Here is a 95,163-nt window from a genome sequence, read left to right as displayed (position 1 = left end):
TAACCTCACCAATTACATCGCCCGCAGCCTGCTCGAATCAGGCGGCTTCAGACCCCACCTACACCCTCAACTATGAAGAGCCCCATTGCGACGCTCCTGATGTGGGTGTAAATACACAATAGCTATGACTATATGCGCCTATGCGTAATGTATCGGGGGTCGCTTGTCCGGGAAGTCCATAGCAAATCTCTCTACGTCGCCACGCATGCACAGCACAGTGGCTATCGGTGAGCGGCTCAGCAGGACTTCGCCGTCGCCGGCATCGGCACGATCTGCATCGACAAACCATATGGGGCTTGACGGTTCTGGTGAACGTTACGCTTTGCTCGGCGACGTTCTCGGCCACGTCATCAATCCACGTACGGGTCCAACCCTGAGGATTGTGTGGACACTTCCGAACAGTATCGCGAGTCTGAATTCGGGAAGGCCGGCGCCATAACTTTGTAGCCACAAGCACAAGGTGCCCCGCTAGGTTATCTGACCCAGACGGGGCACTTCGTGCCGAGAATAATTCCTGGGTGAATCAAGTCAAACTCGATCTATGCGCGAAAAGGACGCCATGCCTATACATTAAATCTAAATTCCACGACGTCGCCGTCGGCCATAACGTATTCCTTGCCCTCAATGCGGACCTTGCCGCGGGACTTGGCCTCAGCCATCGATCCGGCATCCACCAGATCACCGAAGGAGACCACCTCTGCCTTGATGAAGCCGCGTTGGAAGTCGGTGTGAATGACTCCCGCAGCTTCGGGAGCGGTTGCGCCCTTGGTGATTGTCCACGCGCGCGTTTCCTTGGGGCCAGCCGTCAGATAGGTCTGCAGCCCGAGGGTGTGGAAACCGACGTGCGCCAACTGATCGAGACCGGACTCGTTCTGCCCGTTCATCTCGAGCATTTCTCGGGCCTCTTCTTCGTCCAGCTCCACCAGATCGGATTCCAGCTTGGCGTCGAGGAAGATGCAGTCGGCGGGCGCCACGAGCTCCCGCAGCTCTGCCTCACGTTCCTCGTTGCCCAGAACAGAATCGTCGGCGTTGAAGACGTAGATGAAGGGTTTGGCGGTGAGCAAGCTCAGTTCGCGAAGGTGTTCCATCTCCAGCTTGTCTTTGGCGACCGAGGCGAAAATGGTGTCGCCGCGCTCCAGCACCGTCTGCGCGGCAACCATGGCTGCGAGCTGCGCCGGTTCCCGCTTCTTGATCTTGACTTCCTTTTCAACCCTGGGAATGGCTTTCTCAAGGGTTTGGAGGTCAGCAAGAATGAGCTCGGTGTTGATGGTCTCCATGTCGGAACGAGCATCGACCTTGCCGTCAACGTGAATAACATCGGGGTCGTCGAACACGCGGATTACCTGAGCAATAGCCTCGGCCTCACGGATGTTGGCCAGGAACTGGTTTCCGAGTCCCTCACCCTCCGACGCGCCCTTGACGATCCCGGCAATGTCCACGAAAGAAACTGTGGCTGGCAGAATGCGCTGCGACCCGAAGATTTCGGCCAGCTGGTTAAGCCGTGCGTCAGGCAGGCTCACCACCCCGACGTTCGGCTCGATGGTTGCGAACGGGTAGTTCGCAGCAAGCACATTGTTGCGGGTGAGCGCGTTGAATAGGGTTGATTTGCCGACGTTGGGCAGTCCGACGATGCCAATAGTAAGAGCCACGGGAATAGAGTCTACCGTTTGCCCCAGCTTCCACCGCGCCGTCGTGGGTGAACCAGAATGTCGGTGCTGGCTGAGATGGTGGTGGCATGGACGGATTCATTGTGGTTTTGATCGTATTGTCGGTGCTCATCGGCGCAATCCTCGGAGCGGTGGGTGTCGCCTGGGCGGCGCGGCTGAAGGTGCAGCGGCTGGCGGAGGAGCTCGACGACGTCGGCGAGCGTTTGGGGAGCACCAACGCAGCGTTGGCTGCTGCAACAGCGGAAAACCGGATGCTGGGCACCCAGAACCGTGAGCTCACCTCCCGGTCAGTCGGTGATCAGTCAGTGTTACGCGCGCTGGCGCCGGTGGCCGACAAGCTGACTCACCTCCAGTCCCAGGTGGGGATCCTCGAGCGCGACCGGGTGGAGCAGTTCGGGCAACTCGCCGAACAGCTCAGGGAGGCACGGCACTCCGACGCACAGCTCCTGTCCACCACGCATTCGCTGACGGCCGCACTGCGGAGCAACAGCGCCCGTGGCCAGTGGGGGGAGGTACAGCTTCGTCGGGTGGTCGAAGCGGCAGGCATGCTCCCCCGCGTCGACTTCCTGGAGCAGGCAACCATCACCCTCAGCGCTGGTGCCAAGGACACCTCAGCCCGGCCCGACATGATCGTCCAATTGCCCGGTGGTAAACAGCTGGTCGTGGACGCGAAGGTTCCGCTGGCCGCGTTCCTTGACGCCCAAGAGCTACCCGAGGGATCTGATGGTGGAGACGGACAACAGGTCAGCCAGCGCGAGCTCCTGCTCCAGCAGCACGCCAAAGCGCTGCGGGCACACATTGATGCCCTGGCAAGAAAACGATATTGGCAGGGTGTGGAGAACACGCCGGAGTTGGTGGTGTGTTTCATTCCCGTGGAGTCGGTGCTTTCATCAGCGCTACGCGCCGATCCCGGACTCCTCGACTACGCCTTCACCCGCAACGTGGCATTGGCGTCGCCCGTGTCCTTGCTGACTATCCTCAAGGGCGCCGCCTACAGCTGGCGCCAGGACGTGCTCACCGAGCATGCCAAGGAACTGTTCGAACTGTCCCGGCAGCTCTATGACCGGCTCGGCACCATGGGAGAGCATGTCACTAAGCTGGGCAACTCACTGAAGTCCTCGGTCGAGAAGTACAACTCCTTTGTCGGAACCCTTGAATCACGGGTGTTGCCGACCGCCCGCCGTATCAACGACTTTGATTCAGCGTCCCTGGGCGGCTCGTCGACCGATCCGGGGCAACCGTCCAGCGCTCTCAGGGTTCCAGCGGTGGAGTCAACACCACGACTGCTGAGTGCACCCGAGTTGCTTGAGGATAACGAGTCAGGGAGCGACGGCGGCCGCCGCAGCGCGTAGAACCGGCCTCAGCGCTTGGGTCGGGGTCCCCTGCCGCCGATGCCGCTGGTTGAATCCCCCATCGCCTTCAAGGTTGCGCGGATTTCCTTGGGCAACGAGAAAATGATGTCCTCCTCGGCCGTGACCACTTCCTCAACGTCGCCGTACCCGTAGTCTGCGAGGAGGCGCAACACATCATGGACCAGATTCTCGGGGACAGACGCACCCGAGGTGACACCAATGGTTGAGACGCCTTCAAACCAGGTCTCGTCCACCTCGTTCGCGAAATCGACACGGTAGGAGGCCTTAGCCCCGTACTCAAGGGCCACTTCAACCAGGCGTACCGAGTTGGAGGAATTGGCTGAACCAACCACAATCACCAAATCCGAGCTAGGTGAGATCTTCTTGATCGCTGCCTGCCGGTTGGAGGTGGCGTAGCAAATATCGTCACTCGGCGGGTCCTGCAGTGTGGGGATGCGCTCCTTGAGCAGGTTCACGGTGAGCATTGTTTCATCGACGCTGAGCGTGGTCTGAGATAGCCAGATCACCTTGTCGGGGTCGCGAACCGTCACCTTGTCCACATCCTCCGGACCGTTGACGATCTGGATGTGCTCCGGAGCTTCCCCGGCGGTGCCTTCGACTTCCTCATGGCCCTCATGACCGATCAGCAGGATATCGAAATCGTCCCTCGCGAACCGGACCGCTTCCTTGTGGACCTTGGTGACCAGAGGGCAGGTTGCGTCAATGGTGCGTAGCCCCCGGTCTTCAGCCGACTGGATCACTGCCGGTGAGACGCCGTGGGCGGAAAAGACCACCAGGGCGCCCTCGGGTACCTCCTCGTTCTCTTCCACAAAGATGGCACCCTTGGCCTCAAGCGTGGAGACCACATGCAGGTTATGGACAATCTGCTTGCGAACGTACACCGGAGCGCCGTAGTGTTCGAGAGCTTTCTCGACGGCGATCACGGCCCGGTCCACTCCGGCGCAGTAGCCGCGCGGTGCAGCGAGCAGGACTTTGCGTCCCCCCGAAACGGGCTGTGCGGCGTCGATCTCGGCAGGCGAGCGCCGCCTCCTGGGCACCGAGGGCATGGGCACTGAGACTGCTGTGCTGGTCATCCCTCAATGCTAACGGTTGTGGGCCCTCCGGCCCGAGACAACTGGCCCTGATCCGCTGAGAGCTAAGCCACGGTTGTTCTTTGACGGCCGCTGATCAGCCGTGACACTACCCCTCCCAGGAGCAGCACCACTCCCACTCCGATGACTGCCAGACATAGCGGCTCGCCAACCTCGGCGGCCCGGGCTACCAGGCCATCCTGGAACAGGGCGGAGATTGAACCTTCAGATGCCCCGCGCTCGGCCCTCACCCGTTCCAGAATTTCCGGAGCGGACCGAGCCCCAGCCCAGTAGAGCACCCCGAGGGCTGCCGTGCCCAGGCCGAGGAATGCCAGGGTGGTGCTCCGCCGTCGGGCTAGCCCAAGGGCACTGAGCGCGCTCACCACCGCGCCGGCACCCAGTATCGGCCACAGTCCCGCGAGTGCCGCGAGCTGGCCCACGGTGCTTTGCCGCTCGGGTGACGCGACTTCCACCAGGGTCTGCTCCGGAGCCGGGACGTCTACCCCTAATGTCGTCCCCACTTCCTGGAGGGCGAGGGCGAGCACCGGGGCGAGGTCCAGCCTTACAGGTTCGGGCGAGTCCACACCGTTGAACACATCGGCGTCGGCTGGGAAACTCAACTCATGGGAACGGCGCAGCGTGTCATTCCATGCCTCGGGGTAACCTGGCAGGCCAACGACGTTGCTCGCCGCCTCCGCGATCAGAGGTTCAACGATGCCGGTCAGGGCCTCAGGAAGTCCGGCATTTGCGGTAGCTTCGGTGGCTAAGGCTGACGTTAGCTGCGCCTGAAACTCGGGATCAGAGCCGAGCGGTCCGGCCAGCTCGACGAAACCGTCCACCTGGACGAGATTCCTGTCGATCCAGGCACCCGGCAGGGCAATCCCGGCCAGCACCAGCGCCACTAGTGTGAAAAACGCCGCACCAAACGTCCGCATATTCTGTCCTGCCTTGTAGTGAGAGAAGTATCGATTATGCCCCGGCCAGCTGGACTTTTCCTCCACACCGAGTCTGCGTGGACCCGGCTGGGGGCGCAAGCTGATAAACATGAAGGGAACAGGGTGCAACGCCACGCCGTGTTCCAGCCACAAGCGTTGGGAGTGTCAACTGATGAATGATGACGGCGCGGTGCAACCGCGCAACGGTTCCAACGGTGTGCGCGTGCAGGGCCAGGACCTGGCCGATGCGGCTCCCAGCCAGCCCACGACTCTTCCCGCCACCGCGGCCGAAACAACAGCAGAGCGACCCTGGCCACTTCATCTGCTCTCGGAGAAGTTGAAGGCTCATCTGGAGCGCGCTCCGGCGGCCTGGGTTGAGGGGCAGGTTATTGAAGTGAACCGGCGATCCAATATGTGTTTCGTGACCCTACGGGATGTCGACGCCGAGGTGTCGCTGCCGTTGACGATCCGAGGCAACGTGCTGTCACGCCTGGACGTTCCGCTCGAACACGGTTCCCGGGTGGTGGCCCAACTGAAGCCTGACTTCTGGCTGAAGACCGGACGCCTATCCATGCAGACGTGGCACATCAGGCAGGTGGGTCTCGGTGACCTGCTGGCGCGGATTGAACGCCTTCGGCAGTCACTCTCCGCCGAGGGTCTGTTCGCCGCACGGCTCCGCAAACCGCTGCCCCTGCTCCCCCACCGGATTGGGTTGATCACCGGGCGCGGTTCGGACGCGATGAAGGACGTACTACGAAACGCCAGCCTCCGGTGGCCGGCCGTCGAATTTGAGATCCGGGAGGTCGCGGTTCAGGGGGTTGGCTGCGTGGGCCAGGTGACCGCCGCACTGACCGAGTTGGACGCCATGCCCACCGTTGACGTCATCATCATCACCCGCGGTGGCGGCTCGCTCGAAGACCTGCTGCCGTTCAGCAGTGAGGAAATGGTCCGGGCGGTAGCAGCAGCCCGGACTCCAGTAGTGAGCGCGATCGGGCATGAAGCAGACCGACCCCTGATTGATGAGGTGGCGGACCTCCGTGCGTCCACCCCCACCGATGCAGCCAAACGCGTGGTCCCCGACGTCGCTGAGGAATTTCAACGGATCCGGCAGTCTCGGGCGCAACTTTCTCGGGCGATAGGAACGCTCGTTTCGAGGGAAACCGAACGGCTGGCCCACCTTCGTTCGCGGCCTGTGTTGGCCCAGCCCGAGGGGATGGTGTCGGTACGGGTGGACGACGTCGAGAGGTTACGAGGGCGCGCACGGCTCGCGGTGACGTCTGCCGTCTCGCGCGACACGGACCGTGTGCACCACCTCCGGTCCCAGATCCGGTCACTCTCTCCGCAGAACACCCTCGACCGCGGGTACGCGGTGGTCCAGCTTGAGGATGGGTCCATCGCACGGGATGCCGCGAAGACACCTCCCGGGTCCCTTCTCAAGATCCGCCTGGCGCGCGGTGAACTTGCTGCCGCAACCCTCGAATCCCACCACACCCCCGCCACCAATCCAGAGGACACCCCATGAGCCAGCCCACCAAATCAAATGCCAACGACCCGGCAGCGGATCAGGATGTCAGTAAGTTGTCGTACGAACAGGCACGCGAGCAACTCGTCTCGGTTGTCAGCCAGCTTGAGGCCGGCGGAGTAACGCTCGAGCGTTCCCTAGCCCTGTGGGAGCGAGGCGAGGCACTGGCCGATCATTGCGAGTCATGGCTTGAAGGGGCCAAAAAGCGCCTCGCGGCGGCCCGCGACAAAGCCGAGCAAACCGGCTAGCTACTCACCACCGCCGATGACGCACTTACGGGTCTGTAGATGGTGACGCCGGTCAGGACCGAGCGATGCGTGCCTGCTCGGCTTCGACGTCGAAATGGGCTTTCGGCCAGCTGAGCTGCATATCCTGCAGCGCGTCGATAATGAGTTGCTGAACAGCCATCCGCGCATACCACTTCCGGTCTGCGGGGACCACGAACCACGGCGCCTCGGCAGTGGACGTGCGCTCAATGGCCAGTTGATAGGCGGCCTGATACTCGTCCCATAATTGCCGTTCGTCCAGATCTCCGGGGTTGTACTTCCAGTGTTTGTCTTTGCGTTCAAGCCGCTCCGCCAGACGGGCTTTCTGCTCCTCCGGGCTGATGTGGAGCATCACCTTGATGATGCGTGTTCCTGACTCCACCAGCGACGCTTCGAAATCCCTGATGAGGCCGTAGCGCTCCTCGATCACCGGGGGCTCCGCAAACCCGCGCACCCGCTGGATCAGTACATCTTCGTAATGGGAGCGATCAAAGACCCCGATCATTCCGGGACCGGGCAGTTGTTTCTTGATCCGCCAGAGAAAATCGTGGCGCTTCTCTGCAGCCGTGGGTGTCTTGAAGGCGTAGTGCTTGACGCCCTGCGGATCGACTGCTCCCACCACGTGACGGACAATTCCGCCCTTTCCCGCGGTATCCATGGCCTGGAGCACCACAAGCAACGAGAGCTCACTGCCGAACCTGCTTTCGGCAAAGAGCTTTTCCTGAAGCTCCGACAGCTCCGCGTTCTCCGCATCCAGTTTGAGCCGGCCCTCTTTCTTTCCCCCCGTAAATCCGGGCGTGGCGCGGGAATCGATCGAGGCGAGGTCAATATCCGGTCCCACCAGGAGGGCCTGGCTGGGACTGGTCTCAAACGCTGGGATTGCGGGCGACATGGTGTTCCTTCCAGCAGCGACTTATGGCTTGTAGGTGCTGAGGAACTCGGCAAGCCTGCCGATGGCATCCTCAAGGTCGTCCACGTTGGGCAACGTGACCATCCTGAAATGGTCGGGGTTAATCCAGTTGAAGGCACGCCCGTGGGAGATCAAGATCTTCTGTTGCTTGAGCAGGTCGAGAGCGAACTGTTCGTCGTCCTTGATCGGATAGACCTCGGGGTCCAACCGTGGGAACAGATACAGCGCACCCTGGGCCAGTTCACAACTCACTCCGGGGATCTCGTTCAGCAGCTGATAGGCCCTATCGCGCTGCTGTTTAAGCCTCCCACCGGGCAGGATGAGATCATTGATGCTCTGGTGCCCGCCCAGCGCTGTCTGAATTGCGTGCTGAGCCGGGACATTGGCACACAGTCTCATGTTGGCCAGCAGGTTGATCCCTTCGATGTAATCTGCAGCCCGATGCTTTGGCCCAGTAATCGCCATCCAGCCGCTTCGGAACCCGGCAATCCGGTAGGCCTTCGAAAGACCGCTGTAGGTCAGGCACAGCACGTCGTCACCCGTAATCGTCGCCGCGTTGATGTGGACCGCATCGTCGTACAGGATCTTCTCGTAGATTTCGTCGGCGAAGATAATGAGGTCGTGCTCACGCGCCAACTTCACCATCCCCTCGATGATCGAGCGTGGGTAGACCGCACCGGTGGGGTTGTTGGGGTTGATGAGGACTATTCCCTTGGTCCGGCTCGTGATCTTTGCGGCAAGGTCCTCAAGATCGGGCCACCAATGGTTTTCCTCGTCGCAGAGATAATGCACGGCAGTGCCACCGGCCAGGGACACCGATGCGGTCCATAGCGGGTAGTCGGGGGTAGGCACGAGTACTTCGTCACCGTTGTTCAGCAAGGCCTGCAACGACATGGTGATCAGTTCACTGACACCGTTTCCCAGGTAGACGTCGTCGACGTCCATGTGGGTCAGGCCTCGCCCCTGGTAGTACTGCACCACTGCCGTTCGCGCTGAAAAGATACCTCGGGAGTCGCTGTAGCCCTGGGCCTTGGGAAGATGGCGGATCATGTCCACCAGGATGGCTTCCGGGGCTTCGAAACCAAACGGCGCTGGATTACCGATATTCAGCTTCAGGATCCGGTGCCCTTCGGCCTCCATGAACTTGGCATGATCGAGCAGCGGACCCCGGATGTCGTAGAGAACGTTCTGGAGCTTGGTTGACTGCTTGAATTCTGCCATTTACACAGGATGCCACAGCAGAGCGGTGGGATACGTGATTGTCCCTCCGTAGCGACCCGGTGCTGCCTTTCGTTACGGCTGACGGAACCTGTTCCGATAGTCCCTGTCCAGAACCTCCTCTTTGGCCCGTTGGCGGCTGTTCAGGCCTCGCGCGTGGTTCCGGGTCGGAGTCTGTCGGCGGCGCAGGCTCGCTAGCTCTCGCTCCATTTTCTGGTAGCTCAACCAGCGGCGCTGCTCCAGTGCCCCACCTGCGAGCGCTTCCTGCACGGCGCAGCCGGGCTCCGGCCCGTGCTGGCAGTCGGTGAATCGGCAGCCTGCGAAGAGGTTTTCGACGTCCTCGAAGGACGTATCAAGGCCGTCCTCCGCCTCCCATAGCGCGAATCCACGCAGGCCTGGGGTGTCCATCAGCACCGCCCCACCCGGCAGTGGAATCAGCTCCCGTGCTGTGGTGGTGTGTTTTCCACGCCCATCTGCAGCCCTGACCGCCCCGGTGTTTTGCACTGCTCGACCGACAAGCGCGTTGGCCAGGCTTGATTTGCCGGCCCCCGACGGGCCCAGCAATACCATCGTCTGCCCCGGTTTGGCACGGGTGAGCAGCTCGTCCAGACCGTCTCCCGTTTCGGCTGAAGTGGTCACAACACCCACCGACCCAGCCCGTTCAACGGTTTCCGCCACCACCGAATCGAACCTGTTGCTGAGATCCGCTTTGGTGAGGATAACCAGCGGAGTGGCGCCCGAGTCCCGGGCTGCCACCAAGGTGCGATCGAGCCGGTTGGCGGAGATGGGGCGATCGATCGGAACGACAATTCCGACAATGTCCACGTTGGCCGCCAGTACCTGCGGTTCAGCGATCGGGTCGTAGGCCTTCTTGCGCTGCACGACCGTCAACCGGGGCATCACCCCAACGACGACGGGATGGTCCGGCTCCGAGAGGTCGAGGGCAACCCAATCGCCGGTGGTTGCGTCCTGATGGGCTGCAACTATCAGGATGCCGTGCTCGGCTGCCAGCCGAATCCTGCCACGGTCGACCCGTATCACTCGGGCAGGATTGAGATCCGTGTCCGGGAAGTGACTCGTGAAGTGGGCGCTAACCCGCTGGGTATACCCGTACTGCTGCAGAATGTTCACTGAATGTCCTCACAGTAAATTCTCCATCCTTAAAGCGACATCTACCAGCCCCACCCGGTCAAGGGTGGGCAGGTCGGAGAGGTGCACCCAGGCGGCCCGGTCGGTTGACCCATTAGCCTCATGGCGGAGCGATCCATCGATGGTGCGGGCTCGATAGACAATCCTGAGGGCATGCATCGGCCGGTCAGAACCGTTGAGGCGGCCAGAGGCCGCGATGTGGAGGCTGTCCACACCCAACAGCTGATCAAGCTCGGCGGTGTAGCCGGTCTCCTCATATATCTCGCGGACGGCAGCAGTCGCCGCGTCTTCACCCAACTCCAACCCTCCGCCAGGGAGCGTCCAGCCAGCGGCCCCGGACTCGTTCCAGTGCGCCAGCAGGATCTTGCCGTTGTCGATAATCAGCCCGTAGGCCCCAATCCTCGTGTCCCATGCAGCACTCATGGCGGCAAGTCTAGCCAGCGTGCGGTGTGAGTGGTCCTGTCCCTGGCAATGTATGGCTCCTCGAACGCCTAAACTTGACCGATCGCGAAAAATGTTAACTACTTAACAGTATGGATCTCCGACAATCGACCGTGTTCAAGCTGCACCGGGCAACAACACTGGTAACCCGGGTGTCCGACGAGTACCTCACCGCACACCATGGCATCCACTACGCCCCCTTCCTGGTCCTGTTGACCCTTCGCATCGCTGGCCCATCTCCGCAGCGGGCAATAGCCCAGGGACTTGACGTGAGCAGGGCTTCGGTCACCCAACGCGTCCACCAGCTCAGGGAACAGGGTCTGGTCAGCGTGTCGATCAACGCCGCCGATCCGCGGGCGAACGTCGTCGACCTGACGCTTTCGGGCCGACGGCTCACCGACGCCGCGTGGCACGGGCTCGAAAGGACACTTAACGCCGTCGACGACGGCGTGGACGACGGCTTGCTCCGACATCAGCTCGAAAGGCTGATTACCAACTGCACCACGGCTCTTTCACTGGTCACCACGACCGACCAAAGGCCCGAGTGATGTTCCCTTCGCCAATCGTTGCGGCGCCCATGGCTGGCGGCGTATCAACCCCGACCCTGGTGTCAGCTGTCGCCCGGGCCGGCAGCCTTGGTTTCCTCGCTGCGGGCTACAAATCGGTTCAGGCACTGCGCGCTGAGCTCGCATCGGTCCGCTCGACCGGTCTGCCTTTTGGCGTGAACCTCTTCGTCCCAGGTGATCCGACGAAAAACCGGGAGCCACTGTTGGCCTACCGCGCGACGCTTGCTGCTCTCGCCGATCGTTGTGGTGTGGTGCTGCCCGAACCCCGATACGACGACGACGGCTGGGACTCCAAGGTCGGCCTCCTGATGGATGAGCCAGTCCCCTTCGTGAGCCTGACTTTCGGACTACCGGACCGGAGCATCATTGCCGCACTCCAGGAGCGCGGCACCGTGGTCATCTCAACGGTGACCTGCCAACGTGAACTGCTTGTAGCCCAGGAGTACGGGGTCGACGCAGCGGTGGTTCAGCACAGTTCAGCGGGCGGGCATAGTGCTGTTTTCGATCCCAGCCAACCGGCCGAGAGGCCAACCACCGACATTGCTGCCCTGATTGCCTCGCTGATCCCGCACTCCACCATCCCCCTGATCGGAGCGGGGGGTCTCACCGGAGGACGGGACATCCGGCGGACGCTCGACGCCGGGGCGACGGCCGTTCAGCTCGGAACACTCTTTGTCCGGACCCCTGAAAGCGGCGCGCGCCAGATTCACAAGGACGCTCTCACCTCCCCGGCATTTCCAGGCACTGCGGTGACCCGGGCATTCAGCGGAAGACCAGCGAGGGGACTCGAGAATCGGTTTATGAGGGACCACCGCGACGCCCCGCTCGGATACCCAGAAGTCCATCATTTGACATCACCCTTGCGTGCGGCTGCCGCAGCTGCCGGCGATCCTGAGCTGATGGCGTTATGGGCCGGCACGGGGTACCGCGCCGCTCCGTCGATTGGAGCGGCCGATCTGGTGGCACGCCTCATCGCCGAGCTCGACCGCTAGGGTGGAACCCAACCGCAATCGTTCACGAGGAAGTGGCTTGCCCATGGCTGAAGACGCCGCATTTGCCCCAGCCGCCCCCAACCGTGCGAGGGATACCCCGATGCTCGATCAGACAGACCAGCAAATCCTGAAGGAGCTGGTCGCCGACGCTCGGATCACCAACGCGCAGCTCGCGGAGCGGATTGGGGTGGCGCCGTCGACGGCTCTCTTGCGAACGAGGCAGTTGGTGGACCGCGGAGTGATCAGCGGGTACCACGCACAGCTCGACTTTGCGGCCATTGGCCGTGCCGTTCAGGCCATGGTCTCGGTCCAGCTCAAGGGTCACAACCGCGAGGAGATCGATCGGTTCACTGATCGGGTGCCAAATCTGCCGGAGGTGGTTTCTACCTTCCACGTCGCGGGATCGGTTGACTATCTGCTGCATCTGGCTGTGCCAAGCACTGAGGTCCTGCGGGACTGGGTACTGGACCATCTGACGACAGATCCGGTGGTAGGCCACACCGAGACGACCCTGGTGTTCAACCACCTGCCGGGCAACACCGGGGTGTTGCCCTAGCCTCGACGACGGTCGTTGGAAGGTCAGAAGCGGAATCCTACGGTCGCAGGCCTGAATGGTGCGCGGCCAATAGATCCCGCCGTCGCTCGTCGTGGGCATGGATTGCTTCGCTGTGGCGGGCGTGATCAAGGGCGAGTCGCTCGCCGATGGAGACCAGGCGGTGACCCACCAGGATGAGGAGTGCGTCAAAACCCGTGGGCCTGATGGACGGTGAATAGGTGGAATAGGTGGTCATCACTGCTTCTTTTCTACGTCTGGGGTTCGGATGAAGCTGGCTTCCCCTGATGCTGTAGCGGAACGTCGAATTGTCCCTGCAGGATTGGGAAAGCGTTGAAGTGCAACTGCACTGCGCGAGCGGCGGGATCGGAAACGCCGCTGTCTCGGTATTTCGCCAGCAGGGTTCTGGCGTGGCCAAGCATCTCTTCAGTTACCTCGGCCAGCTGCTCGGCGGTCAGCCGGGCGTTCATGGTGGCGATTACCGACCCGTCAAACCAGTCCGGTGGGAGGTAGTCGTAGCCTTGTTCCATGAAGTCCTGCAACAGAGCCGCCCGATGATGCTCAATCTCGCGGTTGAGTATTCGTGACGCGTGCAGGGCCGCTGGGTCTTCGGCCAGATCACTGGAAAACAGGCTAAGCGCACCCGGTGGCCGCTCCCACCAGCGCTCCCGGGCCGCCCCCTTCCCTTCCACCTCTCGGACCAGTTGGTGCTTGGCGAGTTGACGAAGGTGATAGCTGGTCGCACCACTGGATTCCCCAAGCCGGGCGGCAAGTGTGCTGGCGGTCTGGGGGCCGAGTTGGGACAACTGTTCCAGAAGCTGGATTCTGAGCGGGTGAGACAGCGCCTTGAGCCCGGCGAGGTCCAGGGTGCGGTCAGCTGGCTGGGCGTCGGATCCGTGGCGTGTACTCATACACCCAGAATACCGTTACAAAGATTTGTTTGCAAGCATTTCTTTGCAGAGACTTCTTTGCAGTGACTCACCGGAAGTTATCCGGTAGCAACTACCCCGGAATCGCGTCGAAGGGTGCTGCGCAGGCTTCGCACTGCCAGAACAAGGCTCGCCAGAGCGATCAGTCCAGCGAAGCCCGCTACCGAACGGTCCAGTCCCCATGCTTGGCTGGCGGCACCAAGGCCGACCACCGGAAGACTGCTTCCGAGATAGGTGAGGACATAGAGGGTGCTGATGATCTGAGCATGGTGGGTTGGTTCCACCCGCAGAGACACCTCGTTGAACACCATCCGAAACGCCACCCCCTGTCCCGCTCCGGCAATAACGCACGCCACGACCAACAGCGGCACACTGTCGACAGCCCCAGCCACGGGGATCAAAGCCACTCCCACCCCCAATGCAGCCAGCCCAAGTCCGACGACATGCCTACCCCGCACCCTCATCAGTTGACTGAGTGCCGAAGAGGCCAGGACCAAGGCTGCCAGGATCCCGATCAGGGGCCGGGAGCTAGTATCGGCGAGGGACGCAAAGTACGTCGGTGCCAAACTGAGGGTGAAACCGAAAACAGCAAAACTGAGGAATCCCACTGCTGATGCATTCCAGAAGGCCCTACCAGCGGCTCTCGACACAGCGGGGCGTCGCGGTTTCAGGGCGCGGAGGGGTGACGCTGGGTCAGCCGTCCTAATGGCTGGCCGAGCCTTCAGGGTGAGCAGGGGAATCAGCAGTATGAGCAGGACCACTGAATAGATGGCGAACGGGGTCCTGCTGGGATCGGGCAGCAGGGATAGCAAGCCGCCGATGACTGGCCCGGCAGCAACTCCCCCGGCTGATGCCAGCAGCGTAAATCGTGAAGCCCAGTCCGGTCGGTGCGGCAAGAGGTCCCGTAATGCAGCGGAACTGGCCCCCGTCGCTAGCGCCACCGCAGCACCCTGGAGACAGCGCCCCAGAACCAGCATTGGAAGGGAGGTTGCTGCCCCGAACACCCCTGCCCCGGCAAAACCGATCACGACGGCGAGCACCAGAGCCGCCCGTCGCCCCACATGGTCGGACCAATGGCCCACAAGCAGCAAGCCGACCACCAGTGACACCACATAGGCAGAGAAGGCCACCGTGACCTCGAGTGGCGTGATTCCAATCGTTGACTGGAGAATTGGGTAGATCGGCGTTGCCAGGTTGGCCCCGATCAGGAGGGTCGAAATGACCATCGCCGCCAAAACCAGCCGGCTTTTGACTGACGCGTCCCAGCCCCAGCCGATCTTGTCCGACGGTTTCATCCGCAGTTCGCTGAGAACACTCACTTCGACTCCATACAGTTACACAAACAGCACATATTCCCTTTATTCTCCGGCCTGTGGGGATGATTGGCGCATTTCAGATAGTAAACCTGAGCGTTATAGTCAATTTTGGACAACGGATCTGACAGGAAGTGGACCTCATGAGCAAATTGGACCGGGTCGACATCCGGCTCCTTCTGGAGCTGGTTCGGGATCCGCGGGCACAAATTGGTGAACTCAGTGATCAGCTGGGTGTCGCCCGGAACACCGCCCAGTCACGGATTCGCCGGTTGCTCAGATCTGGGACTCTGCGATCGAGCGGTCGCGAACTGGATCTGGAAGCGCTCAGCTACGATGTTGCGGCCTTCGTCACCATCGAGGTCTCCCACCGCGAGCTCGACGGAGTCATTGCCGGTCTGCGGCGCCTGTACCAGGTTCTGGAAGTCCATGAGATCTCGGGTCGTGGTGACATCTGGTGTCGTGTCACCGCGACCGACACGCATCACCTGCAATCTGCCCTTCGATCGATCCTGCGGATCAAGGGAGTGATTCGCACCGAGACTGTACTGGCCCTGCACGAACACATCCCGTATCGCACCGAACCGCTTCTGCAGACCCTCGCCGAAGATAGCTGATTTTTTTTCCCGGGTTCTCATGTGTGTCTCATCTTTCATGGGGATACTTAGGACATGAAGTCTCCCTCGCTCCACACCTGGTTGATGGGTGCGGTATGTGTGAGCGGAGTACTTGTAGCAGGAGCCGGGGTGGCGAGCTCCCTGGCAGATCCGGTGCCGGCGGATCTTGGATCGTCGTTCACCCACACCGTCACCCCGGCCCCACCCACGGAGCCCAGCAGTACACCGTCGCCCCCGCCAATGGCACCGTCCCCCTCCCCGTCGTCGTCCGACCCTGTGCCGGATCCTGTAGCGCCCGAAGACGACGCCCCTCCTCCCGTCACTGTGGTGCCAGCGCCGCTTCCCCTCCAAAGCGACGACGACGATTGGGAAATCGACGACGGGGATGACGATTGGGAAGTCGACGACGGGGACGACGGGGACGACGGGGACGATCGGGATGACTAAGCCAGCATCGAGCCCCCGCACAGAAGTACTCCACGCCCAAACGGGCAGCCGCAGCGACGGTTTTGCACGCCCGCCGGCCCATCGGCCCGGGCCTGCTGCAGCCCCTACTGAACGCCCGCCTGCTACCCCTCCTCCCGATACCCCGCCCCCTGCGGAGCCGGACCGCAGGTGGCAGCGGATCTCTTCAGCGTTGCGCGGCTACTGGACCGTCAGAATGCGGGTCCTGGGTGCAGTACTCGCGTTATCCGCTCTCGGTCTGTTGGTGGCCGGATCAGCTGCGTATGCGTTGCAGCGCGCCGACATCAACACTGATATGGACAACGCACTCGAACGGAACTTCCTCGAGTTCGAATCCTTGCTTGAGACCGGGATCGACCCCACCACCCGCGAAGACTTCACCGAGGCTGGGGAGCTCATTTTCGTCGCCATGCAGCGCACCCTTCCGGAACCCAACGAGGGAATGTTGGGCACACAAAACGGCGAGGCGGTCCTGCTGGCCAACCCTGCGGTACAGGTTCGATTGGAAGAGGACCTGGAGTTGGTGGACTACGTTGCTTCCCAGGCGGACCCGACGAGAGTCACCATCACCAGCATCACCACAACTGAAACCACCTATCGAGCCCTGATCATCCCCGTCCAGCTGGCCGCCGATACGTCACCCAGTCAGTACGTTCTGGCGTTCGACTCACGGGCGGAGCATGGGCAACTCAACCAGACCTTCGCGACTTTCGCGATGATCTCTTTCGGAACCCTCATTTTCATCGGTGTGGTGGGTTGGCTTCTGGTGGGCAACCTGCTGATGCCGATCCGCCTTCTTCGAGATACTGCAGAGCACATTGGCGATTCCGATCTGTCCGAACGGATACCGGTCTCAGGAAACGACGATCTGTCCGATCTCACCAGGACTGTCAACGCCATGCTGGAGCGCCTCGAAGGCTCCTTCACCTCGCAGCGTCAGCTTCTCGACGACGTCGGTCACGAACTACGGACTCCGATCACCATTGTGCAGGGCCACCTCGAACTGCAGGACTCCCACGATCCGGTCGACGTCGCATCGGTTCGTGGTATCGCTCTCGACGAACTCGACCGGATGCGGCTCCTCGTCGATGACCTGGTAACCCTCGCCGGAATCACCCGACCTGGTTTCGTCAGACCAGAACCGGTCGCCGTTGGCCGCCTCACTGACGAGGTCCTCGACAAGGCGCGCCCACTCGGTTCGCGACGGTGGACCATCGACGCCCGGTCGGAAACTTCGTGCTTGCTCGATCCACGCCGGATTACCCAGGCCTGGCTCCAGCTCGTTGTCAACGCCGTCAAGTTCTCGGACGACGGCTCAACGATTGCTGTTGGTTCGCGACTGGATCACGCCGGGCTGTCATTGTGGGTACGGGACGAGGGGATTGGCGTACCGAAGGAAGACCAGGGGCGGATCTTTGAACGATTTGCGCGTGGAACTCAGGGGCGACGGACCGAAGGGTCCGGTCTCGGGCTCACCATCGTCAGTGCAATTGTGGGAGCCCACGGAGGCACCGTGCAGCTGAAGTCAACTCCCGGCAAAGGGTCCACCTTCACCATGGTGTTGCCGCTCAACAACCAGTTAGACGAATCAGAGGAAGTAAGAGTTTGAGCCAGATCCTAATTGTGGAAGACGAGGAGCGGATCAGTTCATTTATTGCCAAAGGCCTACGATCCGCCGGTTACGCCCCCACCGTTGCCGACAATGGGAGGGATGGCTACCATCTTGCCCAAACCGGGGACTTCGAGCTGATAGTGCTTGACCTCGGCCTGCCCGACCAGGACGGATTCACCGTGCTGCGGCGCCTGCGCGAGTCACGGAACACCACCCCGGTGATCATCCTGTCCGCCCGGAGCTCGATCGATGACACTGTTGCGGGCTTGGAGGGGGGAGCCGACGACTATATGGCTAAACCGTTCCGTTTTGAGGAGCTTCTGGCACGGGTTCGGCTCCGGTTGCGGCCGGATACCCCTACCGCCGCCAACTCGGTTCTCACCCACCAGAATCTGCAGCTCGACCTACGGACCCGACGCGCGGCGGTCAACGGTAAGGAGATCGATCTCTCGGCCCGGGAGTTCGCGTTAGCCGAGGCTTTCCTCCGAAACCCCGGTCAGGTGCTCAGCCGGGAACAACTGCTCTCCCGGGTCTGGGGATATGACTTTGATCCCGGGTCCAATGTGGTGGACGTCTACGTGCGTTATCTACGCAACAAGCTCGGGGCGCATCGGTTCACCACCGTTCGCGGCATGGGATACCGGCTGGCCTCGGACGAGCCTTGAATCGCCACGATCACGAGTTAAGCGCGCCAGGTTGACTGGACCACTAGTCCCCGCTGGACGCTGACCCAGCGCTGGGAGCCGAATAGCCTGAATCCCCGGAGACCACCGGGGGCTGAACCGGGGCCGGCGCTGGAACCACGACGGGGGCCGGCGCCGGGGCTGCCGGAATTGGAGCGGGTACTGGAGCTGGCACGGGGGCCGGAGCGGGTGCCGGTGCGGGTGCCGGGGCTGCCGGTGCTGCCGGGGTCGAGGCAGACGGAGCGCTTGCTGCAGTGGGTGCCGAGGCCTCAACGACCGTTGGGGTCGGCGAAGGGGCCGGCGAAGGGGTCAGGATGTCGGAGTCAATCGTCGAAGCGTCCCCGACGTCGTCGCCCCGGCTGGTACCGCCGTCCGCCGGGTCGTTGGTGGCCGCCCCATCGTCGTTGGACCGGTCGATGCTGGAGCCAAGATCGCGAGGGGCGTGGTTACTGTCCGCGACTGCAACCCCGAGCCCAAGGGCCATCACGCTGAGTGAGCCGGTGGCGATCCAGATGTTTCGCTTGTGCACGGTGGGGTCCTTTCAGGATCCTCAATAGCTGGTTGTACAACTACTGTGCACGGCGTTTGTGAGACACAAAGGAACTGATGATGAGAGACCTCTCACAATTCGTCAGCTTCCAGCGTCAGTGCCTCGTTGGCGAGGTTCTCCGCGATGGAGAGCCGCTTCAGGGCGTCGGTTCGCCACGACGTCGGATCCGCGGTGGTCGCCCGGTGTTTGGCTCCGGCCACCAGGGTGAGCGCCATGCCTGCAGCGCGGCCTCGAAGGGCGACCGGGTTCACTTCGTCGTCGAACACCGTCAGGAACCGGTGGAGAGCCACGGGGACATGTTGGTAACGGCTGTCCAGAGCCGGTAACACCGCGAGATGTCCGATGAAGCAAGCCAGGTCGTCCACCAAATACCCGGGGCCCAGCGCGTCAACATCCAACAGACCCGACACCTGGCCGCCCGAAACCAACAGATTACCTTCATAAAAATCGCCGTGGGACGGGACCTTGGGGCCCACAGGGCCTGATGCAACGAGGCTGTGAACCAGTTCAGCGAGCTTCGAAATTCTTGTCGCTTCGCCCGGCAGGACGGCGAGAGCTCCCATGGCGTAGTCGCGGACCCGTGTCGACCACGCTGACCGCTCCGGCAGTTGCATCGCTTCGGCTGGCAGCCGATGCAACAACTCGACCAGGGTCTTCGGGCTCAGCGACTCCGCTCCGTCGCGCATGAGTTGTTCAGCAAGCGGCGTGCCGGGCGCTGGGTGCATCGCCAACACCTCGGGTGCTGGAACGTCAATGAGTGACGGGGCCGGTATCCCCGCTGCCCTGAGCAGTTGATGACGTGCAGCGAGTTGGGTCGCCTGACCGGATCGGAGAACCTTCAGATAGCGCCGCTGTCCGGAAAGGTCGGCAGTGAGGACTGCTCGTCTGAGGGGACGGTAGCTGACCGTCGCCAGCACCGGAACGCTCACTGGTGCCGATCCGGCTGAATGGCTGTTCGGGAACAGCGCCGCACCCACTTTTCGGGCATCGCACGCCCACGGCAGCCCCGGTAGCAGTGGATCGTTGGGGTGTAGCCACACCGTCAAGGCGGTGTCATCGGGTCCGCTGAGCTGCACCGTTGCCGGGATGTCGGCGGGAAGCTGCGCAGTGCTGACGCAGAGGAAATCTGTGGTGGGTTCGCCGTCTTCGGTTTCTGCCTGCACCTGATAGATGCCGGTTGCCCCGGCCCCGGGACGGTGGTGAACCTGTTCCAGCGACCAGTGAGTGGGTCGTCGTCCTAACGTCGCGAGTGCGAGCCGAAGTGGCTCGGCCACGTCGTCTCCCTCAAGCAAACGCAGTTGGGCCGCCTCGGCCCCCTGCCTGGGGTGGAAAGAATCAGGCCCGACGACGCTGTAGGACGTCATCCAGGTTCATCCTGCCAGTGGTGGGGTTGGCTGCTGAGCTGCTTCCCGATGTCGTGTCTGGACCAGCTACTGCGGGCGCAGCTGCTCCTTGTTTCAGGGTCGTCTTAGCCTGTGGCTTGGGAGCGGCAGGGAGCTCCAGTGGGGCTGGAGCCTGCCGTTGTGCCTTTGCGGCTGCAACGTACATGGGCTTGGGCACCTCAACGGGCTGCCAGGGTGTTCCTGCGGGTTCGGTGTTCACCTCCGCGTGAGGCGAGGCGGAGCTGAGAGGGTCAGTGCTGTCTGCTGTCGTACCGGTGGTATTGGCGGCGACGGCCAGGGCCGCCTGGCGCAGTTCGGTGACAGTCAGGTTTGCGGTGCGGTTTGCGGTGCCTGTTATTCCCGTCGCCGACCCCAAGCCGCGTGGAGACAAGGTTGCTGCGGGGCCCGTGGTTTCGGCGTCGAAGAGGTTGGTCTCACGCCGCGGGGCGGCAACAGTCGGAGCGGCGACCGCCTGCGTACGGGGAGTCAGGTCAGCCATCCGGTGGGACATAGCGTCAGCGAATGCCGCATCGACCTTTTGACGCCGATCGCGGACAGCGAGGACGCGGAGTCCCGCTACCGCGAGCAGGAACATCACGAAGGCTCCAGCAGGTACTAGTGCTGGCACCAGGGAGAGAGCAGCAAAAGGTATACAGACGACGGCCGCGAGAAGTGCTGCAGCAGCGATGGCGGCAATGGAGCTGCGCCCGCGCCGGATGGTGAACTGACCCTGAGGCGAGTCGACCTTGGCGGTTGCTCCACCACCGCGGGTGCCGGCGGCGTCGGTGGTGTGACCGGACATTTCCATAATGCTCCCCTGAGAGACTTTGCTCCCGGCTGTTGCTGATGGAACTAGGGCGGAGGTGGCCACCGGCTCAACCAACAGAGCCGGGCGGCGGATACGAAGAACATAAGGGGCAACCCAGACCAGCCAGAGGCCGACAATTGCGGCTAGCACCACCGAGCTGTTCATAGAGAAGTCCACGTCTAAAACCGTAGGTTGTTTACCCTGATCAGGTGAGTATTGTCGGCGGTGTGTCGTCCCCGGGTTGCTGAATTACCGTATCCCGCTGGTCCCGGGCCAGCTGTTTTTTCCAGCGCGCCAGCAGACCGCCGGGGACCTCGTCGTGGGTCAGCGCGAAGCTGCGATGGTCGGCCCACTGACCGGCAATGTGCAGATAGCTCTCGCGGAGCCCCTCGTCGCGGAATCCCAGTTTCTCCACGACCCGTAGACTCGCTGAGTTCTCCGGCCGAATGTTGATTTCCATCCGATGGAGTCCCAGACTTCGGAAGCAGTAGTCGGTCACCAGGGCGACTGCTGTGGGAGCGATGCCGTGGCCGGCACGCTGCCGGTCCACCCAATAGCCGAGAGTGGCGCTCATCGCCGACCCCCAAACGATCGTCGAAACGGTGAGCTGGCCGACAAGTGCTGTCTCTCGGAGGTGAGAGCTACGTTCAGTGATCAGGAAAGGCAACGCCGAGCCGCTCCGGGCCTGCTTCTTCAACGACCTGACCATCTCGGTGTAACTCGGCAGGTGGCCACCCGGGGCAGGATTCGATGCCTCCCACGGTGCCAACCACTCAGCGTTGCGTTGCCTGACCGTCGACCATTCCCGCTTGTCTCGAAAACGAACGGGCCTGAGGACCAGATCGTCGGTCTCAAGGGTCACCGGCCAGGTGAATTGCCCGCTCACTGGGTACAGGCTAGCCGTTGAGGTTGTTGGTGAAGTTTTTCAACCAGCTCTGGAGATCTGGGCCCAGATCCTCGCGCTCCGAGGCGAGGGTGACCACGGCCTTGATGTAGCTGAGCTTGTCCCCCGTGTCATACCGGCGACCGCGGAACACCACTCCATACACGCCTGATCCTTCGCCTTCGGCCGAAGCAAGAGTCTGCAGCGCGTCGGTCAACTGGATCTCTCCACCGCGTCCGGGGCCGGTGGTTTCCAGCACGTCGAAGACCCGCGGGTGCAAAACGTAACGACCAATGACTGCCAGGTTCGATGGAGCTTCGTCAATCGCAGGCTTCTCCACCAGTTCGCTGACCCGAACATACTCTTCGCCGTCGATGGCCGAAATATCGGCGCAGCCATAGGCGCTGATCTGGTCAGGGTCAACCTCGATCAACGCGATCACTGACCCGCCGGTCTTCTCCTGCACCTCGATCATGGTCTTGAGGAGCACATCACGCTCGTCGATGAGGTCATCGCCGAGCAGGACGGCGAATGGCTCGTTGCCGACGTGGAGCTTCGCACGGAGCACGGCGTGTCCGAGACCCTTCGGGTCGCCCTGGCGGAGGTAGTGGATGTCGCCGAGCTCCGATGGGCGACGCACCGCGGCGAGCTTCTCATGATCGCCCTTCGCTTCGAGAGTCTGCTCGATGAAGGGGACCCGATCGAAGTGGTCCTCCAGCGAACGCTTGTTGCGTCCGGTGATCATCAGGATGTCGGTCATACCGGCATTGACTGCTTCTTCGACCACATACTGGATCGCAGGCTTGTCGACTACCGGAAGCATTTCTTTGGGCATCGCCTTGGTGGCGGGAAGAAACCGGGTGCCAAGTCCCGCAGCGGGGATGACAGCCTTGTTCACTCGTGAGGTCATGACACCACACTACATAACGTCAGTGCACTGATAGCGACATTTGGCAGCGGGACGGTAATAGTGGTCGGTTTCGGTAGGGTGTGGCTGTATGGGACACACGACGACTGCGGCCGAAAAGCTAAATGCCCGGCAGCTTTTCCGTGCCAGGCGCCGAGAAATGTCAGACGAGGAGCGCCATCACTCGGCTGCTGGCCTGGGCCAGCAGGTCCGACAGTGGTTGCAGGCATCGCCAGGCCCCCACGATGGTTTGATCGCCGCCTACCTGTCAGTGGACCCTGAACCGGGGACCACCGACCTCCTTGCCGGCTTGGTCCGAGACGGGTACGACGTCGTCGTGCCCATCTGTGAGCCTGGCTATCAGCTGTCCTGGTGCCGGTGGAGCGCCGACGTAGAGCTACGCCGCAGCCCTCGTGCGCCCCTGCTGGAACCGGTAGGTCAACGCTTCAGCTTTTCCGAGCTGCTGGACCGTCATGGCGCACCGTCACTTCTTTTGGTGCCCGGGCTGGCGGTCGACCACACCGGCACCCGCCTGGGCCAGGGCGGCGGCTACTATGATCGGTTCCTTGCCCGGATACGGACTGCGGTACCGGACCTTTCAGCGGCAGCGTATCTCTATGAACACGAACTGTTACCGAAGCGGTCGCTCCCCAGGACCGACCTCGACATGCCGCTCGGCGGCGCGTTCACCCCCTCCGCGTTCCACCGACTCAGTCCTGCAACGTAGCGGTGTAGACTTAGCACTCGGGACCTTAGAGTGCCAGTCGAACCGGCTTGGGTGATCAATCCCCAAGAACACAGCTTGTCCAGGAGGATTTTCTTGCCTACTTACGCATACGCCTGCAGAGACTGCGAACACGCCTTCGATATTCACCAGGCCTTCTCCGATGACTCCCTGACCGTCTGCCCCGAATGCGACGGATCACTTCGGAAAAAGTTCAACAGCGTAGGGGTCGTCTTCAAAGGGTCCGGTTTCTACCGCAATGATTCACGCGACAGCAAGAAATCAGTCGACGTCGGAGCGAACAATTCCGCCGCCTCGACTGGGTCGGTTTCTGAATCTTCGACCAGCGGCTCGGCAAGCACATCCAGTACCACCCATTCCGGCAAGGATGCCTCCCCAGCCGCCACCAAGTCGGCACCGGCGACAAAGACCACCGCAGCCGCCAGCTAGGACCACCTCGGTAGTATCATCGGCAGCCGTGGCTTTGTCCACATAGCAGGCACAGCGGCCCTCGGGCTGCTCAAGCCGTTCTAACGTCGATGGATGGCCTCTGGCAAAACTCCACCACGGCATCCACAACGACCCGGGGTACCCTCGCACCGCGTCGGCCGATTCGTGGTCCGAAATCGTAGACTCCTGGCAGCGATCCTGTTCTGCCTGGCCACGGCGGTCGCTGTGGAGGCGTTGATCCCTCCGGAGCAGGCACGCATCGGCGTTGTTGCGGCGGCGGCAGATCTGCCGGTGGGTACCGTTCTCACCGCCGCCCACCTGACCACTGTGGAACTGCCAGTCGAGGCGGTCGTGTCCTCGTCGTTCTCCGACCCGGCCCAGGTGGTGGGTGAGCAACTCGCCACTCCCCTGCCCCATGGCGCCGTCCTGACCCCGACAGTGTTCGTCGGATCAGGATTGCTCACCGGTGCGCCTCCAGGAACCGTTGCGGTACCTCTACGCCCGACTGACCCGACGACGGTCCAGCTGCTGTCCCCCGGCCAGTATGTGGAAGTGGTGCTCAGCACGGGGAACGGCTTCGACGTCCCCGGCGACACCACCGTGTTGGCTCGAGGTTTGCCGGTGCTGTGGACTTCGGCCTCCCCCCGCAGCGACCCCTCGGTCGTCTGGCCAGGCCACTCTGAGGGCGAAGGACTTGTCGTGGTTGCCGCGCAACCTGCCGATGCCGCAGCCCTGGCAGGCGCCTCCAGCAACGGCACCGTTCACCTGGTATTGACTGAAGCACCGCCCGGCTAACACGTTGGCCACCATTTATTCACAGGAGCCTTGGTCGCAGAATCTTTAGTCCCAGTGAGGTGGTCGCTGGTCCTTCAACCACGCTTCATGGGATTCGTCGCGCTCACCCCATGAAGCGGCCTCATCCTCTGCGGCACGCTTGGGCAGGACACTGTCGTTTTTGGTCTTGTCCGATCCGCTCAGGTCTGTCCCGCTCATATTCGTCCTGCCTTGTGAGTTTGAATGTCGTCCACCGGTCACCTCGGGCAACCCCAGGTACCGTCCAATCAGGTCAGCACACCTGTTGGGGTCGGTGAACACCTCGATGGTCCAGAGGGGCATATACCGCCAGCCCATCCGCTCAAGGAGTTGAGGGCGAAGCCTGCTCCGCTCCCGCACCGTCATGGTCCGATACCTTTCGGTCCCATCGGATTCGATCGCCATCGGGGGAGCCTGGGTCTCGGAACCGGACTCGCCGGCCGGCTTATCGCCTGCCCCCTGCCCGGCCGTGGCAACAATGTCGAGAACCCCGTCATAGTGGTCCAGCACGTGAGCACCACGGTCGCGAAGTCGATTGACCAGATCAGCGACCAGCGGATCTGGGTTCACCAGTGCTGCTGTCTCCCCTGCAGGAACCGGGATCTCCCCGGTAGGCTCACCCAGTTCTCGTTCGAGCAGGCCGTAGAAGTCCAGTGCTCCATTGTCGAGCCGCGTGGGGTCAAGGTCCGTCGGCAGGAAGCAGGTGACGATGTGGAGCTGATGACGCGCCCTGGTCATGGCTGTGACAAACCGACCGCGCCCATCGGGGCCGGACAACTGACCGAAGTTGTGCAGTGCCCTGCCGTGCGGGGTCCGGCCGAAGCCGAGAGAGAAGATCACGCAATCACGGGTGAGGCCCGCTGCCCGCTCGACCGGGACCACCCTGAACGACTCCTTGCCCGGGGCAAAAAAGTCAGCCGCCCAGGGCAGCTCCGCCATCCGGTGCCTAATGGCCTGGCCCACCCGCCCAGCATGCCGGGCGCTGGCGGTTACCACCGCCAGTGAACTGCTGGGACGCCGTCGGATGTGTTCGAAGACCAGTTCCACGACACGGTTGACCTCGGCCGCAACGCTCTCCACACCGGCCTGATCAGCGCTCGGCATCCCGGTGCCGTCTGGTAGATACTCGACCGTGAGAGCCCGGCCGGCACCCGAGACCTCCGAACCATGAGGCAACCGGGAGAGCCTGCCGTCATAGAAGGTGTCGCTAAGATAGCCGGTCAAAGCCTTGTCAACGCCCCGATACACCACGCTCAGCGAGCTGGTAGGAAAGACGCCAGAAAGCGCCGAATAGGCGCTGGTGAGCTGGTCGGCTTCCTGCAGCGACTCGGCTCCAGCTCCGACACTGAAGCTTTGGGGTCCGCCGAGGCGGTCATCGCCGAAAGCGATGACCTGGGTCGCCCTCGCCAGTGCGGGGACAGCCGACTGCAGGGAGATTGACTCGGCATCCAGGACGATGACCGCGTCAAAGGTCTTGTCTGCCGGTAGCACCATGGGAAGCATGAGCGGGCTCGCTGCCCAGACCGGCATGAGAGCGGTCACCAGGTCGTCATCCTGGGCGCTGAGCCCGGCAAGATCCAGGGTTCCGGTGCGGAGCAGTTCCCGCAGCTTCTCCGCTTCCGCGGGATGCGCCGCAAGCGCCGTCCGCCAGCGTTCAGCGAGGGCAAACCGGAGTCGTCCTGGACCGGAAGCGATGTGGGCATTGTCGGCCAGACGGTAGTCCGCTTCGAGCCGGCGCAGGCTCTCGCCGTCGGACATGGCCAAGTAATCGTCACCGCTGATCATGGCGTCCAGGGCAGATTGCCACCACGCCAGTTCCAGTTCGGATCCCACCTGACGCGCGCCTACCTCGCGCCGCGCCAGGTCGTCGAGCAGTTCACCCAACCCATGTTCACGCATTTCGTCCAGCAGCAGGGTACGCTCCGGCAGGGTTGCGAGAGTCTGTTTGTCCTTGGCAAGCTCGGCGAGGCGGTAAGCCAGCTCTTCCAACGGCATAGCGGCCAGGTCAACGTGGCCGGGGGTCGTGGCAAGTACCTTGGTGAGTTCGTCCAGTTCCCGGCGGATCTTGTGATGGAAGCTGTTGATCTCGGCGAGACCCGTTGGAACTGAGGGGTGCCGTTCAGTCGTCGCGTACCGGGTCCAGAGGGTCCGCTGCTGCTGCACTTCCACCAGGGACGTGTGCAAGTCAGCGATATGAACGCCGGGGCGTACATATTCCTTCGCCACCCGGCGAAGCCGCGAACGGGTCATCGAGCTCATCTCGATGGCGCGCTCCCGACGCCAGGACGATGAGGCCGTAGCAGTGATGAGGTCGGTGACCGGCCGATCAAAGATGTCAGGCGTGAATTTGTCCAGACTTGCCCGGACCGCCGCGAGGAGTTCCAGTTGCTCTCCCCACTCGGTGAACGAACCGCCGAGGCTGATCTGGGAATGGTCGGCTACCCGCAAAACCTTTTCCCGCAACAGCGGGATGTCGCGGGCCAGGTCGACGGCCAGCTCGTGTGCACGCTCAGTTTCCTTGCGGTTCAGCAGCTTCGCGCCATACCAGGGACTTTCGACGGCTGAGGCGCTGAAGCTGCCCAATTCTGCAGCCCTGCGGAGCCGGCCAGCGAGCTCGGCACGGTCAGGGATGCTGTCCATCACGCTCCGCAACAGGCGAACCGTTGTCGCCGGCGACGGATTCAGTGAGGTCAATTCCGCCAGCGACTGCATTGCCTGATAAGGCGAGCAGCCCCAACGGCTTCGCACGTTGTGCAGCGACTTCACATGGTCCAGCAACTGATGGCGGTGGTCCACCAGAGTCTTGTGAAGTCCGTCCAGCTCGGGGCGGGTCGCCTTCTCGTTCCGCACGATCGCGCGGATCAGCTGGTCTTTGAGTTGCTGCTCGTTGATGTTGGCGTTGAGCTGGAGGACCAGCGAGCCGAGGTTGAGCGTGTCCAATTCCTGGACCACTTCGTTGAGGGTGCCGCGACGCTCAGCGACCACCAGTACGCTCTTGCCCTGCTCGGCCAGAGCCGCCACGGCGTTGAGAGCGGTCTGGGTCTGACCTGACCCCGGGGGTGCCGACACCACCAGGGACCGTCCCTGGATGATCTGGTCCAACACCTGCTGCTGAGCAGAGTCGGCGTCCCGAATCAGCAGTTCGTCGGCTGGCAGACGTTCATCAATGGGTGGGGCCAGCTCCGAGGCCTCCGAGGCCGCCGGGGCCACCTGTCCATCCTTTGCCGCGGCCACCAGGGCTGCCAGCACGGGATGGTCGGTGCGGATGGCGGGATCATCGGCGACATCAGCGAGATCGGCGAAAGTGGACACGAGAAGATGGTGCTCGATGGCCATCCCGCGCACCCCCTCGGTCAGTGCGCGAAGCTTGTCCAGAACGGGCAGCGGGTCAAAGCGCGCTGTGCCGTAAGCAAGTTTGGCGACGGATTCGGGGTCGAATGTCACACCCTGTGCTGACCGTAGGTGGCGCACCAGCGCGGGATTGAGCCGTGCATGCTCGGTGAGCTGAAGTTCGTAGTCATCCTGGGACGCATGAACCGTCAGTGAAACTGAGGTCAACAGAACGGGCGCGGTCAGCGACTCTGACCTGCCCTCGTCGTCGACGCTGCGCCAGGCGGCGGTCCCGGCCGCAAGATAGCCGACGTCGATACCACGCTCGGAACCCACCTCGTAGATCTTCGCCCGCAGGACCCGCGCCGCCTTCATCGCCGCCGCGTACTGTCCCGGGTCCCGAAGAAGAGTGGACAGCCGGGTGCGACGGCCAGCCAGGAGTTGGGCGAGACCCGAGGGGTGGGCGTGCGTGAGATCGATGCTGTTGGCCGACGCAGGTGAGAAGTGCAGCAGGGTGTCCGCGCCCGCGTGGATGCCGAGCTGCTTGAGCCACGGCAGGAGGAAGTTCCCAGCGGAGTCCCCGGGATCCTGCACTGACACGGTGGTCTCCATTTCTGCGGCTATTTTCGACGATCTCGACCAGATGGGCATGTCTTCCAAGCTATCCGACAAGGGTGGTCACGGTGGGGCCGCAACACCGGCGACGGTCAAATACCCTGCCCAACCGGGGGCGGGCTACTCCCATTCGATGGTGCCCGGCGGCTTGCTGGTAATGTCCAGCACCACCCGGTTCACTCCCTCTACTTCGTTGGTGATGCGGTTGGAGATCCGGGCGAGCAGGTCATACGGCAGGCGCGACCAGTCGGCGGTCATTGCATCTTCGCTCGACACGGGCCGGAGTACGATCGGATGCCCGTAGGTTCGGCCGTCGCCCTGCACCCCGACGCTTCGGACGTCAGCGAGCAGCACGACGGGCATCTGCCAGACCTCATTGTCCAGCCCGGCCGCGGTCAGTTCAGCACGGGCAATGGCATCTGCCCGGCGCAGCAGGTCGAGCCGTTCCTGGGTGACGTCGCCGACAATCCTGATGCCCAGGCCGGGGCCGGGGAACGGCTGGCGGCCCACAATTTCCGCGGGCAGGCCAAGCTGCGCACCGACCGCCCGCACCTCATCTTTGAACAGGGCGCGGAGGGGCTCGACCAGTTCGAATTGGAGGTCCTCGGGAAGACCCCCCACGTTGTGGTGACTCTTGATATTCGCAGCACCTTCACCGCCACCGGATTCAACGACGTCGGGGTACAGGGTGCCCTGCACCAGGAAGCGGATCTTCTCACCATGCGCCTGAGCCTGAGCAATGATCGCCCGTTCCGCCTCCTCGAAAGCACGAATGAACTCGCGGCCGATGATCTTGCGCTTGGTTTCAGGATCGCTGACCCCGGCCAGTGCGTCGAGGAACCGCTTCTGTTCGTTGGCTACGTACAGGTTGACGCCGGTCGCTGCGACGAAGTCACGCTCAACCTGCTCCGCTTCACCCTCGCGGAGCAAGCCGTGATCCACGAAGACGCAGGTCAGCTGGTCGCCCACGGCCCGCTGCACCAGGGCTGCTGCGACGGCGGAGTCCACCCCGCCGGAGAGGCCGCAGATGACACGCGCATCCCCCACCTGCTCACGGATACGGTCCACCTGCTCTTCGAGGATGCTGCCGGTGGTCCAGTTGGCGTCAAGCCGTGCACCCTTGAAGAGGAAGTTCTCCAGCACCTGCTGGCCATGGTCCGAATGTTTCACTTCAGGGTGCCACTGCACGCCGTACAGGCGCCGCGTTTCGTCGGCGAAGGCGGCAACCGGGGCACCAGCGGTGCTGGCGAGAACTTCGAATCCATCGGGTGCGGCCTGCACGCTATCGCCGTGGCTCATCCAGGCATTCTGGTGCTCAGGAACTCCGTCGAGCAACGATCCCCCGACGCCGGACGCCGCGACCTGGGTGGAGCCATACTCCCGAAGCCCGGTCTTCGCGACCGTGCCGCCCAGGGCCGAGGCCATGGCCTGGAAGCCGTAGCAGATTCCCAGGACGGGCACGCCCGCTGAGAACAGTTCAGGGTCAACCCGCGGTGCCCCCTCGGCATAAACGCTCGAGGGACCGCCGGACAGGATGATCGCCACCGGGTTCTTTGCCAGCAGATCGGCTGTGTTCAGGGTGTGTGGCACCACCTCGGAATACACATCCGCGTCACGGACCCGGCGGGCAATGAGCTGGGCATACTGGGCGCCATAGTCCACCACCAGCACCGGCCGGTGGCTGGTTTCGGAAGTCCCCTCGAGGGGGGTGGCGGTGGATTCGGCTTGGCCTGAAACCCCGGGTCCGGGTGCGGGAATAGTCACGCATCAACAATAGTCGCCACGGGCACCCGACCGCACATTGCGACTGCCCGATATCGCTAGTACCGAGACGCTGCCTCGGGGTGGGCAGCGAGCTCCTGCTCCACCTGGCGGTGGATCCGGCGTTCAACTATGAAGGACAGCAGCGGCACAACCCCACCCAGGGCCATCACCAGGAACTGTTTGAACGGCCAGCGCATCATCTGCCACAACCGGAAATCAGCGATCAGGTACACCACGTACATCCAGCCGTGCACGATCAGAACCGTGGTCGAGAAGTTGAACCCTTCGGCGGAGTCGGAGAACTCCTTGTCGGTCAGGGACAGCAGGCCTTCGGGACCGCCGATCATGATGTGGGATTGCATGCCATAAGCGGCAATCATCTCCACGACCACGAGCAGCAGCATGATTCCCGTGGAGTAGGCCAGAACCTTGTAAAACTTCACGGCGGAGAGGATCTGGGCGTGAGTGCCGCCGAACCGTCGTTTGGTTTTCTTGGCGGTACCAGGCTTGCCATCGGTGGATTTATTGACGTCTGGCGTACTCACTGTCGAACCTCATTCGTAGTTGTTTCGTGCTGCGGCGAGGCGATGTCTTCCGCCTCTTCATCTTCAGCTTCTTCGAGGGTTCGCCGGTAATCGTCAGCTACCAGGCGCCACCAGAGGAAGAAAGCGAACCCGGCAAAGACAAACCACTCGATGGCGTAGAAGATGTTCAGCCAGTTCAGCGGGGTTTCCTGCGGCTGAGGGCCTACCGTGACCACTTCCAGTGGCGCCTGTGGTTCCAGGGGTGCCCCAGCTGCCGTGGTGCTGGTGGATACGACGAAGCCGGAGTAGATGGCCCGATCCCAGCGGTTGGTCAGGTCGGCGGTCGCCAGGGTAGGAATCTGGCCCACGACTGGACGCTCGGCGACGGGCCCCTCGGCGGGAAGCAGCCGCCCGGTTACTGCACCCGGGCCCACCGGTTCCGGTATCTGGGTCGCCGCTGCGGCGTCGGCGATCCACCCGTGTACCACTGGGATGACTGTCTGTTCATCGAAACCAGCCGTCGCCTCGGCGGAGTCCTGCTCGGCGGAGTTCGTCTCGACCGCGAAGGCCGACAACAGCCAGAACCCCTGCCTGTCCCCCTGAAGCCGGTCCTGCACCAGCACCGTGGTGTCGGCGAGGAACTCGCCGTCCATGGTGATCATCTGGTCCGCGACCGGCGCGGTCATCGGGACACCCGGGCTGAAGACGTCGGCCAGGGGTTGCACTTGTTCGGTGGTGCTCTCGGGGGGTGGCGCGTCACCGGAGGAACTGGAGAACTGCCACTGGCTCAGAAGCACAAAAACTGCCGCAATCACCATGGCGAGGATCAGTGAAAGGATCCAACGGGGTTTCAGCGCGGTTTTGAGCACCCCTTAACGGTACTTCGTCACCGTGTAGAAAACCGAATGCTCCCGAGACCTCCAGCCAGGGCATCGAGTAACCTAGTGATTGGGAAGTGTCTACCACTTGCTCGCAAAAGCGCTAGGATGGTTGATCGTGCGCTCGTATCCCTATCCTGACCCCGGCTCCCCGGACCTCCGCTCCCCCTCCCGCTACCTGCTCTGGCTCGCGTCGAAGCAAAAAGCAACACTGCTGGCCGGAGTGGCGTTCGGCACTGCCTGGATGGTCGCTCAAGCGGTGATGCCCTATGTGCTGGGCCGGGCCATCGACGAGGGCGTAGTGGCCGGTGACTTTGACCGACTCCTGCTGTGGGTGGGCGTCCTGATCCTCCTGACCATCGTGCAGGCGGTCGCAGGCACGCTGGAACACCGCACGGCAATCAGCGGCTGGCTGCAGGCGGCCTTCCATTCGATCCGTCTGATCGGCTACAAAATCACCCGCACCGGGGACGCCTTGCCGCGGCAACTCTCCACCGGTGAGGTGGTTTCAACTGCCGCCTCCGATGCCACCCGGTTGGGCGAGATCTACGCGGTATCGGCGCGGCTGGCGGGCTCCATTGTGGCCTGGCTGGTGGTCTGTGTGCTCATTTCACAAACCTCTCTTTTACTGGGACTGATCGTCCTGATCGGTGTTCCAGCGTGCTGCGGCCTCCTGCTCTTCGTGGTCCGCCCTCTCCAGGCCCGTCAGCGGGAGCAGCGCGAAGCGTCCGGCAAGATGACCGCCGTCGGCGCCGATACGGTGGCCGGACTCCGGGTGCTCAGGGGAATCGGCGGCGAGCACATTTTCGTGAATCGCTACCGCCAGCACTCGGCGAAAACCCGGGACTCGGGTATCCGTGTTGCTTACTCCCTGGCCGATCTCGAAGCGTCGCAGGTGTTCATTGCCGGTGCCTTCAGCGTGCTGTTCACCTGGGTCGGCGCCAATCTGGCCCTCACGGGCGAAATCGAGCCGGGACAGCTGGTGGCGCTCTACGGCTATTCGATCTTCCTCATGACGCCAATTCGCGCGGCCGCCGACAGCGTGGCCCGCTTCATCCGGGCACATGTTGGAGCCCGCAAAATCATCGCGGTTCTGGTCGTCGAACCCGATGTAGCCGACGGGGACACCACTGCCCCAGCGCCGCCTTCTGGCGCCATATTGCACGACGCCAACACCGGCGTGCTCATCCACCCAGGTCGCTTGACCGCGGTGGTGTCAGTGGACACCGCAGCGTCAGCCGACCTGGCAACCCGGTTAGGCCGGTTCCAGGACGAGGTGCTCGATCTCGCCGAAGTCCGTTGGGGTGCTGAACCGTTGCGCAGTATCGCACTGCGGGACATCCGTCAGCGGATCGTGGTGAGCGAGGCGAACCCTCAGCTCTTCACTGGCTCCTTGCGCTCCGAATTGGATCCGCAGGCAAGGCATGATGACTCGCGCATCCTTGCTGCCCTGGAGGCCTCCAGCGCACTGGATATTCTCGATGGCATCGACGACGGTCTGGACCACGAAGTGACCGAGCGCGGCAGGGGTTTTTCGGGTGGGCAACGTCAGCGTCTGGTCCTCGCCCGCGCCCTCCTGACCGAGGCGGAGACGCTGGTGCTGATCGAACCGACCAGCGCCGTCGATGCTCATACTGAGTCCAGGATCGCCGCCAGGCTCAAGGGCCTGCGGGGCGGCACCGACCAGACCACGGTTGTGGTGACGGCCAGTCCCCTGATGCTCGGCGTGATGGACCACGTCATTTACCTTGAGGAGGGCCGCGTGGCCGCTGAAGGAACGCACCTGGAGCTGCTGAGAAGCCAGCCCGCCTACCGAAACGTGGTCATCCGAAGTGAGTGAAACAACTGCCGCTCCCGACACGAGCGGGAAGCTTCCCGTCGCCGACCCGCCCCGGGTTCGGGCCGAAGCCGCGCGGCTGATCAGGCACCACCGCCGCGGACTTACCCGCGTCATTGCCCTGTATGTTGGGTCTGCCATTGCCGGATTGGTGGGGCCAGTCCTCCTCGGTCGCGTGGTCGACGCCGTGGTCGAGGGAACCACCTCGGACTATATTGCCGTCATTTCGCTGATCATGCTCGGGTTCCTGATGATTCAGGCCCTCCTGCGACGACTGGCTGTCCGGGCCGGAATGGTGTTCGGCGAAACGGTGTTCGCCGAGCTGCGCGAGGACTTCATGCAACAGGTCACCTCGCTGCCGTTGTCCACGGTGGAAAAGGCCGGAACCGGCGACCTGGTGTCCCGCACCACCAACGACGTCGACGCCGTCTCCCACACCGTGCGGTTCGGCGTGCCCCAGGTGGTGGTGTCGATAGTGACCATCCTGCTGACCATCGGCGCAGCAGTGATCACTTCGCCGATCCTCGCACTGGGCCTGCTGGTCGGCCTCCCGGTGCTGTACCCAGTGACCCGGTGGTATCTCAAACGAAGCTCGGCTGGATACCAGAAAGAGCGCGAGACCTACGCCGTCGTGAACGGTTCGATCACCGAAACCATCGAAGGCGCCCGCACGGTGGACGCCCTTGGGCTGGGTGCGCTGCGCCGTGCCCGCATCGATGGAGCGTTGACGGACAGCTACCGGGCCGAGCGGTACACCCTCTGGCTGCGCACTGTGCTTTTCCCGGCAGCCGACTTTGCCTTCTGGCTACCGGTGGCGGGGGTGCTGCTCTGGGGCGGCTGGCTTGCCTCGCTCGACGTCGTTACCCCCGGCGTCGTCGCAACGGTTGCCTTGTTCGCCGTGCGGCTCATTGACCCGGTGGATCTCCTGATCATGTGGACTGACGAAATCCAGGTAGGTGCCGCATCGCTGGCGCGCATCGTAGGGATCAAGGAGGTCCTGCCGGATCGGCACGCCACCGATCATGAACCGTTGAACGACGACATTCTCGTATCCAAGGCGCGGTACGCCTACCGTCCCGGCCACGATGTCCTGCATGGTGTGGACCTGCAGTTGCGCCGGGGGGAGCGACTGGCGATGGTCGGCCCCTCGGGCGCGGGCAAGTCCACCCTGGGACGGCTGATTGCCGGGATACATCCGCCCACCGCTGGTTCGGTGACCGTCGGAGACGTGCCCCTGGTTGACCGCCCCCTCGACGCGCTGCGCCGTGAAGTGGCACTGGTCACCCAGGAACACCATGTATTTGTCGGATCCTTGGCTGACAACATCCGCCTCGGTAAGGACGATGCGACGCAGGCTCAACTCGAACAGGCCCTGGACGACGTCGGGGCGCTGGGTTGGGCGCGGGCACTACCTCTCGGACTCGAAACCGAAGTGGGTTCTGGCGCGCACGAGCTAACCCCAGCCCAGGCCCAGGAACTCGCACTGGCCCGGCTGGTCCTCGCCGACCCACATACCCTGGTCCTGGATGAGGCAACCTCCTTGATCGATCCGCAGGCCGCCCGCGATCTGGAACGCTCGCTGAACGCGGTGCTGGAGGGCCGGACCGTGGTGGCCATTGCCCACCGCCTGCATACGGCTCACGACGCCGATCGGGTGGCTGTGGTGGAGAACGGCAACATCACCGAGCTTGGCTCGCACGACGAGCTGCTCGCCCTGGATGGTTCCTATGCGGCGTTGTGGAAATCCTGGCGGTCCGAATGACGGCCACTGTGACAACGGGCTCCTCGTTCCGGTAATGCGCCGTCTTGGCCAGGCAGGGGAGCTCAGTGGTCGAAGAACACCAGCGTAGAGTTAATCAGCTCGGCGATTACTTCAGTGTCGTGGGCACGCCTGAGTGATTCCCTGAAATTTTCCTTGAACAGGGAACGCGCCAGCGTGGCCAGCACCTCGAGGTGTTCGGAGAAGGACTGCGACGGGGTGGCAATCAGGAGAATGAGCGTCGCAGGCCCGTCCACCGCGCCGAAGTCGAGGCTATGCCCGTACTTGGTGACGCCCACCGCGATGCTCGTCTGGGTGACATAGTCGCTGCGCGCATGCGGCAGTCCCACCCCGCCAGGCAGTCCGGTAGCCATCTGGTGTTCGCGGGAATTGACCTGCGCCAGAAATCCATCGAGGTCGGAAATCCTGCCTGCCTCGAACAGTTTGGTGGCCAGCTGCGACGCCGCGTCTTCCTTGTCGGCGGCGACCATCTCGAGGACCACCAGCTCAGGGGTGGTCAGTATGGTGTCATGATATTCCAGGGATCGCTCGGTCACGGTAGACCTCTCGCGGGTTGCGTTGGACAGGCGGCGCGGCGTCCAGACCGCAGTCCTAGCTTAGCGGCACAATATCCTCGACTCCCATCCGGGCGTTGTCCGCCAGGATGTCGTCGGGCTGCTCCTGGCTGAGCCGTTCCGCTTCGACCCGAGCCAGGTAGTGCTTGACCTCGCGGTCCACCTGCGCGTCGCTCCACTCAAGGAAGGGCGCCATCAGCGCAGCGACGGCGGGGGCCGCTGAGACCCCGCGGTCCCAGGATTCGATGGAGATTCTGGTGCGGCGGGTGAGGACGTCGTCGACGTGGCGCGCGTTCTCATGGGTCACCGCGTACACCACCTCAGCGGCGAGATAGTCGTCAGCCCCCGGCAATGGCTCTCCGAGGCTCCTGTCCTCGCGGATCAGGGCGAGTACGTCCTCTGCATGGCTCCCATAGCGCTGCAGGAGGTGTTCTGCCCGTGCCACATGAACACCCGATTGTTCAGCCATCCGGGCACGTTTGTTCCAGGCCGCTTTATACCCCTCTGCGCCCAGCAGCGGAACGGTTTCGGTGCAGCTGGCGGGGACTCGCTCATCCAGTGCCCGGGTCGCCTCATCCACCGCGTCTTTGGCCATCACCCGGTAGGTGGTCCACTTCCCGCCAGCAACGACCACGAGGCCCGGAACAGGGTGAGCGACAACGTGCTCCCGTGAAAGCTTCGCTGTGGAGTCACTCTCGCCAGCCAGGAGCGGCCTCAGCCCGGCGTACACACCCTCGACGTCTTCCCTGGTGAGCGGGCGGCGCAACACCTTGTTGACATTCTCCAGGATATAGTCAATGTCCTTCGAAGACGCCGCCGGGTGCGCCTTATCCAGGTCCCAGTCGGTGTCAGTGGTTCCAATGATCCAGTGACGTCCCCAAGGAATAACAAACAGGACAGATTTCTCGGTACGCAGGATCAGTCCCACAGTGGACTGGAAGCGGTCGCGCGGGACCACGAGGTGGATGCCCTTTGACGCCCTGACCTTCATCTGTCCACGGTCCGTGACCATGGCCTGGGTTTCATCGGTCCAGACACCCGTTGCGTTGATGACCTGCTTCGCACGGATGTCGAACTGCTCACCGGTTTCCTGGTCCTTGACGCGTGCTCCGACTACACGCTCACCCTCACGGAGAAAATCGACTACCGTCACCCGGTTGGCGACCTTGGCCCCATAGTGATCTGCGGTCCGCACCATGTTGACTACATACCGCGCGTCGTCCACCTGGGCGTCGTAATAGCGGATGGAGCCCACCATGGCGTCGTCCTTCAGACTGGGCGCTGCCCGGAGGGTCCCGCGGCGGGAAAGATGCTTGTGCATGGGGACGCCCCGAGAGTTGCCCGAGGTCATGCCCATGGTGTCGTACAGCAGGATTCCAGCACCTACGTAGGGGCGCTCGAAGAACCGCTTGGTGAGAGGGTAGAGGAACGGCACCGGTCGGACCAGGTGCGGGGCGATCCGCTGGATCAACAGGCCGCGTTCCTTCAGGGCCTCCTGGACCAGAGCGAAATCAAGCATTTCGAGGTAACGTAGGCCCCCGTGGATCAGCTTTGATGACCGTGAGGACGTGCCTGATGCCCAGTCGCGGGCTTCAACCATTCCGACGTCCAGGCCGCGGGTCACGGCGTCGAGCGCCGATCCAGCGCCGACGACGCCACCGCCAACAATCAGGATGTCCAACTCCCTACCGGACTCCGAGGTGGCTTTCAACGCTGTTAGGGCGTCTTCACGGTTCTTCGGGCTCAGTGCACCTGATGACATGGCGGCGATCCTTCGTCGGGTTCGATACTACGTCCCCCAACCTTAGCAATCAGCCGTTGGAAATATAGGGGGAAAGTACGACTTCAACCCGCTGAAACTCCTTGAGGTCCGAGTAGCCGGTCGTGGCCATGGCCCGGCGCAGGGCGCCAATCACGTTAGAGGTTCCATCCGTGTGATGCGACGGCCCCCACAGCACCTCCTTGAGCGGACCCACGGTGCCGATCCTGACCCTGTCCCCGCGGGGCAGCTCATCGTGGTGGGCTTCCTGTCCCCAGTGCCAGCCCTGTCCTGGCGCTTCCTCGGCGCGGGCGAGCGCCGAGCCGAGCATGACGGCGTCGGCTCCCATCGCGATGGCTTTGACGATGTCTCCGCTGACACCCATTCCGCCATCCGCGATGACGTGCACGTAGCGACCGCCTGACTCATCCATGTAATCGCGCCGGGCTGCTGCTACGTCCGAGATGGCCGAAGCCAAGGGTGAGTGAATGCCCAGGGCACGGCGCGTCGTCGTCGTCGCTCCCCCACCAAACCCGACCAGCACGCCGGCAGCGCCGGTGCGCATCAGGTGCAGGGCCGGGGTGTACCCGGCGGCTCCTCCGACGATGACCGGGACGTCGAGCTCATAGATGAACTGTTTGAGGTTCAGGGGTTGCTCGTTCTTGGAGACGTGCTCGGCGGAGACCGTGGTGCCCCGGATCACGAAGATATCGACGCCTGCGGCGAGAACGGTCTTGTAAAACTGCTGGGTGCGCTGCGGTGTCAGCGACCCGGCCACCGTCACACCGGCCTCGCGAATTTCGGCGAGCCTGCTGGTGATCAGGCCCTCCTGGATGGGCGCGTTGTAGATTTCCTGCATCCGGCGGGTGGCTGCCGGACTGAAATTCTCGGTGCTCAGACCCGCGATCTCATCCAGCACGGGCTGGGGATCCTCGTAGCGGGTCCACAGACCCTCCAGGTTGAGCACACCCAGACCGCCGAGCCGCCCCATGGCAATGGCGGTCTCCGGTGACATCGCGGAGTCCATCGGTGCGGCGATGACTGGCATTTCGAATTGGTAGGCGTCGATTTGCCATTGCACCGACACATCGTGGGGGTCGCGGGTGCGGCGGGACGGAACCACCGCTACATCATCGAGGGAATACGCCCTGCGTCCGCGCTTGCCTCGGCCAATTTCAATCTCGTTAGTCACCTGACAAGGTTATCCCAGGCCGACACGCAAGGACTCCGCGGCCGAATCCCCCACTCAACCTGACCCTTTTCGCCGGGGATTTGAGGGGCTCCTCCCCCCACTAGGTGCTAAGCCTGCTTTCTTTTCGCCCGGCAAGAGGGCTAGGGTGGATGGCATCCCGGACATGGGAGCCTACATGGAACCGGTCCTCCGATCTCACTAGTGAAGGAGTTGTCGACATGCAGGAGCTGGAGCAATGGCCCACCGGGAGGCTATTAACCACCGCAGCAAGGCTGGTCGATCATGCGTGGAACGCGGGGCTGTCTGACCTCGGACTTACCCATGCCGGCTACACTGCGCTGCGGGTATTGAAGGATCACGGTCCGATCAATCAGACCAAATTGGCTCAGCTGATTCGTGTACAGAATCAGACCATGGGCAAAACCATCGAGAAGCTTCAGGTCAATGGGTACGTCAATCGCGTCCGTGGCGAAGTGGACCAGCGAATCCAACTGGTTTCAGTGACTGACCCTGGGAGGAGCGCGTTGGCCAGTGCATTGAAGATCGAACAGACCCTCATCGCCGGGGGCGGACTGCTCTCTGACACTCTCAGGGCTGAGCTGCGCAACCTGATCGAAGAGTTGGGTGCCGGGCGCAATGGCGGCGCTCAGACCGCAGGCTAGAGTCGGGGCCTTTTCCACGTAGAATGCCGTGTGCGGGAATTACCGAGCACATTCTTCGAAAGGCAGAGGCTGATGGGCGACAAAAGCAGGCTTTCACCGGATCAGCCGTTCCCGGCGGACCTGGCTCCCCTGGAGGATGGCCAGGTTGAAATTCTGAACAGCAAGATCCACCGCCAGCTGGACACCGAGTACACCAGGGATCACGAGCCTGATCCGGAGACCGAGTCCCGCTACGAGGAACTCAAGGCCGAGCTTGACTACCGAGCCGAGGACCATCAGCTGCCCACCGACGGACGAGACGCCTTCACCACCACGACTCGGGAGCCGACGGACAAAACCTCCGCCTAGGGCGAGCGGATCAGGTTCCAGTCCCGTTCTCTGGGTCAAGCCCCAGCTGGCTCTCGAACATCCTGAAGTACCGACCTCGGAGAGTCACCAGTTCAGCGTGGGTGCCCGACTCCGCGACCTGACCGTCCTCGAGCATGTAAATGACGTCGGCCTTTTCAATAGTGGCCAGTCGGTGGCTGACGGCAATGATCGTGTGTTCCCGGTCAGCGAAAAGCCGACCGAAGATGCGGTGTTCGGCGAGCGCGTCGATCGCCGAGGTGGGCTCGTCCAGCACGATGAACGGGGCGCCGCGATAGAAGTTGCGGGCCATTGCCAGGCGCTGCCATTGCCCGCCGGACAGCCCACTCCCCTTTCGCCCACGGGGGTCTTCCATCCAGTTGCTGACATGGTTTTCAAACCCGTTGGGGAGGTTTCCGATGAAGTCGCTGGCCTCGGCGTCGCGGGCGGCACGCTCGATCCGCGTATCGTCCCGAGGCACTGACACATTCCCGAAGTAAATGTTGTTGGCCGCCGTCGCGAATTCGTACTTGAGGAAATCCTGCGACATCACCGCCAGATGCCGATGCCATGAGCTGATATCAAGGCCCCTGAGGCGTTGCCCATCCAGTAGCACCTCGCCCGATTCCGGCTGGTATAACCCGGCCAGAATGCGGATCAGGGTCGACTTGCCCGCGCCGTTCTCCCCGACAATGGCAATGTGCTGCCCCTTCCGGATGCTCAGGGAAATGCCCTTGAGCACCTGGGCTGTCCCACCGGTGTAGGTGTAGGTAATGTTCTGCAACGTCACCTCCGCCGGCGCCTTGGCCAGCACCTCCCCGCCGCCGACGGCCGTGGGGTACTTCATGAATTCCTCATAGTCTTTGAGGTTCGCAAGATCTTCATCGATTGAGCTGAGCGAGGTCACCAGCGAATTGGCGGTCGTGAGCGCACGGCTGACAATCTGCTGGATGTAGAGGAACTGTCCCACGGGCTGTGCCCGGGCAATAATTTGGCCCACCACCCAGATCAGGGCCACCACCTCGGCGCCGTACTGGAGCGCATCTGCGGCCAGCTGTTTGGGAATGTACCGTTTTTGGAACTCCAATCGGCGAAGTTCGTCGGCATCGCGGAGTCGGGACCGCAGGTCCATTAGGTAGCCCACGATGCCGTAGAGCCTCATCTCGGCAATATGTTGCGGTCGAATCAGGTTCGTTTCAATCAGCCGGCGCTGCCGGCGTGAATCCACCTGGGTATTCCAGTGGGCCATCTGTTCGCGGGACAGCTTGAACTGCAGGTAGACGCTTGGGATGATCGCGATCAGGACGACGAGTGCAACCCACCAACTGACCAGTAGGAGCGCGCCGATCGCCAGGATCACCGAGGCCAGCTGGGTGAAAATTGCGGCGATCCGGTCAAGAACACGTGAATAAGAATCCGAGAACCGTTTGGCCCGGTCATACAGGTCGACGGTGTCCTTGTCGTCGTACCGCCAAAACTCAAGCGCGAGAAACCGCTCGTACATCAGGTCGCCCACCACCGCACCCACCCTGAAGCTCATGACCTGCTGGATGTACCGGTCCACGCTGGTGAAGGCGCCCCAGAACAATCCCAGCCCGGCGGTGATGAGCACATAGAGCACCGCCTGTTGGCCAGCGTCGGGATTCCCGGCGTAGGCCTCGGCGAGCGCAGTCGTGGTCAGCGCGGCGAAATAGGTGGTCACCAAGGGGAGGATCGCTGCGATCAGTGACCCAACGACCTTCATGATGACGGCGCCCGGTGACGCTTTGAAGCTCACCCGCAGGACCTGCCCCACGGCGCGTGCGTAGGGCCTGAGAGAAAGCCTCGGTCGAGGGGGCCGGGGTGGGCGGAGCTCATGATCTGTCATGGCTCTCCCGGTTGTGCCGGGACTCCCGCACTCGGCTGACCCGCGCCCGGTGCGTTACTTGCTGCCGTAGTTCGGAGCCTCCACGGTCATCTGGATGTCGTGGGGGTGCGACTCCTTCAAACCGGCAGAGGTGATCCGGACAAACTTGCCCTTCGCCTTCAGCTCTCCGATGGTGCGGGCACCCGTGTAGAACATGGTCTGACGCAGCCCTCCGACCAGCTGGTAGGCGACCGACTCGAGCGGTCCGCGATAGGCAACACGGCCCTCAACGCCTTCCGGGATCAGCTTGTCGTCTCCGGTTACATCAGCCTGGAAGTAACGGTCCTTCGAGTAGGACGTATTCTTCCCGCGGGTCTGCATTGCGCCCAGGGACCCCATGCCCCGGTAGGTCTTGTACTGTTTGCCGTTCACGAAGATCAGTTCGCCAGGGGCTTCGGCCGAGCCGGCCAGCAGCGAACCGAGCATGACTGTGTCGGCGCCGGCAACCAGCGCCTTGCCGATGTCTCCTGAGTATTGCAGACCGCCGTCGGCGATCACTGGCACACCTGCCGGGATGGCGGCCTTGGCCGATTCGTAGATGGCGGTGACCTGGGGTACTCCCACGCCCGCCACTACCCTGGTCGTGCAAATGGATCCGGGGCCCACCCCGACCTTGATACCGTCGGCACCGGCGTCGATCAGCGCCTGGGCGCCATCCCGGGTTGCCGCCTGGCCACCGATAATATCGACATGAGCCAGGGACCGTTCAGCCTTGAGCCGGGCGATCATCTCCAGGACTCCGGCACTGTGCCCGTTGGCAGTATCAACGAACAGGGCGTCCACCCCGGCATCAACGAGGGCCATGGCGCGATCCCACCCATCGCCGAAGAAACCGATCGCAGCACCCACCCGCAGCCGGCCTTCGTCATCCTTCGTGGAGAGTGGATACTGCTCGGCTTTTGTAAAGTCCTTAACAGTTATGAGGCCGCGGAGGACGCCTTCTCCGTCAACGAGGGGGAGTTTTTCAATCTTGTTCTTGGCAAGCAGCCCGATCGCATCCTCGCCACTGATCCCTACCCGCCCGGTCACCAGCGGCATGGGAGTCATGACCGCGCGCACCAAACGGTGCGGCCATTCATGTTCGGAGACGAACCGGGTATCCCGGTTGGTGACGATGCCCAACAGGTGCCCGGCGTCATCGACCACGGGGAGACCTGACACCCGATAGTGACCGCACAGTTCATCCAGCTCGGCAAGGGTGGCATCGGGTCCGATGGTCACCGGGTGGGTAATCATGCCGGACTCGCTGCGTTTCACCCGGTCCACCTGCTCGGCCTGGTCCTGAATGGAAAGATTGCGGTGGATTACTCCGAGGCCGCCCTGGCGGGCCATGGCCACGGCCATGCGTGCCTCGGTGACGGTGTCCATAGCCGAGGACAACAGCGGAGTCTGAACGGTGATGCGCTTGGAGACCCGCGAGCTGGTGTCGGCCTCGGACGGGATCACATCGGTGAGACCGGGCATGAGCAGGACGTCGTCGTACGTCAGGCCAACGAATCCGAAGGGGTCATGGGTTTCGTCGCGCTGGGACGGCTGGGTCACTGCGTCGCCTCTTTCTCAGATGGTCTGTGGGTAGAAGCTGGCCGAGGGATATTCGGATTGCCAGACTCTCATCCTAAAGCGATTGCCGGGTGCACCCTATTCCGGGAGCGTGCGATTCGACACAACCCGGACCGCTCAGGAATGCAGCAGAGCATCAATCTGGTGGGCCAGCACCCGATAGACCGCGCTGGAGGGGACCGGCGTGAGGTGAGTACCGGCGTCGTCGCTACCGAGGTGATAGTGGCCAGCGCTACCCGCGTTCAGGTAGGTGGCGGGAACGGCATGCGTATGGTCAGGCTCCACCACCAGCCGCCACAGAACCCAGGGCTGCTGCCACATGTTGACCAGCGGCGCATCGGCACCGACAGGCGGTGCCACTGTCCGGTCGCGGACCCGCGCGCCCACCAGTTCGCCGTCGACGACTGACGTCTCCGATGCTACGTTCCAGGCTGGCGCAATCCCGACCCACGCTGCGAGTGCCGGATACAGGTGATCGGCTGCCAGGAAATCCACCTGGTGCCATTCATCCGCTGGACCGCTGATCATCGTTGCGGCCGACGGCCCAGCCAACACGAGACACCCTTCAGCGCTGATCCAGACCTGGAAATCTGAGGCCCGACCCTGGTGTTGAGCCGACAGCCGCAACGACGCAAACGACTCACGCCAGGGTCCCGTCACCAGGCGACCCTGCGACGTGAGGGCACCCTTGTCGGTCAGCAGCCCGGCCCTGACCAGCGGAGCGAGGTCGGCCGACCTGCTTCCGGCGACCAGCCGGCCCAGTTTCCCCGCCTGGGCTGCCGTTTCCAGCAGCTCGAGCGTTTCCGGGGAAATTTTCGGACCCGCTGAGGCATAGGGCTGCCGACCCGCGATCCCGGATAGCTCCTCAAGTCGCTCTCCCGTATGGTGCGCGAGGAATCCGTCCATGCGCGGCTCTTTATGCGGGTATTCGTTCATGATTCGCCTCGGAGCTGGAGTGTGCGTGCCACGTGGTCAAACATTGGGTCGACCGAGGTGAGCTGGGTGGTGGCGCAGGTGGCTGTGAAGTCAATGGCATACCCGTGGTGGGCGAAAGTCCAGCGCTGGACGTGCAGCACCTGATCGTCCAGCCGGTGGGTGTATTCGATCCTCCGGCCCGTGCCTGCCGGGTGCTGCCAGATCTCACAGGCAATCAGGTAGGTGTGCTGCAGATCTCCCATGGCGGCCGCCATCGCGAAGGTGGAGAGTTTGGCGATGGTGCCGTCGTAGGGCTGGCTGGTGACTACCAGCGAAGGCCTGAAGCCTCCCCAACTCGGCGGCGCAAGCACCACCCGGTCGACTCCATCAACCTGGCTCGGGAGCCAGTCCGTCGGGCGCTGAAAATCCAGGCGCGGTGTGGTTTCGAGGACGAACTCGCTCATCGGGCTCCTGGGTTTGCGGGGAAGAGGTCGCTGCTGCCCTGTTTGACCTTCACCCAGCGGGGGCGCATGAATCTCGGCAGCCAGGCCGTGCTCAGGAGCCACACCAGAATGCCTCCGATTGCCAGGGAGACCACCACTGCTGTGAGGGCGCGAGGTGAGTTATTGTCGGCGAGCAGCGCTGACAGCGGTGCAAGGCAAAACCCGATCCCGCCATACAGCAGGCCGGGGCCGACGTAGCTGTCCACTCTGGGGATCAGGCCCGGCTGCAACCACTTCCGCCAGCGCCCGCGGTAAGCATTGATGCCGCAGAGCATCATGATCAGCCCCGCAAGGAGACTTGCTAGTCCCACAGGGAATTCCATACGTCCTTGATCCCTTCGCCGACCTGTTCGCCTACCTTACTGCCGATGATTCCGCCACCGACCGCTCCCACGATACCGCCAACGAGGGCACCGGCTGCGGTGCCTGCCCCTGGAATGACCGAACCGATCGCTGCGCCGAGCACTGCACCACCCTTGGCGCCGGCCAATGCCCCCGCGGCTCCGCCGGCGAGTGAGGTGCCGCCCACAATGACCACGTCTTCAGTCACACTCGCTGCGCGCTGACCGTCGGTCCACTCCGGATGGTTCACCAGATCCTCGTTGTACTGGGAGGTGCCGTGCGACCAGACGGTCATTCCGACGTCGACGACGAACAGTCCCCGCCCGGCGTTTCGTGCCCAATCGGGAGGCGATGTCACCCTGTCGGGGGTAGTCAGCTGTGGCCCAGGCCGCTGATAGTTCTCCACGTCGATAGGTGGCCGCGTGACGTCGGCCGTTGTGCCGGTGCGGACCAGCAGGCCCGACGGCGTCTGGGTCCATTTCTTGCCGTCAGCGTCGATGTAGTCATAGGGCATGTCGTCCATGTGGAGCGGCCCGGTGGGCCGGATCGGTGGGCCCAGTTCCAGGTCGAAGACTCGTGGGGAGCGGACGGTCTCCAGAGGGACCCGGACGTGGAACTGGGAGTGCTGGACCCGATCCACAATCTCGTTGACGGTTGAGGTGCCAATTCCGAGCGTGTCGACCCACCCGGGCGAGTACACCTGCCCGCTGGCGGCCCCCAGCGCCGCTATGCACACCGCCTCAGCTTCCTGGTAGTCGCGGGCCAGCTGGTCCACCAGGATCTGGGTGTCCTGGTTGGCCGCAGCAACGTCAGCCGCGTCGTCGTCGGACCCTGAATTTTGCCCCGCCTGCAGGACGAGTGAGTTGTAAGTGGTCTTGAGGGTCCTCGCGGTGGCCGCGAAGGTGGTCAGCGCCGTAGCGATCAGTGCCGAAACGGTCTGGGTCTCTTCCCCGAAAGAGTCAACCGGGGTGAACGCTGCCAGCACCTCAGCCGATTCCGGTGCGCTGTACACGGCGCCAAGTTCGACCCAGACGGCGCTGCAGTTCGCTGCGATCTCCTTGACCCGCGCCCCTGCCGCTTTGATTGCTTCCGCCTCCGTATCGAGGAGGTCCGGGTCCGCGAAGGTCGGCACCCCGGCGAAGCTCACCGTTGTCATTCGGGCACCTGCGAGGCACTGTGCTGGGAGGTTGTGGCCATGTCCAGGTCGCCCTGGACGTACCAGTTGACTGCCTGGCTGGTCCCGTTGCAGGCGTTGGTGGCCCTGACGGTCGCGTTACTGATGAGCAGTTTCACGTAGTCGTCGTACACGGACGCGAGCGCGGCCGCGATGCCCGGACTGTTGCTGGCGCTGGCAGCAACCTGGATCGCGGTGTCCATCTCATCGCCCGCGGTGTGAAATTCGAGCATTTCCTCCACCGTGCGCGCGATAATCCCTCGCGCTGATGCCGCATCGATATCCCAAGCTGTCACAGCCGAATGTCCCCAGTTTCGTTTGCCCTGCGTTTAAAGTGCACCGTTTCGCTGCACTCCTGCAGCATTTCACGGACCGCTGCATCCCGCGATGGGGAGAACTGCCCACCACATGACAGCACCCCCAATCCGAGGATCAGGGGTGCTGTCATGCCTGTCTAGCCCTTGAGGGGACTAGTGGCTGTGACCTTCTTCGTCGTCGGTCTCAGGCTTCTCCACCACGAGGGTTTCGGTGGTGAGAATCAGAGCAGCGATCGAGGCCGCGTTCCGCAGTGCTGAACGGGTGACCTTGACGGGGTCGATGATGCCGGCGTCGACGAGGTTCTCATAGTCACCGGTGACAGCGTTGAAGCCGTGTCCGGGCTCAAGTTCCTCGACGCGGTGCACCACGACGTAGCCTTCGTGGCCAGCGTTTTCAGCGATCCAGCGCAGTGGCTGGGCCAGGGCACGGCGCACCAGGTTGATGGCCGTTGCCGCATCGCCCTCAAGGGCGAGGACGGCTGGGTCGGTGTCCAGTGCCTTCGACGCGTGGATCAGCGCAGCGCCGCCACCGGCGACGATGCCCTCGTCGAGAGCCGCGCGTGTCGCTGACACGGCGTCCTCGATGCGGTGCTTCTTTTCCTTGAGCTCAACCTCGGTGGCTGCGCCAACCTTGATGACTCCGATGCCGCCGGCCAGCTTGGCCAGGCGTTCCTGCAGCTTCTCGCGGTCCCAATCGGAATCGGTGCGCTCAACCTCGGCACGGATCTGGGCGACGCGGTCCGCAACGTCGGACTCGGTGCCAATGCCATCAACGATGGTGGTGGTGTCCTTGGTGACGGTGATCCGGCGAGCCGAACCCAGCACCTCGAGGCCCACCTGATCCAGCTTGAGGCCGAGGTCAGGCGAAACGACCTGCGCACCGGTCAGCGTGGCGATGTCCTGCAGCATGGCCTTGCGGCGGTCGCCGAAGCCTGGTGCCTTGACAGCGACCACGTTCAGGGTGCCGCGGATCTTGTTCACCACGAGGGTGGACAGCGCTTCGCCGTCGATGTCCTCGGCGATGATGAACAGGGGCTTACCGGCCTGCAGCGCCTTCTCCAGCAGCGGCAGGAATTCCTGCAGCGAGGAGATCTTGCCGGAGTTGATCAGGATGAGTGCGTCTTCGAGCACCGCTTCCTGACGCTCGGCATCGGTGATGAAGTACGGGCTGAGGAAACCCTTGTCGAACTGCATGCCCTCGGTGAGGACCAGTTCGGTCTGGGTGCTCGAGGACTCCTCGATGGTGATCACGCCATCCTTGCCGACCTTCTCGAAGGCTTCAGCGATGAGCTCGCCAACCTCTGAGCTCTGGGCCGAGATGGACGCAACGCTGGCGGTCTGCTGACCGACAACCTCGCGGGCATTCTCAAGCAGGCGGGCAGCAACGGCCTCGATGGAGACCTCAATGCCACGCTTCAGCTGTGATGGGGCAGCGCCGGCTGCGACATTCCGCAGGCCTTCGGTGACCAGTGCCTGGGCCAGCACCGTCGCGGTGGTGGTGCCGTCACCGGCGATGTCGTTGGTCTTGGTGGCCACTTCCTTGGCGAACTGAGCACCGAGGTTCTCGAACGGGTCGTCCAGTTCGATTTCGCGGGCGATAGTCACCCCGTCGTTGGTGATGGTGGGGGCGCCCCACTTCTTGTCCAGCACGACGTTGCGGCCGCGGGGGCCGAGCGTCACCTTGACGGTGTCAGCTAACTTGTTGACTCCCGCTTCCAGCGCGCGGCGTGCAGCGTCGTCAAACTTCAACTGCTTTGCCATGATGTGTTCCTCTTCCATTGTGCAAATACTGCTTGTGAAAAACCTGGTGGTTCTCGCTACGTCTTCACGCACCGACGAGAGAACCCCGGCCTGTGGGGCCGGGGTTCTCTCGAGTGAAACTACTTAACGACGATCGCCAGAACGTCGCGGGCTGAGAGCACGAGGTACTCTGCACCGGCGTGCTTGACTTCAGTTCCGCCGTACTTCGAGTAGATGACAATGTCGCCTTCGGCTACATCTACAGGCACGCGGTTGCCGTTATCGTCAACGCGGCCTGGGCCTACTGCAACAACTTCGCCCTCCTGGGGCTTTTCCTTGGCAGTATCCGGGATAACCAGACCCGAGGCAGTAGTCTGCTCGGCTTCCAGTGGGCGGACAACAATACGATCCTCAAGAGGCTTAATAGAGACCGGCACGCGGACCTCTCCTTCGCTTGGGTGACAAATGGAATTTAGGCCTTCGGATGGCGCTCACCGTCGTCGCGGTGCCGGTTCACGCTTCCCTGAAGGAGTTAGCACCCTCATGGTGAGAGTGCCAAGTCCGACTTTATGCATTGGTTAGCACTCGGTCAAGGTGAGTGCCAGATTGCGCTGCGAGCGCAGCCATATTTCGGTCCGGATGGTTCAGGGATTCACGTTGCGGATGATCGATGCCCTGCCTACCCCGGCGGAGATCCCGACGACGGCGGCGAGGATCAGAGGAAGGGTTGACCCCGTCCCCGGCAGCACCAGGACGGTCGTGGCAGCGGCCAGGCCAGCAAACACGACGGCGAAGGCCACCGCGTGGAGCCACTGGTTCAGTACCCGACGCAATAGCAGGCCGAGCACCAGGGCCAGTGGTGCAGCGACAAGCAGGGCGACCACCAGGCTCACCATCATCGTGAACCCCCACACCGTCACCGCACCGGAGTTCGGGCCGATAATCTCGCTGGCGATGCAGAACAGCAGGGTGGAGAGAGCCCAGATGCCGAAGGTCACCAGCCAGCCCTTCAGGAAAGCATGAGGGTTCAGTACCACCCGGCCCGCGGCAAGTCCGGGCGTCCTTCCGACCGTTACTCCATATCGCCGCTGCAGGATGGCAGCGTTGTCGGGGCGCTCGTACTGGCCCTCCCCGTTATCCATGGCTGAAGCCTAGTGCCTTCCTCCTGCTCACCAGAAGGGCACCTTCAGTGGGCATATCCGTCTATGCCCAGCGAAACAGACCTGCCACTGGGCAACTGTGCTGCATCCGCGCCTCAACCGTGCTTCGGTCGCGCTTCGGTCGCGCTTCGACGCCGTTAGACTCCGCCCAGTAGACTGGGGAACTGGCCATCAATGGCATTCCCACCATCTTTCGAAAGCAGTTTCGTGACCCAGCAGGTACAGGCCTCCACCCAGCGCCACACTGGCATCGCCCAGGAGGCGTCCCGCCGTCGGACCTTCGCCGTCATTTCCCACCCCGACGCCGGCAAATCGACCCTGACCGAAGCCCTGGCCCTTCACGCACGCGTGATTGGCACGGCCGGTGCCACCAACGGCAAGGAGAACCGCCGGGAGACCGTGTCCGACTGGATGCAGATGGAAAAGGACCGCGGCATTTCCATCAGCTCCACGGCGCTGCAGTTCTCCTACCGGGACACTGTCATCAACCTGCTGGACACCCCCGGCCACTCCGACTTCTCCGAGGACACCTACCGGGTACTGGCCGCAGTGGACTGCGCGGTCATGCTGATCGACGCGGCCAAGGGCCTCGAGACCCAGACCATGAAGCTGTTCGAGGTCTGTCGGCAACGCAACATCCCCATCATTACGGTGATCAACAAGTGGGACCGCCCAGGGCTGGACGCTTTGGCACTCATGGACGAAGTCACGGAGCGCACCGGGCTGATTCCGATGCCGCTGACCTGGGCGGTGGGTTTCGCCGGCGACTTCCGCGGCGTGTGGGACCTCAAACGCGACGAGTTTGTTCGTTTCACCCGCAAGAACGCCGGCGCCTCCCTTGCCACGGAAGAGCACCTGAGCCCGGCCGAAGCCCTGGCGCAGGAGGGCGACGCCTGGACGGACGCCCTCGACGAAGCATCGCTGGTCATCGAATCGAACCAGCCGTTCAGCATCGAAAGCTTCCACGCCGGGACGGGCACTCCGGTGTTGTTCTCGTCAGCAGTTCTGAACTTTGGTGTCCAGCACATCCTGGACACCCTGGTTGACCTGGCACCAGCCGCCGGCCCCCGCAGGGACGTTGACGGCACCCCCCGTCCGGTCGATGCCCCGTTCTCGGGATTCGTCTTCAAGGTCCAGGCCGGCATGAACCGCGCACACCGCGACCACGTAGCATTCATCAGGGTCTGCTCCGGCGTGTTCGAGCGCGGCATGGTGGTCACCCACGCCAACTCGGGGAAAACCTTCGCCACCAAGTATGCCCAGCAGCTCTTCGGCCGTGAACGAGAAGTGATCGACGAGGCCTGGCCGGGGGACGTCGTCGGGCTCGTCAACGCATCGGCGCTGCGGATGGGCGACAGTCTCTATGTGGAGGAACCGGTGGAGTTCCCGCCGATCCCCCTGTTCAGCCCCGAGCATTTTCGGGTGGCCAGGTCCAAGGATGCCGGCCGCTTCAAGCAGTTCCGGCGCGGGATTGAACAGCTGGGCCATGAGGGAATCATTCAGGTGCTGCGCTCGGATCTTCGTGGCGATCAGGCGCCGGTGCTGGCGGCCGTCGGGCCGATGCAGTTCGAGGTGGTGGCGGACAGGATGGAGCACGACTTCGGCGCACCGATGCGAATGGAGCCCCTCCCCTATTCGCTGGCCCGCCTCACCACCCATGACGCGCAGGCAGCTCTCAGTGCTATCCGTGGCACCGAGGTGCTGGTCCGGTCCGACGGCGAGTATCTGGCCCTGTTCAATGACATCTGGGCGCTGCGCCGGGTCGAGAAGAACTCCCCCGAGATATCGCTGAGCACCATCGGCACCGATGCCGGGGACGCCCGAGGCTACTGAGATGACCGCCGCCGCCGCGACTGACCTGATCGCGCCGCTCCTGACCCCTGCGGGCTGGGACCTGGTGAACTCGCTGGCTCCGTACAACGAAGCCGACACGATGCGCCTGAGCACCTCGCTGCGCCGGGCAGGGCACGACCCGGAGGTCATCGCGGCCGCTCTCACCCAGTCCCGGTTGCGCTCCAGGGCGGAAACGAAGTTTGGGCCGTTCGCTGCCCGCATGTTGTTCACTGCCGCTGGCCTGGAGCAAGCCACCCGCCTCGGTGTGGCTGCCCGCCACGCCGAACGCTTCGTCACGGCTGGCCTTGAACGGGTCGCCGACCTGGGCTGCGGGATTGGTGCCGACGCGATCGCCCTGGCCAGCCTGGACCGCCAGGTCACCGCCGTGGAGCTCGACGAGACCACCGCCGCCGCCGCGACCATGAACCTGATGCCCTGGCCCAATGCCACTGTGGTCGGTGGTGACGCGGAGTCGTTCGACCTCACCGGGTACGACGGCGTCTGGCTGGACCCCGCCCGCCGCATCACCAGCACCTCGGGTACCACCCGGGTCTTCGACCCGGAGGCGTTTTCCCCTCCCCTGTCCTTCGTGGAGCGGCTCGCCGACGCAGGGACCCCGGTCGGGGTCAAACTGGGGCCCGGTATCCCCCACGATGCGGTGCCTGCAGGATGCGAGGCGCAGTGGGTGTCGGTCGATGGGGACGTCACCGAGGTGACACTCTGGTTCAACTCCCTGAAGCGCCCTGACGTGCGCCGTTCCGCGCTGGTGATAAGCTCCCACGGCGCTGCAGAGCTCAATAGTGCAGCCGATTTCGACGACGAAACCCGGCCTCCGGTGGGCACCCCCGCAGGTTACCTCTATGAACCGGACGGCGCAGTGATCCGCGCCGGGCTGGTGGCCGACGTCGCACGGCAACTGGATGGCCACCTCCTGGATCCGCGGATCGCGTACATCTGCGCCGCGACGCTGCAGGAAACCCCGTTCGCCCGGGCCTACAAGGTGTTGAGCGTGATGCCGTATAACGTCAAGGCCCTCCGGACGTGGGTCCGTGAGAACAGCATCGGCGTGCTGGACATCAAGAAACGCGGTACCTCGGTGACCCCCGAAGAGCTTCGCAAGCAGCTCCTTGCCGGGTCGGGGAAGGCACGGAAATCCGCCGGGAAAAAGAAGGCCACGCTGGTCCTCACCCGAATCGGTGAGGACCGGGTGGCGATCGTCGTCGAGCCCGTCACCGTCTAACTCGCTAGGAGCCCGCGCCCGTCGTCGTCGCCTTCGTCATCTCGGTGGGCAACCTGGACATCCGTGTCCAACATCTTGTTCACCAACGCCCACGTTGACCCTTCCTGTCCAGCTTGCTCACCGAGACGGTTGGATCGGCAAACCGGACACCTGCAATCCGTCCGCCACTGAGGCCTCAAACTGTCAGAGCCCGATGGGACAGTTGGGCATGGAAACGGATATTCCTCATATCGATGTCATTGTGCGAACGTTCCTTCAGGACGTCAGTGCGGGCCGGAGCCACTCGGTCGGCGCACGGTACTACCGGGTGATGGCGCACCTGTACTGCTATCTGGAGTCAGTCGACGCCGACGCGGTGCTGGGAACCGACGCTGGGACACTACTCGCCGCGGAGCGTGAGTTCCATCCGCAAGGTGCGTTCCTCCGGCTGTTCACTGCCCATGATCTGGTGTTCTGCCTGCCGGGCTTCCTTGACGACAGGTGGCTGATGACGTATCCGGCGGATGCGCGGACCCAGGTCAGCCTGACGGACCGGTTGCTGCGGTGGATCAGGCACCGGTACCCACGGGACCTTTACTACTGCTCCAGCGGAATTCACGAGTGCACCGTGGCGATCAGGCGGGCCCGACGGCGGCTGCGGAGATAGTGCCCTGCCACCACGCTAGGCCGATCCCCGCCACATCACCGACGTCTCAAGCACTTCCGCGGGGCTCGGCAGCCCCCTGATCTGGGCCAGCACCAACTCCGCCGCCCGCTTACCCAGCAGATCTGCCGGCTGCCTGACGGTTGACAGCTGAGGCCGGCACCGCAGCGCCCAACTGCTGTCGTCGAAGCCGACAATCCCCACGTCCGCCGGGATCTGGCGGCCGCTTTCCTGCAGGGCTGTCATTGCCCCGGCGGCCACCGCATCGGATGCAGCAAAAACGCCGTCGAGGTCAGGGCGGCGCCTGAGCAGCTCCTGCATCCCCTCCAGCCCAAACCCATACGTATACAGCGGATATTCCACCACCAGCCCGGGATCAAACAGATCCCCCATCGCGGCCTTGAACCCGGCCAGCCGGTCCTGGCCAGAGTCCCGGTCAAGCGCGCACGCGATCATGCCCACCCGGGTCCGTCCAGTGCCCAGCAGCCGGGCGGTGATGGCCTCGGCGGCCGCTGCGTTATCGATCGCAACATACGGAATATCCGGAATCCCCGGTGGGTGTCCGACAAAGGCCGCAGGCACACCAAGATTCTTGACCGCCAGGGCAATAGGGTCGGAAGCCCGCGCGGACACGATCACCGCACCATCCACCAGACCGCCCTGCAGATAGTCGGCAACCCTGCGGCTATCGCGTTCGGAGTCGATGATGAGGGAGACCAGCTGATAGTCGGCGGCTGACAACACCGCGTTGGCGCCCAACAGAATAGACCCGATGTTGGGGTCTTCGAACAGCAGCGAGTGAGGTTCGTGAATGATCAGGCCGATGGCTCCGGACTTCTGCCGGACCAGATTCCTGGCCACTGAGTTACGCACATATCCGACCCGCAGGATCGCTTCTTCCACGGCCAGTTTCGCGTCCTCGGACACGTAGCGTTCCCCGTTGACAACCCGCGACACCGTCCCACGGGACAGCCCGGCAGCCGACGCAACATCATTGATGGTTGCCCTGCGTGTGCGCGTGCGCGTTGACTCCATACCTGTACTTTAGCCGAGCGACTACCCGCCCCCGTGGCCTGCCTCAGGGCCGGCCCCAGGCTGGCATCGCACCCGCGGCCCAACAATCTCGTTGACAAGTAAATGTGACGTGCCTTACTCTGGGAACGTTCACAGAAGACCTCGAAGGTGAGTTCGATTGCCGACTCTGGGAGCGTTCACAGAACGCTTTCGATGCTCCGGCCGCCCTCGAGCCGAACGTTCACGAACGACGACGAGGAGCCGGGTTGAATTCGAGCAACACCACTGTCACGGAGCTGTCCGGCAGCGGAGATCTGGTGTACGGCTGTGACTACAACCCTGAGCAATGGGATCCAGCCGTTTGGCCCGAGGACATCCGGTTGATGAAGGAGGCGGGCGTCAACCTCGCCGCCATCAACATCTTCGGCTGGGCTGAGCTGGAACCCGCCGACGGCGTCCTGACGTTTGACCGGTTGGACGAGGTCCTGGCGCTGCTGCATGCCAACGGCATTTCAGTGAACCTGGGAACCGGAACCTCCTCCCCTCCCCCCTGGCTGACCGCTCAACACCCGGAGATCCTCCCGCAAATGGCCGACGGCACCCGGCGGTGGCCCGGCGGACGCCAGGCGTGGTGCCCCAGTTCCCCGGTATTCCGCGAGCACGCGCTCCGACTGGTGGAACAGATGGCACAACGGTACGGCAGCCACCCCGCGGTCACCGTATGGCATGTGTCCAATGAACTGGGCTGCCACAACGCCCTGTGCTACTGCGACATCTCAGCCGCAGCATTCCGCACCTGGCTGCAGCGCCGCTACACCACCGTCGAGGAGCTCAACCGGGCCTGGGGCACCTCGTTCTGGAGCCAGCGCTATTCGGACTGGGCGCAGATCCTCCCCCCGCGGGCCACCATTTCGGCCCTGAACCCGACCCAGGAGCTCGACTTTCAACGTTTCAGTTCCGACGCGCTGCTTGACTACTACCAGGCCGAAGCAGCAGTGATCCGGGACCACAGTTCCATCCCCATCACCACCAACTTCATGGTGGCCGCCCACATCCGCAACCAGGATTACTGGTCCTGGGCCCCGGAGATGGACGTCATTGCCAACGACCATTACCTCGACCATCGGCTCGACGCACCCCTGGTTGAGTTGGCGTTTGCAGCCGATACCACCCGCGGACTCGCCCAGGGCAAGCCATGGCTGCTGATGGAGCATTCCACCGGCGCCGTCAATTGGCAGCCCCGCAACATTGCCAAGGGACCCGGCGAGATGGTCCGCAACTCACTCGGCCACCTGGCGCGCGGAGCCGACGGTCTCTGCTTCTTCCAGTGGCGCGCATCGCTGCAGGGTAGCGAGAAGTTCCACTCCGCCATGCTCCCCCACGCCGGCACCGATTCGCAGACCTGGCGCGACGTCGTCGGTCTCGGCGCATCCCTCCGAAAGCTGCGCGAGCTGGCCGGAACCACGGTGCACGCCGAGGTGGCGCTCGTCTTCAGCTGGGAGGCATGGTGGGCCCACGACCAGGAGTCGCACCCCTCGGGTGACGTCAGCTACCTCAGCCAGGTCCACGCTGCCTACACCGCGCTGTGGGAAGCCGGACTCACTGTCGACGTCGTCGCCCCCGGCGCGCCCCTCTCCCGCTACAAGCTGGTGGTGGTTCCCAACCTGTATTTGATCCGCGACGAGCATGCCGCAGTGATCAGGGATTTCGTCGACGACGGCGGATCTGCGTTCGTCACCTTCTTCAGCGGCATCGTTGACGAGAACGAACGGGTACGCCCCGGCGGGTACCCCGGAGCCTTCAGGGATCTGCTGGGCATCCGCACGGAAGAGTTTTTCCCACTCGATCCGGCACATCCGCTCACCCTCGACAACGGGTCCCCCGCCTCCCTCTGGTCCGAAGCACTCCGCCTCACCAGCGCCGAAGCCATCCTGAGCTATGCCACCGGCAACCACGTGGGCACCCCAGCGGTGACCCGCAACCACTTTGGGGCCGGTGAGGCATGGTATGCCGCGACGGTTCTGGACAGTGGCGTCCTGAAGGACCTGTTGCTGCGTGCGGCGGTGACCGCCGGCGTGGTGCTGCCCGAGGTGCAGTCGGGACTGGAGTCAGTCACGCGGCGCGGCAACGGCCACGAGTACGTTTTCCTGATCAACCACACCACCGAGGACCGCAAACACCGGGTCAGCGGTCTGGAACTGTTGACTGACGAAGCCGTGTCCGGTGTCGTCGTCGTTCCCGCCGGCGCAGTGCGCGTCGTTCGCACCACCCCAGAAATCTCCGACACCCACGGCCTGGCTCAGGGCCGAAAGGACGCAGGCCATGACAGTCACTAACCCTCCGGCCGGGGCACCACAGGCTCCTCCGGTCGCGAGGAAAAACCGTTCGTCAGGAGCGCAGCGCCGCGCCGTCGCCTTGTTCATCGCGCCGTTCGGGCTCCTGTTCCTCGCCTTCTACGCCGTTCCGATTGTCTACGCGATTGTGCAGTCGCTGCTCACCGTCGAGCGCGAGGGCACCTTCGGCGCACCCCGCCAGGTGTTCGGCGGCCTCGTGCAGTACGAGCAGGTGTTCCAGGACAGCGCGTTCTGGCAGTCGGTGGGCCGGGTGATGGTGTTCGGAGCTGTCCAGGTGCCCATCATGCTGGGGCTGGCGCTGTTGTTCGCCCTGCTGCTGGACTCACCCCTGTTGAAAGGGAAAAAGTTCTTCCGCCTGGCGTTCTTCGCCCCCTATGCAGTCCCGGGAGTAATCGCCGCCATCATGTGGGGGTTCCTCTACTCGCCGTCGCTCTCACCCTTCGGCGCTGTGACATCGAACGTCGACTTCCTGTCAGCGAACCTCGTGCTCTGGGCCATCGCCAACATCGTGACCTGGGTGTACGTCGGATACAACATGCTCATCATTTATGCGTCGCTGCTGGCGATCCCCACCGAAATCTACGAGGCCGCGAGGCTCGATGGTGCGAGCAACATCCAGATCGCGTGGCGCATCAAGATTCCCCTGGTGATCCCGGCGATCATCCTGACGGCAGTCTTCTCGATCATCGGCACCCTTCAGCTTCTCGCCGAACCGCAGACCCTGCGAAGCTTCAGCTCGGCGATCAACAGCACGTTCACGCCCAACCTCGCGGTCTACACCACCGCTTCGGTACCGAACTACAATCTGGCCGCAGCGTTCTCGGTGGTCCTGGCCCTCGCCACGTTCATCCTCTCCTTCGTCTTCCTGAAGTCGACCCAGCGGAAGGTTACCCAGTGACCGCAGCCCCAGCCACCGCCCCCAAACGACCACGCGGTAAAGGACCAACACCGCCCGCGAACAACACCGCGCGCGGACCCCGCCAGTCCATCATGTCGCGCAGCGCCGCGATGCTCATCATGGGTGTTTTCACGCTCTACTTCCTGACCCCCATCTGGTGGCTGATCACTACCTCAACGAAAACCGGTGGGGAAATCACGTCGACGGCGCCGCTGTGGTTCACGGCGAACTCGTTCGGGACATTCTTCGACAACCTGGGACGGCTCTTCACCTACAACGACGGGCTGTTCGGCCGCTGGCTCCTGAACTCGGCCATCTACGCGGGGGTCGGGGCCTTGCTTGGCACCGTCATCGCCGCGATGTGCGGGTACGCGCTTGCCAAGTACGAGTTCAAGGGACGCGAGGCGATCTTCAACATCGTGCTCAGCGGTGTCCTTGTTCCCGCGACAGCGCTGGCTTTGCCGCTCTTCCTGATCTTCAGCCAGGCCAACCTGACGAACACCATGTGGGCGGTGTTCCTGCCGAGCCTGGTCAGCCCGTTTGGCGTCTACCTGGCGCGGATCTACGCAGCGGCCAGCGTCCCCGGGGAGTTACTCGAGGCAGCGCGGCTGGACGGATCGGGGGAGGTCCGCACCTTCTTCACGGTCTCCACCCGCCTGATGGCTCCCGCCCTCGTCACAATTTTCCTCTTCCAGTTCGTGGCGATTTGGAACAACTTCTTCCTTCCTCTCATCATGCTCCGCGATCAGGTGCTCTTCCCGGTCACTCTGGGCCTCTACGCGTGGAACAGCCAGATCAGCCAGATTCCCGAACTGCGGTCCCTGGTGCTCGTCGGAGCTCTCGTCTCGATCGTCCCGCTGATCATCGCGTTCCTCGCTCTGCAGCGCTTCTGGAGCAGCGGGCTCGGCGCCGGCGGCGTCAAGTGACACACAAATTTTCACAATCAGCACTACCTGGTGCAGGGGCAGCCGCTCCCGCACTGAACTACCACCGATAGGAAAGACAATGCGCGCGCATTACGGAAAAGTCACCGCGGCCTTTGCCATCTCTGCGCTGGCTCTCACCGGTTGTTCAGCCGGCGGGGACAGCTCGGGAGGAGGGGCCGAAGCTGCACCCTGCGAGGCCTCGGACGGGCCAGTCGAGCTGAACTTCACCACCTGGGTGCCAGGGATGGACCAGGTAGTTGAACTGTGGAACGAGGACAACCCGGATATCCAGGTCACGGTGCAGACCGGACCCAATGGCAACTCCGGCACCTACCAGAACTTCTTCAACCAGATCCAGGCTGGCAACGCCCCCGACCTCGGCCAGATCGAGTACGACGCACTGCCAAACTTCCGCGTCCAGGACGGGCTGGAGAACATCGCCGAATGTGCGGGCGTCACGGAGGCTGCCGACCAGTTTGTCGACTGGACGTGGGGCCAAACGACCTTCGGCGAGGAGGGCTCGGTCTACGCCATCCCGCAGGACAGCGGCCCCATGGCCATGTACTACCGCGCCGATCTCTTCGAGGAGGCTGGCATCGAGGTTCCCACCACCTGGGAGGAATACGCTGTTGCCGCCGAGCAGATCAAGGCTGAGGGCTCCTACATCACCAACTTCCCCAAGACTGACGTCAACTGGTTCGCTGGTATGGTCTGGCAGAACGGCGGCCAGTGGTTCGCCAACGACGGCGAGAGCTGGGACGTCAATCTGACCGGGCCCGAGTCCGAGGAAGTGGCGACCTACTGGCAGGATCTGTTGTCGGAGGACCTCGTGTCCACCCTCCCGTCCTTCTCGGACGAGTGGAACGCATCGTTCAACGAGGGCCAGCAGTGGACCTGGGTCTCCGCCGTGTGGGGTGCAACCACCCTCTCCGACGGCGCTCCCGACACGGCCGGCAAGTGGGCTGTTGCCCCCATGCCGCAGTGGGAAGCCGGCGGGGAGACCGCTGGCAACTGGGGTGGCTCCTCCACCGCTGTGCTGAAGGGCTCCGAGCACCCCGCCGAGGCAGCGCAGTTCGCGTTGTGGCTCAACACCGACCCTGAGGCCCTGGCCCTGGCCAACGAACTCGGCGGCCTGTACCCAGCGGCAAAGTCGGCGGCCGAGCTTGAGGCCTTCGCTGGTGGCGTCGAATTCTATGACGGACAGCAGATCTATGATGTCTTCGCCGAAGCCTCAGCCAGTGTTGACCCCAACTTCACCTGGGGCCCGACCATGACCCAGACCTACACTGACGTCTCCGACGGTTTCGGTGCCGCGATTGGCGGCTCCGGCACACTGCTGGATGCGCTCACTGAAGGCCAGCAGCAGACCGTCGATGCACTGAAGGCGCAGTCCATCCCGGTCCAGGAATAGCAGTAGCCTCCACCTCTCGGCCGGTCGCTGTGACGGTGATCTGACGGTGGTCTGACGGTGGTGCGACGGACCCGGATTTGCATGAGTAGTTCATGCCGATCCGGGTCCGCTGTTCATTCACCGCAAGGTACCGGTCCCGGTCGGTCAGCTGCTGCACCCGGTCGCACGCACCGCTACCAGCTTGCCCCCTCGACCGGTTAGCCGCGTGGGCAGCCGGTTCCGGCGTCGTACCCGGCCGCGTCGACCGGAAGTTGTCCCGGCGCTGGAGCGGCCCCCGTCAGGACGGCGAGCACGGCGGCGAACGCCCCCGGCGTGTTTCCGTAGGCAGCGACCTTCACCGGAGCATCAACCGCCTCCAGCCACCAGGGGGCATCCAGCGCGATGGCGACGTCGGCTGGCGCGGCACCGTTACCGCCGGCACCGACCAGTGACACTGTGGTGCCGCCCGGGCCCACGGTGACTCCGGACGCCTCGGCAGCCTCGGTGAAGCGTTGGGCGTCAACCTCGGTACCGCCCACGATCGAGGCAGTGCCGTTCAACAGGTCCCCGTCACACTGGCCGGTGAGCACGGTGATTGCCGCGGCCGACGCCACACCGCTCGCCTCCGCCTGCTCCCCGGGTTCGGCCGGCTCGGCTTCGGCCGCCAACTCTGCCTGCCACAGCATCAGCGCGATCACACGGGTCGCGGCCTCGGCGAGCCGTTCGTCGGGGAGGCTGCCGTCGTCGACGGCGGCGACAAGTGCGGCGTGCGCGGCGTAGGAGTCGGTGGGCATCAGGAGCAGGTCCGCTCCGGCGGCGAGCGCACGGGGAGCCGATTGCCCGCCAGGGTAGAGCTCTTCAACGGCGGCCATGTTCAGGGCGTCGGTGACGATCACGCCGTCGAAGCCCAGACCGCGCAGCGCCGCATAGTTTGGTGCCGAGACCGACGACGGCACACCCGGGTCCAAGGCGTCGACGGCGATGTGGCCCATCATCATCACCGGCGCCCCCGAGTCCGCTGCGGCTTTGAACGGCACCCAGTCGCGGGTCTCCAGCTCCTCAAGGGAGGCGGTCTGCACCGGCAGCTCAAGGTGGGAATCGGCGGGTACCGACCCGTGCCCGGGGAAGTGCTTCACGCTGGGCAGCACACCCGAGTCCAGTAGTCCGGTAACGGCCGCAGAGCCCAGGTCGCCGGCCAGGGCCGGGTCATCCGAGTAGGCCCTGGCACCGATGGTCGGGTCACTGGCCCCGGTGGTGACGTCCACTGACGGGGCGTGATTCATGGTGAACCCGAGTCCCGCGAGTTCGGAGTTCATGGCCGTCATGGAGGTTCCCAGCAGCGCCGGATCCCCGGCGGCCCCGTAGGTCATCGGAGTGGGCCAGCCGGTCAGCGGTGCGCCGAGCCGGGCCACCTGCCCGCCTTCCTGATCCACGGAGATGACCGCGGGCCAGGTCCGGCCGTCAGCAGCAACCGCTTCGGCCAGGCCAGAGGTGACTGCTGCCATTGCGTCCGCGTCGACTGTCCCGTCCCCGGCCAGCGGAACGTTGTCTCCCATAATGATGCTGCCCGCCAGGTGCAGATCGCGGATGGCCTGTTGCTGTCCGGCCGGATCGGTGCCGGCGTAGAAGCCCACCATCACCTGCCCCGCCCGCTCCTCCGTGCTCATCGCAGCGACGGCGGTCTCGGCGTCGTCGTAATTCTCGGCGCTCGGGCCCCACGGCAATCCAGGGTTGGTGGTTGCTGTCGGCTCCGCGGACGACGACGTGGGCCGACTCTCGGGGGACGGTGAGCCGGTGCTGGTGCCCGCGGGGGTGCATGCCGCCACGAGCAGGAGCGTGAGGACCGCTAATCCTGTCTGGCGTAAGCCCCGACGACGTGGCTGAATTTCAGTGTTCGCCCGGCGGGCTGCGCTTTTCACTGTATCGATGCTACTCCTGCTCTAATATTGGGACAGCTCTCTTCCGCGGATGACGCGATACCGAGGCAGAATTTTCCAGCAGTCCGGTACCGGTCAGGAGCCAGCCACATGAAGATCGAATTTGCACAATCAGCCCAGTCGACGCTCGGCGTGGAATGGGAACTCGCCCTGGTCGACCGCTACAACGGGGACCTGGTCTCAGTTGCCAACCAGGTGCTGCGGGGAGTCGCCGCCAACCATCCGGAGTTGCAGGAGGACGAGGAGCACCCCCACATCAAGCAGGAGTTGCTGCTGAACACGGTGGAACTGGTGACCGGCATCTGCCACACGGTCGCCGATGCGAAAGCTGATCTGTCCCGGTCCCTCGCGGCGGTCCGCGAGGTCACCGATCCAATGGGCGTTGAGCTGTTCTCCGCTGGCTCACACCCTTTCAGCGTGCCGCGGTCCCAGCCGGTGACCGACAAGGAGCGCTACTTCAAGCTCATCGATCGCACCCAATGGTGGGGTCAGCAGATGGTCATCTACGGTGTCCACGTGCATGTGGGGCTGGACCGCCGGGACAAGGCCATGCCGATCCTGGACGGCCTGGTGAACTATGTGCCCCATTTTCAGGCGCTGTCGGCGTCGTCGCCGTTCTGGGGTGGCGACGATACCGGTTACGCGTCGCAGCGTGCCCTGATGTTCCAGCAGCTACCCACCGCCGGATTGCCGTTCCAGTTCCCCTCCTGGGCCGAGTACGAGTCCTATGTGCAGGACATGTTCACCACCGGCGTGATCGACTCTGTCAACGAAATCCGGTGGGATATTCGACCGGTCGCGAACCTCGGCACTATCGAAATGCGGGTCTGCGACGGACTCTCAACCCTTCAGGACGTGGGAGCAATCGCTGCGCTGACCCAGTGCCTCGTCGACGAGTTTTCCACCACCCTGGACAACGGCGGAACCATCCCCACCATGCCACCCTGGCATGTGCAAGAGAACAAGTGGCGTGCCGCCCGCTATGGGATGGAAGCCATCATCATCCTCGATGCCCAGGGCAGGGAGCAGCTGGTCACCGAGCACCTCGTCGAGGTGCTGGAGCGACTGCAGCCGGTCGCCAAGAAGCTGGGCTGCGTCGAGGAGCTCGGCGATGTGGAAAAGATCCTGGCCCGCGGTGCTGGTTACCAGCGACAGCGTCGGGTCGCAGCTGAGCACGACGGCGATCTCAGCGCCGTCGTCCTCGATATGGTGGCCCAGCTCCGCGAATAGGACCTACACCTCTGCCCCCGCCCCCAAAGCCCCGGAACAGTTGGTGGTGAGGTTAGGCGAAGACGTGGGTCACCGGGAGCGAGGAATCGGTGGCGAAGCGCAATCCCGTGGGCTCGCCACCGTTCATGACGATCTGTGCCCCGAGGGCCGCGACCATTGCACCGTTGTCGGTGCACAGGGACAGCGGCGGCACCGTCAGGGTGATCCCGGCGGCCGCACAGCGCTGGGCGGTCAGCGCCCGCAGCCGCGAGTTGGCTGCCACGCCGCCGCCGAGCAGCAGACTGGTGATCCCGTGTTCGCGGCAGGCCAGCACCGTCTTGGACGTGATCACGTCCACCACCGCCTCCTGGAAGGACGCCGCGATGTCGGCGACGGGGAGGTCGACGCCGTCCGCCTCGTAGTGCTCCACGCAGCGGGCGACGGCGGTTTTCAGGCCGCTGAACGAAAAGTCGTACCTGTGTGGTCCGGGCTGCTCCGCCGTTCCGAGGTACTTGGGCTGGGTCAGTCCCCGGGGAAAACGGATCGCCTTCGCGTTACCGTCGGTGGCGACCCGGTCAATGGCCGGGCCTCCCGGGTATCCGAGCCCAAGGATGCGGGCTACCTTGTCATAGGCTTCACCGGCGGCGTCGTCGATGGTGGACCCGAGTAGCTCGACGTCGAAGGCCAGGTTATTGACGCGCAGTATCTCCGTGTGACCACCCGAGACCAGCAGGGCCCCGAGATTGGGGGGCAGGCCGTCCGGGAACGCCGAATCCAGCACCCCCACACCCACGTGCGCCACCAGGTGGTTGACGGCAAACAGCGGCTTGCCGGTCGCGAGCGCCAGGGCTTTAGCCGCGGAAACGCCCACCATCAGCGCACCCGACAGCCCGGGCCCGGATGTCACTGCGATGGCGTCGAGGTCCGCCAGCGAGACGTCGGCTTCGGCGAGCGCCTGACGCAGGGTGGGAACGAAGGCGTCCAGGTGTGCCCGGGAGGCGATCTCCGGGATCACTCCCCCAAACCGGACGTGTTCATCCATGGAGGAAGACACCGTGTTGGTAAGCAGTTGCGTCCCACGGACCAGTCCGACGCCGGTCTCGTCGCAGGAGGATTCAATGCCGAGGACCAGCGGGTTGTCACGGTTCACAGGATCAGCCTCATCACCCAGGCGTCAACGCCATCACGGTAGTATTTTCGCCGGGTATGAATGTGCTCAAACCCGGTCAGCGTATAGAGTTTCTGCGCCCGGGGGTTGTCGGCCCGGACTTCCAGGAGCACCTCGGTGGCGCCCCGGTGTCGTGCCTCGGCCAGCAGCTCACCCAGCAGCGCGGTTCCGATTCCCTGCCCCTCAAAACCGGGCAGCACGCCGATCGTCTGGATGTCGGCGGTCGTCGCCACGCACATGACTCCCGCATAGCCGACCATGCGGCCCTCGATCTCGGCGACAAGGTAGCGGCGGGTTTCGGGCTGGGACACCTCATCCAGGAACATTTCCAACGGCCAGGCATCAATAGGGAACAGCTCCAGCTCCAGACGTGCGACGGCCGGAACGTCCTGAAGCAGCAGGTCGCGCAGCGAGAAGCTCATCAGGTTGCCCGCTTCCGGGGGCCGGGGACCCGCGCGTCGGACTCCCGAAGGTACAGCGGGGCAGTATCCAACAATTCCAGCCCGGCGGAGAGCCGCCGGTAGGCGGACCGTCCCAATGCTGCGGCGGAGGGGTGGAGTTCGGTGAACTCCTCTACCCCTGCCAGGACGTCGGGGTAGAGGCCCGCGCCTTTGCCGTAGGACGCCAAGGCAGGGAGCGACGACGGCGCGCCCACGTGCGGCCCGTCCAGCAACCTGGGGACCCCGTCGTCGGCCCGGTACCGGGCCCAGTAAACCTCTTTCCGCCGGGCATCTGTGGCGACCAGGAACTCTCCGGTCCCGGCATGCGCTGCAGCGTCCTCGGCGATGGAGTCGAGACTCATCACTCCGTGCAGCGGCACGTCCCAGACGTAAGCGAGAGTCCTGGCGGTAGCCAACCCGGCCCGCAACCCGGTGAACGGTCCCGGCCCAACGCCCACCACTATCGCCGTCAGGTCCGTTCCGGCGATACCCGCTTCGGTGAGCAAGTCGGCGACGGCGGGAGTGAGCACCTCAGCGTGGCTCCGTGTGTCATCGGTCGCAAAAACTCCGGTCACGACGCCGTCCAGCACCAGGGCTGCACTTGCCGCGGCGGAGGTGTCAAGGGACAAGATCAGCATCCTGCCAGCCTAATCGAGCGAGCCGACGGCCGACGGCGTATTCGCCCAGCGCTGACCGTACCCTTCGATGCGGACCTGTCGAGGTTCGTCGTCGCCATCGGGGTCGACAGGGGCACCGGCAAGTATTGGCCGTTCAAGGTGGATTTCGAGGTGGCTGGTGGCCAGGTGCTCCACCCGCCCGGCTCCCCACTCGACGACTGTCACGCTGGTGTCCATGGTGGATTCCAGGTCGAGATCATCGATGTCAGCCGCGGATTCCAGCCGGTAGGCGTCGGCGTGGACGAGCGCCGGCCCGCTGGCCAGCGGTGGGTGCACGCGGACGACGACGAAGGTGGGGGAAATGATCCCCGGCCGGACACCGAGGCCAACGCCGAGACCCTGGGTGAAGGTGGTCTTCCCGGCTCCGAGTCCGCCGGTCAGGATCAGCAGGTCACCGGCCACCAGGTCACTGCCGAGAGCCGTGGCGAACCGCTGCAGGCCGGCGGCCGAGTGCACGGTGAAGCTCCGGGACCACGTCGGTCCGCTGCGCCCGTTACTGGTCTGCACTGGCGCTCGTGTCGTTGAGGTAGGTGCGGGGGACGCGACCGCTGATCCGCGTCACGATCTCGTAGTTGATCGACCCGCTGGCGTCAGCCCACGCATCAGCCGACGGTTCGCCGGCGCCCCCGCCGAACAGCACCGCCGGGTGCCCGAGCGGGCTTCGCGCGGTGCCGGCGATGCCGGTGGTCTGCAGGTCGATGACCAGCTGGTCCATGGCGATCCGGCCCACCACCGGGTATTGGTGCCCATCCACCAGAACCGGCGCGCCGGTGGCGACCCGGGGGACGCCGTCGGCGTAGCCCACCGGGATCAGCGCCAGCGTTGTGGGGTGGGTGGTGCGGTAGCTCAGGCCATAGGAGACGCCCTGCCCGGCGGGTACTTCCTTGCAGTTGGCCACCGAGGTGACGAATCGCATGGCGGGGCGCAGGCCCAGCGCCTGCGAACTCTGGCCGTGGAACGGTGAGAGACCATAGATGCCGAGCCCCACCCGCACCAGGTCGAAGTGCGTGTCTGGGCGGGACAGCGCGCCGGGGGTGTTGGCCAGGTGACGGAGTTCGACGTCGACCCCAGCGTCCTCGGCCACCGCAATTGCCGCGCGGAAGCGACGGACCTGGTCGTCCGTTTCGTGGCGGTCCGGTTCGTCGGCGACCGCCAGATGGGAGAAGACCCCGACCACCCGGAGGAGCCCTGCGTCCTGCTGCTCCAGTGCCCGGCCGATCAGCGTGTCCCAAAGTTCCGGTGGGCAGCCGTTGCGTCCCAGCCCGGTGTCGATTTTCAGCTGGACCCGCGCGGGCCGTTGCTGGCGTCGGGCTGCCGCCACGACGTAGTCGAGTTCCCATCCGGAGACGCCGATGTCGATACCGTCTCGGATGGCCGCCCCGAAATCGGAGTCGACGGTGTGCAGCCAGGCGAGGATGGGTGCCTCGATGCCTGCTTCACGCAGGTCCAGCGCCTCCGCAATGTGCGCGACCCCCAACCAGGCGGCACCGGATTCCAGGGCGGCGCGGGCCACCTGCCGGGCACCGTGCCCGTAGCCGTCAGCCTTCACCACCGCCATCACGCGTGCCGGGCTGACGACGTCGGCGATGTGCCTGATGTTGTGACGCACTGCGTCCAGATCGACCTCGACCCGCCGTTCGGCTGCCGGGGGTTCAGCTAAGAAACTCACTGGACCATTCTGTCATTCCCACGCCGGGGCTCCCGCCGAGCGGGCCCGCGGGCGATGAGGTTCACGCGTCGGATTGGCGGGCGATGGTCGCCGACGCCCGCCGCACTGCTTCCAGCGGAACACCCGAGACCATATCCTCAAGGAATTCGTAGCGTTTCAGCCACTGTTTGCGGACCTTGTCGCGGGACTCGCTTACCCGGTGCCACCAGTCGGCGATGTCACCCCACCCGGGTGCGGCGAGGGACCCACCCACTTCCTGGACGGACAGGGCCGCGCACAGGTTGGCGAACCTTAGCCGGTCGGCGAGGGAGAATCCGGCCAGGTCGCCCATCACGAAGGCGGCGGCGAAGCAGTCACCCGCCCCGGTGGGGTCATAGGCTTTCACTGGCAGGGCTGGCACCCATTCCTCCTCCCCCGTGATGGAGTCGATGGCGATGGCCCCCTGCTGGCCGACCGTGACCACTGCCACCGGCACCCGGTCGGCGAGCGCATACAGGGCCGCCCATGGGTCGTCGGTGCGGGTATAGGCCATCGCCTCAACGTCGTTGGGCACGAAGGCATGGAAGTACTGCAACGTATCCAGTGCACTGCCCGACCACTGACCGGTGGGGTCCCAGCCCACATCACCAAAGAGTTTGGTCCCATTGGCCTGCGCGGCGAGAGCCCAGGGTTCCAGCTGCGGTTCGACGCTGACGACGGCGGCCCGGGCGCGCGGGGGCGGGTCGCCGAGCAGGTCGGTGGCGGAGACCGGCGAGGGGTGGCCGTGGGTCACCATTGACCTGTCGCGTTGCACCGACAGGGACACGGTGACCGGTGAGTGCCAGTTCTCGAACGTCCTCGACCGGGAAAGGTCAACATGTTCCTGGTCCTGCAGGATGCCCTTGTTGTAGTCGCCGTAACCGTCGTCGCCGAACGCCGCCGACAGGGTGGTGCGGAGCCCCAGCCGGCTCGCGGCGATCGCCTGGTTGGCAACACCACCCGGGCAGGATCCCATCCCGTCGGCCCACACCTCGGTGCCGGGTGACGGTAGGTGTTCAAGGCCGGTGAAAACAATGTCGAGGAAGACTGAACCGCTGAGCAGCAGGTCAAACTCCGGATCGGACGCGGTGCGGCTATCAGCCAGGGGATCAAAACGATGCGCGGAGCTCATGTACGGCACAATACTCTTAGGCCTCCGCCGAGCGGCACGCGTGTGACGCCGGACCCCCGGAGATGAGGACACCTAGTGCTGCGGAGGGTTCATGAAACTGGTCATTGTGGGCGGCGGCGGCTTCAGGGTTCCGCTGGTGTACCGGGCCCTGGCGACCGGTCAGTTTGCGGGCGTCATCACCCAGGTGGTCCTGCAGGATTCTGATCCGTCCCGGCTGAAGGCTATTGCCCGGGTCCTGCACACGATGCCGCTGCCTGCGGGCTCCGACCGACCACGGCTGGACACCGAGGCGGTCCTTGACAATGCCCTGGCCGGCGCCGATGTGGTCTTCGCGGCCATCCGGAGCGGCGGCGCAGCGGGACGGGTCCTTGACGAGCGTGTTGCCCTGGACGAAGGCCTGCTGGGCCAGGAGACCGTGGGAGCTGGCGGCATCTCCTACGCCCTGCGGTCCGTGCCGCAAATGCTGACGGTCGCCGAATCCATGCGACGGGTCTGCCCCGCCGCATGGCTGATCAACTTCACCAACCCGGCGGGGATGGTGACCGGCGCGATGCAGGCCGTGCTGGGTGACAAGGCGATTGGAATCTGCGACTCGGCGTCCGGGTTGGTGGCACGCGCGGCGACGGCGGCCGGTGTCTCGCTCGTCGAGGGTTCCCTGGCGGGGGTTGACTACGTCGGTCTGAACCATCTGGGCTGGTTGCGCGGCCTGACGTACGACGGCGTCGACCGGCTGCCGGGGCTGCTGGCGGACCCGCGGCGGCTCGCCTCCTTCGAGGAGGGCCGGGTGTTCGGGCCGGATCTGCCCCGGCTCCTCGGATCGGTGCCCAACGAGTACCTGTTTTACTACTACTTTCACCGCGAGGCGGTCCGCTCGCTGTCGGGGGCCGCAGAAACGCGCGGCGCGTTCCTGCACCGTCAGCAGGAGCAGCTCTACACCGAGTTGCTGACGACGCCTGAGCCTTTCGCAGTGTGGGAGGGTGCGCGGCTCGCCCGCGAAGAGGGGTACCTGGCCGAGGCCCGCCCGGCTGCTGAGGAGCGCGATGAGGCAGATCTGGCCGGGGGCGGCTATGAGCGCATCGCTTTGGCGGCGATGCGGGCCCTGCTGACCGGCCAGCCCACCGAGTTGATCGTCAACATCCGCAACGGGGGCACCCTCCCGGCCTTGCCAGCGGACGCCGTCGTCGAACTTCCCGCCCGGCTCGACCAGACCGGCGCCACGCCCCTGCCCGCCGGGCCGCTGACCACCCACCAGCTCGGCCTGATGGGGCAGCTAATGGCGGTCGAGGAGGCGGTGATACAGGCAGCCGTCCACGCCGACCGGGACTCTGCACTCAGGGCGTTCCTAGTGCATCCGCTGATCGACTCGGCCCACGCCGCCTCGCGGTTGTTGGCCGGGTACGAGCGCGCGTTCCCCGACCTGGCCGCGTTCTGGAGGTAGCCACCCGCTGCCGGGCGGTGATTTTGCTGCGTCGCCGGTCAGAGCTCCCTGAACATCAGGTGCAGCCCCACAAAACCTTCGGCCGGGTGCCGGAACGCCCCGGGAACGGTGGCGAGGATCCGGAACCCGAGCGATTCCCACAGCCGCACCGCGCGGGTGTTCGTTTCCACTACCGCGTTGAACTGCATCGCACGGTAACCCTGCTCCCGGGCCCGAGCCAGTAGCTGGTCGGCCAGGAAACGCCCCACTCCCCTGCCGGCGGCGTCAGCGGCCACCAGGAAACTGGCGTTCGCCACGTGCGATCCGCCACCGCCCCGGTTCGCGTGCAGCTGGGCGGTCCCGACGACGGCACCACTGGGCACCGTCGCCGCGACATAGACCTGCATCGTGGAGTCGGCGGGGGCCAACCATTCGACCCGCGCCTGCGCTTCGGTGAGCCCGGCGTCCCAGCAGTAGGTTTCACCGGCGCGGAGCACCGGCTCCATGATGGCCCAGAGGGCAGGCCAGTCCGCCTCGGTGGCCTCACGGACGTGCAGCGCCCCAGCGTCGGACATCAGTCGTATGCCTAGGCGTCGAGGGCCTTGGCCCACAGGTTGATGTCCGATTCCACGGCGAACTCGTCGATGGCGGTGAGCTCGTCCTGGCTGAACTTGAGGTTCTTCACGGCTGCCAGGCTGTTCTCCAGCTGCGTCACGCTTGACGCGCCGATCAGGGCCGAGGTGATGGCACTGCCCTTGGACTGCTCACGCAGGATCCAGGCGATTGCCATCTGCGCCAGCGACTGGCCACGGTCCTGGGCGATACCGTTCAGGCCGCGGACCCGCCGTAGGTTGTCCTCGGACAGGTGCTCTTCCGACAGCGATTTGTTGGCTGCCGCGCGGGAGCCCTCGGGAATCCCCTCAAGGTAGCGGTCGGTCAACAGCCCCTGGGCCAGCGGCGAGAAGGCGATTGATCCGACGCCCTCCTGCTCGAGCACCTCGGGAAGGTTAGGGGTGCCGTTCTCCACCCAGCGGTTAAGCATTGAGTAGGAGGGCTGGTGGATCAGCAGAGGCGTGCCGAGATCCCTGAGGATTGCCGCGGCTTCAGCAGTTTTCTCCGGCGAGTAGGAGGAGATCCCCGCGTACAGGGCCCGACCCGACCGCACTGCGGTGTCCAGGGCCCCCATGGTCTCCTCGAGCGGCGTGTTCGGGTCGGGACGGTGGCTGTAGAAGATGTCCACGTAGTCCAGACCCATCCGGTTCAGTGACTGATCGAGGCTCGCGAGCAGGTACTTCCTGGATCCCCATTCGCCGTACGGGCCGGGCCACATGTCGTAGCCGGCCTTGCTGGAGATGACCAGCTCGTCGCGGAACGGTGCGAAGTCGTCCTTGAGGTGGCGGCCGAAGTTGGTTTCGGCGCTGCCTGCAGGGGGGCCATAGTTGTTGGCCAGGTCGAAGTGGGTGACGCCCAGGTCGAAGGCGCGCCGCAGAATGGCCCGCTGATCGGCGAACGGTTTGTCATCCCCGAAGTTGTGCCACAGGCCGAGCGACACCGCCGGGAGCTGCAACCCGCTGCGCCCCACCCGGCGGTAGGGCATTATGTCGTAACGGTCATCGGCTGGGTGATAGGTCATGGGTCTCTCCTAAGTCGGGGCAGGGTGCTGTGGCGGGCTGGCTGAATCAGCTGAGAATGGCCGACCCGCGGGCCGGAAGGGTGCACCGGCCGGTGTCCAGGGCCTCGCCTGGGACGGTGGACAGCAGGACCTGTGAGGCGTCCACGGGAACGGTCCGCTCCTCGTCGGCGAGGTTGACGACGACGACGGTCCCGCCGCGGCGGATTGCCAACCACTTCTCGGGCTCGCTGAAGTCGACGGACACGGCGGTGAAGTCGGAGTTCATCAGGTCGGGGGTGTCACGCCGCAACCGGATCAGCTGGCGGTACACCTCCAGAAGGCGCGCGTGGTCACCGGTCTCCACTTCTTCCCAGTCCAGCTTGGCTGACGCGAAGGTCGCTGGATCCTGGGGGTTGGGCACAGTGTCGGCGTCCCAACCCATCCGTTCGAATTCGCGCAGCCGGCCCTCGGCTGTTGCCTTGCCCAGTTCCGGTTCGGGGTGGGAGGTGAAGAACGGCCAGGGGGTGGACGCACCAAATTCCTCGCCCATGAACAGCATCGGGGTGAAGGGCCCGGCCAGGTTCAGGACAGCGGCCTGCGCCAGCTGGGCGAAGCCAACGGTGGCACCCATCCGGTCACCGGCCGCCCGGTTGCCGATCTGGTCGTGGTTCTGCGTGCAGACCACCAGCTGGTGCGTGGTGATGTGGGCCGGGTCGATGGGCCGTCCGTGGCCGCGTTCGCGGAAGGACGAGTAGGTACCGTTGTGGAAGAACCCGTCTGACATGACTTTGGCCAGCGCGCCGACCGAGTCGAAGTCTTCGTAGTAGCCAGTGGTTTCCCCGGTGACGTTAACGTGCACGGCGTGGTGGAAATCGTCGCTCCACTGGCCGGTCAGCCCGTAGCCGCCCGCGGCACGTGAGGAAATGAGCCGGGGATTGTTCAGGTCTGACTCGGCGACCAGGAACAGGGGTTTGCCCAGTTCCCTGGCAAGGGTGTCGGTCTCCTGGGCGAATTCCTCGAGAATGTGCAGCGCGCGTTCGTCGTGCAGGGCGTGCACCGCGTCGAGGCGGAGGCCGTCGACGTGGAAGTCCCTGAAGAACATCGCAATGTTGTCGAGCAAGTAGCGGCGGACCTCATCGGACAGCGGTCCATCGAGGTTCAGCGAATCCCCCCAGGTGTTCGCTTTGCCTTCGGTGAGGTACGGGGCGAACTGGCCCAGATAGTTGCCGCTGGGTCCCAGGTGGTTGTGCACCACATCCTGGATGACGCCCAGACCCCGCTGGTGCGCCGCGTCAACAAACCGCTGGTATCCGGCGGGCCCCCCGTAGGTCTCCTGGATCGCGAACCAGAGGACGCCGTCGTAACCCCAGTTGTGGGTGCCGTTGAACGCGTTCACCGGGAGGAGCTCGACGTGCTGGACCCCCAACCCGACCAGGTAGTCGAGCTTGCCGATTGCCGCATCAAAGGTGCCCTCGGGTGTGAAGGTTCCGATGTGCAGTTCGTAGATCACTCCGCCGTTCAGGCCCGGCGACGCCCAGGAGCTGTCTTGCCATGCGTAGGCGCTCGGGTCGAAGGTCTGGGAGAGTCCGTGCACGCCGTCGGGCTGGCGGCGGGACCGGGGATCGGGGACCGGCGACTCGGCGCCGTCCACCAGATAGCCGTAGGTGGTCCCCTCCGTTACTGCCGGGAGCGTGTCAACGGTCCACCAGCCGTCGTCGTTTCTGGTCATGGCCGAGGTGGTGCCGTCGGCGTGTAGCGAGAGGGTGGTTGGCTTGGGGGCCCAGACGTCGAATGGTTTCCTCATGATGCGTCCTCCCGGACCAGCAGTGCTACTGGATAGGTTTCAAAGATGGTTCCGGCGGGCACGGGACCGCCGGGGAAGGATGCACCGGTGATGGCGCAGCTGTACTGGCCCTCCGGCAGCACGATTGCGGTGTCCTTCCAGCCGCCCTGGCGTTCGAGGCCGAGGGGTAGCCGGGTCACCAGGGTGAGAGCTCCGCCGCGGTCGAAGGCGAACACATGGTCGGCGGCCGCACCGGTTGTCGCGACGGCGGTGTACCCGCCGAACAGCTCGGGCCGGTCGCGGCGGAGCTTCAGTGCGCGGGAGACCACGAGTAGCTTGGCCACCGCTGACTCGTCGACCGCCGGCAGCGCGCCGAAGGCCAGGTTCACCAGTGCTTGTTTCCGCGCTTCGAAGTCCACGGGCCTGCGGTTGTCGGGGTCCACCAGGGAGTCTTCCCAGAATTCGGAGCCCTGATACACATCGGGGACGCCGGGCATGGTCAGTTGCAGCAGCTTGGCGCTCAAGGAGTTTGACCAGCCGTAGCCCTTGATCTTGTCCACCAGGGCGGTGATGAGGGCTGTGACCGCCGGGGTGTCGTAGGCCGCGTCGACCGCGGCGTGCATGCGGTCCTCGAAGGCGTCGTTCGGGGCGGTCCAGTGGGTGCTGGAGTCGGCTTCGCGGGAGGCCTTTTCCACGTAGGCGTGGGCCCGTTCGCGGCTGAGCGGCCACGCGCCGACCATGGCCTGCCACAGCAGGGATGAGAAGGCCGGGTCACCGAGGGGTGCGGCGTCGTCGAGCTGGCCAAGAATTGAGGCCCAGTCATCGGCCATTTCGGACAGGACGCTGATCCTCGCCCGGGTGTCTTCGCTACGTTTGGTGTCGTGGGTGCTGAGCGCTGTCATGGACAGTGGGTTGTCACGCTGGCGCCGCAGCAGCCGGTTGTGCATCTCAGTCCGGTTCACCGAGAAGATGGACGGGTCGGCGCCCACCTCGTTCAGTGAGGTGAGCCGGTTGTACCGGTAGAACGCCGTGTCCTCGACGCCCTTGGCCATCACCATGCCCGAGGTCTGCTGGAACCGGGTGGCCAGCTCCGTCAGGGGGGTGTCGGTGCGTGCGGCGTCAGGGTCAGCCAGATAGGGGTTGAGCAGGGGGTGCAGCGCCTTGAGTGTGTCGGCGAGGTCCGGCCGGTGCACCTGGGCGGCGACGACGGCGTCGTCGAGGTATTCCGCACCACCGGGCAGGTAACTGCGGTAGACCGGGAAACACGCCAGGAGTTCGGCGATAGCGTCGGCGGCTTTTCCGGCGTCAAGGCCAGCCTCGGCCGGAACCAGACGGGTCAGCCGCAGCACCTCCGACCGGAGGATCCCATCGGCGATCCCGCGTTTGGTGCCGTGGATCATCGAGTGGAAATCCTCGGCTGGCGCAACCCGTTCAAGTGCGGCCTGGCCGGCCGGGTCCACGAATAGACGGTCAATATCCGCGAGCGCGTCGTAGCCGGTGGTGCCCTCGGTTGCCCATTCCGGCGGGAGGACTTCTCCCGGCTCCAAAATTTTCTCGACCAGGACATAGGCCCCACCGGTGAGTTCGCGCAACCGGTCCAGGTAGCCTGCAGGATCGGCCAGCCCGTCCGGGTGATCGATCCGGAGCCCGTCCACCAGGGATTCCTCAAACCAGCTGCGGATCTCGCGGTGGGACTCATCGAAGACCCGTGGCACTTCGACGCGCACCCCCGCCAGGGTGTTCACGCCGAAGAACCGGCGGTAGTTCAGCTCGCTGTCCGCGCGCCGCCAGTTCACCAGTTCGTAGTGCTGCCGGGCATGCACGGCCTGGGCTGTGTCGCCGGTTTCGTAGCTGCCGTCAGCGATCGGGAACCGGTGGTCGTAGTAGCGCAGTTCCCCGCCGTCGAACTCCAGGGCCGACAGCTCGTCATCCCCGTCGCCGAGGACCGGCAGACGGATCTTCCCGTCCGCGGCCGCCCAGTCGACGTCGAACGCCTCGGCGTAGGGCGAGTCCTGGCCGCCCTTGAGCAGCGAGGACCACCAGGGGTTCTGCGCAGGGGTCTGCACGCCCAGGTGGTTGGGCACAATGTCCACCAGGACACCGAGCCCCGCCGCATGCGCGGCGTCCGAGAGCGCCACGAAGGCGTCCCGTCCGCCGCGCTCCGGGTCGATCGCCGTGGGATCGGTGACATCGTAACCGTGTCCCGACCCCTTCTCAGCCGTCAGCACCGGAGACAGGTACACCCAGTCCACGCCAAGGTCCCGCAGGTACGGGACCACCGCCGCGGCAGCCCTCAGGTCGAACTCGGACTGAATCTGCAACCGGTAGGTCGACTTCGGGATCCTCATGGATGTACTCCTGAACTTCGGTTCTGTGTGTCGTTCAAACTGCGGCAGGGTGAAACTGCTGCGGTGCCTGGGCCGGCCCAGGCGGTTAGGCGCCGCCGGGCTGGTGCGAGTTGGCCAACGCGGCCAGTGACGCTGCCACCGAGTGATCGAGATCCTCGGTTTCGGCGTGGGCGCGCAACACCACCATGGACTTGGCTTCCAGCGTGATCGTGGTTTCCGCGGGAATGGCGTCCGAGTCAGCGTATTTGCCGGCCGTATCGATGACCTCATCCCAGGCCGGAGCGTACTCCTGCTGTGGGAGGGTGAAGTCCACCGGCTCGTCGCTGGCGTTGAAGAGCAGCAGGAAGTTCTGGTCGGTGATCCGCTGCCCGCGGGCGTCGCGGCCGGAGATACCCTGCCCGTTCAGGAACACGCCGATGGAACGGCCGAATCCGGAGTCCCAATCCTCGGGCGCCATGACGGTGCCGTCCGTGCCCAGCCAGACGATATCCGGCAGGGCCTCGCCCTCGCCGCGTCGTACCGGTCGGCCGTCGAAGAACCGGCGTCGGCGGAACGTTGGGTGCTCCGACCGCAGCCGGTTCACGGCGGCAGTGAATTCGAGCAGCGGCTGGTCCATCTGGTCCCAGTGGATCCAGCTGATCTCGGAGTCCTGTGCGTAGGTGTTGTTGTTCCCGTGCTGGGTGCGGCCCAGCTCATCGCCGTGCAGCAGCATCGGCACACCCTGCGACAGCAGGAGGGTGGCAATGAAGTTGCGTTGTTGGCGGACCCTGAGCGTGTTGACCTCGGGGTTGTCGGTGGGGCCTTCCTCGCCGCAGTTCCAGGACCGGTTGTGGGTTTCGCCGTCGTTGTTGTCTTCACCGTTGGCTTCGTTGTGCTTCTCGTTGTAGGACACGAGGTCCCGGATGGTGAAGCCATCATGGGCGGTGACGAAGTTGATCGACGCGACCGGGCGGCGTGCTGACTGCTCATAGAGGTCGGCTGAGCCGGTCAGGCGTGAGGCGAATTCGCCGAGCGTGGACGGTTCTCCACGCCAGAAGTCGCGCACCGTGTCGCGGTACTTGCCGTTCCACTCGGTCCACTGCGGTGGGAAGTTGCCCACCTGGTAGCCACCGGGTCCAACGTCCCACGGCTCGGCGATGAGCTTGACCTGGGAGACCACCGGGTCCTGCTGGACCAGTTCGAAGAACGCTGACAGCCGGTCGACGTCGTAGAACTCGCGGGCCAGTGTGGACGCGAGGTCGAAGCGGAAGCCGTCGACGTGCATCTCGGTCACCCAGTAGCGCAGGGAGTCCATCAGGAGCTGCAGGGAGTGCGGGTTGCCCACGTTCAGGGAGTTACCGGTGCCGGTGTAGTCCATGTAGTACTTCTTGTCGTCTTCGACGAGCCGGTAGTACGCGGAGTTGTCAATGCCGCGCATCGACAGGGTGGGGCCCATGTGGTTGCCCTCGGCGGTGTGGTTGTACACAACGTCGAGAATCACTTCGATGCCTGCGAGGTGGAGTTCACGCACCATGGCCTTGAATTCCTGGACCTGTTCGCCGGTGTCGCCGGCGGAGCCGTAGGTATTGTGTGGCGCAAAGAACCCGATGGTGTTGTAGCCCCAGTAGTTGGTGAGGCCCTTTTCCTGGAGGGTGCTGTCGTTGACGAACTGGTGCACTGGCATCAGTTCGATGGCGGTGATTCCCAGCTTCTGCAGGTGCGAGATGACTGAAGGGTGTGCGACGCCAGCGTAGGTGCCGCGCTGTTCCTCGGGGACCTCCGGGTGGAGCTGCGTGAGTCCCTTGACATGGGCTTCGTAGATGACCGACTGGTGGTACGGGATCCGGGGCTTACGGTCACCGTCCCAGTCGAAGAACGGGTTCACGACGACGCCCAGCATCATGTGGGGTGCCGAATCGTCGTTGTTGATCGAGTTTTCGTCGCCGAAGTTGTATCCGAACAGTGCCGGATCCCAGTCCATTTGGCCGTGGACAGCCTTGGCGTACGGGTCCAGGAGGAGCTTGTTCGGGTTGCAACGGTGGCCCTCTTCGGGGGCGTTGGGACCGTGGACCCGGTAGCCGTACTTCTGGCCCGGGACGATGTGCGGCAGGTACCCGTGCCAGACGTAGCCGTCCACCTCGTTGAGATGCACGCGGGTCTCGGTGCCGTCGTCGTCGAACAGACAGAGCTCCACCCTGTCGGCAATCTCGCTGTACAGCGCAAAGTTGGTGCCGGTGCCGTCATAGGTTGCACCCAGGGGGTACGCTTCGCCGGGCCAAAGTTCCATGTGTTCTCCTGAAGTGGTGTAAATCGTGGGTCGAAAAGTGAACGGTCCAGCTACCTTCATAGCGCAACCAGGTGACTAGTTAGTGAATTGTGTCCTTGAGGGTGGGGCGGTGAGCAGGTCCGCCAGGACGGCACCGAGGTGCTGCGGCAGCTCCGAGACCACGATCGGTCCGAACCCCGCAGCTCTGGTTCCCGCCAGGCCGTGGAGCAGCGCCGCCGCTGCTGCTATCGCCGCCCATTTGTCCGGCATCGGTACGCCGATTCGTTCGATGGCAGCGTCGCCGTCGTCGTCGGCCAGGGTGGCGATCAGGGCGCCCAGTATGCCGGCGAGCGTATCCCCCGACCCTGCGGTCGCGAGCCACGGGGTCGCGTCCGCCTGGCTGAACAGTGAGCCCGACGGCGACGCCACGACGGTGACCGCACCCTTGAGTAACACTGTGGCGCCGGTGAGCTCAGCCGCGATGCGGGCGTACTCGGTGGGGGCCGCCTCGATATCGCGACGGGTCGCCTTGACCTTGCGCTTCGCCAGCACCGCCTGCAGCTCGCCCGCGTGAGGGGTCAGGATCACCTGTGGCGCCAGCCTGCGCGGCAGGAGCGCCAGCGCGCCGGCGTCCACCACTGTGGGCAGGCCGGACGCCATCGCGTCGCGGGCCCGACGCCGCTGGTCCGGGTCCTCGTCGGCCCCGGGGCCGACCAACCAGGCCTGAACGTGGGTCGGCTTGACCTGCTCCTGGGAGCAGACCGCTTCGGGGTGGGTCCGGTTGACCAGGTCCGCGACCGACGGTGGTCCCAGATACCTGACCATTCCCAGCCCGGTGGCCAGGGCTGCTCCGGTCGCCAGGACCGCTGCGCCCGGGTACATTGCCGAACCGGCGGCGATGCCGAGCACGCCGCGGGTGTACTTGTGGTCGGCCGGGCGGGGCCTGCGGTACAGGGCCGCGGCGTCGGCGGCCTCGAGACGGAACAGATCGGGTTCCGGCAGTGACCCGGCGAGCCCGATGTCGACGACGACGACGCGCCCCGCGGCGTGCGCCCCCGGGCCGGCGAGGAGCCCGGTCTTGAGCGCGCCGAAGGTGACGGTGAGGTCGGCGTGAAGGACCGGTTCGTTGACCACACCGGTGTGCGCGTCCACCCCGCTGGGCAGGTCGCAGGCCACGACGACGCCGGTGGCCGCCGCGGCAAGCTCCCGGACGAAGGTAGCCGCCGGTTCGCGGAGCCCCCCGGACCCGCCGATCCCCAGAATCCCGTCAATGACGAGATCTGCGGCGGCGGTTGACCCCACCAGGCGGCCGGTGGTCGCCTCGCTGAGCAGTTCAACCCGGCCGCCAGCGCGCTGAAAGGCTGCAAGTGCCAGCGGATGAGTGGTGGCGGAGGTGAAGACCGCCGTCGTGCGCACTCCCCTGCCGGCCAGTCGTGCCGCCGCGAAAAGGGCATCGCCGGCGTTGTTGCCGCTGCCGGCGAGAACCACCGCGGTGCGCCCGTAACAGCCGCCGGTCCGGCTGATCAGTTCGGCGGCTGCAGCGGCGTACAGGCCGTATGCTGCGCGCTGCATCAGGGCAGCGCCCTGCCCGGCGTCGAGGAGGGGGGCTTCAGCCGAACGGATCGCACTGCCCGAATAGGCGCTAAGCATACTTAGGAGTCTATCCCGTCGGACGGTGCTGCTGCTGCCACAGGTCCGGTATCGGCTTCGGCGACGACCATCGCTGTCGCTACCCCTCCGTCATGGCTGAGTGAGAGGTGCCAGCGGCGCACACCCTTCGCGGCGGCGACCGCCGCAACGGTGCCTTTGACTTTCACTGACGGGCTACCGGCAGCGTCGAGCCCAATCCAGCAGTCCTGCCAGTTCATGCCCGCGGGCGCGCCGAGGGCCTTGGCCACCGCTTCCTTGGCCGCGAACCGGGCGGCGAGCGAGCGCAGGTTCAGCACTCGCTCGGCCGGAACGAACAATCGTTCACGCAGGCCAGGCGTCCGTTCCAGCTGCCGCCCGAACCGGTCTATGTCAACTACGTCAACGCCTATGCCAACGATCATCGGTGATTACTCAACCGTGACTGATTTGGCCAGGTTACGCGGCTGGTCGACGTCGTACCCCTTGGCGGACGCCAACTCGCAGGCGAAAATCTGCAGCGGCACCGTGGTGAGCAGCGGCGCCAGCAGGGTGGGAGTCTTGGGTACGTAGAACACGTGTTCGGCGTAGGCTTCCACCGAGGTGTCGCCTTCCTCAGCGATCACGATGGTGACCGCGCCGCGGGCGCGGATCTCCTGGATGTTGGAGACCACCTTGGCGTGCAGGGAGTCCCTGCCGTTCGGAGACGGCACCACCACGACCACCGGCTGCCCATCTTCAATCAACGCGATGGGGCCGTGCTTCAGCTCGCCGGCGGCGAACCCCTCGGCGTGGATGTAGGCGAGTTCCTTGAGCTTCAAGGCACCCTCCATCGCCACCGGGAATCCGACGTGCCGGCCCAGGAAGAGCACCGACTTGGCGTTGGACATGTCGCGGGCAAGCTTCTTGACCTTGTCGGCGTTGTCCAGGATGCTCTGGATCTTCGCTGGCATGTCGGCGAGATCGGCCATGACGTCCGCGATCTCGTCGCCGAACTTGTTGCCGCGCAGTTGCGCCAGGTACAGACCCAGCAGGTAGGCGGCGGTGATCTGGGCGAGGAACGCCTTCGTCGAGGCGACGGCAATTTCCGGACCGGCGTGGGTGTACAGCACGGCGTCTGACTCACGCGGAATGGTGGATCCGTTGGTGTTGCAGATCGCGACCACCTTGGCGCCCTGTTCGCGGGCGTAGCGCACCGCCATCAGGGTGTCCATGGTCTCACCGGACTGGGAGATGGCGACGACGAGCGTCTTCTCGTTGACGATCGGATCGCGGTACCTGAACTCGTGGGAGAGCTCCACCTCGGTGGGGATACGGCACCAGTGCTCGATGGCGTACTTGGCTACCTGTCCCGCGTAGGCCGACGTACCGCAAGCGAGGACCACGATCTTGTCCACGGAACGCAGGATGGTCTCGTCGATCCGCAACTCATCGAGGATCAGCTTGCCCTGCGCGTCGGAGCGGCCCAGGAGGGTCTGCGCGACGGCGTCGGGCTGGTCATTGATTTCCTTCTCCATGAAGGAGGGGTAGCCGCCCTTCTCCGCGGCTGCCGCGTCCCAGTCCACGTGGAATTCCTTGCCCTCGGCCGGGGCGCCGAAGAAGTCGGTGATGACGACGTCGTCGGGGGTGATGGTGACTACCTGGTCCTGGCCCAGCTCGACGGCGCGGCGGGTGAAGTCAATGAAGCCTGACACGTCGGAGCCGAGGAAATTCTCGCCGTCGCCAAGGCCGACGACGAGGGGGGAGTTGCGGCGGGCCGCGACGACGATGCCCGGCGAGTCCTGGTGCACGGCGAGGAGCGTGAAAGCGCCCTCCAGCTGCTGGCTGGCTTTGCGCATGGCATGGGTGAGCGGGTCAGGGTCACCGGCGGCCGAGAGTTCCTGGTAGATGCGGCCGAGCAGAGCTGCCGCTACCTCGGTGTCCGTTTCGGAGAGGAACGTTTCGCCCTGTTCGAGCAGCACTGCCTTGAGTTCGGCGAAGTTTTCGATGATGCCGTTGTGAATGACGGCCAGCCGGCCGTTGTCGGCGAGGTGGGGGTGTGCGTTCGTGTCATTGGGTGCACCGTGGGTGGCCCAGCGGGTGTGACCGATACCGGTCAGGGACGCGGTCAGCGGGCGGGCCTCAAGTTCGGCCACCAGGTTGCTGAGCTTGCCTGACTTCTTCCGCGACTCGATGCCGTTGGGGGTCAGGACTGCCACTCCGGCCGAGTCGTAGCCGCGATACTCAAGGCGACGCAAACCCTCCATGACGACGTCGAGCGCGCCATGGGTTGCGGTTGTACCGTCGGAGGACACTGTTGATCGGCCTACGTAGCCTACGATTCCACACATGGGCTTAAGAGTACCGTCAGCCCGGGCGTTCAGATGCAGGCTGCCGCCCCGCGAGAGCGACCCGCCCGGGTGAGGTTCGCATCTGGGGCCGCCAACAGGCACAATTCAGATGGTGAATGAGACAAATCCCGGGGTGACCCCGGGCAATGGTGCGGAGAGCAACTTCACACCCTTCGTTGAGTTGGACCGTCAGACCTGGGCCCGGCTCTCCAACGAGATCACCTCCCCCCTCGGTCTTGAGGACATTCTTCGGCTGCGGGGGCTCGGCGATGAGCTCAACCTCGATGAGGTGCGTGAGGTCTACCTTCCCCTATCGCGGCTCCTGTCCCTCTACGTCGCGGCCGCAGGCGAGCTGCACGCCGCCACCACCACGTTCCTGGGCGAGCAGCGCACCCGCACCCCGTTCGTCATCGGGGTCGCCGGTTCGGTGGCCGTCGGAAAGTCGACGACGGCCCGCGTGCTGCGCGAGCTGTTGAGCCGCTGGCCGGACACCCCCAACGTGGAGCTGGTCACCACCGACGGGTTCCTGTACCCCAATGATGAGCTGGAACGCCGCGGCCTGATGCAGCGCAAGGGCTTCCCCGAGTCCTATGATCGACGACGCCTGCTCAGGTTCGTCAGCGAGGTCAAGAGCGGAGCCGATGAGGTGCGCGCCCCGTGGTACTCCCACCTGACCTACAACATCGTGCCCGACCGTGAAGTGGTGGTGAGGCGTCCCGACGTCCTCATTGTGGAGGGCCTCAATGTGCTGGCACCCGCCAGGACCCGAGCCGATGGGCGGTCCGGGCTGGCCCTGAGTGATTTCTTTGATTTCTCCATCTATGTCGATGCCAAGACCTCCTACATTGAGCAGTGGTACGTCCAACGGTTCCAGTCACTGCGCTCCGGCGCGTTCGCCAACCCCCAGTCCTATTTCCACCGGTATGCGTCCTTGACCGACGACGAATCCCGCGAGACAGCGCTCGGCATCTGGAAGCGGATCAACGAGCCCAATCTGATGGCCAATGTGCTGCCAACCCGGGGCCGTGCGCAGCTGGTGCTGACCAAGGAAGCCGATCATTCGGTGCGGCGGATGTTGCTGCGGAAGACCTGACCGGTATGCGTCGACGGCCCACTCGTCGGTTACTGGTGACGGCTGCGATCCTGGCTGTCGCCGTCTCCGGCTGCGGATCATCCGACCCGGCCCCGACGGCTTCGGACCTCCCGAGCCTTGCCGTCGGCGAGATCCCCGCGCCCGCTCAACGGTCGCCGTCGTCAACTGCGCCTGCCGGCTCAGCGGCGGCCGCCTCTGCCTCGGGGGATGCTGCATCGGACGACTCTGTATCGGACGACTACGCCGATCCCTCGGCCGCCACCGTCGTCGTCAACAAACGGCGGCCGCTCACTCCGATTGAATTCACCCCGGCGGACCTCATCCTTCCCGACGTACCCCTCGCGACGGATGGCGTCAATGCAACCCTGCGCCCGGATGCGGCCAAGGCTGTGGAGGAGATGTTCGCCGCAGCCGCCGACGACGACGTCTGGCTCACCCTGGTCAGCGGCTACCGTTCCTATCCCGTCCAGGCCGCAACCTACGACTACTGGGTGAGTCGCAACGGCAGCCCTGAGGAGGCGGATAACTATTCGGCCCGCCCGGGCTACTCGGAACACCAGACCGGGCTCGCCTTCGATATCGGTCAGGACGACGGCGCCTGCACCCTCAGGTCCTGCTTCAGGGACACGACGGCAGCAGGCTGGGCATCGGCCAACGCCCACGAGTTCGGGTTCATCCTCAGATACCCGGAGGGCCGGCAGGACACCACGGGGTTCCTCGCTGAATCCTGGCACTACCGATTCGTCGGGACCGACACCTCATCGGCCATGAGGTCCAACGGTGTGGAAACCCTTGAGGAGTTCTTCGGGCTGCCCGATGCGCCCGACTACGGCTAGGCCGATATCCTAGGCGAATGCTCAACGGATTCAAGACCTTCATCATGAAAGGCAACGTCGTCGACCTTGCGGTCGCAGTGGTTCTGGGAACGGCGTTCGGCGCCGTTGTGAGGGCGCTGGTCGATTCGGTATTCATGCCGCTGATCTCGGCACTGGTGGGATCCCCGAACTTCGACGACTTCGCGAAAGTGACGATCAACGGGAACGACATCCTGTTCGGGGTACTGCTGACCGCGGTCGTCAATTTCCTGCTGGTAGCAGCGGCGATCTACTTCGTCGTCGTGCTGCCCATGAACAAGATGATCGAACGACGCAACCGGCGCCTCGGCAACGTCGAACAGGAACCCGCTGTGGATCCCCAGATCGAGTTGCTCACCGAAATCAGGGACAGCCTCGCCGCTCGCCCCTGACCTCTACCTGTGAACCGGGCGGGCCGGGCGACTCGTGACTACGCCGGAGTGAGGGCCAACCGAAGCTGTACCGTCTCGGCGAGCCGGTCGGCGGTGCGCTGCGCTGTCTCCATGTCGGCGGCTTCCACCATGACCCGGACCACCGGTTCGGTGCCGGAGGGGCGAAGCAGTACGCGGCCGGTCTCCCCCAGCGTCTCCTGCGCCTCGAGCACCGCCTGCTGGACATGCTCGTTGGTGGTCACCGCTGCCTTGTCCACGCCCTTGACGTTGATCAGCACCTGAGGGAGCTTGTTCATGATCTGGGATAGTTCCTTGAGCGACCGTCCGGTACGCGCCACCTGAGCGGCGAGCTGGAGACCGGTCAGGACGCCGTCACCCGTGGTGGCGTGCTCGGCAAAGATGACGTGACCCGACTGTTCGCCGCCGAGGCTGTACCCGCCGTCGCGCATGCCCTCGAGTACGTACCGGTCACCCACACCGGTTTCCCTGAGACTGATCCCCGCCTCGCGGAGGGCGAGTTTCAGGCCAAGGTTGCTCATCACCGTGGCTACCAGGGTGTTGTCCTTGAGAGTGCCGGCCGCGTTCATCGCCACAGCCATGATCGCCATGATCTGGTCACCATCGACAATGGAGCCTTCGTGGTCGACGGCGAGGCAGCGGTCGGCGTCGCCGTCGTGGGCGATCCCCAGATCGGCTCCATGCTCCAACACCGCAGCCTGCAAGGGACCCAGGTGGGTGGAGCCGTAGCCGTCGTTGATGTTGATCCCGTCAGGATCGGCGCCGATCACCACAATTTCGGCGCCGGCGTCGGCGAAGACCTGAGGGGAGCAGCCGCTGGCGGCGCCATGGGCGCAGTCGAGCACCACTTTCACGCCGTCGAGGCGGTTGGGGAGGGTCTGCAGGAGGTGGACAACATAACGATCCTCCGCGTCGGCAAACCGTTGGATCCGGCCGACGTCCCCTCCGGTGGGCCGCAGCGCGGGCCGGGTCAGCTCCAGCTCGATGGCGTCCTCAATCTGGTCGTCGAGCTTCTTCCCACCGCGGGCCAGGAACTTGATGCCGTTATCCGGTGCCGCGTTGTGTGAAGCCGAAATCATGACCCCGAAATCAGCGTCAAGATCGGCTACCAGGAAGGCCGCAGCGGGAGTGGGGAGAATACCGGCGTCGTAGACGTCAACCCCAGCACCGGCCAGGCCGGCTTCCACCGCCGCAGCAATGAAGTCACCGCTGATCCGGGGGTCCCGCGCGATCACGGCCGTCGGCCGTCTGCCTTCGGTCTTGCCATGGCCCAACACCACTGCAGCCGCCTGAGCCAGCTGCATTGCCAGCTCCGGGGTGATCAGGTCGTTTGCCAGTCCGCGGACGCCGTCGGTCCCAAATAATCTACTCATCGGTGTACATCCTAGTTCAGGGGAATCGATCCCTAGCTTAAACACCTAACGCCCGTCCGGTAACCGGACGGGCGTTAGGACCACTGAAGGCCGGGCATCCGAAGTGGAAGCGCGCCGGTCCACGTGGTTGGTTAGCGCTTGGAGTACTGAGGCGCCTTGCGAGCCTTCTTCAGACCAGCCTTCTTACGCTCGATCACTCGTGCGTCGCGGGTCAGGAAGCCGGCCTTCTTGAGGATGGCACGGTTGTTCTCGCGGTCGATCTCGTTCAGGGAACGGGCGACGCCGAGGCGCAGCGCACCGGCCTGGCCGGATGGGCCGCCACCGTGGATGCGGGCGACGACGTCGTAGGAGCCCAGGAGGTCGAGGATCTTGAACGGATCGTTGACTTCCTGCTGGTGCAGCTTGTTGGGGAAGTAATCGGCCAGTTCGCGGCCGTTGACAATCCACTTGCCGGTACCCGGTACGAGCCGGACCCGTGCAACTGCTTCCTTGCGACGGCCAACGGCTCCGCCGCCAACAGTCAGGGCGGGACGTTCCTTGGCTACAGCCTCGGTGGTCTCGCCGGTTTCTGAGGTGTAGCTCGTGAGCTCCTCAGTTGGTTCATTCAGCTCTTCAGTGTTCTGAGCCACGGTTCTCCTTGAATTAATTTCTTAGTGTGTGGTGGCCAGGACTACTGGGCGACCTGGGTAATTTCGAAGGTCTTGGGCTGCTGGGCAGCGTGAGGGTGCTCGGCACCGCGGTAGACCTTCAGTTTCCCGATCTGCTGGGCAGCCAGGGAAGTCTTGGGAAGCATGCCTCGGATAGCCTTCTCCACAGCGCGGACTGGATTCTGTTCCAGCAGCTCTGCGTAGTTGACCGACGAGAGGCCACCCGGGAACCCGGAGTGGCGGTATGCACGCTTCTGCTCGAGCTTGGCGCCGGTGAGGGCTACCTTCTCGGCGTTGATGATGATGACGAAATCGCCCATATCCATATGGGGTGCAAAGGTCGGCTTGTGCTTTCCGCGCAGCAGTGTTGCGGTCTGGCTGGCAAGTCGGCCTAGGACAACGTCGGTGGCGTCAATGACGTGCCACTGGCGGTTGATGTCGCCTGGCTTCGGGGTGTACGTACGCACGGTTTTTGCCTTCGTTTCTTGTTCGGTGACGCCTTCGCAACCGGGAGTTGAATCCCCGCGCGAAAGCTCAGCTTATGCATGCGCTACCGGAACTTCAGGTGAGGGCTGAAAGCCAGTGATCCCGGGTATCTCGGCCATATCCGCGGGCCAGGTGACTCTGCAACCGAGTCGCCACGCGGGCATGGACGTATCGAGGTGGGATACGCACAACGACTACCCAGATTAGCGCGAAGCTATGTCCCAGGTCAAAGCGAGCCCCGCAGCCACTGTCCCCGTCGGCGGAAGTTGCCCTGTCGACCCAGAAACGGCCCCCCGGTCAACGATGGCCGGTTGCTTTCGGCAGGTCTTGGCCCAAGGGCCGTTTCTGCGATTGATGCCCCTCGGAGTGGGCCGGATTCCACGGTAATCAGCCGAGAATCCAGGGGTTTTGCCGAAAGCCGAAACTTAAGGTTAGGTTAGCCTTTCCTAATTGTTTCGGCAGGAAGTGCCGCGAACAGACATGTCGATTGGAGTTTCCAGGTGAAGAACATCATGGGCCGGAGCGTTGCCCTTCCCGCGGCCGTCATAACGGCGGCGCTCGTCCTCGCGGGGTGCGGGACAGCAGCCAGCAGCACCGATGCGACCGGCGAAACGTCGGAGCCGGCTGCCGCTGAGCTCACGATTGAACATGCCCAGGGTGAGACGATCCTTGAGGGTGTTCCTGAAACCGTTATCACCTTCGACATGGCGTCGCTCGACACACTGGATACCCTCGGGGTGCCTGTCGCTGGACTCCCGCAGGATAATCTGCCGGACTACCTTGAGAAGTACTCCGGTGCTGACTACCAGAATATGGGAACCCTGTTCGAGCCGGACTACGAGGCTGTCAATGCTGCCGAACCGGACCTCATCATCGTCGCCAACCGGTCCTCCGAGGCATACGCCGAGCTGAGCAAGATTGCCCCGACCATCGACCTGACCCTGGACTGGGAAGACTATCTCGGAAGCTTCACCCAGAACGTGGAGACGCTCGGCGAGGTCTTCGACAAGACGGCCGAGACGGATGCCGCACTGGAAGAGGTCTCGGCAAAGATCGGTGAAGCCCAGTCCGTGGCAGGGGAGGCTGGAACCGGCCTGATCGTCATGACGAGCGCCGGGGAAATTACCGCCTATGGGCCGGGTTCCCGGTTCGGCTGGCTGCATGATGAGCTTGGCCTGGAACCAGCCGTGGCCGACGTCGAGGCGGAAACCCATGGGGATCCGGTATCGAACGAGTTCCTGCTCGAAACCAACCCTGACTGGCTCTTCGTCATCGACCGTGACGCGGCGGTTGGTGAGTCCGGTAGTGCCAACGCCCAGGAAGTCCTCGACAACGAGGTAGTCGCCAAAAGCACCGCCTGGAGTGAAGACCAGGTGGTGTGCCTGGATCCGGTGCCCTGGTACATCGTCATGAGCGGTCTCACCGCGGTGAACGACATGGTTGATTCAGTCATCGACGGGCTGTCGTAATCGACCCTCAGGCCCTGCGCACCACGAGCATCGCCCCGGCCGCTCCCCCGGTCCGCCGCCGCGGTCCAGCGCCACTGCTGTTGCCTCTTGCCGGGGTGGCCGTGGTGGCGCTGGCGATCGGCAGCACCTTCATCGGCGTCAGCGACGTCACCCCGGCTAGCCTGCTACGGGGTGGCGCCGATAGCGAGGCAGCCTTCCTGCTTCTCGCCAGCCGGGTGCCGCGGACCATCGCACTGGTGCTGACCGGCATTTCCCTGTCGGTGGTCGGTCTCATCATGCAGATGCTGGTGCGCAACAAGTTCGTCGAACCCAGTACCACCGGCACTGCTGAATCAGCTGCCCTGGGATTGCTGGTCGCAACGGTCTTCCTGCCGGAGGTTTCCCTGATGGGGAAGATGCTGGTGGCCGCCCTGTTCGCCCTTGCCGGGACATCCCTGTTCCTGTTGATCCTGCGGCGCATCCCGGTCCGGTCGATCGTGCTGGTCCCCCTGGTTGGCATCATGCTGGGCGGGATCATCGGTGCGGTGACCACCTTCTACGCCTACCGCCTTGACCTGTTGCAGACCCTCGGCGTGTGGATGACCGGTGATTTTTCGGGGATCCTCAGGGGCCGGTACGAGCTCCTCTGGGTTGCCTTCGCCATGACGGTCATTGCCTATCTGGCGGCCAACCGGTTCACCGTCGCGGGGTTGGGCCAGCAGTTCACCAACAACGCTGGACTCAATTACGGGCGCCTGCTGATCTTTGGTCTGGTGATCGTGTCGGTTGTCAGCGCCGTCGTCGTCGTGACGGCCGGCGTCATTCCGTTTCTGGGGTTGGTGGTACCCAACGTCGTGAGCCTGATGATGGGAGACAACGTCAGGAACTCGATGCCCTGGGTCGCAATCCTGGGCGCCGGGTTTGTCCTTGTCTGCGACATGATCGGCCGCCTGGTGCGTTTCCCTTACGAGATTCCGCTGGGAGTCGTCGTCGGTGTGGTGGGGTCGGCGATTTTCCTTTACCTGCTTTTGAGGAGCCCCGGCCGTGTCCACTGAATCGGTAGCTTCGCCTCCGCGAGCGCGTGGGAAGTGGCAGCCCGACCGGCCAACAGCGGTGCTCATGGTCCTGAGTCTGCTGGCCCTCGGGTGCATCGTCTGCTTCCTCACCGTGGGAATTGTTGGCAGCTGGGATTTCGCAGTGCCGTTCCGCGCACGGAAAGTCGCAGCCATGACGCTTGTGGCCATCGCCGTCGGCGTCTCAACAGTCCTCTTCCAGACCGTCACCAACAACCGGATCCTGACCCCCTCCATCATGGGCTTCGATGCACTCTATGTGCTGATCCAGACGCTGATTGTCTTCAGCTTCGGCGCCCTGACCCTCGCAACAGTCGATGACCGGCTGAAGTGGATTGTCGAGGTGGGCGCGATGGTCCTGTTCTCGACCCTCCTCTTTCGCTGGCTGTTCTTCGGGGCACGGCGCAGCCTGCATCTGATGATCCTGGTGGGGATCATCCTCGGGGTGCTCTTCCGAAGCATCTCCGGATTCATCCAGCGGATGCTCGACCCGGCTGCCTTCGCCGTGCTGCAGGACTCATTCTTTGCAAGCTTCAACGCCGTGAACGAGGAGCTGATTGTCATTTCCGCGGTAGCGGTTCTGATCTGTCTGGTGGTCGGAGCTCGGCTGCTCCCCGTGTTCGACGTCCTGGCGCTGGGCGAAAACCACTCAATAGGTTTGGGTATCAACCACCGACGGACCGTCATGACCGTGCTGGTCCTTATTGCGGTTCTGGTTTCGGTGTCAACAGCGCTGGTCGGGCCGATTACCTTCTTCGGGTTGATCGTCGCCAACCTCGCGTATGCGCTCACCGGAACCAGCCGGCACCGCATGGTACTGCCCGGAACGGTCCTGCTGGGCATCATCGCTCTTGTTGGTGGTCAGCTCATGCTTGAGCAGGTCTTCGGCTTCAATACGGCGCTGGGCATCATCATCGAGTTTGCTGGCGGTATTTTGTTCGTCATTCTCCTGATCAGAAAGGGACCCCGATGATCACGTTACGAGGGGTAACAAAGAGCTACGGCTCGCAGGCAGTGGTCGACGGCGTCGATCTGGACCTCGGCCGGAGTGGGATCACGTCAATCATTGGCCCCAACGGCGCCGGCAAGTCGACGCTGCTCTCGATCGTTGGACGTCTGTTGTCGATGGATCACGGCACTGTCGACATTGATGGGCTGGACATCGGGACGACGTCGGGCAGGGTCCTCGCGAAAAGAGTTGCCATGCTGCATCAGGACAACCACCTCACTGCACGCCTGACGGTGGGTGAACTCGTGGCCTTCGGACGCTACCCACATTCCCGGGGACGGCTCACCGCCGATGACAGGAACCGGATTGACGAGGCCCTGCGCTACCTTGACCTGACGGAGCTTCAGTCTCGTTTCCTGGACGAGCTGTCAGGTGGACAGCGCCAACGGGCGTTCATCGCGATGGTGCTGGCGCAGGACACCGACTATGTCCTTCTCGATGAACCGCTGAACAACCTGGATCTGCGGCATGCTGTTGAGATCATGCGGCTGTTGCGCCGGGCTGCCGATGACCTGGGTAAACGGGTGGTGCTGGTCATGCACGACATCAATTTCGCGTCGGTCTATTCGGACGAGATCGTCGCGATGGCCGACGGAAGGATCATTCACCAGGGCCCGGTTGACGCCATCATGCGGCCCGAGGTGCTTTCTGCCATCTACAAAACTCCGATCGATGTTCAGAGCATTGATGGGAAGCTGATCAGTTTGCATTACACCTGATCGCTGCGAACCACGCGGGCACCTGGCCGGCCGGCAGAGCCGGCGACCATAGGTACCCTTGAGCAAACTGCACCTGCATCCGGGACAGCTCGGCCAACTGCTCAGCGGTCTCCACTCCTTCAGCCACCACCCGTAGACCCAAGGCCCGCCCCATCGCCGCAATGGCCTCCACGATCGGGCCGGCATGCACGTCACTGCCCCCGAGACCGTCGGTGAAAGACCGGTCGATCTTCAACGAGGTGACGGGAAAACGCCTGAGATAGCTCAATGATGAATAGCCCGTCCCGAAGTCATCGACGGCGATGCCAACGCCGAGGCTACGAAGTTTGGTCAGCGTTTTCAGTGACTGGTCCGCGTCGCCCATCAGGACAGATTCGGTAATCTCCAGCACCACGGCGGACGGTTCAATTCCTGCTGCCCGAATGGCATCTCCCACCCCGGAATGAAGCCCTGCATCCTGCAGTTGCCGAGCCGAAAGGTTCACCGACATCTTCCACTTCTCTGCACCGGACAGCTCCTCCTTCCAGCGCTTCACCTGCTGCAGCGCCTGATTGAGGACCCATAGCCCGATCGGCACAATCTGGCCGGTTTCCTCTGCGACCGGGATAAACGAGTCGGGACCAATCAATCCGTGTTCAGGGTGCTGCCACCTCACCAACGCTTCAAAGCCGATGGGCTCACCGCTCGCGACCTCGAACACTGGTTGGTAGTGAACCTGCAACTGATCGCGCTCGATGGCACGCGGCAGTTCGGTCTCGACGGCCAGCCGCAACGCCGCTCGTCGGTGCATTGCCTCGTCAAAGACGATTGCATTGTTCCTCCCGCTCACCTTGGCCCGATACATCGCGGCGTCGGAATTGTGCAACAAGGATTCCGGGGTGTCATCGGCTGAGGAGATTGCGATGCCGATACTGACATCCACGAATACTTCCCGGTCCAGAAGCTCGAACGGTATTTGCACTGCCGTGCGGATCCGGCGGGCCAGTTTCTTCGCGCTGTCCTCAGTCATATCCGCGCAGACAATGACAAACTCATCACCAGCAAAACGGGCCAGGGTGTCCTCTGGGCGAACAGCGTCTAGCAACCGGGACGACAGCTGGACCAGGAGGCTATCCCCTGCAGCGTGGCCCAGGCCGTCGTTGATGACCTTGAAACGGTCCACGTCCAGGAAGAGCACTCCAACGTGTGAGGCTTTCAACGCGCACTCGGCCAGAGCCTCCTGGATGCTCTCCGTGAGCAGCGCCCGGTTCGCCAGGCCGGTCAGCGGGTCCCGGAACGCCAACCGTTCAAGCGCCTGTTCCCCCAGCTTCCGTTCGGTGATATCAAGCGCCGTCCCCAACATCTTGACTGGCTCGCCGTCGTCGTCCCGCTCCAAGACTGCCCGGGCGTACACCCATCGGACGTCCCCGTCGGGGTCCCCCACACGGTAGGTGAAATCGACTGACGTGCCGTGGTCCATTAAGTCTTTCCACAGCTGGGCAATACGTTCGCGGTCCTCCGGGTGCACCGCACCCAACAGTGGACCGCGTGAGCCCTCGGCCGTCACCGGCAGTCCATGGATCCTGCAATACTCGTCAGACCTCCAGACCCGGTCGGCGATGGCATCCCACTCCACGGACCCCACGTGGGCCATTTCCTGGGCAGCTGCCAGCCGGTCACGCTCCAGTTCAGAAGCGGCGCGGAGCCTGTTGATTTCGGACACATCACGGGCGACGGCCGATGAACCGACCAGTTGTCCTTGCTCGTCGTACATCGGGGAGAGCGTGAGCGAAATGTCCAACAGCGATCCGTCTTTTCGCATCCCCCGAACCAGCTGGCCGATCACCGGCTCCCCTTGCCGAAGCTTGTCGCGCAGCTCCTCATCCGGACCGGAACGTTCCTCCGGTGAGAGCATCAGGACGCTACGGCCGATTGCCTCCTCCGGCGAATAGCCGTAAATGCGCTCAGCTCCGGCATTCCAACTGGTGATAATCCCATCGAGGGTTGCACCGTTGATGGCATCGTTCGAGAATTCGACCAGACTCGACAGCCGACTCATCTCCGCCTGGGCACGGTTCGATTCGGTCGTATCCGTGGAGACATCAATGACCGCGATTACCTGCCCCGCTTTGTCATAGAGCGGGGTGATTGTCGAGTAGACCGACAGGCGGAGACCGTTTCTGTGTTTGGTCCAGTGCTCACCCGACCACGGCTTCCCCGAGGACACCTGGGCAATGATCGCTGTGGCTCTGGAGCCGTTGTCGAACAGGGCGAGATCCGCGAAGTGTCGGCCAACCGCATCCCCCGCGCTCCACCCCAGCATCTGGACCGAGGCGTCGTTCCAGTAGGTGATCCGCCCCTGCAAATCAATCGCGACTACTGATTGCCCGACGGCGTCGAGCAGCGACGCCTGGAAGGAGCTTTCCTGCTGGGCCACTCGCTGCGGCGTGATGTCGATGTGGGTGACTACCAGACCGCCGCTGTCACTCCTGCAGATGCGCGTGCGGATCCAACGTTCACCGCCCGAAGACGGATATTCAAGCGCAAGGTTCTGATGGTCCCCGCTCAGGACAGCGTGGAGGCCAGCTGAGACTTCGACGGCGGCGCCGTCACCCTGCGCTGCCGCCGCTACACATTCCGTCAGGTAGGACCCCCCGGCAACCGGTGCTGCGATCCCGGCAAAGGGCTGGGGGAAACGCTCCCATTCCCGATTAACGGCCGAGATCACACCATTCACATCGAGTAGCGCCACCGCAACCGGGAGCGCGTCAAGGGTGTCACGCAACCCTGCCTGTGGTCGCTGCGCAGGATTGCCGTCGGCCGGGGCCGAGGGTCGGTGCGTGGTCATCATCACAGCCTATGCCAACGGCCGGCCGGGCTCGCCCTGGCCGGACCAGGCAAAGGAATGACGCAGCTTTTGCGCAGGGTAAACCAAACTATCGACCGGAATAAAGCCGGTCGACGTACCCTCAGTAAATGATCCCTGCGAAATGCGCCGTGCCTAAAGCGGTGAGGACGGTTTTCACGGTGGCGGACGGTACCGCACCAATCGCTCAGTGCTGCCCCTAATACTTTCTCCACAGGGCCGTGTTCCCCTCATCGATCACAACACGCTACTGACCCTGGCAGATCAGCTCGACAATCCGTCGGCGGTCAAGGCTTTCATCCTCGACTTCATCCATGTTTGGGACGAGAGGTTCACCCGGCTGGCGGACACCGTTTCCCGTCGTGACCACGCCGCCGCCATGGAAGCGGTGCTGAGCGTCAGGACCAGCTCAATGATGGTCGGCGCGGCGAGGCTTGCCAGCCTGGCGTCCACCCTTGAGGAGTCAGTCCGGCTCAACGACCTGAGCGGAGCCGCCGACATTCTTCCGTCCGTGGAAGCGTGCGGGATCCAAACGATCCGCGAACTGGCTCTTTGCTCCGAAGCTGTTCTCGGGTAAGACGAATGCTGGCCGTTGGATCAGGTCCGTTTGGGCGCCAACCTGTAGCCAACCCCGCGGACGGTCAACAGCCACTTGGGTTCGCGCGTGTCCTCGCCCAGCTTGCGGCGGAGGTTGCCCATATGGACCTCCACCGCCCGCTCATCGGCATCACTGATGTAGGCGTCGTCCCGGTAGTGGTGTCCCCTGACAACTCGGACCAGATTCGCTTTGGTTCGGACCGATCCGCCGCTTCGAAGGAGATCGTGCAGTAAATCGAACTCACTGCGTGTGAGGCTGAGTTTGTTTCCCGCCAACGTCGCGGTCCGCGTTTCGTGGTTGAGCGCCAGCCCATTGTGCAGTAGCACCCCCGGCTCGCCCTCCTCGGGAGGAGGCGCACTTCCCTCCCCGGTTTTCTCGGGATTCCGTGGCCTGCGGAGCATTGCGGCTATCCTGGCCCGGAGTTCCCGCGGGCGGAAAGGTTTGGTAATGAAATCATCCGCACCTGATTGCAGCGCGGTCAGGGTATCCAGTTCATCGGTTCTGGCGGTCAGCATCAGCACGTAGCAATTGCTTGACTGTCGGATCCTCCGGAGTACCTCGTACCCGTCGATATCCGGAAGTCCCACATCAAGGGTCACAATGGTCGCGTTATGTCTCCCGACCAGCTCGACCCCTGCCCGGCCCGAGCCGGCCGAGTGAACTTCAAATCCAGATTGGGTGAGAACAGCATCGACCAGGTTCCGCACATCGGCATCGTCCTCGATGACCACTGCGACTCCGGGATCGCTCATATCATTCCCTATTCCTGGCTCGTCTGACCGCTAGGCCATTGGGCTGTAAAGGATACGTCCCCCGCATTTCACAATACTTCCGTTCGATCCCTCAGCATACTCTGCGACAACGCGTCTGCTCGGTTTCAATCCGGTGCCCGTATCGACTGCGTATCAATTGGCGAGATTCCCGGTGCAAGGGTGAATTACGCCTATTGGTGGGAGACAATGGGGCTCTTCGCAAACGAGAGTGTAGGCGGGGTGTAGCCGGGGTGGGCGCGTCGGTGACGAGATGGAGGTCGAGGCCTTCCGA

At 64.0% G+C, this 95,163-nt stretch carries 87 protein-coding genes; 34 read left to right on the top strand and 53 right to left on the bottom strand.

Annotated elements, in window-relative coordinates:
* Positions 1–563: 563 nt before the first annotated feature.
* Complete coding sequence (ychF, locus tag ABD059_RS01775; RefSeq protein ID WP_343877390.1) at positions 564–1,649, bottom strand: redox-regulated ATPase YchF; 1,086 nt, start codon at positions 1,647–1,649, stop codon at positions 564–566.
* An 86-nt stretch (positions 1,650–1,735) separates the two neighbouring features.
* On the opposite strand from ychF, the gene ABD059_RS01770 reads away from it, so the two are divergent.
* Positions 1,736–3,019 carry a DNA recombination protein RmuC gene (locus tag ABD059_RS01770; protein ID WP_343877388.1) on the top strand — a complete coding sequence of 428 codons (1,284 nt, stop codon included), beginning with the start codon at positions 1,736–1,738 and terminating at the stop codon, positions 3,017–3,019.
* 8 nt (positions 3,020–3,027) lie between these two features.
* On the opposite strand, the gene ABD059_RS01765 is transcribed toward ABD059_RS01770, so the two are convergent.
* Together ABD059_RS01765 and ABD059_RS01760 are read right to left on the bottom strand one after the other, a co-directional pair.
* Positions 3,028–4,113: a 4-hydroxy-3-methylbut-2-enyl diphosphate reductase gene (locus ABD059_RS01765; protein WP_343877387.1), complete on the bottom strand. Its 1,086-nt coding sequence runs from the start codon at positions 4,111–4,113 to the stop codon at positions 3,028–3,030.
* Positions 4,114–4,175: 62 nt separating this feature from the next.
* Entirely contained in the window at positions 4,176–5,045 is an 870-nt protein-coding gene (locus ABD059_RS01760) for a hypothetical protein (RefSeq protein WP_343877386.1), read from the bottom strand.
* A gap of 172 nt (positions 5,046–5,217) precedes the next feature.
* Here ABD059_RS01760 and xseA point away from each other — a divergent pair, with 172 nt between their 5' ends.
* Both xseA and ABD059_RS01750 read left to right on the top strand, forming a co-directional pair.
* Positions 5,218–6,567, top strand: coding sequence for an exodeoxyribonuclease VII large subunit (gene xseA / locus ABD059_RS01755; RefSeq protein ID WP_343877384.1), 1,350 nt, complete (start codon positions 5,218–5,220; stop codon positions 6,565–6,567).
* Entirely contained in the window at positions 6,564–6,815 is a 252-nt protein-coding gene (locus ABD059_RS01750) for an exodeoxyribonuclease VII small subunit (RefSeq protein ID WP_343877383.1), read from the top strand. The genes xseA and ABD059_RS01750 overlap by 4 nt, the downstream gene beginning before the upstream one ends.
* 52 nt (positions 6,816–6,867) lie before the next feature.
* Here the strand turns inward: ABD059_RS01750 and ABD059_RS01745 are convergent, their stop codons facing one another.
* The 4 genes from ABD059_RS01745 to ABD059_RS01730 all read right to left on the bottom strand — a co-directional run bounded on the left by ABD059_RS01745 (position 6,868) and on the right by ABD059_RS01730 (position 10,533).
* Positions 6,868–7,725 carry a polyphosphate kinase 2 family protein gene (locus tag ABD059_RS01745; RefSeq protein ID WP_343877381.1) on the bottom strand — a complete coding sequence of 286 codons (858 nt, stop codon included), beginning with the start codon at positions 7,723–7,725 and terminating at the stop codon, positions 6,868–6,870.
* A gap of 21 nt (positions 7,726–7,746) precedes the next feature.
* On the bottom strand, positions 7,747–8,964 hold the full coding sequence (locus tag ABD059_RS01740; RefSeq protein WP_343877379.1) for a pyridoxal phosphate-dependent aminotransferase: 1,218 nt from the start codon (positions 8,962–8,964) through the stop codon (positions 7,747–7,749).
* Between the two features lie 72 nt (positions 8,965–9,036).
* Positions 9,037–10,092 (bottom strand): ribosome small subunit-dependent GTPase A, encoded by a 1,056-nt coding sequence (gene rsgA, locus ABD059_RS01735; RefSeq protein ID WP_343877378.1) that lies wholly within the window; start codon positions 10,090–10,092, stop codon positions 9,037–9,039.
* A gap of 9 nt (positions 10,093–10,101) precedes the next feature.
* Positions 10,102–10,533, bottom strand: a complete 432-nt coding sequence (locus ABD059_RS01730; protein ID WP_343877377.1) for an NUDIX hydrolase — start codon at positions 10,531–10,533, stop codon at positions 10,102–10,104.
* Between the two features lie 110 nt (positions 10,534–10,643).
* Between ABD059_RS01730 and ABD059_RS01725 the strand changes: the two genes are divergently transcribed.
* From ABD059_RS01725 to ABD059_RS01715, 3 genes are read left to right on the top strand one after another with little or no spacing between them, the layout of a single operon-like run.
* Positions 10,644–11,099 carry a MarR family winged helix-turn-helix transcriptional regulator gene (locus ABD059_RS01725; protein WP_343877375.1) on the top strand — a complete coding sequence of 152 codons (456 nt, stop codon included), beginning with the start codon at positions 10,644–10,646 and terminating at the stop codon, positions 11,097–11,099.
* A complete protein-coding gene (locus tag ABD059_RS01720) occupies positions 11,099–12,109 on the top strand; it encodes an NAD(P)H-dependent flavin oxidoreductase (RefSeq protein WP_343877374.1) in 1,011 nt (336 codons plus the stop codon). Before ABD059_RS01725 ends, ABD059_RS01720 begins: the two co-directional genes overlap by 1 nt.
* Before the next feature lie 43 nt (positions 12,110–12,152).
* Positions 12,153–12,665 carry an Lrp/AsnC family transcriptional regulator gene (locus tag ABD059_RS01715; protein ID WP_343877373.1) on the top strand — a complete coding sequence of 171 codons (513 nt, stop codon included), beginning with the start codon at positions 12,153–12,155 and terminating at the stop codon, positions 12,663–12,665.
* 37 nt (positions 12,666–12,702) lie between these two features.
* Here ABD059_RS01715 and ABD059_RS01710 read toward each other — a convergent pair whose 3' ends face one another.
* The 3 genes from ABD059_RS01710 to ABD059_RS01700 form a co-directional block, all read right to left on the bottom strand.
* Positions 12,703–12,900 (bottom strand): hypothetical protein, encoded by a 198-nt coding sequence (locus ABD059_RS01710; protein ID WP_343877372.1) that lies wholly within the window; start codon positions 12,898–12,900, stop codon positions 12,703–12,705.
* 13 nt (positions 12,901–12,913) lie between these two features.
* The gene (locus ABD059_RS01705; protein ID WP_343877371.1) at positions 12,914–13,573 is read right to left on the bottom strand and encodes an ArsR/SmtB family transcription factor; all 660 of its coding nucleotides are present in this window, start codon (positions 13,571–13,573) and stop codon (positions 12,914–12,916) included.
* Positions 13,574–13,650: 77 nt separating this feature from the next.
* Positions 13,651–14,910, bottom strand: coding sequence for an MFS transporter (locus tag ABD059_RS01700; RefSeq protein ID WP_343877370.1), 1,260 nt, complete (start codon positions 14,908–14,910; stop codon positions 13,651–13,653).
* 137 nt (positions 14,911–15,047) lie between these two features.
* Here ABD059_RS01700 and ABD059_RS01695 point away from each other — a divergent pair, with 137 nt between their 5' ends.
* From ABD059_RS01695 to ABD059_RS01680, 4 genes are read left to right on the top strand one after another with little or no spacing between them, the layout of a single operon-like run.
* Entirely contained in the window at positions 15,048–15,521 is a 474-nt protein-coding gene (locus ABD059_RS01695; protein ID WP_343877368.1) for an Lrp/AsnC family transcriptional regulator, read from the top strand.
* A 54-nt stretch (positions 15,522–15,575) separates the two neighbouring features.
* Positions 15,576–15,968: a hypothetical protein gene (locus ABD059_RS01690; RefSeq protein ID WP_343877367.1), complete on the top strand. Its 393-nt coding sequence runs from the start codon at positions 15,576–15,578 to the stop codon at positions 15,966–15,968.
* Positions 15,961–17,595 carry a sensor histidine kinase gene (locus ABD059_RS01685; RefSeq protein ID WP_343877366.1) on the top strand — a complete coding sequence of 545 codons (1,635 nt, stop codon included), beginning with the start codon at positions 15,961–15,963 and terminating at the stop codon, positions 17,593–17,595. Before ABD059_RS01690 ends, ABD059_RS01685 begins: the two co-directional genes overlap by 8 nt.
* Positions 17,592–18,263 (top strand): response regulator transcription factor, encoded by a 672-nt coding sequence (locus tag ABD059_RS01680; RefSeq protein WP_343877365.1) that lies wholly within the window; start codon positions 17,592–17,594, stop codon positions 18,261–18,263. Before ABD059_RS01685 ends, ABD059_RS01680 begins: the two co-directional genes overlap by 4 nt.
* Before the next feature lie 43 nt (positions 18,264–18,306).
* Here the strand turns inward: ABD059_RS01680 and ABD059_RS01675 are convergent, their stop codons facing one another.
* From ABD059_RS01675 to galU, 5 genes are all read right to left on the bottom strand, one after another.
* Positions 18,307–18,810, bottom strand: coding sequence for a hypothetical protein (locus tag ABD059_RS01675; RefSeq protein WP_343877364.1), 504 nt, complete (start codon positions 18,808–18,810; stop codon positions 18,307–18,309).
* A gap of 92 nt (positions 18,811–18,902) precedes the next feature.
* Positions 18,903–20,195 (bottom strand): phosphotransferase, encoded by a 1,293-nt coding sequence (locus ABD059_RS01670; protein WP_343877362.1) that lies wholly within the window; start codon positions 20,193–20,195, stop codon positions 18,903–18,905.
* Complete coding sequence (locus tag ABD059_RS01665) at positions 20,167–21,198, bottom strand: hypothetical protein (protein WP_343877361.1); 1,032 nt, start codon at positions 21,196–21,198, stop codon at positions 20,167–20,169. Before ABD059_RS01665 ends, ABD059_RS01670 begins: the two co-directional genes overlap by 29 nt.
* 28 nt (positions 21,199–21,226) lie before the next feature.
* Entirely contained in the window at positions 21,227–21,907 is a 681-nt protein-coding gene (locus ABD059_RS01660; protein WP_343877360.1) for a GNAT family N-acetyltransferase, read from the bottom strand.
* Positions 21,908–21,917: 10 nt separating this feature from the next.
* Positions 21,918–22,814, bottom strand: a complete 897-nt coding sequence (gene galU, locus ABD059_RS01655; RefSeq protein ID WP_343877359.1) for a UTP--glucose-1-phosphate uridylyltransferase GalU — start codon at positions 22,812–22,814, stop codon at positions 21,918–21,920.
* 88 nt (positions 22,815–22,902) lie between these two features.
* Between galU and ABD059_RS01650 the strand changes: the two genes are divergently transcribed.
* From ABD059_RS01650 to cpaB, 3 genes are all read left to right on the top strand, one after another.
* Positions 22,903–23,538 carry a 5-formyltetrahydrofolate cyclo-ligase gene (locus tag ABD059_RS01650; protein WP_343877357.1) on the top strand — a complete coding sequence of 212 codons (636 nt, stop codon included), beginning with the start codon at positions 22,903–22,905 and terminating at the stop codon, positions 23,536–23,538.
* Positions 23,539–23,631: 93 nt separating this feature from the next.
* Positions 23,632–23,985 (top strand): FmdB family zinc ribbon protein, encoded by a 354-nt coding sequence (locus ABD059_RS01645; RefSeq protein ID WP_343877356.1) that lies wholly within the window; start codon positions 23,632–23,634, stop codon positions 23,983–23,985.
* Between the two features lie 93 nt (positions 23,986–24,078).
* Entirely contained in the window at positions 24,079–24,780 is a 702-nt protein-coding gene (gene cpaB, locus ABD059_RS01640) for a Flp pilus assembly protein CpaB (protein ID WP_343877355.1), read from the top strand.
* A 45-nt stretch (positions 24,781–24,825) separates the two neighbouring features.
* Here cpaB and ABD059_RS01635 read toward each other — a convergent pair whose 3' ends face one another.
* The 4 genes from ABD059_RS01635 to ABD059_RS01620 form a co-directional block, all read right to left on the bottom strand.
* Positions 24,826–28,740, bottom strand: coding sequence for a DUF4011 domain-containing protein (locus tag ABD059_RS01635; RefSeq protein ID WP_343877354.1), 3,915 nt, complete (start codon positions 28,738–28,740; stop codon positions 24,826–24,828).
* A gap of 123 nt (positions 28,741–28,863) precedes the next feature.
* On the bottom strand, positions 28,864–30,414 hold the full coding sequence (gene guaA, locus ABD059_RS01630) for a glutamine-hydrolyzing GMP synthase (protein ID WP_343877395.1): 1,551 nt from the start codon (positions 30,412–30,414) through the stop codon (positions 28,864–28,866).
* Positions 30,415–30,563: 149 nt separating this feature from the next.
* Positions 30,564–31,052, bottom strand: coding sequence for a DUF3817 domain-containing protein (locus tag ABD059_RS01625; RefSeq protein WP_343877353.1), 489 nt, complete (start codon positions 31,050–31,052; stop codon positions 30,564–30,566).
* The gene (locus tag ABD059_RS01620; protein ID WP_343877352.1) at positions 31,049–31,900 is read right to left on the bottom strand and encodes an SURF1 family protein; all 852 of its coding nucleotides are present in this window, start codon (positions 31,898–31,900) and stop codon (positions 31,049–31,051) included. Before ABD059_RS01620 ends, ABD059_RS01625 begins: the two co-directional genes overlap by 4 nt.
* A 127-nt stretch (positions 31,901–32,027) precedes the next feature.
* On the opposite strand from ABD059_RS01620, the gene ABD059_RS01615 reads away from it, so the two are divergent.
* Both ABD059_RS01615 and ABD059_RS01610 read left to right on the top strand, forming a co-directional pair.
* Positions 32,028–33,749, top strand: coding sequence for an ABC transporter ATP-binding protein (locus ABD059_RS01615; protein WP_343877351.1), 1,722 nt, complete (start codon positions 32,028–32,030; stop codon positions 33,747–33,749).
* Positions 33,742–35,508, top strand: coding sequence for an ABC transporter ATP-binding protein (locus tag ABD059_RS01610; protein WP_343877350.1), 1,767 nt, complete (start codon positions 33,742–33,744; stop codon positions 35,506–35,508). Before ABD059_RS01615 ends, ABD059_RS01610 begins: the two co-directional genes overlap by 8 nt.
* A gap of 62 nt (positions 35,509–35,570) precedes the next feature.
* Here the strand turns inward: ABD059_RS01610 and ABD059_RS01605 are convergent, their stop codons facing one another.
* Genes ABD059_RS01605 through ABD059_RS01595 form a run of 3 tightly spaced genes read right to left on the bottom strand, consistent with a single transcriptional unit; the run spans position 35,571 to position 39,031 of the window.
* The gene (locus ABD059_RS01605; protein ID WP_343877349.1) at positions 35,571–36,062 is read right to left on the bottom strand and encodes a PTS sugar transporter subunit IIA; all 492 of its coding nucleotides are present in this window, start codon (positions 36,060–36,062) and stop codon (positions 35,571–35,573) included.
* A gap of 55 nt (positions 36,063–36,117) precedes the next feature.
* Positions 36,118–37,842, bottom strand: coding sequence for a glycerol-3-phosphate dehydrogenase/oxidase (locus tag ABD059_RS01600; RefSeq protein ID WP_343877348.1), 1,725 nt, complete (start codon positions 37,840–37,842; stop codon positions 36,118–36,120).
* Between the two features lie 49 nt (positions 37,843–37,891).
* A complete protein-coding gene (locus ABD059_RS01595) occupies positions 37,892–39,031 on the bottom strand; it encodes a GuaB3 family IMP dehydrogenase-related protein (RefSeq protein WP_343877347.1) in 1,140 nt (379 codons plus the stop codon).
* A gap of 218 nt (positions 39,032–39,249) precedes the next feature.
* On the opposite strand from ABD059_RS01595, the gene ABD059_RS01590 reads away from it, so the two are divergent.
* Together ABD059_RS01590 and ABD059_RS01585 are read left to right on the top strand one after the other, a co-directional pair.
* A complete protein-coding gene (locus tag ABD059_RS01590) occupies positions 39,250–39,693 on the top strand; it encodes a MarR family winged helix-turn-helix transcriptional regulator (RefSeq protein WP_343877346.1) in 444 nt (147 codons plus the stop codon).
* 72 nt (positions 39,694–39,765) lie between these two features.
* Entirely contained in the window at positions 39,766–40,041 is a 276-nt protein-coding gene (locus ABD059_RS01585; RefSeq protein ID WP_343877345.1) for a hypothetical protein, read from the top strand.
* A gap of 10 nt (positions 40,042–40,051) precedes the next feature.
* Here the strand turns inward: ABD059_RS01585 and ABD059_RS01580 are convergent, their stop codons facing one another.
* From ABD059_RS01580 to ABD059_RS01535, 10 genes are all read right to left on the bottom strand, one after another.
* A complete protein-coding gene (locus tag ABD059_RS01580) occupies positions 40,052–41,905 on the bottom strand; it encodes an ABC transporter ATP-binding protein (protein ID WP_343877344.1) in 1,854 nt (617 codons plus the stop codon).
* A 54-nt stretch (positions 41,906–41,959) separates the two neighbouring features.
* Positions 41,960–43,486, bottom strand: coding sequence for an IMP dehydrogenase (gene guaB, locus ABD059_RS01575; protein ID WP_343877343.1), 1,527 nt, complete (start codon positions 43,484–43,486; stop codon positions 41,960–41,962).
* 135 nt (positions 43,487–43,621) lie between these two features.
* Positions 43,622–44,440, bottom strand: a complete 819-nt coding sequence (locus ABD059_RS01570) for a hypothetical protein (RefSeq protein WP_343877341.1) — start codon at positions 44,438–44,440, stop codon at positions 43,622–43,624.
* Positions 44,437–44,883, bottom strand: a complete 447-nt coding sequence (locus ABD059_RS01565) for a hypothetical protein (RefSeq protein ID WP_343877339.1) — start codon at positions 44,881–44,883, stop codon at positions 44,437–44,439. The genes ABD059_RS01570 and ABD059_RS01565 overlap by 4 nt, the downstream gene beginning before the upstream one ends.
* Complete coding sequence (locus ABD059_RS01560; protein WP_343877337.1) at positions 44,880–45,233, bottom strand: hypothetical protein; 354 nt, start codon at positions 45,231–45,233, stop codon at positions 44,880–44,882. The genes ABD059_RS01565 and ABD059_RS01560 overlap by 4 nt, the downstream gene beginning before the upstream one ends.
* Positions 45,224–46,420, bottom strand: a complete 1,197-nt coding sequence (locus ABD059_RS01555; protein ID WP_343877335.1) for a hypothetical protein — start codon at positions 46,418–46,420, stop codon at positions 45,224–45,226. Before ABD059_RS01555 ends, ABD059_RS01560 begins: the two co-directional genes overlap by 10 nt.
* Positions 46,417–46,734, bottom strand: a complete 318-nt coding sequence (locus ABD059_RS01550; protein WP_343877333.1) for a DUF6507 family protein — start codon at positions 46,732–46,734, stop codon at positions 46,417–46,419. The genes ABD059_RS01555 and ABD059_RS01550 overlap by 4 nt, the downstream gene beginning before the upstream one ends.
* Positions 46,735–46,908: 174 nt before the next feature.
* Positions 46,909–48,516 carry a chaperonin GroEL gene (gene groL, locus ABD059_RS01545; protein WP_343877331.1) on the bottom strand — a complete coding sequence of 536 codons (1,608 nt, stop codon included), beginning with the start codon at positions 48,514–48,516 and terminating at the stop codon, positions 46,909–46,911.
* Between the two features lie 119 nt (positions 48,517–48,635).
* Complete coding sequence (gene groES / locus ABD059_RS01540; protein WP_019481570.1) at positions 48,636–48,932, bottom strand: co-chaperone GroES; 297 nt, start codon at positions 48,930–48,932, stop codon at positions 48,636–48,638.
* Between the two features lie 207 nt (positions 48,933–49,139).
* On the bottom strand, positions 49,140–49,637 hold the full coding sequence (locus ABD059_RS01535) for a hypothetical protein (RefSeq protein WP_343877329.1): 498 nt from the start codon (positions 49,635–49,637) through the stop codon (positions 49,140–49,142).
* 192 nt (positions 49,638–49,829) lie between these two features.
* Here ABD059_RS01535 and ABD059_RS01530 point away from each other — a divergent pair, with 192 nt between their 5' ends.
* The 3 genes from ABD059_RS01530 to ABD059_RS01520 all read left to right on the top strand — a co-directional run bounded on the left by ABD059_RS01530 (position 49,830) and on the right by ABD059_RS01520 (position 53,374).
* Positions 49,830–51,488: a peptide chain release factor 3 gene (locus tag ABD059_RS01530; RefSeq protein WP_377959508.1), complete on the top strand. Its 1,659-nt coding sequence runs from the start codon at positions 49,830–49,832 to the stop codon at positions 51,486–51,488.
* 1 nt (position 51,489) lies between these two features.
* Positions 51,490–52,728 (top strand): class I SAM-dependent methyltransferase, encoded by a 1,239-nt coding sequence (locus tag ABD059_RS01525; protein WP_343877325.1) that lies wholly within the window; start codon positions 51,490–51,492, stop codon positions 52,726–52,728.
* A 208-nt stretch (positions 52,729–52,936) separates the two neighbouring features.
* Positions 52,937–53,374 (top strand): hypothetical protein, encoded by a 438-nt coding sequence (locus ABD059_RS01520; RefSeq protein ID WP_343877323.1) that lies wholly within the window; start codon positions 52,937–52,939, stop codon positions 53,372–53,374.
* Between the two features lie 15 nt (positions 53,375–53,389).
* Here the strand turns inward: ABD059_RS01520 and ABD059_RS01515 are convergent, their stop codons facing one another.
* Entirely contained in the window at positions 53,390–54,406 is a 1,017-nt protein-coding gene (locus tag ABD059_RS01515; RefSeq protein WP_343877321.1) for a LacI family DNA-binding transcriptional regulator, read from the bottom strand.
* A 245-nt stretch (positions 54,407–54,651) separates the two neighbouring features.
* Between ABD059_RS01515 and ABD059_RS01510 the strand changes: the two genes are divergently transcribed.
* From ABD059_RS01510 to ABD059_RS01495, 4 genes are all read left to right on the top strand, one after another.
* Complete coding sequence (locus tag ABD059_RS01510) at positions 54,652–56,721, top strand: beta-galactosidase (RefSeq protein ID WP_343877319.1); 2,070 nt, start codon at positions 54,652–54,654, stop codon at positions 56,719–56,721.
* Positions 56,708–57,637 (top strand): carbohydrate ABC transporter permease, encoded by a 930-nt coding sequence (locus ABD059_RS01505; RefSeq protein WP_343877318.1) that lies wholly within the window; start codon positions 56,708–56,710, stop codon positions 57,635–57,637. The genes ABD059_RS01510 and ABD059_RS01505 overlap by 14 nt, the downstream gene beginning before the upstream one ends.
* Before the next feature lie 92 nt (positions 57,638–57,729).
* Positions 57,730–58,563 (top strand): carbohydrate ABC transporter permease, encoded by an 834-nt coding sequence (locus ABD059_RS01500; protein WP_343877393.1) that lies wholly within the window; start codon positions 57,730–57,732, stop codon positions 58,561–58,563.
* Positions 58,564–58,642: 79 nt separating this feature from the next.
* Positions 58,643–59,974 (top strand): ABC transporter substrate-binding protein, encoded by a 1,332-nt coding sequence (locus ABD059_RS01495; RefSeq protein WP_343877316.1) that lies wholly within the window; start codon positions 58,643–58,645, stop codon positions 59,972–59,974.
* Positions 59,975–60,171: 197 nt separating this feature from the next.
* On the opposite strand, the gene ABD059_RS01490 is transcribed toward ABD059_RS01495, so the two are convergent.
* Positions 60,172–61,872, bottom strand: a complete 1,701-nt coding sequence (locus ABD059_RS01490; protein ID WP_343877315.1) for a glycoside hydrolase family 3 N-terminal domain-containing protein — start codon at positions 61,870–61,872, stop codon at positions 60,172–60,174.
* Positions 61,873–61,980: 108 nt separating this feature from the next.
* Between ABD059_RS01490 and ABD059_RS01485 the strand changes: the two genes are divergently transcribed.
* A complete protein-coding gene (locus ABD059_RS01485) occupies positions 61,981–63,120 on the top strand; it encodes a glutamate--cysteine ligase (RefSeq protein ID WP_343877314.1) in 1,140 nt (379 codons plus the stop codon).
* Positions 63,121–63,172: 52 nt separating this feature from the next.
* Here ABD059_RS01485 and tsaD read toward each other — a convergent pair whose 3' ends face one another.
* The 6 genes from tsaD to ABD059_RS01455 all read right to left on the bottom strand — a co-directional run bounded on the left by tsaD (position 63,173) and on the right by ABD059_RS01455 (position 68,203).
* The gene (gene tsaD, locus ABD059_RS01480; protein ID WP_343877312.1) at positions 63,173–64,249 is read right to left on the bottom strand and encodes a tRNA (adenosine(37)-N6)-threonylcarbamoyltransferase complex transferase subunit TsaD; all 1,077 of its coding nucleotides are present in this window, start codon (positions 64,247–64,249) and stop codon (positions 63,173–63,175) included.
* On the bottom strand, positions 64,246–64,689 hold the full coding sequence (gene rimI, locus ABD059_RS01475; protein ID WP_343877311.1) for a ribosomal protein S18-alanine N-acetyltransferase: 444 nt from the start codon (positions 64,687–64,689) through the stop codon (positions 64,246–64,248). The genes tsaD and rimI overlap by 4 nt, the downstream gene beginning before the upstream one ends.
* On the bottom strand, positions 64,689–65,345 hold the full coding sequence (gene tsaB, locus ABD059_RS01470) for a tRNA (adenosine(37)-N6)-threonylcarbamoyltransferase complex dimerization subunit type 1 TsaB (protein ID WP_343877310.1): 657 nt from the start codon (positions 65,343–65,345) through the stop codon (positions 64,689–64,691). The genes rimI and tsaB overlap by 1 nt, the downstream gene beginning before the upstream one ends.
* A gap of 9 nt (positions 65,346–65,354) precedes the next feature.
* Positions 65,355–65,891: a tRNA (adenosine(37)-N6)-threonylcarbamoyltransferase complex ATPase subunit type 1 TsaE gene (tsaE, locus tag ABD059_RS01465; protein WP_377959507.1), complete on the bottom strand. Its 537-nt coding sequence runs from the start codon at positions 65,889–65,891 to the stop codon at positions 65,355–65,357.
* A complete protein-coding gene (gene alr / locus ABD059_RS01460) occupies positions 65,878–67,053 on the bottom strand; it encodes an alanine racemase (protein ID WP_343877309.1) in 1,176 nt (391 codons plus the stop codon). The genes tsaE and alr overlap by 14 nt, the downstream gene beginning before the upstream one ends.
* Before the next feature lie 61 nt (positions 67,054–67,114).
* Entirely contained in the window at positions 67,115–68,203 is a 1,089-nt protein-coding gene (locus tag ABD059_RS01455) for a carbohydrate kinase family protein (RefSeq protein WP_343877308.1), read from the bottom strand.
* Positions 68,204–68,294: 91 nt separating this feature from the next.
* Here ABD059_RS01455 and ABD059_RS01450 point away from each other — a divergent pair, with 91 nt between their 5' ends.
* The gene (locus ABD059_RS01450) at positions 68,295–69,641 is read left to right on the top strand and encodes a family 4 glycosyl hydrolase (RefSeq protein WP_343877307.1); all 1,347 of its coding nucleotides are present in this window, start codon (positions 68,295–68,297) and stop codon (positions 69,639–69,641) included.
* Between the two features lie 38 nt (positions 69,642–69,679).
* On the opposite strand, the gene ABD059_RS01445 is transcribed toward ABD059_RS01450, so the two are convergent.
* The 8 genes from ABD059_RS01445 to glmS all read right to left on the bottom strand — a co-directional run bounded on the left by ABD059_RS01445 (position 69,680) and on the right by glmS (position 81,564).
* Entirely contained in the window at positions 69,680–70,195 is a 516-nt protein-coding gene (locus ABD059_RS01445) for a GNAT family N-acetyltransferase (protein WP_343877305.1), read from the bottom strand.
* Between the two features lie 11 nt (positions 70,196–70,206).
* Positions 70,207–71,253: an L-glyceraldehyde 3-phosphate reductase gene (gene mgrA / locus ABD059_RS01440; protein ID WP_343877304.1), complete on the bottom strand. Its 1,047-nt coding sequence runs from the start codon at positions 71,251–71,253 to the stop codon at positions 70,207–70,209.
* 46 nt (positions 71,254–71,299) lie between these two features.
* Entirely contained in the window at positions 71,300–73,036 is a 1,737-nt protein-coding gene (gene treZ / locus ABD059_RS01435) for a malto-oligosyltrehalose trehalohydrolase (RefSeq protein WP_343877303.1), read from the bottom strand.
* On the bottom strand, positions 73,033–75,363 hold the full coding sequence (treY, locus tag ABD059_RS01430) for a malto-oligosyltrehalose synthase (RefSeq protein ID WP_343877301.1): 2,331 nt from the start codon (positions 75,361–75,363) through the stop codon (positions 73,033–73,035). The genes treZ and treY overlap by 4 nt, the downstream gene beginning before the upstream one ends.
* An 85-nt stretch (positions 75,364–75,448) precedes the next feature.
* Entirely contained in the window at positions 75,449–77,629 is a 2,181-nt protein-coding gene (glgX, locus tag ABD059_RS01425) for a glycogen debranching protein GlgX (RefSeq protein WP_343877299.1), read from the bottom strand.
* A 75-nt stretch (positions 77,630–77,704) separates the two neighbouring features.
* Positions 77,705–79,258: an NAD(P)H-hydrate epimerase gene (locus ABD059_RS01420; RefSeq protein ID WP_343877297.1), complete on the bottom strand. Its 1,554-nt coding sequence runs from the start codon at positions 79,256–79,258 to the stop codon at positions 77,705–77,707.
* Between the two features lie 2 nt (positions 79,259–79,260).
* The gene (locus tag ABD059_RS01415) at positions 79,261–79,659 is read right to left on the bottom strand and encodes a holo-ACP synthase (RefSeq protein WP_343877296.1); all 399 of its coding nucleotides are present in this window, start codon (positions 79,657–79,659) and stop codon (positions 79,261–79,263) included.
* 6 nt (positions 79,660–79,665) lie between these two features.
* A complete protein-coding gene (gene glmS / locus ABD059_RS01410; protein ID WP_343877295.1) occupies positions 79,666–81,564 on the bottom strand; it encodes a glutamine--fructose-6-phosphate transaminase (isomerizing) in 1,899 nt (632 codons plus the stop codon).
* A gap of 109 nt (positions 81,565–81,673) precedes the next feature.
* Here glmS and coaA point away from each other — a divergent pair, with 109 nt between their 5' ends.
* The 3 genes from coaA to mscL are packed head-to-tail and all read left to right on the top strand — an operon-like array spanning position 81,674 to position 83,903.
* The gene (gene coaA / locus ABD059_RS01405; protein ID WP_343877294.1) at positions 81,674–82,657 is read left to right on the top strand and encodes a type I pantothenate kinase; all 984 of its coding nucleotides are present in this window, start codon (positions 81,674–81,676) and stop codon (positions 82,655–82,657) included.
* Between the two features lie 5 nt (positions 82,658–82,662).
* On the top strand, positions 82,663–83,493 hold the full coding sequence (locus ABD059_RS01400) for a M15 family metallopeptidase (protein ID WP_343877293.1): 831 nt from the start codon (positions 82,663–82,665) through the stop codon (positions 83,491–83,493).
* A 17-nt stretch (positions 83,494–83,510) separates the two neighbouring features.
* Entirely contained in the window at positions 83,511–83,903 is a 393-nt protein-coding gene (gene mscL / locus ABD059_RS01395) for a large conductance mechanosensitive channel protein MscL (RefSeq protein WP_343877292.1), read from the top strand.
* 38 nt (positions 83,904–83,941) lie between these two features.
* Here mscL and glmM read toward each other — a convergent pair whose 3' ends face one another.
* From glmM to rplM, 3 genes are all read right to left on the bottom strand, one after another.
* On the bottom strand, positions 83,942–85,294 hold the full coding sequence (glmM, locus tag ABD059_RS01390) for a phosphoglucosamine mutase (protein ID WP_343877291.1): 1,353 nt from the start codon (positions 85,292–85,294) through the stop codon (positions 83,942–83,944).
* Between the two features lie 131 nt (positions 85,295–85,425).
* On the bottom strand, positions 85,426–85,923 hold the full coding sequence (gene rpsI, locus ABD059_RS01385) for a 30S ribosomal protein S9 (protein WP_343877290.1): 498 nt from the start codon (positions 85,921–85,923) through the stop codon (positions 85,426–85,428).
* Between the two features lie 41 nt (positions 85,924–85,964).
* Positions 85,965–86,408: a 50S ribosomal protein L13 gene (gene rplM, locus ABD059_RS01380; RefSeq protein ID WP_019481538.1), complete on the bottom strand. Its 444-nt coding sequence runs from the start codon at positions 86,406–86,408 to the stop codon at positions 85,965–85,967.
* A gap of 519 nt (positions 86,409–86,927) precedes the next feature.
* Here rplM and ABD059_RS01375 point away from each other — a divergent pair.
* The 4 genes from ABD059_RS01375 (at position 86,928) to ABD059_RS01360 (ending at position 90,676) form a co-directional block, all read left to right on the top strand.
* Complete coding sequence (locus tag ABD059_RS01375; RefSeq protein ID WP_343877289.1) at positions 86,928–87,896, top strand: siderophore ABC transporter substrate-binding protein; 969 nt, start codon at positions 86,928–86,930, stop codon at positions 87,894–87,896.
* A 104-nt stretch (positions 87,897–88,000) separates the two neighbouring features.
* A complete protein-coding gene (locus ABD059_RS01370; RefSeq protein ID WP_343877288.1) occupies positions 88,001–88,930 on the top strand; it encodes an ABC transporter permease in 930 nt (309 codons plus the stop codon).
* Positions 88,920–89,921 carry an iron chelate uptake ABC transporter family permease subunit gene (locus ABD059_RS01365; RefSeq protein WP_343877287.1) on the top strand — a complete coding sequence of 334 codons (1,002 nt, stop codon included), beginning with the start codon at positions 88,920–88,922 and terminating at the stop codon, positions 89,919–89,921. The genes ABD059_RS01370 and ABD059_RS01365 overlap by 11 nt, the downstream gene beginning before the upstream one ends.
* Entirely contained in the window at positions 89,918–90,676 is a 759-nt protein-coding gene (locus tag ABD059_RS01360) for an iron ABC transporter ATP-binding protein (protein ID WP_343877285.1), read from the top strand. The genes ABD059_RS01365 and ABD059_RS01360 overlap by 4 nt, the downstream gene beginning before the upstream one ends.
* Here the strand turns inward: ABD059_RS01360 and ABD059_RS01355 are convergent.
* Complete coding sequence (locus ABD059_RS01355; protein ID WP_343877283.1) at positions 90,657–93,503, bottom strand: bifunctional diguanylate cyclase/phosphodiesterase; 2,847 nt, start codon at positions 93,501–93,503, stop codon at positions 90,657–90,659. The genes ABD059_RS01360 and ABD059_RS01355 overlap by 20 nt on opposite strands.
* 208 nt (positions 93,504–93,711) lie before the next feature.
* Between ABD059_RS01355 and ABD059_RS01350 the strand changes: the two genes are divergently transcribed.
* Positions 93,712–94,098 carry an Hpt domain-containing protein gene (locus tag ABD059_RS01350; protein ID WP_343877282.1) on the top strand — a complete coding sequence of 129 codons (387 nt, stop codon included), beginning with the start codon at positions 93,712–93,714 and terminating at the stop codon, positions 94,096–94,098.
* A gap of 20 nt (positions 94,099–94,118) precedes the next feature.
* On the opposite strand, the gene ABD059_RS01345 is transcribed toward ABD059_RS01350, so the two are convergent.
* Complete coding sequence (locus tag ABD059_RS01345) at positions 94,119–94,871, bottom strand: response regulator transcription factor (protein WP_343877281.1); 753 nt, start codon at positions 94,869–94,871, stop codon at positions 94,119–94,121.
* Positions 94,872–95,163: the final 292 nt, after the last annotated feature.

Origin of the sequence: Arthrobacter flavus, from assembly GCF_039526005.1 — a bacterium.
Lineage (GTDB): Bacteria > Actinomycetota > Actinomycetes > Actinomycetales > Micrococcaceae > Arthrobacter_D > Arthrobacter_D flavus.
This window is presented reverse-complemented; position numbering and strand designations above follow the sequence as displayed.

What these genes read in the sequence shown, in the direction of transcription:
- ABD059_RS01770 (WP_343877388.1), top strand. Translation starts at nt 1,736, where the DNA reads ATGGACGGATTCATTGTGGTTTTGATCGTATTGTCGGTGCTCATCGGC.
- ABD059_RS01765 (WP_343877387.1), bottom strand. Translation starts at nt 4,113, where the DNA reads ATGACCAGCACAGCAGTCTCAGTGCCCATGCCCTCGGTGCCCAGGAGG.
- ABD059_RS01760 (WP_343877386.1), bottom strand. Translation starts at nt 5,045, where the DNA reads ATGCGGACGTTTGGTGCGGCGTTTTTCACACTAGTGGCGCTGGTGCTG.
- xseA (WP_343877384.1), top strand. Translation starts at nt 5,218, where the DNA reads ATGAATGATGACGGCGCGGTGCAACCGCGCAACGGTTCCAACGGTGTG.
- ABD059_RS01750 (WP_343877383.1), top strand. Translation starts at nt 6,564, where the DNA reads ATGAGCCAGCCCACCAAATCAAATGCCAACGACCCGGCAGCGGATCAG.
- ABD059_RS01745 (WP_343877381.1), bottom strand. Translation starts at nt 7,725, where the DNA reads ATGTCGCCCGCAATCCCAGCGTTTGAGACCAGTCCCAGCCAGGCCCTC.
- ABD059_RS01740 (WP_343877379.1), bottom strand. Translation starts at nt 8,964, where the DNA reads ATGGCAGAATTCAAGCAGTCAACCAAGCTCCAGAACGTTCTCTACGAC.
- ABD059_RS01730 (WP_343877377.1), bottom strand. Translation starts at nt 10,533, where the DNA reads ATGAGTGCTGCATGGGACACGAGGATTGGGGCCTACGGGCTGATTATC.
- ABD059_RS01725 (WP_343877375.1), top strand. Translation starts at nt 10,644, where the DNA reads ATGGATCTCCGACAATCGACCGTGTTCAAGCTGCACCGGGCAACAACA.
- ABD059_RS01720 (WP_343877374.1), top strand. Translation starts at nt 11,099, where the DNA reads ATGTTCCCTTCGCCAATCGTTGCGGCGCCCATGGCTGGCGGCGTATCA.
- ABD059_RS01715 (WP_343877373.1), top strand. Translation starts at nt 12,153, where the DNA reads ATGGCTGAAGACGCCGCATTTGCCCCAGCCGCCCCCAACCGTGCGAGG.
- ABD059_RS01710 (WP_343877372.1), bottom strand. Translation starts at nt 12,900, where the DNA reads ATGACCACCTATTCCACCTATTCACCGTCCATCAGGCCCACGGGTTTT.
- ABD059_RS01705 (WP_343877371.1), bottom strand. Translation starts at nt 13,573, where the DNA reads ATGAGTACACGCCACGGATCCGACGCCCAGCCAGCTGACCGCACCCTG.
- ABD059_RS01695 (WP_343877368.1), top strand. Translation starts at nt 15,048, where the DNA reads ATGAGCAAATTGGACCGGGTCGACATCCGGCTCCTTCTGGAGCTGGTT.
- ABD059_RS01690 (WP_343877367.1), top strand. Translation starts at nt 15,576, where the DNA reads ATGAAGTCTCCCTCGCTCCACACCTGGTTGATGGGTGCGGTATGTGTG.
- ABD059_RS01685 (WP_343877366.1), top strand. Translation starts at nt 15,961, where the DNA reads ATGACTAAGCCAGCATCGAGCCCCCGCACAGAAGTACTCCACGCCCAA.
- ABD059_RS01670 (WP_343877362.1), bottom strand. Translation starts at nt 20,195, where the DNA reads ATGACGTCCTACAGCGTCGTCGGGCCTGATTCTTTCCACCCCAGGCAG.
- galU (WP_343877359.1), bottom strand. Translation starts at nt 22,814, where the DNA reads ATGACCTCACGAGTGAACAAGGCTGTCATCCCCGCTGCGGGACTTGGC.
- ABD059_RS01650 (WP_343877357.1), top strand. Translation starts at nt 22,903, where the DNA reads ATGGGACACACGACGACTGCGGCCGAAAAGCTAAATGCCCGGCAGCTT.
- cpaB (WP_343877355.1), top strand. Translation starts at nt 24,079, where the DNA reads ATGGCCTCTGGCAAAACTCCACCACGGCATCCACAACGACCCGGGGTA.
- ABD059_RS01635 (WP_343877354.1), bottom strand. Translation starts at nt 28,740, where the DNA reads ATGGAGACCACCGTGTCAGTGCAGGATCCCGGGGACTCCGCTGGGAAC.
- ABD059_RS01600 (WP_343877348.1), bottom strand. Translation starts at nt 37,842, where the DNA reads ATGTCATCAGGTGCACTGAGCCCGAAGAACCGTGAAGACGCCCTAACA.
- ABD059_RS01590 (WP_343877346.1), top strand. Translation starts at nt 39,250, where the DNA reads ATGCAGGAGCTGGAGCAATGGCCCACCGGGAGGCTATTAACCACCGCA.
- ABD059_RS01585 (WP_343877345.1), top strand. Translation starts at nt 39,766, where the DNA reads ATGGGCGACAAAAGCAGGCTTTCACCGGATCAGCCGTTCCCGGCGGAC.
- ABD059_RS01580 (WP_343877344.1), bottom strand. Translation starts at nt 41,905, where the DNA reads ATGACAGATCATGAGCTCCGCCCACCCCGGCCCCCTCGACCGAGGCTT.
- ABD059_RS01570 (WP_343877341.1), bottom strand. Translation starts at nt 44,440, where the DNA reads ATGAACGAATACCCGCATAAAGAGCCGCGCATGGACGGATTCCTCGCG.
- ABD059_RS01565 (WP_343877339.1), bottom strand. Translation starts at nt 44,883, where the DNA reads ATGAGCGAGTTCGTCCTCGAAACCACACCGCGCCTGGATTTTCAGCGC.
- ABD059_RS01555 (WP_343877335.1), bottom strand. Translation starts at nt 46,420, where the DNA reads ATGACAACGGTGAGCTTCGCCGGGGTGCCGACCTTCGCGGACCCGGAC.
- groL (WP_343877331.1), bottom strand. Translation starts at nt 48,516, where the DNA reads ATGGCAAAGCAGTTGAAGTTTGACGACGCTGCACGCCGCGCGCTGGAA.
- ABD059_RS01535 (WP_343877329.1), bottom strand. Translation starts at nt 49,637, where the DNA reads ATGGATAACGGGGAGGGCCAGTACGAGCGCCCCGACAACGCTGCCATC.
- ABD059_RS01530 (WP_377959508.1), top strand. Translation starts at nt 49,830, where the DNA reads ATGGCATTCCCACCATCTTTCGAAAGCAGTTTCGTGACCCAGCAGGTA.
- ABD059_RS01525 (WP_343877325.1), top strand. Translation starts at nt 51,490, where the DNA reads ATGACCGCCGCCGCCGCGACTGACCTGATCGCGCCGCTCCTGACCCCT.
- ABD059_RS01520 (WP_343877323.1), top strand. Translation starts at nt 52,937, where the DNA reads ATGGAAACGGATATTCCTCATATCGATGTCATTGTGCGAACGTTCCTT.
- ABD059_RS01515 (WP_343877321.1), bottom strand. Translation starts at nt 54,406, where the DNA reads ATGGAGTCAACGCGCACGCGCACACGCAGGGCAACCATCAATGATGTT.
- ABD059_RS01505 (WP_343877318.1), top strand. Translation starts at nt 56,708, where the DNA reads ATGACAGTCACTAACCCTCCGGCCGGGGCACCACAGGCTCCTCCGGTC.
- ABD059_RS01500 (WP_343877393.1), top strand. Translation starts at nt 57,730, where the DNA reads ATGTCGCGCAGCGCCGCGATGCTCATCATGGGTGTTTTCACGCTCTAC.
- ABD059_RS01495 (WP_343877316.1), top strand. Translation starts at nt 58,643, where the DNA reads ATGCGCGCGCATTACGGAAAAGTCACCGCGGCCTTTGCCATCTCTGCG.
- ABD059_RS01485 (WP_343877314.1), top strand. Translation starts at nt 61,981, where the DNA reads ATGAAGATCGAATTTGCACAATCAGCCCAGTCGACGCTCGGCGTGGAA.
- rimI (WP_343877311.1), bottom strand. Translation starts at nt 64,689, where the DNA reads ATGAGCTTCTCGCTGCGCGACCTGCTGCTTCAGGACGTTCCGGCCGTC.
- tsaB (WP_343877310.1), bottom strand. Translation starts at nt 65,345, where the DNA reads ATGCTGATCTTGTCCCTTGACACCTCCGCCGCGGCAAGTGCAGCCCTG.
- ABD059_RS01455 (WP_343877308.1), bottom strand. Translation starts at nt 68,203, where the DNA reads ATGAGCTCCGCGCATCGTTTTGATCCCCTGGCTGATAGCCGCACCGCG.
- ABD059_RS01450 (WP_343877307.1), top strand. Translation starts at nt 68,295, where the DNA reads ATGAAACTGGTCATTGTGGGCGGCGGCGGCTTCAGGGTTCCGCTGGTG.
- ABD059_RS01445 (WP_343877305.1), bottom strand. Translation starts at nt 70,195, where the DNA reads ATGTCCGACGCTGGGGCGCTGCACGTCCGTGAGGCCACCGAGGCGGAC.
- mgrA (WP_343877304.1), bottom strand. Translation starts at nt 71,253, where the DNA reads ATGACCTATCACCCAGCCGATGACCGTTACGACATAATGCCCTACCGC.
- treZ (WP_343877303.1), bottom strand. Translation starts at nt 73,036, where the DNA reads ATGAGGAAACCATTCGACGTCTGGGCCCCCAAGCCAACCACCCTCTCG.
- treY (WP_343877301.1), bottom strand. Translation starts at nt 75,363, where the DNA reads ATGAGGATCCCGAAGTCGACCTACCGGTTGCAGATTCAGTCCGAGTTC.
- glgX (WP_343877299.1), bottom strand. Translation starts at nt 77,629, where the DNA reads ATGGAACTTTGGCCCGGCGAAGCGTACCCCCTGGGTGCAACCTATGAC.
- ABD059_RS01420 (WP_343877297.1), bottom strand. Translation starts at nt 79,258, where the DNA reads ATGCTTAGCGCCTATTCGGGCAGTGCGATCCGTTCGGCTGAAGCCCCC.
- ABD059_RS01415 (WP_343877296.1), bottom strand. Translation starts at nt 79,659, where the DNA reads ATGATCGTTGGCATAGGCGTTGACGTAGTTGACATAGACCGGTTCGGG.
- glmS (WP_343877295.1), bottom strand. Translation starts at nt 81,564, where the DNA reads ATGTGTGGAATCGTAGGCTACGTAGGCCGATCAACAGTGTCCTCCGAC.
- coaA (WP_343877294.1), top strand. Translation starts at nt 81,674, where the DNA reads ATGGTGAATGAGACAAATCCCGGGGTGACCCCGGGCAATGGTGCGGAG.
- ABD059_RS01400 (WP_343877293.1), top strand. Translation starts at nt 82,663, where the DNA reads ATGCGTCGACGGCCCACTCGTCGGTTACTGGTGACGGCTGCGATCCTG.
- mscL (WP_343877292.1), top strand. Translation starts at nt 83,511, where the DNA reads ATGCTCAACGGATTCAAGACCTTCATCATGAAAGGCAACGTCGTCGAC.
- glmM (WP_343877291.1), bottom strand. Translation starts at nt 85,294, where the DNA reads ATGAGTAGATTATTTGGGACCGACGGCGTCCGCGGACTGGCAAACGAC.
- ABD059_RS01360 (WP_343877285.1), top strand. Translation starts at nt 89,918, where the DNA reads ATGATCACGTTACGAGGGGTAACAAAGAGCTACGGCTCGCAGGCAGTG.
- ABD059_RS01355 (WP_343877283.1), bottom strand. Translation starts at nt 93,503, where the DNA reads ATGACCACGCACCGACCCTCGGCCCCGGCCGACGGCAATCCTGCGCAG.
- ABD059_RS01345 (WP_343877281.1), bottom strand. Translation starts at nt 94,871, where the DNA reads ATGAGCGATCCCGGAGTCGCAGTGGTCATCGAGGACGATGCCGATGTG.